This window comes from Nitrosomonas eutropha (assembly GCF_003201195.1).
Classification (GTDB): domain Bacteria; phylum Pseudomonadota; class Gammaproteobacteria; order Burkholderiales; family Nitrosomonadaceae; genus Nitrosomonas; species Nitrosomonas eutropha.
The window spans coordinates 55,717-171,059 of sequence record NZ_QICQ01000001.1 but is presented as its reverse complement, the minus strand read 5'-3'; the positions used below and the strand labels follow the sequence as shown (position 1 = coordinate 171,059).

General features: G+C 52.9%; 111 protein-coding genes, 2 tRNA genes and 3 pseudogenes (2 of these 116 only partly in view). 74 read left to right on the top strand and 42 right to left on the bottom strand.

Going from position 1 to position 115,343, the window contains the following annotated elements; translation table 11 throughout:
* On the bottom strand, positions 1-459 hold the 5' portion of the coding sequence (motA, locus tag C8R14_RS00890; protein WP_011633319.1) for a flagellar motor stator protein MotA. Its footprint begins 402 nt before the window's first position; the window shows 459 of its 861 coding nt (coding positions 1-459); the start codon lies at positions 457-459; the stop codon falls past the left edge of the window.
* Between the two features lie 203 nt (positions 460-662).
* Here motA and C8R14_RS00885 point away from each other — a divergent pair, with 203 nt between their 5' ends.
* Positions 663-1,250, top strand: a complete 588-nt coding sequence (locus tag C8R14_RS00885) for a guanine deaminase (RefSeq protein WP_011633318.1) — start codon at positions 663-665, stop codon at positions 1,248-1,250.
* An 18-nt stretch (positions 1,251-1,268) separates the two neighbouring features.
* Here the strand turns inward: C8R14_RS00885 and C8R14_RS00880 are convergent, their stop codons facing one another.
* Genes C8R14_RS00880 through C8R14_RS00865 form a run of 4 tightly spaced genes read right to left on the bottom strand, consistent with a single transcriptional unit; the run spans position 1,269 to position 5,218 of the window.
* Complete coding sequence (locus tag C8R14_RS00880; protein ID WP_011633317.1) at positions 1,269-3,251, bottom strand: polysaccharide biosynthesis protein; 1,983 nt, start codon at positions 3,249-3,251, stop codon at positions 1,269-1,271.
* 9 nt (positions 3,252-3,260) lie between these two features.
* Positions 3,261-3,821, bottom strand: coding sequence for a sugar transferase (locus C8R14_RS00875; protein ID WP_011633316.1), 561 nt, complete (start codon positions 3,819-3,821; stop codon positions 3,261-3,263).
* A gap of 52 nt (positions 3,822-3,873) precedes the next feature.
* The gene (locus C8R14_RS00870) at positions 3,874-4,446 is read right to left on the bottom strand and encodes a DUF2220 domain-containing protein (protein ID WP_074709777.1); all 573 of its coding nucleotides are present in this window, start codon (positions 4,444-4,446) and stop codon (positions 3,874-3,876) included.
* Positions 4,447-4,480: 34 nt separating this feature from the next.
* The gene (locus C8R14_RS00865; protein WP_011633314.1) at positions 4,481-5,218 is read right to left on the bottom strand and encodes a hypothetical protein; all 738 of its coding nucleotides are present in this window, start codon (positions 5,216-5,218) and stop codon (positions 4,481-4,483) included.
* A gap of 233 nt (positions 5,219-5,451) precedes the next feature.
* Between C8R14_RS00865 and C8R14_RS00860 the strand changes: the two genes are divergently transcribed.
* A complete protein-coding gene (locus C8R14_RS00860) occupies positions 5,452-7,536 on the top strand; it encodes an AarF/UbiB family protein (RefSeq protein WP_011633313.1) in 2,085 nt (694 codons plus the stop codon).
* A gap of 13 nt (positions 7,537-7,549) precedes the next feature.
* Here the strand turns inward: C8R14_RS00860 and C8R14_RS13425 are convergent, their stop codons facing one another.
* A complete protein-coding gene (locus C8R14_RS13425) occupies positions 7,550-7,723 on the bottom strand; it encodes a hypothetical protein (RefSeq protein ID WP_166484983.1) in 174 nt (57 codons plus the stop codon).
* A 111-nt stretch (positions 7,724-7,834) separates the two neighbouring features.
* Between C8R14_RS13425 and C8R14_RS00855 the strand changes: the two genes are divergently transcribed.
* Together C8R14_RS00855 and C8R14_RS00850 are read left to right on the top strand one after the other, a co-directional pair.
* Complete coding sequence (locus C8R14_RS00855) at positions 7,835-11,230, top strand: ATP-binding protein (RefSeq protein WP_011633312.1); 3,396 nt, start codon at positions 7,835-7,837, stop codon at positions 11,228-11,230.
* A gap of 330 nt (positions 11,231-11,560) precedes the next feature.
* Entirely contained in the window at positions 11,561-12,517 is a 957-nt protein-coding gene (locus C8R14_RS00850) for a UDP-glucose 4-epimerase family protein (protein ID WP_041353401.1), read from the top strand.
* Between the two features lie 49 nt (positions 12,518-12,566).
* On the opposite strand, the gene C8R14_RS00845 is transcribed toward C8R14_RS00850, so the two are convergent.
* On the bottom strand, positions 12,567-13,289 hold the full coding sequence (locus C8R14_RS00845; RefSeq protein WP_011633310.1) for a glycosyltransferase: 723 nt from the start codon (positions 13,287-13,289) through the stop codon (positions 12,567-12,569).
* A gap of 98 nt (positions 13,290-13,387) precedes the next feature.
* Between C8R14_RS00845 and C8R14_RS00840 the strand changes: the two genes are divergently transcribed.
* The 3 genes and pseudogenes from C8R14_RS00840 to C8R14_RS00830 all read left to right on the top strand — a co-directional run.
* On the top strand, positions 13,388-13,861 hold the full coding sequence (locus C8R14_RS00840; RefSeq protein ID WP_242500185.1) for a type II toxin-antitoxin system RelE/ParE family toxin: 474 nt from the start codon (positions 13,388-13,390) through the stop codon (positions 13,859-13,861).
* Positions 13,839-14,870 carry an Rpn family recombination-promoting nuclease/putative transposase gene (locus tag C8R14_RS00835; RefSeq protein WP_011633308.1) on the top strand — a complete coding sequence of 344 codons (1,032 nt, stop codon included), beginning with the start codon at positions 13,839-13,841 and terminating at the stop codon, positions 14,868-14,870. The genes C8R14_RS00840 and C8R14_RS00835 overlap by 23 nt, the downstream gene beginning before the upstream one ends.
* 76 nt (positions 14,871-14,946) lie before the next feature.
* Positions 14,947-15,512 (top strand): annotated as a pseudogene (locus C8R14_RS00830) (transposase); the annotation flags it as partial.
* Here C8R14_RS00830 and C8R14_RS00825 read toward each other — a convergent pair.
* The 3 genes and pseudogenes from C8R14_RS00825 to C8R14_RS00815 form a co-directional block, all read right to left on the bottom strand.
* A pseudogene (locus tag C8R14_RS00825) lies at positions 15,503-15,836 on the bottom strand (transposase); the annotation flags it as partial. The pseudogenes C8R14_RS00830 and C8R14_RS00825 sit on opposite strands and share 10 nt — an antisense overlap.
* A 48-nt stretch (positions 15,837-15,884) precedes the next feature.
* Complete coding sequence (locus tag C8R14_RS00820; protein ID WP_011633305.1) at positions 15,885-16,250, bottom strand: nucleotidyltransferase domain-containing protein; 366 nt, start codon at positions 16,248-16,250, stop codon at positions 15,885-15,887.
* A gap of 1 nt (position 16,251) precedes the next feature.
* On the bottom strand, positions 16,252-16,665 hold the full coding sequence (locus C8R14_RS00815) for a nucleotidyltransferase substrate binding protein (protein WP_011633304.1): 414 nt from the start codon (positions 16,663-16,665) through the stop codon (positions 16,252-16,254).
* Between the two features lie 616 nt (positions 16,666-17,281).
* On the opposite strand from C8R14_RS00815, the pseudogene C8R14_RS00810 reads away from it, so the two are divergent.
* Positions 17,282-18,026, top strand: a pseudogene (locus C8R14_RS00810) (IS256 family transposase); the annotation flags it as partial.
* A gap of 41 nt (positions 18,027-18,067) precedes the next feature.
* Here C8R14_RS00810 and C8R14_RS00805 read toward each other — a convergent pair.
* Complete coding sequence (locus C8R14_RS00805; protein WP_011633302.1) at positions 18,068-18,484, bottom strand: hypothetical protein; 417 nt, start codon at positions 18,482-18,484, stop codon at positions 18,068-18,070.
* Between the two features lie 138 nt (positions 18,485-18,622).
* On the opposite strand from C8R14_RS00805, the gene C8R14_RS00800 reads away from it, so the two are divergent.
* A complete protein-coding gene (locus tag C8R14_RS00800; RefSeq protein ID WP_011633301.1) occupies positions 18,623-18,946 on the top strand; it encodes a type II toxin-antitoxin system RelE/ParE family toxin in 324 nt (107 codons plus the stop codon).
* Between the two features lie 12 nt (positions 18,947-18,958).
* The gene (locus tag C8R14_RS00795) at positions 18,959-19,276 is read left to right on the top strand and encodes a HigA family addiction module antitoxin (protein ID WP_011633300.1); all 318 of its coding nucleotides are present in this window, start codon (positions 18,959-18,961) and stop codon (positions 19,274-19,276) included.
* A 365-nt stretch (positions 19,277-19,641) separates the two neighbouring features.
* On the opposite strand, the gene C8R14_RS00790 is transcribed toward C8R14_RS00795, so the two are convergent.
* Positions 19,642-20,586, bottom strand: a complete 945-nt coding sequence (locus C8R14_RS00790; RefSeq protein ID WP_011633299.1) for a glycosyltransferase family 2 protein — start codon at positions 20,584-20,586, stop codon at positions 19,642-19,644.
* Between the two features lie 21 nt (positions 20,587-20,607).
* Entirely contained in the window at positions 20,608-21,426 is an 819-nt protein-coding gene (gene cysQ / locus C8R14_RS00785) for a 3'(2'),5'-bisphosphate nucleotidase CysQ (protein WP_011633298.1), read from the bottom strand.
* Between the two features lie 17 nt (positions 21,427-21,443).
* On the opposite strand from cysQ, the gene cysC reads away from it, so the two are divergent.
* Positions 21,444-23,261, top strand: a complete 1,818-nt coding sequence (cysC, locus tag C8R14_RS00780; protein ID WP_082211236.1) for an adenylyl-sulfate kinase — start codon at positions 21,444-21,446, stop codon at positions 23,259-23,261.
* Positions 23,262-23,286: 25 nt separating this feature from the next.
* On the opposite strand, the gene C8R14_RS00775 is transcribed toward cysC, so the two are convergent.
* From C8R14_RS00775 to C8R14_RS00725, 11 genes are read right to left on the bottom strand one after another with little or no spacing between them, the layout of a single operon-like run.
* Complete coding sequence (locus tag C8R14_RS00775) at positions 23,287-23,838, bottom strand: type II toxin-antitoxin system VapC family toxin (RefSeq protein WP_041353399.1); 552 nt, start codon at positions 23,836-23,838, stop codon at positions 23,287-23,289.
* Positions 23,828-24,187 carry an STAS-like domain-containing protein gene (locus C8R14_RS00770; protein WP_011633295.1) on the bottom strand — a complete coding sequence of 120 codons (360 nt, stop codon included), beginning with the start codon at positions 24,185-24,187 and terminating at the stop codon, positions 23,828-23,830. Before C8R14_RS00770 ends, C8R14_RS00775 begins: the two co-directional genes overlap by 11 nt.
* 17 nt (positions 24,188-24,204) lie before the next feature.
* The gene (locus C8R14_RS00765) at positions 24,205-25,077 is read right to left on the bottom strand and encodes an ATP-binding protein (protein ID WP_011633294.1); all 873 of its coding nucleotides are present in this window, start codon (positions 25,075-25,077) and stop codon (positions 24,205-24,207) included.
* A gap of 48 nt (positions 25,078-25,125) precedes the next feature.
* Positions 25,126-25,683: a D-glycero-alpha-D-manno-heptose-1,7-bisphosphate 7-phosphatase gene (locus C8R14_RS00760; RefSeq protein WP_011633293.1), complete on the bottom strand. Its 558-nt coding sequence runs from the start codon at positions 25,681-25,683 to the stop codon at positions 25,126-25,128.
* Between the two features lie 3 nt (positions 25,684-25,686).
* Positions 25,687-26,373, bottom strand: coding sequence for a nucleotidyltransferase family protein (locus C8R14_RS00755; protein ID WP_011633292.1), 687 nt, complete (start codon positions 26,371-26,373; stop codon positions 25,687-25,689).
* The gene (locus C8R14_RS00750; protein WP_011633291.1) at positions 26,373-26,957 is read right to left on the bottom strand and encodes a D-sedoheptulose 7-phosphate isomerase; all 585 of its coding nucleotides are present in this window, start codon (positions 26,955-26,957) and stop codon (positions 26,373-26,375) included. Before C8R14_RS00750 ends, C8R14_RS00755 begins: the two co-directional genes overlap by 1 nt.
* The gene (locus tag C8R14_RS00745) at positions 26,954-27,985 is read right to left on the bottom strand and encodes a GHMP family kinase ATP-binding protein (protein ID WP_011633290.1); all 1,032 of its coding nucleotides are present in this window, start codon (positions 27,983-27,985) and stop codon (positions 26,954-26,956) included. Before C8R14_RS00745 ends, C8R14_RS00750 begins: the two co-directional genes overlap by 4 nt.
* Positions 27,986-28,033: 48 nt before the next feature.
* Positions 28,034-29,065, bottom strand: coding sequence for a GDP-mannose 4,6-dehydratase (locus tag C8R14_RS00740; protein ID WP_011633289.1), 1,032 nt, complete (start codon positions 29,063-29,065; stop codon positions 28,034-28,036).
* Positions 29,066-29,081: 16 nt separating this feature from the next.
* Positions 29,082-29,948 (bottom strand): NAD-dependent epimerase/dehydratase family protein, encoded by an 867-nt coding sequence (locus tag C8R14_RS00735; RefSeq protein ID WP_011633288.1) that lies wholly within the window; start codon positions 29,946-29,948, stop codon positions 29,082-29,084.
* Positions 29,949-29,971: 23 nt separating this feature from the next.
* Complete coding sequence (locus C8R14_RS00730) at positions 29,972-34,507, bottom strand: glycosyltransferase (RefSeq protein ID WP_110332532.1); 4,536 nt, start codon at positions 34,505-34,507, stop codon at positions 29,972-29,974.
* A 10-nt stretch (positions 34,508-34,517) separates the two neighbouring features.
* Positions 34,518-35,831 (bottom strand): ABC transporter ATP-binding protein, encoded by a 1,314-nt coding sequence (locus C8R14_RS00725; RefSeq protein WP_011633285.1) that lies wholly within the window; start codon positions 35,829-35,831, stop codon positions 34,518-34,520.
* Between the two features lie 80 nt (positions 35,832-35,911).
* Between C8R14_RS00725 and C8R14_RS00720 the strand changes: the two genes are divergently transcribed.
* Both C8R14_RS00720 and C8R14_RS00715 read left to right on the top strand, forming a co-directional pair.
* The gene (locus C8R14_RS00720; protein ID WP_011633284.1) at positions 35,912-36,199 is read left to right on the top strand and encodes a type II toxin-antitoxin system RelE/ParE family toxin; all 288 of its coding nucleotides are present in this window, start codon (positions 35,912-35,914) and stop codon (positions 36,197-36,199) included.
* A 9-nt stretch (positions 36,200-36,208) separates the two neighbouring features.
* On the top strand, positions 36,209-36,514 hold the full coding sequence (locus tag C8R14_RS00715; protein WP_011633283.1) for a HigA family addiction module antitoxin: 306 nt from the start codon (positions 36,209-36,211) through the stop codon (positions 36,512-36,514).
* 475 nt (positions 36,515-36,989) lie between these two features.
* Here the strand turns inward: C8R14_RS00715 and C8R14_RS00710 are convergent, their stop codons facing one another.
* From C8R14_RS00710 to C8R14_RS00680, 6 genes are all read right to left on the bottom strand, one after another.
* Complete coding sequence (locus C8R14_RS00710; RefSeq protein ID WP_011633282.1) at positions 36,990-38,039, bottom strand: Rpn family recombination-promoting nuclease/putative transposase; 1,050 nt, start codon at positions 38,037-38,039, stop codon at positions 36,990-36,992.
* A 441-nt stretch (positions 38,040-38,480) separates the two neighbouring features.
* Complete coding sequence (locus C8R14_RS00700) at positions 38,481-39,035, bottom strand: ORF6N domain-containing protein (RefSeq protein ID WP_011633281.1); 555 nt, start codon at positions 39,033-39,035, stop codon at positions 38,481-38,483.
* 174 nt (positions 39,036-39,209) lie between these two features.
* Positions 39,210-39,413, bottom strand: a complete 204-nt coding sequence (locus C8R14_RS00695; RefSeq protein ID WP_049753073.1) for a hypothetical protein — start codon at positions 39,411-39,413, stop codon at positions 39,210-39,212.
* A 148-nt stretch (positions 39,414-39,561) separates the two neighbouring features.
* Positions 39,562-40,380, bottom strand: a complete 819-nt coding sequence (locus tag C8R14_RS00690; RefSeq protein ID WP_110332530.1) for an ABC transporter permease — start codon at positions 40,378-40,380, stop codon at positions 39,562-39,564.
* Between the two features lie 423 nt (positions 40,381-40,803).
* Positions 40,804-42,363, bottom strand: coding sequence for a bifunctional ADP-dependent NAD(P)H-hydrate dehydratase/NAD(P)H-hydrate epimerase (locus tag C8R14_RS00685; RefSeq protein WP_011633278.1), 1,560 nt, complete (start codon positions 42,361-42,363; stop codon positions 40,804-40,806).
* 30 nt (positions 42,364-42,393) lie between these two features.
* On the bottom strand, positions 42,394-42,828 hold the full coding sequence (locus tag C8R14_RS00680; protein ID WP_011633277.1) for a GFA family protein: 435 nt from the start codon (positions 42,826-42,828) through the stop codon (positions 42,394-42,396).
* A gap of 283 nt (positions 42,829-43,111) precedes the next feature.
* On the opposite strand from C8R14_RS00680, the gene C8R14_RS14525 reads away from it, so the two are divergent.
* Entirely contained in the window at positions 43,112-43,231 is a 120-nt protein-coding gene (locus C8R14_RS14525) for a DUF8778 family protein (protein ID WP_011633276.1), read from the top strand.
* A 484-nt stretch (positions 43,232-43,715) separates the two neighbouring features.
* On the opposite strand, the gene C8R14_RS14295 is transcribed toward C8R14_RS14525, so the two are convergent.
* Both C8R14_RS14295 and C8R14_RS00660 read right to left on the bottom strand, forming a co-directional pair.
* Entirely contained in the window at positions 43,716-43,919 is a 204-nt protein-coding gene (locus C8R14_RS14295; RefSeq protein ID WP_277985857.1) for a GDCCVxC domain-containing (seleno)protein, read from the bottom strand.
* A 35-nt stretch (positions 43,920-43,954) separates the two neighbouring features.
* Positions 43,955-45,523, bottom strand: a complete 1,569-nt coding sequence (locus C8R14_RS00660; protein WP_011633274.1) for a c-type cytochrome — start codon at positions 45,521-45,523, stop codon at positions 43,955-43,957.
* Between the two features lie 244 nt (positions 45,524-45,767).
* On the opposite strand from C8R14_RS00660, the gene purL reads away from it, so the two are divergent.
* Together purL and C8R14_RS00650 are read left to right on the top strand one after the other, a co-directional pair.
* Positions 45,768-49,670, top strand: coding sequence for a phosphoribosylformylglycinamidine synthase (purL, locus tag C8R14_RS00655; protein WP_011633273.1), 3,903 nt, complete (start codon positions 45,768-45,770; stop codon positions 49,668-49,670).
* Positions 49,671-49,725: 55 nt separating this feature from the next.
* Entirely contained in the window at positions 49,726-50,994 is a 1,269-nt protein-coding gene (locus tag C8R14_RS00650) for a ChaN family lipoprotein (protein ID WP_240142227.1), read from the top strand.
* 8 nt (positions 50,995-51,002) lie between these two features.
* Here C8R14_RS00650 and C8R14_RS00645 read toward each other — a convergent pair whose 3' ends face one another.
* From C8R14_RS00645 to C8R14_RS00635, 3 genes are read right to left on the bottom strand one after another with little or no spacing between them, the layout of a single operon-like run.
* Positions 51,003-52,370 (bottom strand): sigma 54-interacting transcriptional regulator, encoded by a 1,368-nt coding sequence (locus C8R14_RS00645; RefSeq protein WP_011633271.1) that lies wholly within the window; start codon positions 52,368-52,370, stop codon positions 51,003-51,005.
* Between the two features lie 16 nt (positions 52,371-52,386).
* Positions 52,387-52,866, bottom strand: coding sequence for a hypothetical protein (locus C8R14_RS00640; protein ID WP_242500184.1), 480 nt, complete (start codon positions 52,864-52,866; stop codon positions 52,387-52,389).
* Between the two features lie 56 nt (positions 52,867-52,922).
* On the bottom strand, positions 52,923-54,422 hold the full coding sequence (locus C8R14_RS00635; protein WP_011633269.1) for a sensor histidine kinase: 1,500 nt from the start codon (positions 54,420-54,422) through the stop codon (positions 52,923-52,925).
* Between the two features lie 126 nt (positions 54,423-54,548).
* Here C8R14_RS00635 and C8R14_RS00630 point away from each other — a divergent pair, with 126 nt between their 5' ends.
* From C8R14_RS00630 to mfd, 7 genes are all read left to right on the top strand, one after another.
* Complete coding sequence (locus tag C8R14_RS00630; protein WP_011633268.1) at positions 54,549-55,151, top strand: anthranilate synthase component II; 603 nt, start codon at positions 54,549-54,551, stop codon at positions 55,149-55,151.
* A complete protein-coding gene (gene trpD / locus C8R14_RS00625) occupies positions 55,148-56,173 on the top strand; it encodes an anthranilate phosphoribosyltransferase (RefSeq protein WP_011633267.1) in 1,026 nt (341 codons plus the stop codon). The genes C8R14_RS00630 and trpD overlap by 4 nt, the downstream gene beginning before the upstream one ends.
* 10 nt (positions 56,174-56,183) lie before the next feature.
* Positions 56,184-57,104, top strand: a complete 921-nt coding sequence (locus tag C8R14_RS00620; RefSeq protein ID WP_011633266.1) for an indole-3-glycerol phosphate synthase TrpC — start codon at positions 56,184-56,186, stop codon at positions 57,102-57,104.
* Positions 57,105-57,191: 87 nt separating this feature from the next.
* Positions 57,192-57,788, top strand: coding sequence for a cytochrome P460 family protein (locus C8R14_RS00615; RefSeq protein WP_011633265.1), 597 nt, complete (start codon positions 57,192-57,194; stop codon positions 57,786-57,788).
* Between the two features lie 191 nt (positions 57,789-57,979).
* Positions 57,980-59,743, top strand: a complete 1,764-nt coding sequence (recJ, locus tag C8R14_RS00610; protein ID WP_041353396.1) for a single-stranded-DNA-specific exonuclease RecJ — start codon at positions 57,980-57,982, stop codon at positions 59,741-59,743.
* Positions 59,736-61,016 (top strand): MgtC/SapB family protein, encoded by a 1,281-nt coding sequence (locus tag C8R14_RS00605; RefSeq protein WP_011633263.1) that lies wholly within the window; start codon positions 59,736-59,738, stop codon positions 61,014-61,016. Before recJ ends, C8R14_RS00605 begins: the two co-directional genes overlap by 8 nt.
* A gap of 26 nt (positions 61,017-61,042) precedes the next feature.
* Positions 61,043-64,507 (top strand): transcription-repair coupling factor, encoded by a 3,465-nt coding sequence (gene mfd, locus C8R14_RS00600; RefSeq protein WP_011633262.1) that lies wholly within the window; start codon positions 61,043-61,045, stop codon positions 64,505-64,507.
* 19 nt (positions 64,508-64,526) lie between these two features.
* On the opposite strand, the gene C8R14_RS00595 is transcribed toward mfd, so the two are convergent.
* The 4 genes from C8R14_RS00595 to C8R14_RS00580 form a co-directional block, all read right to left on the bottom strand.
* Positions 64,527-64,889 carry an exosortase system-associated protein, TIGR04073 family gene (locus C8R14_RS00595; protein WP_011633261.1) on the bottom strand — a complete coding sequence of 121 codons (363 nt, stop codon included), beginning with the start codon at positions 64,887-64,889 and terminating at the stop codon, positions 64,527-64,529.
* A gap of 71 nt (positions 64,890-64,960) precedes the next feature.
* Complete coding sequence (gene fdxA, locus C8R14_RS00590; protein WP_011633260.1) at positions 64,961-65,284, bottom strand: ferredoxin FdxA; 324 nt, start codon at positions 65,282-65,284, stop codon at positions 64,961-64,963.
* 212 nt (positions 65,285-65,496) lie between these two features.
* Positions 65,497-65,585 (bottom strand) — tRNA-Leu (locus tag C8R14_RS00585).
* Between the two features lie 25 nt (positions 65,586-65,610).
* Positions 65,611-65,684, bottom strand: a tRNA-Cys gene (locus tag C8R14_RS00580).
* A 755-nt stretch (positions 65,685-66,439) separates the two neighbouring features.
* Between C8R14_RS00580 and C8R14_RS00575 the strand changes: the two genes are divergently transcribed.
* From C8R14_RS00575 to C8R14_RS00530, 10 genes are all read left to right on the top strand, one after another.
* A complete protein-coding gene (locus tag C8R14_RS00575; RefSeq protein ID WP_011633259.1) occupies positions 66,440-67,189 on the top strand; it encodes a hypothetical protein in 750 nt (249 codons plus the stop codon).
* A gap of 117 nt (positions 67,190-67,306) precedes the next feature.
* On the top strand, positions 67,307-67,519 hold the full coding sequence (locus C8R14_RS00570) for an AlpA family transcriptional regulator (RefSeq protein ID WP_011633258.1): 213 nt from the start codon (positions 67,307-67,309) through the stop codon (positions 67,517-67,519).
* A gap of 40 nt (positions 67,520-67,559) precedes the next feature.
* The gene (locus C8R14_RS00565) at positions 67,560-68,420 is read left to right on the top strand and encodes a ParA family protein (RefSeq protein ID WP_011633257.1); all 861 of its coding nucleotides are present in this window, start codon (positions 67,560-67,562) and stop codon (positions 68,418-68,420) included.
* Positions 68,413-68,673 carry a hypothetical protein gene (locus tag C8R14_RS00560; protein WP_011633256.1) on the top strand — a complete coding sequence of 87 codons (261 nt, stop codon included), beginning with the start codon at positions 68,413-68,415 and terminating at the stop codon, positions 68,671-68,673. Before C8R14_RS00565 ends, C8R14_RS00560 begins: the two co-directional genes overlap by 8 nt.
* Positions 68,666-70,318 carry a ParB family protein gene (locus C8R14_RS00555; RefSeq protein ID WP_041353395.1) on the top strand — a complete coding sequence of 551 codons (1,653 nt, stop codon included), beginning with the start codon at positions 68,666-68,668 and terminating at the stop codon, positions 70,316-70,318. Before C8R14_RS00560 ends, C8R14_RS00555 begins: the two co-directional genes overlap by 8 nt.
* Positions 70,319-70,333: 15 nt before the next feature.
* Positions 70,334-70,894: a DUF2857 domain-containing protein gene (locus C8R14_RS00550; RefSeq protein WP_011633254.1), complete on the top strand. Its 561-nt coding sequence runs from the start codon at positions 70,334-70,336 to the stop codon at positions 70,892-70,894.
* Positions 70,895-70,936: 42 nt separating this feature from the next.
* Complete coding sequence (locus C8R14_RS00545) at positions 70,937-72,073, top strand: STY4528 family pathogenicity island replication protein (RefSeq protein WP_441338203.1); 1,137 nt, start codon at positions 70,937-70,939, stop codon at positions 72,071-72,073.
* Between the two features lie 229 nt (positions 72,074-72,302).
* Positions 72,303-73,103, top strand: coding sequence for a PFL_4669 family integrating conjugative element protein (locus C8R14_RS00540; RefSeq protein ID WP_011633252.1), 801 nt, complete (start codon positions 72,303-72,305; stop codon positions 73,101-73,103).
* The gene (locus C8R14_RS00535) at positions 73,100-73,627 is read left to right on the top strand and encodes a DUF3158 family protein (protein ID WP_011633251.1); all 528 of its coding nucleotides are present in this window, start codon (positions 73,100-73,102) and stop codon (positions 73,625-73,627) included. Before C8R14_RS00540 ends, C8R14_RS00535 begins: the two co-directional genes overlap by 4 nt.
* A gap of 57 nt (positions 73,628-73,684) precedes the next feature.
* Entirely contained in the window at positions 73,685-74,086 is a 402-nt protein-coding gene (locus tag C8R14_RS00530; RefSeq protein ID WP_011633250.1) for a single-stranded DNA-binding protein, read from the top strand.
* 65 nt (positions 74,087-74,151) lie between these two features.
* On the opposite strand, the gene C8R14_RS13420 is transcribed toward C8R14_RS00530, so the two are convergent.
* Positions 74,152-74,319, bottom strand: a complete 168-nt coding sequence (locus C8R14_RS13420) for a hypothetical protein (protein WP_166484979.1) — start codon at positions 74,317-74,319, stop codon at positions 74,152-74,154.
* A gap of 52 nt (positions 74,320-74,371) precedes the next feature.
* On the opposite strand from C8R14_RS13420, the gene C8R14_RS00525 reads away from it, so the two are divergent.
* The 20 genes from C8R14_RS00525 (at position 74,372) to C8R14_RS00430 (ending at position 95,595) form a co-directional block, all read left to right on the top strand.
* A complete protein-coding gene (locus tag C8R14_RS00525; protein WP_011633249.1) occupies positions 74,372-76,387 on the top strand; it encodes a DNA topoisomerase III in 2,016 nt (671 codons plus the stop codon).
* Between the two features lie 549 nt (positions 76,388-76,936).
* The gene (locus tag C8R14_RS00520; protein WP_011633248.1) at positions 76,937-78,430 is read left to right on the top strand and encodes a DNA cytosine methyltransferase; all 1,494 of its coding nucleotides are present in this window, start codon (positions 76,937-76,939) and stop codon (positions 78,428-78,430) included.
* A 244-nt stretch (positions 78,431-78,674) separates the two neighbouring features.
* Positions 78,675-79,238, top strand: a complete 564-nt coding sequence (locus C8R14_RS00515; RefSeq protein ID WP_011633247.1) for a hypothetical protein — start codon at positions 78,675-78,677, stop codon at positions 79,236-79,238.
* A 200-nt stretch (positions 79,239-79,438) separates the two neighbouring features.
* Complete coding sequence (locus C8R14_RS00510; RefSeq protein WP_011633246.1) at positions 79,439-80,155, top strand: DUF5983 family protein; 717 nt, start codon at positions 79,439-79,441, stop codon at positions 80,153-80,155.
* A gap of 288 nt (positions 80,156-80,443) precedes the next feature.
* Positions 80,444-81,259 (top strand): hypothetical protein, encoded by an 816-nt coding sequence (locus tag C8R14_RS00505; RefSeq protein WP_011633245.1) that lies wholly within the window; start codon positions 80,444-80,446, stop codon positions 81,257-81,259.
* Between the two features lie 139 nt (positions 81,260-81,398).
* Positions 81,399-82,538 carry a DUF3577 domain-containing protein gene (locus C8R14_RS00500; protein WP_441338202.1) on the top strand — a complete coding sequence of 380 codons (1,140 nt, stop codon included), beginning with the start codon at positions 81,399-81,401 and terminating at the stop codon, positions 82,536-82,538.
* Positions 82,539-82,645: 107 nt separating this feature from the next.
* Positions 82,646-83,317 carry a DUF3275 family protein gene (locus C8R14_RS00495; protein ID WP_011633243.1) on the top strand — a complete coding sequence of 224 codons (672 nt, stop codon included), beginning with the start codon at positions 82,646-82,648 and terminating at the stop codon, positions 83,315-83,317.
* Between the two features lie 96 nt (positions 83,318-83,413).
* Positions 83,414-83,761, top strand: coding sequence for a Rieske (2Fe-2S) protein (locus tag C8R14_RS00490; protein ID WP_011633242.1), 348 nt, complete (start codon positions 83,414-83,416; stop codon positions 83,759-83,761).
* Between the two features lie 104 nt (positions 83,762-83,865).
* On the top strand, positions 83,866-84,207 hold the full coding sequence (locus tag C8R14_RS00485) for a hypothetical protein (RefSeq protein WP_011633241.1): 342 nt from the start codon (positions 83,866-83,868) through the stop codon (positions 84,205-84,207).
* Between the two features lie 191 nt (positions 84,208-84,398).
* Complete coding sequence (locus C8R14_RS00480) at positions 84,399-85,031, top strand: hypothetical protein (protein ID WP_441338201.1); 633 nt, start codon at positions 84,399-84,401, stop codon at positions 85,029-85,031.
* Positions 85,032-85,105: 74 nt separating this feature from the next.
* A complete protein-coding gene (locus tag C8R14_RS00475; RefSeq protein ID WP_011633239.1) occupies positions 85,106-86,215 on the top strand; it encodes a DUF6094 domain-containing protein in 1,110 nt (369 codons plus the stop codon).
* Positions 86,216-86,311: 96 nt separating this feature from the next.
* Positions 86,312-86,623 carry a hypothetical protein gene (locus C8R14_RS00470; RefSeq protein ID WP_011633238.1) on the top strand — a complete coding sequence of 104 codons (312 nt, stop codon included), beginning with the start codon at positions 86,312-86,314 and terminating at the stop codon, positions 86,621-86,623.
* A 103-nt stretch (positions 86,624-86,726) separates the two neighbouring features.
* A complete protein-coding gene (locus C8R14_RS00465; protein ID WP_011633237.1) occupies positions 86,727-89,003 on the top strand; it encodes a DEAD/DEAH box helicase family protein in 2,277 nt (758 codons plus the stop codon).
* Positions 89,004-89,698: 695 nt separating this feature from the next.
* Positions 89,699-90,169, top strand: coding sequence for a PFGI-1 class ICE element type IV pilus protein PilL2 (gene pilL2, locus C8R14_RS00460; RefSeq protein WP_441338200.1), 471 nt, complete (start codon positions 89,699-89,701; stop codon positions 90,167-90,169).
* Positions 90,166-90,816, top strand: a complete 651-nt coding sequence (locus tag C8R14_RS00455; RefSeq protein ID WP_011633235.1) for a hypothetical protein — start codon at positions 90,166-90,168, stop codon at positions 90,814-90,816. The genes pilL2 and C8R14_RS00455 overlap by 4 nt, the downstream gene beginning before the upstream one ends.
* Positions 90,817-90,830: 14 nt before the next feature.
* The gene (locus tag C8R14_RS00450) at positions 90,831-91,559 is read left to right on the top strand and encodes a TIGR03759 family integrating conjugative element protein (RefSeq protein ID WP_011633234.1); all 729 of its coding nucleotides are present in this window, start codon (positions 90,831-90,833) and stop codon (positions 91,557-91,559) included.
* Positions 91,541-92,131, top strand: a complete 591-nt coding sequence (locus C8R14_RS00445; RefSeq protein ID WP_011633233.1) for a transglycosylase SLT domain-containing protein — start codon at positions 91,541-91,543, stop codon at positions 92,129-92,131. Before C8R14_RS00450 ends, C8R14_RS00445 begins: the two co-directional genes overlap by 19 nt.
* Positions 92,128-92,670 (top strand): integrating conjugative element protein, encoded by a 543-nt coding sequence (locus tag C8R14_RS00440; RefSeq protein ID WP_011633232.1) that lies wholly within the window; start codon positions 92,128-92,130, stop codon positions 92,668-92,670. Before C8R14_RS00445 ends, C8R14_RS00440 begins: the two co-directional genes overlap by 4 nt.
* A gap of 4 nt (positions 92,671-92,674) precedes the next feature.
* Positions 92,675-94,849, top strand: coding sequence for a type IV conjugative transfer system coupling protein TraD (gene traD, locus C8R14_RS00435; RefSeq protein WP_011633231.1), 2,175 nt, complete (start codon positions 92,675-92,677; stop codon positions 94,847-94,849).
* The gene (locus C8R14_RS00430; protein WP_011633230.1) at positions 94,846-95,595 is read left to right on the top strand and encodes a TIGR03747 family integrating conjugative element membrane protein; all 750 of its coding nucleotides are present in this window, start codon (positions 94,846-94,848) and stop codon (positions 95,593-95,595) included. Before traD ends, C8R14_RS00430 begins: the two co-directional genes overlap by 4 nt.
* A 52-nt stretch (positions 95,596-95,647) precedes the next feature.
* On the opposite strand, the gene C8R14_RS00425 is transcribed toward C8R14_RS00430, so the two are convergent.
* The gene (locus tag C8R14_RS00425) at positions 95,648-96,466 is read right to left on the bottom strand and encodes a TIR domain-containing protein (protein ID WP_207204479.1); all 819 of its coding nucleotides are present in this window, start codon (positions 96,464-96,466) and stop codon (positions 95,648-95,650) included.
* A gap of 504 nt (positions 96,467-96,970) precedes the next feature.
* On the opposite strand from C8R14_RS00425, the gene C8R14_RS00420 reads away from it, so the two are divergent.
* Genes C8R14_RS00420 through C8R14_RS00380 form a run of 9 tightly spaced genes read left to right on the top strand, consistent with a single transcriptional unit; the run spans position 96,971 to position 104,586 of the window.
* Positions 96,971-97,303: an integrative conjugative element protein, RAQPRD family gene (locus tag C8R14_RS00420; RefSeq protein WP_441338199.1), complete on the top strand. Its 333-nt coding sequence runs from the start codon at positions 96,971-96,973 to the stop codon at positions 97,301-97,303.
* Complete coding sequence (locus C8R14_RS00415; protein WP_011633226.1) at positions 97,300-97,533, top strand: TIGR03758 family integrating conjugative element protein; 234 nt, start codon at positions 97,300-97,302, stop codon at positions 97,531-97,533. The genes C8R14_RS00420 and C8R14_RS00415 overlap by 4 nt, the downstream gene beginning before the upstream one ends.
* A 14-nt stretch (positions 97,534-97,547) precedes the next feature.
* Complete coding sequence (locus C8R14_RS00410) at positions 97,548-97,907, top strand: TIGR03745 family integrating conjugative element membrane protein (protein ID WP_011633225.1); 360 nt, start codon at positions 97,548-97,550, stop codon at positions 97,905-97,907.
* 11 nt (positions 97,908-97,918) lie between these two features.
* A complete protein-coding gene (locus C8R14_RS00405) occupies positions 97,919-98,317 on the top strand; it encodes a TIGR03750 family conjugal transfer protein (protein WP_011633224.1) in 399 nt (132 codons plus the stop codon).
* On the top strand, positions 98,314-98,994 hold the full coding sequence (locus tag C8R14_RS00400; protein ID WP_011633223.1) for a PFL_4703 family integrating conjugative element protein: 681 nt from the start codon (positions 98,314-98,316) through the stop codon (positions 98,992-98,994). The genes C8R14_RS00405 and C8R14_RS00400 overlap by 4 nt, the downstream gene beginning before the upstream one ends.
* The gene (locus C8R14_RS00395; RefSeq protein WP_011633222.1) at positions 98,991-99,893 is read left to right on the top strand and encodes a TIGR03749 family integrating conjugative element protein; all 903 of its coding nucleotides are present in this window, start codon (positions 98,991-98,993) and stop codon (positions 99,891-99,893) included. Before C8R14_RS00400 ends, C8R14_RS00395 begins: the two co-directional genes overlap by 4 nt.
* Positions 99,883-101,280 (top strand): TIGR03752 family integrating conjugative element protein, encoded by a 1,398-nt coding sequence (locus C8R14_RS00390; protein ID WP_011633221.1) that lies wholly within the window; start codon positions 99,883-99,885, stop codon positions 101,278-101,280. The genes C8R14_RS00395 and C8R14_RS00390 overlap by 11 nt, the downstream gene beginning before the upstream one ends.
* Positions 101,261-101,695, top strand: a complete 435-nt coding sequence (locus tag C8R14_RS00385; protein WP_011633220.1) for a TIGR03751 family conjugal transfer lipoprotein — start codon at positions 101,261-101,263, stop codon at positions 101,693-101,695. Before C8R14_RS00390 ends, C8R14_RS00385 begins: the two co-directional genes overlap by 20 nt.
* A complete protein-coding gene (locus C8R14_RS00380; RefSeq protein WP_011633219.1) occupies positions 101,695-104,586 on the top strand; it encodes a conjugative transfer ATPase in 2,892 nt (963 codons plus the stop codon). The genes C8R14_RS00385 and C8R14_RS00380 overlap by 1 nt, the downstream gene beginning before the upstream one ends.
* A 311-nt stretch (positions 104,587-104,897) precedes the next feature.
* Here the strand turns inward: C8R14_RS00380 and C8R14_RS00375 are convergent, their stop codons facing one another.
* Positions 104,898-105,317 (bottom strand): MerR family transcriptional regulator, encoded by a 420-nt coding sequence (locus tag C8R14_RS00375; RefSeq protein WP_011633218.1) that lies wholly within the window; start codon positions 105,315-105,317, stop codon positions 104,898-104,900.
* 66 nt (positions 105,318-105,383) lie between these two features.
* Here C8R14_RS00375 and C8R14_RS00370 point away from each other — a divergent pair, with 66 nt between their 5' ends.
* The 12 genes from C8R14_RS00370 to C8R14_RS00315 all read left to right on the top strand — a co-directional run.
* Positions 105,384-107,510 (top strand): heavy metal translocating P-type ATPase, encoded by a 2,127-nt coding sequence (locus C8R14_RS00370; RefSeq protein ID WP_011633217.1) that lies wholly within the window; start codon positions 105,384-105,386, stop codon positions 107,508-107,510.
* A 62-nt stretch (positions 107,511-107,572) separates the two neighbouring features.
* Complete coding sequence (locus C8R14_RS00365) at positions 107,573-108,067, top strand: copper chaperone PCu(A)C (protein WP_011633216.1); 495 nt, start codon at positions 107,573-107,575, stop codon at positions 108,065-108,067.
* A gap of 45 nt (positions 108,068-108,112) precedes the next feature.
* Positions 108,113-108,562: a disulfide bond formation protein B gene (locus tag C8R14_RS00360; protein ID WP_011633215.1), complete on the top strand. Its 450-nt coding sequence runs from the start codon at positions 108,113-108,115 to the stop codon at positions 108,560-108,562.
* Positions 108,559-109,218 carry a DsbA family protein gene (locus C8R14_RS00355; RefSeq protein WP_011633214.1) on the top strand — a complete coding sequence of 220 codons (660 nt, stop codon included), beginning with the start codon at positions 108,559-108,561 and terminating at the stop codon, positions 109,216-109,218. The genes C8R14_RS00360 and C8R14_RS00355 overlap by 4 nt, the downstream gene beginning before the upstream one ends.
* 555 nt (positions 109,219-109,773) lie before the next feature.
* Complete coding sequence (locus C8R14_RS00350) at positions 109,774-110,445, top strand: DsbA family protein (RefSeq protein ID WP_242500235.1); 672 nt, start codon at positions 109,774-109,776, stop codon at positions 110,443-110,445.
* 197 nt (positions 110,446-110,642) lie between these two features.
* A complete protein-coding gene (locus C8R14_RS00345; RefSeq protein ID WP_011633212.1) occupies positions 110,643-111,146 on the top strand; it encodes a JAB domain-containing protein in 504 nt (167 codons plus the stop codon).
* Positions 111,147-111,273: 127 nt separating this feature from the next.
* Positions 111,274-111,843, top strand: a complete 570-nt coding sequence (locus C8R14_RS00340) for a hypothetical protein (RefSeq protein ID WP_011633211.1) — start codon at positions 111,274-111,276, stop codon at positions 111,841-111,843.
* A 159-nt stretch (positions 111,844-112,002) separates the two neighbouring features.
* Complete coding sequence (locus C8R14_RS00335) at positions 112,003-112,434, top strand: TIGR03757 family integrating conjugative element protein (RefSeq protein WP_011633210.1); 432 nt, start codon at positions 112,003-112,005, stop codon at positions 112,432-112,434.
* Positions 112,431-113,363, top strand: coding sequence for a TIGR03756 family integrating conjugative element protein (locus tag C8R14_RS00330; RefSeq protein ID WP_011633209.1), 933 nt, complete (start codon positions 112,431-112,433; stop codon positions 113,361-113,363). The genes C8R14_RS00335 and C8R14_RS00330 overlap by 4 nt, the downstream gene beginning before the upstream one ends.
* Before the next feature lie 33 nt (positions 113,364-113,396).
* The gene (locus tag C8R14_RS00325) at positions 113,397-114,779 is read left to right on the top strand and encodes an integrating conjugative element protein (RefSeq protein ID WP_441338198.1); all 1,383 of its coding nucleotides are present in this window, start codon (positions 113,397-113,399) and stop codon (positions 114,777-114,779) included.
* Complete coding sequence (locus C8R14_RS00320; protein ID WP_011633207.1) at positions 114,776-115,120, top strand: hypothetical protein; 345 nt, start codon at positions 114,776-114,778, stop codon at positions 115,118-115,120. The genes C8R14_RS00325 and C8R14_RS00320 overlap by 4 nt, the downstream gene beginning before the upstream one ends.
* A gap of 15 nt (positions 115,121-115,135) precedes the next feature.
* Positions 115,136-115,343, top strand: partial view of a conjugal transfer protein TraG N-terminal domain-containing protein gene (locus C8R14_RS00315; protein ID WP_011633206.1) — the 5' end (the start) only. Its footprint extends 1,298 nt past the window's final position; the window shows 208 of its 1,506 coding nt (coding positions 1-208); the start codon lies at positions 115,136-115,138; its stop codon lies beyond the right edge, outside the window.

The window sequence follows — 115,343 nt, the reverse complement described above, 5'->3', positions numbered from 1 at the left end:
CGTTTCGATTTCACCATCCATCAGATTTTCAATTTCCAGGGGGTTAAGATTACCGCCAACCATCAGCCGCAGATAATCGGTAATGAATTCTATGGCATGATGATCCGACAGGATTTTGGGATATTTTGTGAACAACGGACTTTTAGCAGGATCATCCACATCCGCCTCAATCGACATCAGCCCTTCCTTGCGGATTTTGCCGAGCACTTCATAGAGCAGTGTCATCAGCTCCATGTAGACCACCTTGGTATATCGGGCACCCTGAAAAACACCAGGAAGCGCTTTGAAAGTAGCCTTGATTGCTTTGCCGGAATTACCGACGAAGAATGCACCCAGCGCGGCACCTGCAATCATGAGCAGCTCGACCGGCTGAAATAATGATCCCAGATGGCCGCCCGCCAGAGCAAATCCACCAAACACGGAGACAATGACAATAAGATATCCGATAGTTACCAACATGACTGAAAAACCTTTTATGAATTTCAGACTTTATCGGCTGCTTGCGGGCTGACTTTAATCGGGTAACCACACCAGCTGGATATCAGGCCAGTACCAATGGCTTTCAGACAAAAAAATCAATTTTTATAACAATGAAGATTCGATTGTGCCGAAGTAACACCAAGCGCTACCCGCATTGATCGACATTAGTGTAAAGTTGCCCTATGAGCATAAGCACTACATTGCACATCAAACTGCCAGCTTTCCTCGTACAGGCAAATATGGAGCCGCGCGTGCTGATTAAACCTGAAGCACGCATGAGTTATGTGCTTGAACTAATGCGTATCAATATGGCTACAGATGGTGGCCCTTTTGCCGCAGCGGTATTCGAGCGCGACAGCGGCTTGCTGATTGCAGCCGGTACCAACCGGGTGGTATCAAGCCACTGTTCCACTGCTCACGCCGAAATACTTGCGTTATCGCTGGCGCAGGCAAAACTGGGCAGCCACGATTTGAGCGCTGACGGTCTGCCTGCCTGTGAACTGGTAACCAGTGCCGAACCTTGTGTAATGTGCTTTGGTGCAGTGATCTGGTCCGGCGTACGCAGTTTGGTCTGTGCTGCACGCGGTGAGGATGTGGAGGCAATCGGTTTCGACGAAGGCCCTCGACCAGAGAACTGGATTGATGAATTGGAAATTCGCGGTATCATCGTGACAACTGATCTGTTGCGTGATACCACCTGCACACTCCTGCGCGACTACGTTGCCTGCAACGGCGTGATTTATAACGCACGCTGCGGAATACACAAATGAACAGCGAGTTACTTACTTTTATCCGGAAGTCCCCTTGCTGCCCAACTCCATTGCCCGTGCTTCGTCTTCCTGCGCAAGATACACCCAATCTACGATCTCCTGATTGGGGATATAACCAGGAACCAGTTGTGCCATCATCAACCGGATGACACCGACATCATTCACATTTAAAGCCATCTCCAAAGCACTCAGCTTACCTTCCAGCTCTGCCCAAGGAACAGAATCTTCATGCGCTCTCATAATCCTCGGATGGGAGGTCAGTTCCGGGTTGTTTCCAATCAACAGCTCCTCATAAAGCTTTTCACCGGGGCGCAAACCGGTAATCTCAATTTCAATGTCACCTTCCAGATTCTGCTCATCTCTGACAGTCAAACCAGAAAGCTCAATCATGTGGCGTGCCAGATCCATAATCTTCACGGATTCTCCCATATCCAGCACAAATACCCCCCCGCCCCTGGCCATTGCCCCTGCCTGGATGACCAATTGAGCCGCTTCCGGAATTGTCATGAAATAGCGGGTAATCTCCGGATGAGTCAGCGTAATCGGACCTCCCTCCCGGATTTGCTGACGGAATTTCGGCACCACTGAGCCCGATGAACCCAGCACATTACCGAAACGCACCATGGAAAATCGGGTAGTGGAATTGTTATCGGCCAGAGCCTGTAATACCAGTTCTGCCAGGCGCTTGCTCGCACCCATGATATTGGTAGGTCGCACTGCCTTGTCTGTGCTGATCAGCACAAAATCCATCACACCATTTTCCTCGGCGGCCCGTGCCAGATGGAGCGTACCAAACACATTGTTCTTAATGCCTTCCGCCGGATTATGCTCCACCAGCGGCACATGCTTATAGGCAGCGGTATGATAGACAGTATCCGGGTGCCAAGTAGATATGATCTCCCGCATACGGCCCTCATCCTGTACTGATGCCAATAAAGGCACCAACACAATATCACGGCTGGCAAGCTTCCCCTCCAGTTCCTGGTGAATCATATAAAGCGCAAATTCATTCTGTTCAACCAACAGCAACCTGATCGGCCCCACAACAAGAATCTGGCGGCAAAGTTCACTACCAATCGATCCACCCGCTCCCGTCACCAACACCACTTTACCCAGAATATTCTTCGCTAACAGAATATGATTCGGTGTTACCGGTTCACGCCCGAGCAGATCATCAATATCCAGTTCACGCAAATCTGTAATACCCACCTTACCCTGGATCAGATCAGTCACACTGGGCAATGTCCGTACCGAAACACGCGCATCACGAATCTGACATAAAATTTCATTACGACGACGGCGTGAAATACCCGGCATTGCCAACAAGACATCGCTGATATTCAAGGTGGAAACCAAGGCCGTCAGATCACCCGGGTTATAGATAGGCAAACCATTGAGTACATGTCCATGCAAGCGATCATCATCATCCAGAAACCCCGCTATCTGTATTTCCGGACTATTGGCCATGGCTACTGCCAACTGACGGCCTGTTCGGCCAACACCATAAATAAATGCCCGGGGCCGGGAAATATGTCTCAAAATATTCTGGTACTGATCTCCCAGCCACACACGTGCCAGCGCACGCGATGCACCGACAAACAGGAGTAGCAGAATTGGCTGAATGATACCGATTGTGCGTGGAACACCTGACAGCCCGATAACCATAAAGATGGTGGCATAGATCAGCCCATAAATACTGATAGCACGTGCTACCGTCAATAACGCCGGCCAACCGCTGTATCTGAAAATGGCACGATAAAGACCAGTAACAATAAAAATAGGCAGCGCCAGTACAACGGAGGTTACCGCTGCCCAAATGGCACCCTCTGCCCATGGACCCTGCCTGGTAAAACTGACAAACTCACCCAAACGCAGGTAATAAGCCAGCCAGACTGTCAAAACACACAAACTGAAATCTACAGAAAGAGCAATTAGCCGCTTCATCGTACGGGACAAGGTCAACACTGAGGGTGCAAACTGTCTGAAGTAATTTTTAACCATAAAACTTAATCAACCGGATTTTTCTCTTATACGATCCCCTGCACCACGACCTGTCGCTGTCAGCACAATGTACTTAAAATAATTCACTACCGACAACGTCCTGATCATCTGCCTATCAACCTCTGCCAGCAGCACAGGGGTAGACATATCAATACCCTGAATCTGCGCCAACCCTGTAATACCCGGACGCACATCAAAGACCCTCCGTTGCACTCGTTCCCCGATCAACTCAAGCTGATTTGGCAAGCAAGGCCGGGGGCCAACCAGACTCATCTCCCCCTTGAGTACATTCCATAGTTGCGGCAGCTCATCCAGCTTAGTTTTTCGCAAAAAATTACCAAAAGAAGTAATAGCCGAGACATCCGCCAGATGCGTGGCAACAGAAGCCGTACCTGGTCGCATAGTACGAAATTTAACCAGGACAAATGGCTTCTGCTGTCTTCCTACCCTTATCTGCCGAAATAATGGTGATCGTGTGTCGAACAACCCAACCACATAAAGAATCGTCAACAGCGGCAGGGTAACCAGAATACCCAAGACTGCCAGCACAATATCCAGTAAACGTAACATGATATCCCGGTTTACAGGTTCACTTGAAAATTCACCCTAATATCATATCGCATCACAGCTGATCAATCCGTTCACGTACCCAGCCAAAGCCCAGATGTTCCTGTTCCAGCCTCAGCCCCTCACGGATACGGTTGTCACGCAGAGCATCGTATAGATCCGATTCTTCCGGAGTTAATCGGTACAAATCATTCCGCTGTGGCTTGTCTTCCCGGCCCCAGAAAGCAGTGTGCGCCTCAAGAGTCGCGCGATCCATCAGCAGAGATGAAACATGCGGAAAATGGCTGCGCAGTTGATCAAGAATGGCGAAGCCGTGAGTGTCGATATCTCCCCAGTAATGGATCACACAGCGATCCAACCAACGGCTCCGAGCAAGCGCTTCCCAGCCGTAGCCGGAGCCGAAAACAGCCATGGCAGCAAGGACATTGGGCAAAGCCAGAAAGTTGATTTCGTTTTCAGTGATAAACACCCGCCGGATACCAATGGTCAATCGGCTAAAGCTACCAGCATCCAGTGTAATATCCGGACAACAGATACCCGCGATGATTTGTATTTCAGGATCCAGGATATGAAAACGAATCCTGGCAGGCTTTTCTACAAAGCCATAGCGGGCAGCAAATCGGGCAATACCAGTCTGACTGGCATCTAGTATCTAAAGGTCTTTAAGCAGCTTTCTTTATAAGACTTGCGAAACGGTTAGCCTGTTTCCCGACAACTTTCAATAAACGGCTTGGTGAATCTTTACAAAAACGCTCAATATTTTTCATGCCATCAACAATACTGTAAGTACCAGAAGGAATAAAATCGGGACTCAAGTAATTTGTCAGCACAAATCTGGTTCTATTTTTGAATTCTGCCAAGACTGGCTCTCGACCGTACATTTTCCCTTCTTCCATAAGCTTGAAGCTATTGATAACGAAGTTCTTGTAAGGCCCAAAGACATGAGAAAGATCAGCAGTGCGCACAGCTTTAGCTGTGTTACCAAGCTCTTCACCTACATTTTCTGGTAGCTGTTCACCCATCCTTGTAAACATTATGCATGTTTGAACATCTCGAATATATGATTCTTCGAACCCGTAATTTTGCAGGAGGACATTCATTATATGAGCTGAATACCCCTCTTTACTGCCATACTTTTCCCAGACAGGTGCTATGAGGTCATGGGGGAAACCAGCGTCATGCCCCATATAAGCAATTTTGGCCATGAAAGAATTGATTAGGTTGCCTTTGGTCTTTTCCTGCTTACAAAGGTCGTCGATGATACCAAGACCGTGCTCAATATGTTCATCCCAGTTGTGATAGGGTAAACGCGGCTCATAAAAGGGCTTTAAATCACACGCGAGCAACTCCAAAAAACCAGCTTCATCTTGAAGTTCATCGTTTAATATAACGAATTCCATACGACTTGATTATACCTGTACGTTTCTGCATAACAAAGATTGCCGGAGGCCAGGAACGTTGACTCATGTAAGGTAACTCTGAGAAAAAAGATGTTACGTAACAACCAGCATCGATTGGCTGTTTCAGATCAATAGCACGCTGATAAGCGTTTGGGCAGGGTGTTTGCACACCCTGCCACCCAGGCTGATCCTGTCATATCGATGCTATCCCTGCTCATCACTCTACAACATTTATGAAAAATCATCTGGAGAGTAAAGTCATAAAACGCGTGATGGTAGGCACCGACCGCTCTGAAGCCGCCGACCGAGCTGTCCAGTGGGCCGCTGGATTTGCCGACCGCTACGATGCGGAGCTGTTCGCGGTTGAGGTAGTGGTGCCGCAGTATCCGTCCGCCACAGAATTCGGCGAAGCCGAACAAACGCGCGCTGCGGCAGCCAACAACGATTTGGCACACTTTGTGCGGCAGGTCGCCGGAGATCGCGGGCATGCTTTGGTCGTCATTGATACGGATCCGGCATTGGCAATCGTCCGCGCCGCTGAACAGAAGGCAGTCGATGTCCTGGTGGTTGGCAATTTTGGCATGGCAGGTCGAAAAAAGTTTTTGCTCGGTAACATACCGAACCGCATCAGTCATAGTGCCCATTGCACCGTGATTATTGTAAATACCGCGCATTCTACTGGTGAGCAGACATCGGGTTTGGCTCGAACTCACCTATCCGAGGGTGAAATCCCGCCTTTTGAGCCTCGACTGGCAGCCCGCGCTACGCATATCGCAGCTGTAATGGCGAAACATGGCCTCAAGCTGTTCAGCCAGTCTAACGAACCAGATATATCTATCCGCCGTCAGCAAGCCAAGCGCTTACGAGCAGCCCTGGAAGAGCTTGGCCCGATATTCTCAAAACTCGGACAAGTGTTGTCAACTCGCCCGGATCTCCTTCCAATTGAATACATTGAGGAGCTTTCTCTGTTGCAGTCCCGGGTGCCGCCGATGACGGAAAGCGAGGTGGTCCAAGTTTCCGAGCAGGAATTGAGAGTCCCCTGGGAGGATGTATTCAAGTCGATTGACCCGAAGCCTCTCGCCGCTGGCACGATCGCTCAGGTCCATCGTGCAACGCTCGAAAGCGGTGAACGGGTCGTAGTCAAGGTTCAGCGACCGACTGCTCGCATGGATATCGAACAGGATCTCGCCCTCCTCCAGGTGTTTGTGGAGAAAGTCGGAAAGCGTCCTGCGCTCAATCAGGTGATTGATATGGAAGCCGTGTTCAAACATCTCTCCACCTCGCTCCATAGTGAACTCGACTTCCGTCAGGAGGCCGACAATATCGAGCGCATGCAAGTGGTGCTCGCAGACTATAATCGCCTTGCCGTACCCAGCGTACACCGGGATCTGTCCACGTCTCGGTTATTAGTAATGGAAGAGATCCAGGGTATACCGATCAGGCAGGCGCCGGCTGGCCCAGCACGCATCCAGGCTGCTCGTCAACTGTTGGAGAGCTACTACAAACAGATCATCGTCGATGGCTTCTTCCATGCCGATCCCCACCCAGGCAATCTGATGTGGTGGAAGGATTGCATCTATTTTCTTGATTTCGGAATGGTCGGTATGGTAGGAACCGATCTCCGTGAGCATCTCTTGTTAATGTTGATGGCTCTATGGCAGGAAGATGCGGCGTTTCTCACCGATGTCACATTCATGATGACGAGCGCCGATAATAGTAGCACCCTCGATGTGGCCCGATTCCAGAGTGAGATTGGGGAAGTGATGGCAAAATATCGCACTGCCTCGCTTGCCGAGATGCAGATCGGGCCGCTTCTGCAAGAAATGAGTGCGGTTTCGTTACGGCACGGAGTACCGCTACCAGCTTCGCTCACGCTCGCCATCAAGGCACTCGCGCAGGTACAGCTGGCGACTGCCGAGCTTGATCCAGCACTCGATCCGTATGACGTAGCGGGAAAGTATCTGATGCGCTTGATGGCTAAACGCATGGGTACCGCGTTCAATCCGAAGACATTGCTGTATCAATCTCAGAAGTTGAAAGTACGAACCCTGCGCATGATCGAAGCAGTTGAAAATTTCGTTGGTGCCCGCCCTGGCGGTCCAAAGCTTGTGGTAAATTTCCGGGCCAATTCACTGGAGGATATAGTACGTCATACGGGACGACGACTAGCGCTCGGCCTGACCGCTGCGGCAAGTATCCTGGCCAGTGGATTCACAGCAGCGTCAACGGTTACTGCCGAGTGGGTGCCAATAACATTCGGGATCGTCGGAGGTCTGCTGACCCTTGGCCTGGTTATCGATCTGCTGCAAAGACATTGAAGACAAAAATAGTTTACGATGGCGGACTGTTCAGTGCCGAAGATTTTGTGCCACTACGCTTGATCGAACGCAACACGGCTTTCTCGATCACGTAGGCGATGACCGCCATTACCATGCCTACCAGTTGACGTTCCATTTTTCGAGTGAAAGATCCTTTAGGAATCATATTTTTGGAAGCGTTGTTCATCACAGATCTATTATCGATTAAAGGATTACGATCCGCAACGAGTAACTTCCCACGCTTAACTCAGTTAATCCTGTCCATGGCAGGCCGGAATATCTACCATCGACTTTGTTCATGACGAATGATCACATATCAGAATGGCTGGATAACCTTGGCCTAGGTATATATCGCGAGTCGTTTCAGCAAAATGCGATCACCTGGGATGTCCTGCCCGAGCTGAATGAGGGCGATCTGGAGGCGCTGGGTGTTTTGCTGGGACATCGGAAAAAAATCTTGCGCGCGATCACTCAATTGTCGCAAAACGCTGAGGTTATGGATTCGAGGCCTATGCCCGCTGACGTCATTCAGGAGGAGCAGCTATTCCGTCCAGAACGGGATCAAGCAGAACGTCGACAGTTGACGGTGATGTTTTGTGATCTTGTGGATTCGACAGCACTGTCCTGCCGATTGGACCCTGAAGACCTCCAGGATGTGATCCGACGGTTCTTGGACGCCTGTAGCCAAGCAATTGACCGGCTCAATGGCTATATCGCAAAATACATGGGCGATGGGATGCTGGTTTATTTCGGGTACCCCCATGCCTATGAAAATGATGCGGAACGAGCGGTCCATGCTGGACTGGCTATTCTGGATACAGTGGGGGAACTTAATCGAGACAACCCCCATTTACAGTTTGATATTGCTGCACGAATCGGGGTCGCTACTGGTCAAGTCGTAGTCGGCGAGCTAATAGGACAGGATCTTGCCAAGGAACGGTCAGTGTTTGGTGAAACCCCAAATCTCGCCGCCCGCCTCCAGACGCTGGCAAAACCCAATCAATTGATCATTGATCCAGCGACGAAACGGCTTGTCGGAAATGAATTCGAATTTCTGGATCTCGGCTCCTTTTCGCTGAAAGGGTTCGACACACCTGTCCAAGCTTGGCAGGTTCTGAGTACCAGGCTGTCGGTCAGCCGGTTTGAGTCCTATCGATCCAGCCACTTAGCCAAATTTGTAGGCAGAGAACAGGAGATCTCACTCCTGTTGGGTCGCTGGCGCGAGGCCATCAGCGGCGAAGGACAAGTCGTGCTCCTATCCGGTGAGGCCGGCATCGGAAAATCGAGAATCGTCTGTAGTTTATGTGAGCGCCTCAAAGATGAACGGTATCAGACGATTCAGTTTCAATGTTCACCCTACCATACCAATACGGCACTCTATCCGGCCATCAATTTTCTGCGGCAAACAGCGGGACTCGCAAGTCATGACAGTGCCCAGGCACAACTGAACAAGCTCGACGCCCTGGCTATCGAAGGCAGAATCGATAGCCAGGAAACGGTTTCATTGCTGGCAGATCTGCTCTCGATCCAGGGAGATCATCGGTATCCGCTTCTCAATGTGCCATCCGAAAAACGCAAAGACATGACGCTGGAAGCACTTGTGCACTATCTACAAAGGCTGGCCGATCGTTGTCCACTGTTGTTCACGGTGGAAGACGCCCATTGGCTTGATCCAACAACGCAGGAACTCATGACGCGAATCATTGGCCGCATTCGGCAGATGCGTGTGTTGTTGTTGATCACAACTCGCCCCAACTTCAAGCCGTTGTGGTCGGAATATAGCTATGTGACGTCCCTGACGCTCAACCGACTTCCACGTCGGCATAGCGCTGAACTCATTGCGGCGATAACAGGAGGAAAAGTGCTTCCGCCCGAGGTGCAGCAGGCTATTCTGGCCAAGGCCGATGGCATACCCCTCTATATTGAAACATTGACGGAAAATGTGCTTGGATCTGGGCTCCTGATCGAGGACAACAATTCATTTACTCTGAAGGGCCCACTAAAGGGATTGCCCATTCCAGACAGTCTGCAGGCGTTGCTCATGGAGCGGGTGGATCGGTTAGGGTCAGCCAGAGAAATTGTGCAAACCGGTGCGGCAATAGGGCGCGAATTTACCTACGAGCTGTTGCGAGCCACTGTCGAAGTGCCGGACAGCGAGTTAAGGAATGCACTCGACCTGTTCGTTGCTTCCGGGCTCGTTCTTCAAGAGGGCAAGATACCTCTTGCGACATACTACTTCAAGCATGCACTCGTCCAGGAAGCGGCCTACAGCATGTTACCCAAGAAACCTCGGCGCATACTTCATGCTCGCATTGCCAAAACCCTGGAGAGCCGGTTCCCAGAGCGGGTAAACATGGAACCGGAACTCTTGGCTTATCACTTGGAACAGGCAGGGCTGACTGGTCCGGCAGTTGATTATTGGCATCGCGCGGCCCGTAGAGATGCGAAACAATCAGCCAATATCGAATCGCTTAATCATTTTAACAGAGCACTGGATTTGCTAAAGGAACTGCCGCAAGACCCGGAGCGAAATACCCTGGAGTTGGAACTCCTGCTTGCACGCGGAGGCCCATTGCTGGCCGTCAAAGGATATGCGTCCGACGAAATGGAACGTAATTATCGAAGAGCGAAGGATTTGTTGTCGGAGCAAAGCAGTTCCGTGGACCAATTTCGAGTTATTCGGGGATTGTGGGTCGTTCTTATGCTCAGAGGGCACCTCGTCCGTGCGCGCGGCCTGGCTGAAGATCTCTTGGCACTGGCTCACCGTGAGCAAATAGCAGAACTGCTGATTGAAGCTCACCATGCCTTGGGTGCAATCAACTTATTTTCTGGCCGGTTTGACGAAGCCAGAACCCATCTGTCCGCCGCAAAATCCCTTGACGTTCCGGATGAACACCGCTCACAGGTCTTTTTCTACGGACAAGATTCAGGAATAAGCGCGAGGATTCTGCTGGCCAGGACGTTATGGATATTAGGTGAGATTGAGCAAGCCGAAACGTTGGCATTGGAGGCGATAGGTATGGCGAGGGCGCTGGAGCACCCATTCACTCGTGTTTTTACGCTCATTTTTCTTGCCTGGATCTATGCCGGCGCCCGCAATGCGAAGAGAACGCTGGAGCTCACCGATGAGGCAATTACGGTTTCAACACAATACTCATTTGAATTGGGGTTGGCGTGGGCGACAGCCTCTCAGGGTTGGGCATTGGCCGAAATTGGACGGGAGGAAGGCCTCGTCAAATTAATTAATGGGATTGCTGCTACCCGGGCCACAGGTGCGATTACCAACAATACGTCTACATTGGCGTTACTGGCAGAAATCTATTTACGCAGAAATAGAATTGACGAAGGATTGGTCGCCATTGAGGAGGCACAGAAACTTGCTGTTACTGGAGGAGAATTGTTTTGGCAAGCGGAGTTGTTTCGATTGAAAGGCGAACTGTTGCTCGGGCAATCCGAGCAAACAGTCCAAGAAGCAGAGGAGTGTTTGTGTGAAGCCTTAAAGATCGCGCAGGATCAGTATGCAAAAATATTTGAACTTCGGGCCGCCACGAGCCTAGCTAAACTTTGGAGAAAACTCAACAAAGCAGACGATGCCAAACGCATCTTAAACGCGGTGTACTCCAGATTCAATGAACGCGTAGACAACCTCGACTTGATTGAAGCGAAAACAGTCCTTGAACAGCTGGGTGCGTGAAATCGCTGCTGTTGTAATCGGGATTTGAAGTTCAACGATACGAGCCTGTATAGCAAGATAGATCATCATTCTACAATTATGCCTTTTTGAAGCGTTTGCGATCATTGCGATTTTGCCAGCAACGCGGCTCATGGAGGATCCGCGCAGAGGCCTCTTAACTGTAGCTTATCGCGAACAACATTTGATCGATTTCAAAGACTTTGCCACCCAGATTTTCTAATATGCCTACCAACAAATATCAGAAAATTGACAGACAAAATCATCCTGGTTATGAATGTAATTGTGCCCGTTCATTGTTGTGCGCACAGATACTACGCCAAGAGACATGAAATGAACATCTTGCTGACTGGATCCAGCGGTTTTGTAGGCGGTACCATCTGGCAGACACTGCGTCAGCGAAAGGTAACGGTACGGCCTGTATTTCGCACGTCAGTCTCAGCGTTGACAGCAGGGTGTCCGGTTGATGAAGCAGTAATCGTACCCACATTGGATGCGGCCACCGACTGGACGCAAGCCCTGGCAGGAGTGGATGTGATAGTCCATTGCGCTGCCCGCGTCCATGTAATGCAAGATAACGCGACTGATCCACTCACGGAATATCGCCGCGTGAACGTAGATGGTACGCTGCGCCTGGCGCAGCAGGCTGCCGCTGCCGGAATGCGGCGTTTTGTGTTTATCAGCTCAATTAAGGTCAACGGCGAAGGCACGCAGCCGGGGCGACCCTATTCAGCAGATGACACGCCTGCGCCAGAAGATGCTTATGGCATTTCCAAGGCCGAGGCCGAAGCGGGTTTGCACAAACTGGCTCAGGAGATGGGCATGGAGCTGGTCATCATTCGTCCCGTGTTGGTTTATGGCCCTGGCGTCAAAGGTAATTTTCTGACCATGCTGCGTTGGGTGCGGCGTGGTTTTCCTCTGCCGTTGGGTGCGGTGGTAAAAAATCGTCGTAGTCTGGTGGCGCTGGACAATCTGGTGGATCTTATCTGCACCTGCGTGAATCACCCAAACGCAGCCAATCAGACTTTTCTGGTAAGCGATGGAGAAGATCTATCCACTGCCGATTTATTGCAGCAGCTGGGCCAAGCGATGGGCAAAAAAGTACACTTACTTGCCATACCGGTGTGGCTGTTACACCTGGCGGCGCGCTTGCTGAGTAAAGGTGCAATAGCGCAGCGTTTGCTAGGTTCGTTGCAGGTGGATATCAGTAAAACCCGCACCTTGCTCGGGTGGCAGCCGCCGTTATCAGTAGACGAAGGCTTGAAAAAGCTGGTGGAGCACCAGGGATGATCTTGCCATGTGCTTACTCTGCAGAATTTGCCAACGTCCTTGGTAAACGTCACCAATGCTTCCAGAGATACCGCAACATGCTGACCATGTGCCACCTCATGTAGCGCAAACTTCTCCGGCTGGCCCGTTGCGCATCGTGAATTACCCGGACCTTTGGACATGCCAGGACTGACCGCCCAGATTTCCACAAGCGCGCACAGATGTCCACATCCTCGTAGTACAGAAAATACTTCTCGTCAAAACCAGCAATCGCACGGAAATCTCCTGCGCGAAACAGCATGAACATTCCACCCACCCAGTCTGCTCTGAACGTCACATCCTCGGCAGCGAAGATATATCGGCCATCACCACATCCAAGAAATTTGATGACTAGAGAAAAAGGAGTGGGAAATCGCCGAACGCTGTCCTCGACCCCACCATTCGGCGTGATCACCATCGGTGCGATCACTGCGGCGGATAACCGAGTAATCTCCTCAAGCAAAACTGGAAACGGATTCTCAACCAGACGGATATCGGGATTCAGAACACAGAACCATTCTCCCTTTGCTTGCCGGAAAGCAGCATTATGATTTGCACCAAATCCCCGGGGCGCAGTATTTCTCAACACACTGACCGGATAGGGAAAATCATCAGGTTCAAATAAAATTTCTTCGGGAATATTGAGGGTAATCAACACCTCGGCGATCATAGGCATATCCAGCCTGGCTAAATCCTTGAGTAATTCCTCAACCAGAGCTGATTGACCGTGACTAACAACAGAAATCGTGATCATGCAACGGCACTGCCAAAGGCGCTTGCATAGTATAACCAGCCACAGGGTAATATTTCCTGTAAAAGCCTGTTGATACAAACCTGCAAATCGGTTCCATAATGAAGCATCCTGAAATCGGGAAGATTCATCATGTCATAGATGTCGCGATTTTCCATGCAGATTTGGCAATACTATCCTTTCGGTTGGCAGATTATTTTTGCTTTGACATGGAGTCGATTGCTATCCAATATCGGTCCATGAGAACCAGTTTCAAGCATCCGTTCGCCCAGTATGTCAATAAAGCTAACAGGCCGCTGCAACTGGCAATTGAAGATAAGGTAGAAATGATATGCGAAACACCAGAAATTGGCGAGCTCAAAGCGGGAGGTCTGGCCGATGTTCGGGCTTACAAGTCCCGGTTCAACCAGCAAGAGTATCCAATAGCTTATCGATCGCCGGCCAGAAACATACCTATTGAATTTATGATCATCGACTTCTATCAAATCGGTACGTACGAGAACTTTTACGACAAACTGAAACAGTATTTGCGACACGATAAAAATCTGAGAGATGGATCACGATCACGGATATAAACTGCTATTTTCCCACGCTGAAATGGTGGCAGACTTGCTGCGCGGCTTTGTTAAAGAAGACTGGGTTAATGAACTCGACTTTTCCACACTGGAGAAAATTAACGGTAGCTATATCAGCGATGATTTGAGAGAACGTCAGGATGACATCATCTGGCGCTTGCGCCGTAAGCAAGGCAAGCAAGACGAATGGCTGTACGTTTATTTATTGCTGGAATTTCAATCTACCGTGGACTGGTTCATGGCGGTGCGAATCATGACTTACATCGGCCTGCTGTATCAGGACCTCATCCGCAGTGAATCCATTAAAACGGGGGAACAGCTACCACCAGTACTACCGGTAGTTTTGTACAATGGAGACAACCGCTGGCAGGCACCGGCAAACATAACTGAGCTGATTTTCCCTGCGCCTGGCGGACTGGATCGTTACCGGCCACAGCTCAACTACCTGCTGCTGGATGAAGGACGTTACCATGAACACGAACTGGCAGCATTGCGTAACCTGACAGCCGCTTTGTTCCGACTGGAGAACAGCCGCACCCCAGAAGATGTCCAACAAGTGTTACAGGCATTAATCACTTGGCTGCACACCCCGGAACAAGACAGCCTGCGACGCGCATTTACTGTCTGGCTGAAACGGGTATTCTTACCAGGCAGAATGCCAAAAATCAGCTTCGATGAAATTCATGATTTACAGGAGGTACACAGCATGCTTTCAGAACGCGTCAAAGATTGGACCAAAGACTGGAAACAGCAGGGAATTGAAGAAGGAAAGCAGATAGGTATTCAGGAAGGGCGGCAGATTGGTATTCAGGAGGGGCGGCAGGAAGGGCGGCAGGAAGGAAGATTGGAAGGTGAAGCAGAATTTTTCCTGAGGTTACTGGAGCGAAAATTTGGTCCAGCAGATGAAATTATCCAGACCCGTATCAAATCTGCAGATTCACAAACCCTGCTGTACTGGGGTGAGCGGATTCTGACAGCACAGACCATTGAAGAAATATTTGAAGAATAATGGAGCCTGTAAAATATCTTGTGTAAGTGCCCGAGCCTTCATCCCCGTGAAGGAATTTTCCATGACTACTGACACAATGAATGAACTCGACCTGAACCAGTGGCAAGCCCATATTGGCTGCTTGGCGAAAAATATCAAATCTGAAGCAGATCTGGGTAGCCTGACCCAGCAGCTAGTTAAAATGACCGTGGAAGCAGCCCTTGGAGCCGAGCTGGACGAGCATCTGTTATGCCAGGCATGATCCTGCCGGGCGTGGTTCAGGCAACCGCCGCAACGGTACATTATCCAAGCACAACTGAAGGGCGCTCATGGCAAGGTTGGTATTGAGGTGCCCCGTGATTGGGCTGGTACTTTTCAGCCACAGATCGTGCGCAAGGGCCAGACGCGTCTAACGCAGATGGAGATGACCAGATTCTGGCGCTTTACGCCAAGGGCATGAGCACGCGCGACATCGTTGATGCGTTCAGGGAAATGTACGACGCTGATGTGTCGCCTACCCTGGATGCAATTTACCCGATCGTTTATCTGGACTGTATTGTGCTGAAAATCCGGCAGAACAACCGGGTTATCAACAAGTCGATGTACCTTGCACTTGGCATCAATAGGGAGGGCCATAAAGAGCTGTTGGGCATGTGGCTGGCATCAATCATCAGCCATTCATATCAGAATCATCAATCAGGATTTCCAGCAGCTTTTTCAAATATCTTTGTCACGCCAGCGGATAAAACGACGATGTGTATTGCTCCAGTTCCCGTAGTCTGGCGGCAAATCCTGCCATGGAGCTCCTGTTCGTATAATCCAGAAAACAGCATTAATAAACTGTTGATTATCTCTGGCTACTCCATCCCATGCTCTTTCGCGTCCTGGTAAATGCTCCTCAAATAACACCCATGCCTTATCCGAGATATCATGTCTGCGATGTGATTGTGTTATATGAAGTCCTTTTAAAGGATAAAAGGATTTCATATTTTCAATCTCACGACTACACTATTTAGGCTACAACACAATTAAGAATCATGCCAGATGTACCTTGATACCGGATGCGCTGCGCTGATCCGGCCTGCGGGGAGTGACTTGGATATAAAAGGGGATACCGATTCTTTGAATATGCTCAATCAGGTCTGGATTATCTATCTTATGAAATAATGATAAATCCACCATCCAGGGCAACAACAGATCGTCTATCTGGTTTTCTATGGCCAGCAGAGTTGTCAGGTCTAGCTGTTCACCCTGGATGCTTAAGTCTATATCAGAACCCGGGCGGTAATTGCCTTTGGCGCGCGATCCATAAAGAATTACGCTGTCGATTTGTGGATATTGACTAAAAATATGGCATAACCTGGTAATAGCAGCTTGAGGCAGACCAAATTTTTTCGGCATTTCACGCGCTCCTGGTTTGCATATCTGCTTCAAATTTTGCAAAAAGCAGGTGGTAGCTACTCAGAATTTTCTCACAGATTTCATTAGCTACCGCTTCATTGTAAGTATGTGATGTTTGGTTGCGACTTTTGATCATCTCCATCCAACCCTCACCGTCGGTGATAAGCCCGGCTTTAAAAGCCTGGCGTATAGCATCGCGTGAACCGGTTATTTCTGGATTACCCTGATAAATAAAGTAATCTTTCATTACATTCCACGCCAGCTCAAAAACAAACTCGAAGGACTGAATCAGCCCCTGTTTTTCCAATTCGGATAATTCCCGGGTAGCTGCCAGTTCCACCGCACTCACCAAGCGTTGGCGCGCTTTTTGATAGTTAGCCAGGCGCTGGAGCCAGCGTACGTCTTGAGTGGGCATAAGAAATTTACTTAATAAGAAAAATGGGGACAGGCCACGGTTCTCACCGTTTAGTCAAACAACCCCTCCTAACTCTGGCGCTATCACCTTCCGAGGTCACCCGGATTTTCCCGGGGTCACCCGTCGCCTCAAAGTGGCCACAATCTCTTCACCAAAGCGCCACTATCCAAGACAAAATTACCACTCTTAGTAGAAAACTTGGTCTGTCCCCTATTTTACTATTTTATGCGCCCTAATTTTCCCAATTATGATTACTGCAACACTGACACTTTGCAACCACAGGCCACTGAACAAAATAAACCCCATACGCTACAGTTGTTTGCACCTGGGCATGGTGAGCAGTTTATTTTTAACGCGTAAAAAACCGAACTCTTTTCCGGGTGCCGATATAAGCCCTGGAGTGCCCGGCCAAGCGCAGGTCAGATCACACTGTTGTGTTCAAAACGCTGTTGCCAAGGGTTTCATACAAGTCCTTTACCAGGGGAGGATACCTGCTGGTTTGATGTCTCCAAGCTGCGAGGTATGATCATTTCTGGTGTATGCCAGTAGAGGGAAAAGCGGTGTAATCTGCTGGTAAAGATCTCAGCAGACCAACCAATAAAAAGAAAAACACCGCATGACAGATAGTAATATTTTAAAGCTGAACAAACCAGAGCAAAATGATCCATTGCAGGAAGTACTTCGAGAAGGCGCACGTAGAATGCTGGCTGCAGTTATTGAAGCGGAAGTATCCACTTTTATCGAGCAGCACGCCACTTTAAAAACTGGCGAAGGTCAGATGATATTAGCCAGAAATGGCTATTTGCCTGCACGTTCGATACAAACGGGACTTGGAGACATTGCAGTCAAAGTTCCGAAAGTTTGAGATCGCTCCAAGTTGGGTAAACAGTCTGATATCACCGTATTTGAAGCGCACCCGGAACATTGAGGAGTTTTTGCCCTGGTTATATCTGAGAGGAATTTCAACGGGAGATTTTTCCGAAGCGCTGAAACATCTATTCGGGCCAGAAGCAACGGGATTATCGGCAGCCATGATCAGCCGCCTGAAACAGGACTAGGAGCAGGATTATCAAAACTGGACGCGTCGTGATCTGAGTGGCAAACGGTAGGTTTATGTCTGGGCTGATGGAATCTACAGCACTGTACGAATGGATGACCGATTATGTCTTTTGGTGATTATCGGTTCTGATGAGATCGGGCGTAAAGAATTGCTGGCATTGTCCGATGGCTATCGCGAGTCAGAAGCCAGTTGGACGGAAGTACTCATGGATTTGAAACAGCGCGGTCGCAAAGATGCACCAAAATTAGCTGTCAGCGATGGTGCCCTGGGATTCTGGAAAGCTGTAGCCAAATGCTGGCCGGCATCTTTGTTTTTGCTAAATACTTAACTAAAGCTGATTGACTATGATTGATAACAGAAATCATGATCATGCAGCGGCACTGCTAAAGGCGCTTGCATAGCGTGGCCAGCCACAGGGTAATAATTTCCTGCAAAAGTCTGGCGATAAAGTCTCGCGCAGTACAAACCTGCAAGCCGGTTCCAGAATGAAGCATTACGAAAGTGAGCAAATTCATCATAAACATAACGATTCTCCAGGGTCAGTTTTTCACGTAAACCTGACAGTGTTTCGATATTCCGTGTATTCCACCGTCGATGCATCCCAGACAGCATCAGGCCAAAACGCCTGAGCCTGGCAATAAAACCACCATTTGCCCCAATCAGGTTGGCAGCATGCTGGCGATAGCGCAAGCTGGGAACGGGATCATAAATCACAACACCTCCACAACCGCTGACAACCATATAACAAAAACCAGTCATGCACCACAGGACAATTCATGACAAACCTGCCCCTCCACTCTTTTCCTCTTTTACACAAAACACGCTTATTCCAGGCAGGCATAAAAGCGTAGGGTGACGGGATAAATCAGCGTTTCTCCAAGTTGGCATTAATCTGTAATGTCGTTTGACGCTAATATCGTAACACAATACTATGTACTCATGACGATCAAGACATTTCGATGCGTGGATACTGAAACCCTATTCAAGTTGGGGCGAGTTGCACGATTTGTCAACATTGAGCGTCCAGCGTTACGCAAGCTCAAGCAACTTGATTTGGCACGGTGCATTGAGGATATACGCGTACCGCCCGCGAATCGGCTGGAGATATTGAAAGGCGACCGTGCCGGGCAGCACAGTATCCGCATCAACGACCAGTGGCGTGTGTGCTTCCGCTGGACAGGCACGGATGCAGAAGATGTTGAGATTGTGGATTACCACTGATGGAGATTAACCATGAATAATAAATTAACGCCGGTTTCCCCCGGCGAGATGCTGGCAGATGAATTCTTGATTCCGCTGGGTATGAGCAATTACCGGCTGGCAAAGGAAATCGGCGTATCAGCGCAGCGCATCGGTGAAATCGTAGCGGGTAAGCGTGCCATTACCGCAGATACAGATTTGCGCCTATGCCGATTTTTTGGTCTGTCAGACGGATGGTGGTTGCGCCTACAAGTGGACTACGATATCGAGATGGCACGCGGTGCGCTGGAAGAAACATTGGCAAAGATCAGGCCGTGGGCAAATACCCAAGAGCATGAGACACCGGCCTGATCATTGTTTCCAGTGGATGGTTTCAGCCACCACAAAAGTAAGAATACCGGGTCCCAAGAGCATCTATGTCGGCGTGATTCGATACAAGATTCCCACTCGGATGATGCGAGAGCATTCAAAGCTTCAGAATCATTTTCTGGATTACTTCCTGCCTTACTTCGCCTGCAGTCGCAAGATGGTTATTTTTGCAATTACAGAGTCTCTTCGCTGTCTTTGCGAACCCTGCAAAGGTGAAGCAATCCAGAAAAATGTCAGCAACCCGGCACAGCGGAGTGATGACTGGCACCTTTGTTTCTGCTATCAATGCTCAACCAAAGTGATTGGCCATAATTGACAACAAAGATTGTAATCATGCAACAGCACTATTAAAGACGTTTGAATAGCGCAGCCAGCCACAAAGTGACATTTCCTGCAAGAGTCTGTCGATAAATCCCGGTACGATACAAGCCCACCAATCGGTTCCATAATGAAGCATTACGGAAACGGGAAAATTCATCATAAATGTAACGATTTTCCGGGGTCAGTTTTTCACGTAAACCTGACAGTGCTTCGATATTCCGTGTATTCCACCGTCGATGCATCCCAGACAGCATCAGGCCAAAGCGCCTAAGCCTGGCAATAAATTCATCATTTGCTCCGATTAGGTTAGCGGCATGCTGGCGATAGCACAAGCTGGGAACAGGATCGTAAATCACAACACCGCCACAACCACTGACGACCATATACAAAAACCAGTCATGTACAACAGGATTAGCATCCGGCCCTGCTTCCAGCATGAGTTTTCTGGCCGCATGGTTGAACACCATGGTATTACCGCCCGCTATATTTTGCACAAGTGCGTTACGAAAACCGGGAGCATGTTTGAATAAGGGTGACAAGCCTGTTTCATTATTCCGCTCATCCACTAATTTTGTCCGGGAGCAATAAAGTGCCGGGGTTTCACAAGGAATATCGGACAACACCTTAACAGCACGCAAAAGCTTGTCTTCATGCCAGATATCATCCTGATCAGACAGCGCATAGTAATCCGCCTTGATCAATCCATTACAAATCAGCGACAGGAAATTCTGACAAAACCCGTTTCTTGGCCCCTGAATAACACGCAGCCAATCCGTTTTTGCCTCGAAGGCGCGCAAAATATCCCGCGTGGAATCTTGCGAACCGTCATCCGATACATATAAATACCAATTCTTGTATTTCTGGTTTTCGATGGAATCAAGTTGATCCTGCAAGTAATGTGCACCATTGTATGTGCACATCAGAACGGCTACTTGTTGATCAAGCAAACCACTCAATTCGTCCCCAGCCATCCCTGAACTGTCCACAGCCAATCAAACAGGAATCAATGCAACATCGCGCACGGCAATGAATGCCGGATTCAGTACGCCTGATTTGCCGTAACGCAATGCTCGCCCATCTAGGTCGATCACCTTGCCACCCGCTCCCTCCAGAATAGCCTGAGCAGCTGCGGTATCCCATTCGCTGGTTGGTGCAAGGCGCGGATAAATATCTGCCATGCCTTCTGCCACGCGACAAAATTTCAAGGAACTGCCAACTTGTAACAACAGCACTTCTCCCAGGCGATCTATAAACGCCTGCGTTCCGGCATCGAGATGGCTTCTGCTCGCTACCACACGGCAAATATCTTCAGGCTCTCCCGAACTCACGCAAATCGTCTGGGTACCTGATTCCGTTCTTCTAAATGCTCCCAAACCTGGACCACCCCAATACATACAATCCATAGCAGGCGCATATACAGCGCCGAGTACACTGCGGCCTTCTTCAATCAAAGCGATGTTCACGGTAAATTCGCCATTGTGGTTAATAAATTCCCGAGTGCCATCAAGCGGATCAATCAACCAAAAACGATTTTTATCATCCCGATATTGATGGGATGTCTTATCTTCCTCCGATACGACCGGGCAGCCCGCTATCAGTAACTTCAAGCGTTGCATCAACCCATCATGCGCTGCCAGATCAGCTCGGGTAACCGGACTTTGATCAGCCTTCTGCTGAAAATCAATCTCCCCGGCCCGGTATACTGCCATGATAGCGTCACCTGCCGCCTGAATAATCGGCAACAATTCTGTCAGCAAGGCGGTAAGATCAATTTTTTGCATAATGAAATTATATTTCGTAACCAACCACATCAGCCTGCTAACAAATAATGCATCAGGAAGAGACTTTAACAACCAAACCGCTAATAACATCCACTCAATCTGACAGACTGCACGTTCTCATTTGCGTAGATAAAAGTAGCGGTAAGCGTGCCCTATTCGACTTCCTGTTGAGTACTCTCTCCAAAGCAGCAGACCACCAACCAGCACAAGACAACAATTTCAACTTCAAACACAAATCTGGCGCAGTCGATAGTGAAACCTGGTCCATTTTTTCAACGACAGGACGTGAATTCTCGATCACCATTGCAACAGCACCCGAGAGAAACAACCGCGAAATACATGCTGCACTCTTCAAGGCAAACGTCGCAATCATTCTGATCGATGCCGCCTGCGGAATACAAACCCAGGCCAAATGGTACGCTTATCTGGCATCATCCTTCAAAATTCGCCATCTCATTCTCGGCGTCAACAAGATGGATCAGGTGGATTTTGATCCCCATATCTTTCACGGTATCGAACAGGACTTTCACGATCTGTGCAGTCACCTGGATTTTGCAAGCACCGCAATCATACCCACGGTGTCGCTTCAGGGGAATAACGTTCTCAATCCCTCCGTCCATACCCCCTGGTATGACGGCCTCTCACTGATTGACTATCTGACAACCATAGAAACAGCAAGAATAACTGACAACCGCTTCATATTTCTGGTGCAAGAAAACAATCCAGCGAACATCCGCTCTGATCGTTGCAACGGAATGATCGCTAATGGTCAAATTACTATAGGTGACGTGGTACGTATTGCTGCCTCCGGAGAAATCGCGCAGGTAAAAAATATTCGCACTTTAAATAGCGATGTATTTGAAGCGCGTACGAATGAAGTTATCACTCTGGCATTGGATAAAGAGGTGAAAATTTCGTGCAATGATGTTATTTCAGCCGCGCATTCACCTCTGGAAACAACGGATCAATTTACTGCCGTAGTAATCTGGACGCATGCTGAACCAGGATTAGTTAGTCGAAACTACCAGCTAATCCTGGCGAATCAGCAAGCCGATGCATCCATTACTACCATCAAATATCGCCTTGATATAAATACTGGCGCCCACGAAGCATGCCAACAGCTAAAACAAAATGATATTACGGTATGCAATCTGGCGCTGAACCATCCGGTAGCATTCGATACCTATACCACATTGCCCGTACTGGGCAATTTTGTGTTGGTGGATCAATACAGCCACGCTACGATAGCCACGGGATTGATTATGCATAATCTGCGCCGGGCACAAAATGTGCACCGGCAGGCCCTCAGCATTTGTCGTGAAGATCGTGAACGTTTAAATGGTCACAAAGGTAAGGTCATCTGGCTCACCGGATTATCCGGCTCCGGCAAATCCACCATTGCCAACGCACTTGAAAAGGAGCTGCACTCACAAGGCAAACGAACCTATATCCTGGATGGCGACAATATGCGCCACGGATTAAACAAAGACCTTGGTTTTACCAATGCCGACCGGGTAGAAAACATCCGCCGTGTTGCAGAAGTAGCAAAACTGATGATGGATGCCGGCCTGATCGTGATCACCGCTTTCATCAGTCCATTCAGAGCGGAACGCGAAATGGCCCGACAACTTATCGGGAAAGAAAACTTTGTCGAGGTTTATATCAGTACACCGCTAGAGGTATGCGAACAGCGCGACCCCAAAGGATTGTACAAAAAAGCACGGAGTGGACAGCTACCTAACATGACAGGGATTAATAGCCCTTACGAGCCACCAGAACACCCCAGCCTGGTCATCAATGGTACAAACCAGAACATTTCCGCAATACTAAGGCCGTTACTTCAACTTGTCAGCAGCCTTCAATAACATGTCAGAGAAATTATGATGATCTTTACAGACCAGCTTTCAGCAACCGGGGATTTGTTGTCAGTACTTCAATACCTGCATGTTGAAAATCAGCGTCATTAGTCATCAACTTCATATTTTGCTTCTTGCAGATATCTATGAGGAGCGCATCGTTGAAATCAACCCGTCTGGATTTAAAATCTGCCAAAGCCTGATTGAAATCCAGTTGATCCGCTGGAATTGAATGGATTTGACAAGCGCCTAGAATTTTTGATGCAAATATATGAGCAGATAAAGCTATTTTCTGAAAATCAGAAGATTGCCTGAATTGCTTAAAAGTCCGGCATTGTGATTTGAAGTTTCCTTCCCACTCTATTCTGCAATAGCGGTTCAAATATTCACTCAACACCATAGGATCAAGAACAGGTTGTGCTCGGGCACTGACAAGCCTCGAAAAAGCAGCTGAATATTGATGAGCAAAAAATTGCTGAGGATTTCCAGGCGCAGGAAACAAATAAAGCCAGATGTTGGTATCCACCAGAATCTGTTCTCCGGATGAAAAGGAATAAGAAGACAGGTCATACACCTTATTGTTCATCTTCACTCGCTTCTTCCTGCCATGCTGCATCATAACCTTTCGGATTCGAATAATATTTTTTGGCATTGTCAACAACGTGCTTCAGAAGCTCCATATCGTCCCCGGAAAGACCTTCAACTCTAACCAGTGCCTTTACTTCATCCTCACTGAACGAGCCATACAGTTGGCCAATTGCAACATTGAGAAAAAGAGAAATTACCATGTCCACATGATCAAATGAAATGTTTACCGGCCTACTCTTTTTTAGAAGGGGTAATACCTTTTCAAATACCTTCTGCCCATCCTCAGCAGATATACCCAGCGGCCCTCCAATAAGATCTGCAACTCTGATACTTACCTGATCGTTCATTATGGAATCCTTTAAAATCAAAAAATATCGTTACTGCTCAGTTCAGATTTCAGGTAATAGCTGTTTGTATCCTGAGTGTTAATCTCGATGTTTACACATGTTCCAGGGAAATCATGATCAAGCTTTTTACAATTGTCACCAGTCGCAGAGAACTCGTAATAGCCAGATCGAGAAATAATTTGAAGCTTTCCTTCATTCATCCGGATAAAATCTTTGAGCAATTTCAAACCCAGGCCACCAGGTTGATTTCCTGTTTTTGTCGTATTTCCTTCAGTAAGCGCCCATTTAATAGCCGCACAGGAACTCATCTTTGTATTTCCAGTATATTGACGAATATTATCTCGTATACCCACCCCAGCATCAGCAATCGTAAAATCAAGTCGATGCTTTTGAGGAAAGAACTGTCCGCAGGTAAAAATTCCAGATATTGATCTGGAATGGATGGCAGCATTCTGGAATATCTCAAAAAGACTTTGTTGAAATCGTTTAGTAAGCACCGCTGACATAGCCGGAATCCCCTTTCCATACATGTAAGATTCAAGATATTCGAAAAACTGCTCCCCCGCTTGAAGCTTGAATACTTTAAATGGAACGGTTGTCTGATTGGTATCTATCAGAGCCGTCTTCTGAAATTTGGTCAGAAAATGATTTTTTCTGAGGATCGTATCTAAATCAGGCTTTAGATTGATGAGTGAAACATCGTTCAATTCATCCCGAAGTCTTGCTACAACGACATATAATGGCGCGGCCATATTGGCTTCAAAGAAATCGCAACTGGAGAAATCCACTTCAACAGAATCTGAAAATGCTCCGTGCGACTGTTCAGCTACACGAGCGATGCTGTTAAATCCAGCATAATCACTTCGCACAGTCCCAATATTCAGCTTCATAGCAGCAGGTTCGCAGTTTTATTTCACAAAATCTCCATAATACTGGAATCATTGCTTATCAGGTTCGAGTAAATTTTTCAAAAGAAATTGTTCCACTTCTACCAATTCCGATATGGAAATGGCTGCATGACAAGAATCTGTAGAACGAAATAAAAAACGCACAGGAATACCAGCAGCGGCGGCCGCTTCAATATCACTGATCTTGTCACCAACAAGCACGCACCGATCCAAATCCAACCCGTGCTCACGTGCTGCTTGAAAGAACATACCCGGATTAGGCTTGCGAAACTCACTCTCTTGCCGGTAATAGCCCACGCCATGCTCGGGGTGGAAGGGGCAAAAATAAACGGCATCGATGCTTGCATTTTGATCTTCAAAGCGCTGTCGCATCCATTGTGTAAGCGTATGAAACTGCGCCTCGGTATAGTAACCCCGACCAATCCCGGCCTGATTAGTGATGACAATTATCTTGTAGTCCAGATTACGTGCTGTACGAACCAGATCAAATATATCCGGCACGAATTCAAAATTCTGAGACTGATAAACATACCCGTGGTCGATATTGATCACTCCATCACGATCCAGGAATAGTGCTGCATTGGTCACGGATCAAAATCCGGCCAGTTCAGTCTGCGCGCGCAGGAAATCCTCTGGCACTCCAATATCGATGAACTTCCCTGCCGTGACGAATACATCAAATTCTCCACGCGCCACAGCCGGAGCAAGAAAATCAGACTCCAGTGAGAAAGGTTGATCGGCAGGAAAATCATCCAGTTGTTGGCGTTTGAATACATAACACCCGGCGTTGATCAGTCCGGGCCCGGCGGTATCTTTCCCGGCAAATCCCTGGACCACACCATCACTTACAAGCAAACGACCATAACGCGATGTATCCGCCACCGCCCGTCCTACAATAATCGGGTGCCGCCTGGATTGCCATTGCTGTTCCACCTGATCGATTTCCAGATCCAGAAATGTATCTCCGTTAAACACAAACACATGGTCAGAAACCACCTGTTCAAGCGACAGACGTACCCCACCGCCTGTACCAAGCGGTTGATCTTCCATCACATAAATCAAATCCATACCTGCATGAAGCGAGCCAAAATAGCTACTGACCTTCTCTGCCATGAATCCTACCGAGAGGATGATCCGCTTGAAACCTTTACGTGCCAGCACATCAAGCAGAATTTCCAGAAATGGACGACCCGCAATAGGCGCCATGGGCTTGGGTACATCGGCCACAACCTTGCGTAAGCGCGTGCCCAGCCCCCCAGCCAGAATAATGGCTTCCATCAAATGGGAGCCTTGAACAGCGTACGCTCCACCAAACCACAGAGGATATGGCCCAGTACGGCGTGACCTTCCTGAATCTTCGGCGTATCCGCCGACGGAACGTCTAAATAATGGTCACATAAATTTTTCATCGGGCCACCCCGGTTACCCGCCATGCCGATACAAATAACTTCTTTCTGCCTGGCTATTTGCAATGCCGCCAAAACGTTGGAAGATTTGCCCGAAGTAGAGTAGGCAATGAATACATCGCCTTTTTGCGCATGCGCCTGCACCTGCCGGGCAAACAGATTTTCATAGCCATAGTCGTTACCAATGGCAGTCAAAATCGATGTATCTGTAGTCAGCGCAATTGCCGGCAGACCCGGCCGATCAAAAGCAAAACGGCTGACAAACTCTCCAGCGATATGCTGCGCATCAGCAGCACTGCCACCATTACCTGCCAGCAGGATTTTATTACCTGCTTGCATACAGCCGATACAAGCTTGGGCTGCTGCTTCAACACGGGACAGTAACCCCTCATCCGCCAGCATAGCTGATACGATCTGCTGGGTTTCCTGAATCTGGGAATAAATGTAGCTTCTCATTTAACCTTCCAGGCTTGTGTACCATTTTTGGTGAAATGGCAGTTGCTTACCTGCCCGCCGAAATTATTCAGAGTGCGAATCACATCCATCCGTTTTTCTGTAGGTACAAAAAACAACATAAAACCGCCACCACCCGCTCCTGAAATCTTACCTGCCAGCGCACCGGCCTGAATCGCTGCGTCATAAATTGCATCAATATGAGGACTGGAAACCGTTCTGGCTGAACGTTTCTTACTTTCCCAACCCATACGCATTGATTCAATGAGACCACCAAAGTCACCACGCAACAGGCATTCTTTCATTAATAAAGCTTCGCGTTTAATGCCATGCATGGCTTCCAGAGCACCGGTGACACCTGAATTAACATTGTTACTTTGGTCTGCAATAATCTTCGCTGATTCCCGCGAAATACCAGTGAAATACAATACCAGCGAAGCTTCCAGTTCGCAGATAATCCAATTTTTGATGCGTAACGGATTCACAATGGCACGATCATCCGCATAAAATTCCATGAAGTTGAAACCACCAAATGTTGCTGAATATTGATCTTGCCTGCCGCCCAGCAGACCGCACTCAATACGCTCTATCTGAAAGGCAATGCGAGCCACATCATAATCACCGAAGGGTAAATTCAGCAGCTCAACAAAGGCCCGTATCATCGCAACGACCAAAGTTGAAGAAGAGCCCAGACCTGACCCAGGTGGTGCATCACAAAATGTACTCAGTTCAAGGGAAATTGGTATCCCATTATTGTAATTCAGGATGAAGTAATTATAGACTGCCTTATGCAGATCCAGTTTTCCGTTCAAAGGCAGTGGAAATATAAAACCTCTGCAAATTTCCATCTGCTGATCCGTTGCAATCAGACGAACAATATTTTCATCCAATCTTTTGATTACAGCATAGGCATAGCGATCGATCGTGGCATTAAGGACATAGCCGCCATGAACATCACAGTACGGCGACACATCACTACCGCCACCCGCCAGCCCGAGGCGCAGTGGTGCCCGACTTCTGATTATTGTCATTACCTGGATTATTCTGTGAGGAGCAAAATAAAAAGCGTACTAAAGTGCTTACCGATTCAAGGGAATTTTTCCTTTTGAAATTTCTTCCCGCCAGTGATTCAGCAAATCTGCAAACATCTGACGAGCCGGGATCTCCGGCTTCCAGTTGATTGTTGATCGAATTTTCGTGTTATCGAACATCTGATAATCAGCATCAATGGGACGAAACCGCTCCTGATCTGTGATAACCCGGATATCGCGCCGCGTACTCATCCCAAGCAAAATTTCAATCACTTCCGGGAGTTTGAAAGCTTCCTCTCCAGCAATATTGAAATATTCCCCACAAGGAATCTTGCCTTGCTCACTTGCCTCCAGCAGCAGAAAGTAGGCTCTTACCGCATCACGCGCATCCTGAAAGGTTCGTGTACTCGATAAATTACCAACATGAATAACCGGCTCCTGGTACTCGGCTTCAATTAGAGCAATCTGCTTGGCAACAGTACTCTCAAAAAAAACATCGCTACGCCTGGGGCCGGAATGCGTACCCATGCGAGTAACAAACGTACGAATCCTATAAGCCTCTCCGTAAAATTGCCCAAGATAATCTGTACCGATTTTACTGATACTGTACGGACTGGCACCATGGAATTGAGTCTCTTCCGATAACGCAATTCCTGGCTTCGCCCGACCATACACTTCACTTGAGGAACAAATATGCACCACAGGATCATAACCATCAACTTCTTTCAGTTGCCGAATATTCTCGAGCAGATTGGCTGTACCAATAATGTTTGTCTGCAATGTTTCAATAGGGATATTGAATGAAGTCTTCGGGTATGATTGCGCAGCCAGATGTGAAATGTATTCAGGCTGGATTTCTCTGATCATCCTGGCAATCGCGGAATAATCATTGAGATCTGCATAAAACAAGCTGATCCGGTCTTTTCGGTTGATCCGATCAGTCAAATGGTAAAGGTTATCCATAGGCTCTTGCCAGCGCATCAGACCAATTACGTCATAGGGTGTGTTCTCCAATATGTAATCGGCAAGCTGCGAGCCAACCTGCCCGGTAATGCCGGTAATCAGTATTTTCTTGGTCATAAAACTCTTTTGTTAGTTACTTTGATGGCAATGCAAACTCTAATTGAGCTGCCTCACAGAGGCTGTGCGGCGGCCGTCCGAGTAGTCTGGCAAAGATTGGTGATGTCATCGCGATAATGCGGGGTCGGTTTTTAAAAAAATCTGCATCGGGCTCAATTATCTTGAACCGCAAATCATGGAAATGAATCTCGCGAAGGCATTCCGCAAAATCCACCCGAGAAAGAATCTGTGGGCCACCAAAGTTGATAATTTGTTCAGGAGAATCATCCCAATGTTCGGCTAGTGTCAATGCCCCAGCCACCACATCATCACGATGAACAATGGCGCGGGAGAAAGGATGAAACAGATCAGCCTGCTCGTTTCGCTGGACGCATCCGGCAAGGTAACGGGTAAACTTATCTTCACGTGAAAACACATAAGATAGGCGAATCGCTTTAAACGAAGCGTTTCCAGCAAAGCGTTGTTCGACTTCGTGCTTCATTACCGCATATTCCCCAACCGGGTTGCATGCAGCGCGCTCATCAAACTCATCCTCGCGCTCACCATAGACGGCGTCGCTTGAAAAGAAGATCACACGGGCGCCGCGATTGATAACGCTCTGGATAACGCTCGACGTGCCAGTGACGTTCACCGCCCACGCCCGGCCGTGCTCGCGAGCGCAGATGTCGGGCGCTGAAATAGCGGCGGTCAGCAGCACGACATCACCGGGATGAATCTGACCGTAATCAAACTCAGCAGGTGCATCCAGGCGGAGCGGCAGAAGGTCGTTTCCGCCCAAGGATGACGTACCGATGGCAGAGCCCACCTTGCTTGCACTCGCAAACAAGGCGCCACCAACGTAGCTTCTGGCGCCCACTATAAACAAGGTTGAATTATTTTTCATCGCGAATGTCGACAGCCTCTCTGCTATCGCTTGGTCGCAACAAAGATATATTGCTCACGCCCCAGATAGCCTTGCTCCTCCGACCAGAAAGCGAGACAGCGAACGTTCCTGAAGCCGACGCTCCGGAGTTTGTCCAGCATTTCCCAGCCGAAGTAGCGGAAACACAATGTGCCGCCTTCCGGATCGACGGAGCTACCATGATACTCGGCGGGCATGTGATGCGTGATGGTGCCATCTTCTTCGAGGGTCGCTCTCACGACGTCCACCACGCTGTCCGACAAGAACGGTACCGTGAAAATAAGCACACCGCCAGGTTTCAGGACACGAAAAAGGGCACTGAATGCGCGATCTGGGTCGGGCACATGCTCAAGCACATCGAAAGACAAAACCCGATCGAAAGAATTTTCGGCGAAACTTAAATTCATCACGTCTTCATGACGGATTCCATCCACAATGCTGCCGGGTTGATGAGAGGGTCCGTAATACTCACTCCCTTGTAGTGTCAGGTAGCGCTCTGCAAGCCATTGATAGGTTTTTGTGAGCCTCTCCGTAATGTAAATCTGGCTCCCTATTTCAGGTGGGGCATAGGTGTGTAATACATTAAGCGCCGCACGCGTGTGATTAACCATCCCGCAATGCTCGCACTGCATATGTTCGCGCCAGTTTGGCATCGCCCTACCGTCTGGCGTATTGCCAGTAGAATACATGAAGCTTGTGAGGAAGTGCGTATGTGTGCCGCAGACGCAGCAGAAGCCGGATGTCCTGAAGCCGTCTGAGCCGTCGTTGGGCAGCAAGTCCTGCACGCGCAGAATCCGCCGTTCATACTCGTGCTCCATCTTGGCGACGTGCTTCTTGAAGGCCCCCCAACCGTCTAACTCCACGACATTGTGAATCAAATACCAGCGGTTGTTGACTGCAAACAGCAGATTGCGAACACGCTCCTGGATTACGTCAACTGAATAATTTTCGACTGCGAATTTGTAGCCTTCGGTGCTCAGAGTCTGCCAGAGCCCGGCATTCTGATAGGCATCGCACACTGCGCTGGCAAACGCTTCGGGTGATTCACCCACGAGCACGTTAAATCCTGCTGTCAGGCCCATGCCTTCGACCGCCATAGGCGTCGCCACGCAGGGAACGCCATAGCAAAGGCTGGTGCCGATCTTGCCCTTGATGCCCGCGCCGTAACGCAGGGGAGCGACCGTGAGCCGGATATCAGCAAACACCGGTTGCAGATCCTTGACAAAGCCAAGGATCTCGATGCCCGGGATGGCAGCGAGCCGCTCGATCTCCTCGGGCGGGTTCGCGCCGATTACCTTGAAGCGTATGTCGGGAATCTGGCGTTTAATGATTGGGAAAATCAATTCTGCAAAGTAGATGACTGCGTCAATATTCGGACTATGCGGAAAGCTACCAATGAAGAGGATATCGCGACGTTGCTCATGCCCCTGGGTGGACGATCCTGGAATATCCTTGAAAACCACGGGCAACACAGTTAATGGTGCTTCAGATCTCATTTCTCGCACTGTGTATAACTCGTCGTTACTCAGTAGAATTGTCAGATCACATTTGTCGATGAGTTCGAGCTCCTGATCCCGTACTACAAGTGCAGCTTGGTGAGCCACTTTGTTATTTGCCAGCTCAGCTTGCCGAAGCTCCCTCAAATAATGCAAATCAACCGTATTAAATATTAATGGAAGATTCGGTGCACACGACTTGATCGTCTCAAGATATGGCCATACAACAGGCCCCCTGGCCATGACGCAAACATCAAAATTTTCTGCATTGCTCTCCAGCCACTCTTTGACGGACTGGATTGCGGGGTACGTCATGACCTTAACATTGGCTGCAATCAAATCCTCATAGTAGCCTTCTTCGTACTTAAGACTACAGGGAATAAAAGTAACTTTATAGCCAATCGAATCAAAAATCTGCAACAACATTACAGCGGTAACCGAAGCTGCATCCCGATCGGGCTTGGGAATCGCCCAGTCTAAGTATAAAAGCCGTTTTAAATGATCTCGTTGATCTCTTAATTGGTCAGCTTTATCAACTATTTGGATTGGCGGAGATGTGCGATAGCTGCTGAGCTCCACGGCTTTTGACTTGACGTAATCCCAGCCATGCCGCCGGTAAGCTCTCCACGCACGATGCAAAAAGAGCATCCACCCACCAGACAGATGTTTTGCAATTGGCGCAGCCTGGCGTAACACAGAATAGCGACGATGCGCTCTGGCAAAAACACCAAGATGCAGTGTGGCAACAGCAGCCGCACCTTCAACCGAAGTAACTGGTTGAATCTCATTGGATGCGAGATCTAATTCCTTTGGTGTATGGAGATTGATCCCTGCCACTCCATTCCAACTGTAAGCATAAGGAAGAGATCGATAAAATGCATGCCCTTGCTTGTAAACCTCTTCACGATAGGCATCAAGCAGCTCGCGTAGAGCTCCAATATTATCAATCGTTACTTGCTGGCTGTGTCTCGAAAAGGTTGTCACGTCATCAAGCTTGTTCCCACTAAAATGCACGAATCGAAGAGGCTGACCATTGGCAAACCAACGATCAGCCTCCCGTGAGATCTTGCGTTGAGGAAGATTCCAATAGGCAACGTTGTACCCAGGATGATGGAGGATTCGTGCGCTCGGAACGAAAGCAGGCAGCAAATCTGCCCATTTTTGATCAACAAACAGGCCCTCCTCCAAACGAATCACACAATCTCTTTCCAGGCGCCTTCCCCACCATTCTAGAAACGCAATAACAACCGGCGTGTTTCGTAACGTGAGAAATCCCAGGTTATAAATACCGTACAACAACATCTTTCCATCATGAATTTCATCATTCTCTGCTGGCTGCAGGATGTGCGGAGTAAGTACCGCCTCTGCACCATCAGCCAGGAGCTGATCCAATTCGTGCATTCTATCGACAAAAAACAGGTCAGGATCAAGATAGACAACCGAATCAAAATGAAAACCCTTCATTAGGTATATAAACGCGAAAGGTTTTACAGCAGTGTTAAATTCTGTAATGTTGTAGCGGTTCGCCATTTCAGCGAGGTTAGACAGATTTAAATCCTCAAGGAAAATGAATTCAAATGGCTCCTGCGAAGGATCAAAGAAGCCATCAACTCGATCGCACAGAACAACGAAAAATCTGGAATCCGGATAATGTGGCCGAACTGAGTAATACAGAGCCTTCGCATGAGCCAAGAAATTCTTTGAGCAAATAGTAAAGAATGCGCTTGGCTCAGGCACAATCACCAGATTTTCACTCACTTGGTTCGTACACAAAATTTCTTTCCATTTAAATATGTTGCTTACTTTCCTTAGTGGCGCCGTAATCTTCCAGGAATTACTTGTCTTAATTACTTGAATAGCCATCTCATGTTCAGTTACGGCCTGGCTCAGGCTGGCAATTTGCCCATCGCGCTCAGTCACAGTCTGGCTCAGGCTGGTAATTTTCCCATCGCGCTCAGTCACAGTCTGGCTCAGGCTGGCAATTTGCCCATCGCGAACTACCAACAGCTCTCGCATCCGATATGCATCTTCCAGAATTCCTGAAGTAGGCGCATCTGATTTTTCGATCGAAACAAAAGATTTTTGTCGTGATCTTTCCAAATATTCACGTGCTGCACCAATAAAAATTCCGTGTTGCCGATAAATTTCAAGAATTTGATTTTCTGTTATAAAGAACCTATCCCGCTCCCGGACATCAAAAACCGTTCGATGTAATTTAGCATCCGAAAAATCAATTGACTGAATACCAATCTCTTCTAATTTAGCAAGGCATTTCGACCGGTACACTTCGGCCGAACTTAGCTCATCCATGTCGATGAATACATCGCACTCTCGCTCACCGCAAATAAAAGAATGCAACCATAGCCCGAAGAAAAGAAAATAATCTTGGTTTGAGGCAAGAGGATGACTAATACCATAAGCAACCTTTTCTTGAGTGTTGCTCCCTTTCAAAGATACAGCCTCACTTGCCTCAAAAACAGCCCGTAAAACCCCAGGAAGATTACTTTGTAAATAAATAATGCGCGGAGTAGTAGCGATATAAGGGTCAACTTTGTAGGAATACCATTGATCCCATGGATTTCGAAGCAAGAAGATATGACTGGATTTGTAGTTTTCTTTTAACCAATCAATTCGTCCACATGTTCTAGTGCACTGAAGGATAGGAGGTTTAGAAGCGCCATCAGTCAACAAATCAATATAAATCTTAAGATCAGGCGCTTTGCTACCAGCCTCCATGAAGTAATAGTCGAAACTGAACTTTGGTTCGAAGACTTTTTTAATGCTTGGTAGCAAATGGGAAAATTCATCAAAATAACTGCCAATCAGGAAATCATGGCGCAACGTTGACTTCAGCTGATCCTTGCGGCCAGTTAGTTCATTCCATGTACCAGGAAGCGATGCTATAACTTCATGCATCGGCTCGTGATAAATATGGAATGCCTCGGTTCTCTTTAATGCGTTGTAAAAGTATGTACTACCCGAACGAAAAAGCGAATGTATAAAAACCACTCCCATTATTTTTTTTTCTTGAATTTCGCTCAGCATTACAAAAATCTTACTCAGTGACTACAATTTTAGAATTGAGGTTCGCAACTCCCCCGATACATGAATCATTATCCGCGATGACCTTTATTATAAGGACATCCATGCGACGCTGAAGGTATATCAGACTATCACTATTTTCTGTCGTATAAATCCCACAAGTAAGATAAAAAATCCCTGGGCCAAGATGATTTGTTAGATGAAATTCAACTACAACCTCATCACCTTCTGCAAAATGTCGTTTGGAAACTAAATGATTTTCTGTGTTCGTACCGAAGATACAAACGCCTTCTCGGTTTGTAATCATCATCCCGAAAATAGGGAAAGACACCTCGGCTAGGAATTTTGCCCTATAAGATACAATAAACTCAGTATTTGCATTCAGAACATTTGTTATATGCCGATTTTTATTTGTAACCATAACACCCGTAATCTGGGAACGGCCATCCCCATAGATCTTTTCATTGGTTCCAAGCAAATCTGGATCCAAGATCGCCTGATCTGAGTTCGATAAATCCGCCTGAGCTTCTATCTGAGATGTTTCTGACTTCTTAGATGCTCCAAATAAATCACATTCATATGAGATACAAACTTGCTTAGCTACGCCAAACTCGATCATCTCCCCTCGGATCAGATAAAGTGCCTCACTACAAATTTTCTTCACCGTCTCTAAATCATGGCTAACAAATAGCAAGGTCACTCCGCTATCACTTAACTCACCGATTTTACGCATACATTTACGTTGGAATGCAGCATCACCTACTGCAAGCGCCTCGTCGACAATCAAAATATCAGGGGCCACATTGATGGCTACACTAAAAGCCAATCTCACCATCATCCCGCTGGAGTAAGTTTTGACCGGTTGTTCAATGAACTCACCAATATCGGCAAATGCGACAATATCATCAAAGCGCGCATCCGTTTCTTCCTGACTCAAACCCAGAACCGATGCGTTCATGTAGACGTTTTCACGCCCGGTAAATTCCGGGTTAAATCCGGAGCCAAGCTCCAGTAGCGCTGCAATGCGACCATGGGTTGTAATGCTGCCAGAAGTCGGGCTGAGTGTGCCGCAGATCATTTGCAACAAGGTGGATTTACCGCTGCCGTTACGCCCGATAATACCGATAGTCTCACCTTTCTTCACCTCAAACGATATGTCCTTAAGCGCCCAAAACTCACGAAAATACTGCTTCGGCTGTCTACCAATAACGCGCTGCACGCGAGGCAGGATGAATTGCTTGAGCCGGTCACGCGGGGTGTCGTAGATTTGATAACACTTGCTGAGGTTTTCCACGCGAATGGCGATGTCGTTCTGTTCTTTGTTCACGCTGCCTCCGCTGACTGCCCATAGCAGGGTAGATAGCCTGAAATTTTTCTCGCTTTACGTGTTACGTTTGACGTAACATCATGGGCTGCATGATCCAGTCTTTTCGATGTAAGAGTACGCAAGCAGTGTTTGAGGGTGAATATCCTCAGCGTTTTAGTGCTATCCAAGCTGCAGCTGAACGTAAGCTGGCACAATTGGAGGCAGCACAAACACTTGATTTTTTGCGTTCTCCACCAGGAAATCGGCTGGAAAAACTGGCTGGCGACCGGGAAGGTCAATGGAGCATTCGTATCAACGCACAATGGCGTATATGCTTTACTTGGTCTGATCTTGGTCCTGCCGATGTAGAGATTGTTGATTATCATTGAGAAATAACCATGACTAGACCTGTAAACTGCATGCGTGCCGTCCATCCCGGTGAGGTACTGCGTGAAGATTTTTTGATTCCAGCTGGAATAAGTGTCAACGCTCTGGCGATTGCCTTGAGTGTGCCAGCCACCCGCATTCATGAAATCGTCAAGGAGCGGCGCGCCGTTACCGCTGATACTGCTGAACGGCTGGCGCATTATTTCGGGGGTGATGCTGCTTCCTGGCTTGCTTTGCAGGCCAGCTACGATCTGAAAACACTGCCCACGCGCGATGAAATTGAACGCCGCGTGCAAAGACGTGAGGAACACCGGTGATTTGAACTGGTACTGGCAACGGCCAATTACCCTTGTACTGCTCGGGATAGATTTCATGTTATCCCCTGTGTTTCTATTGCTTGCTGCAAACAGATTCTCTCTTGATTTTTCTTTTGAAGATTGCTTGTCAATCCGGATTGGCATTACGTTTTGATGGGAGTAAAAGCTGTATTTTACTGGATTGTTTCAACCTGTTGGGTTTTGCAAAGACGACAAAAGAGGGAGTGGCTGGATTACTTCTTTTACCACGCTACTCTCGCAGCTAAAGGTCTGTTAGGATCCATAAAGACAGTATTTTCTCGTATGCTGCCTGAATAATCCCGTCTTCGCGAGGCGGTGCAACCAGTGCGGAGATCCAGCATGGTTGTGGTCGGGGTTAAGGGTACGTCACGTATTCTGCTGATGTCGCTGCTGGATTGCTTCGGCGTACCGCCTCGCAAAAACAGGGTGGAAGGATACGCAAACATAGAAACCATTACGCTTCAAAAACTTCTTCGATGGTTTGTGCTGTCAGTATCTGTTTTCCCCAGCGCTGCAAAGTACGTGTATCTGCCGCCTCAATTCGCTTGCGTACTGCTTCACTGATTGCACCAGAACCAAAGCGCTGCTCCAGCAAATACTGTAGAAACTCAGCCTCACCCTCCAGTCGTCCTTTTTTCAGGCCTTCTTGTAGACCTTCTTGCAAACCTTTTTGCAAACCTTCTTGCAAACCTTCTTGAAGTCCCTCTGCAATTCCCTGTTGTTTCCAGTCTTTGGTCCATTCCTTGACACGTTCTGAAAGCATGCTGTGTACCTCCTGTAAATCCTGAACTTCGTCAAATTTGATTCCCGGCATTCTGTTGCGCAGATATACCCGTTGTATCCATATAGAAAATGCACGTCGCAAGTTACTTTGCTCGGGCGATTGTAGCCAGGTAATCAACGCCTGCAATACTTCTTGGACATCTTCCGGAGTGTGGCTGTTCTCCAGCCGGAACAAAGCTGCCGCGAGGTTGTGCAGGCTGGTCAGTTCATGTTCGCTGTAGTTACCTTCGTCTAACAGTAAATAATGCAACTGCGGCCGATAGCGTTCCAGCCCGCCCGGTACTGGCATAATCAGATTGGCAATATTCACCGGCGCTTGCCAACGTGGTTCTCCATTGTACAGCACCACTGGCAGTATCGGCGGTAGCCGCTTATCTGTGCCAATCGATTCGCTGCGGATCAGATCCTGATATAACAGACCAACATAAGTCATAATCCGCACTGCCATGAACCAATCCACGGTAGACTGAAATTCAAGCAGCAAGTAGATATACAGCCAGTCGCTTTCCGTTTCTCCTGCCTGATCTTTTCTCCAGCGAATACGCCAAATGACATCATCGTGCCGCTCTCTCAGGTCATCACTGACATAGCTGCCGTTGATCTTCTCCAGCGTGGAGAAATCCAGGTGTTTTATCCAATCTTCCCGAACAAAACCGCGCAGCAAATCCGCCACCATTTCAGGGTGGGAGAACAATAGTTTGTAGCCATGATCGTGATTCATCAGCAAAGTGTCATAGAACAAAAGAAATAAAGCAGTTCTGTATTGCTTCCCGCCATACTACGTTCGAGGTTGCGACTAAAACCTTACAGTTTCGTAAAGACAACTGGCCGGATCATCGCGAGCAGTCTATATTTCACCAACAACAAACCCATGGTTGAGAGCAGCGTCACCATCGCAACGAAACGGGAGCTCCCCGAGTGCGGGCTGCAGACAGTGCGCGGGATGGCTTTGTGCGCGGTACGGCAGTAACTTGCCATCCGCCGGCTGATTCCCGGCGCCTCAGCAGTGATCAGGTTATTCCGGTGCATCCAGCAATGTGTACGTGTGCAAACGCCTCGGGATCCAGGATAGGGCGAGCCATGATGGTACGGTGTAATTGCAGATCTTGCCCAAATTGGTAATGCTAATGTGCCCATTTTAGCTATCAACTGAAGCGGCCCTTCAGCTTTTACCACCTCCACTTTTTTTGACAGTGTGCTTGAATTTCAGGACAGCGAAATTCAGCTCAATAGTGGTTTCTGCGTCTCGCGTTTGCAGATCACCATCCAAGATTTCAGCAATCAGCTCGCCACTCCGCTGCATAAGTGTCTTTTGCTTTGGCTTGTCTTCTAAGTTAGCGAGTTCCTTAACATTGCGAGAAAGCTCACGCAACTTACTAAAGGTTTCGATAATGTTGAGCGTGGCCTGCGTTGCGTCCTGACTTTTTAGAATAGTGGCTAGCATATAGAGGCCTTTTTCGATAAACGCCTTGGGAGGTACGCGAACCTTGGCGAAGGTTGCGGTCGTTTTTTTCGACCGCAAATTAGCATATTCCTCAGCATTCAGTTCAAAGAAATAACCTTGTGGAAATTTATCTGGATTATTTTTGACAGCTTCGTTTATACGTTTAGTTTCAACACCATATATACGTGCAATGTCGTAATCAAGTATGACTCTCTGGTCTCGAATGATCTCAATCATGCATTCGATATTTTCAGTCTTGATAATGCTGCTCATAATTCTTTCACGTGTGAAAATTAAAACAGAGTCTCATCAAACTGGATAGGCCGAAGCGAGAAATTCACAACAAAACGGTATTCTTCTGCATGAACAAGTTATGCCAGCTATAGCAAGATGTTTGCCTTCTTCGCAACTATCTCCAGGGTTTGTGAAAAATGTTGTTGTTACCGATCAGTATTGCAGTCTGGCGATAAGCTGCAGAGCTTTGCGTTCAACCTCCTGCGTGATAGATGGCAGTTCAACCAGCAAATCAATATCATTGCCCCGAGCATTATCATCCAGCCTGGAACCGAATACTTTGACATAGGCATCGGTGCCAAAGATATCCTGATCGCTTTCGCAAATGATCCGCTGTGTGTACGGTGAGAGTCTCATTTGTTGATGTTCGCTGGAAATTATATGGGCTTTCTCCACCCCTTGGGAATACTGATTTACTTGGTGATTACGAGGCTCGCAGGGATGTAGCGAGATAGATTGTGGGCCAGCATGCCTTTAACAGGAATAATTTATGATTGAATTGATATCAAAGAACATCCGCAAATCCTTTTCTGGTTTTCTGAAACCAGGCAAAGCCCAGCCAAGCGATGAAGCCAGTGGCCAGCCAGTAGAGTCCTAACATGGCGAACTCAGGTATTTTTCCCCAGTACAGTACATCCCGAACCATTTCGACGACCGGAGTAAGCGGGTTCAAGTACAGCCAGTGCCGATAGTTTTCTGGCAAGGCAGTTGCCGGGTAAAAAATAGGGCTCAGGAACATCAATACCGTGGTGAGGACGCCGATGAATTGAGATACATCCCGCAAAAATACTCCCAGTGAAGCCAGGGCCCAGCTTAGGCCCATGATGAATAAACAAAATGGCAAAATGACTAGCGGAAGAAATAATAAGGTAGCGTGCGGCACGCCAAACAGGACCAGGTAGGCCACAAGCCAGACAATCAGGCTGATCACTGCGTGGTAAAGGGCGGAAAGTAGCGCAACGAAGGGCAGAATTTCCAACGGGAAGACCACTTTTTTGACATAGTTAACGTTGGAGAGTATCAGCCCGGGGGCGCGATTGATGCACTCGGCAAACAGGTTAAATACAATCAAACCGGCAAACAGTACCAAGGCAAATTCGGTTTTGGAATCACTGCCGGTATTCCAGCGCGCCTTGAACACCACTCTGAATACAAAAGTGTACACAGCCAGCATAAAAATTGGATTGAAAAAGGACCACAGCAATCCTAAAGCAGAGCCACGGTAGCGCCCCAGCACTTCCCGTTTGGCAGAGGCATGAACCAGGCTGCGATTTCGCCAGAGACTGACGAACATTTCTATTGGTGTTGCTGAAAATTCGCGCATCGGTTAAGTATTTTTGTTTACTGACACAAGCCGGCTCCGCGATCATTAAAACTACTTCCGATTGTCGTTCGCCAAATCTGGTTGATATCCGACACAAACTGTAAAGTGTCTTTCACGAAATTTTCAAGCGCTACCATGCGTTGTTGTCTACGGGATACTGATCTTAAAGTGTTTCAGGCACGTTACCGCCATGCTGTTTCACTATCTATCAATAAGCGCGATCGGCAGAGTCTAACCGGGGAATCCAATGGGTAAAATGCGACAAAGGCTGCCGCCAGTTTGACGGCACTTTACCACAGCGGCATGTAGCGGTTCAATAATTCCAGCCGGATAGATTACTGCTCTGGTTCGGCAGTTGTCAGATCCGCACGATGCTGGTGGATACCTGGCTTTTCAGTACTGCTGGGCTTGATTGTCCGTATTTTATTGGTTGTTTGGTTTGAACTGCCCGCCAAACCGGGCATATCGGTACCCGGAGGTTTTCTGATCGATCCAGCAATTCAGCAGGTGGCGGGCAGCGGGAATAATTTCCGATGCCGTCATGCCGACAGGGCCATGTTGCTGTTCCAGCAGTGTATCCGCTGCTGCGCCGTGCAAGTGAACGGCCAATAACAGAGTATTTTCCGGAGGTAATGCTTGCACCAGCAATGCACCCAGAAAACCTGAAAGGACATCACCAGTGCCAGCAGTGCTTAAACCAGGATTGCCACTGGTATTGAAATGGCAATGTCCGTCCGGAAAAGCGCAAATGCTACCCGCCCCTTTCAGGACGATGATGCAATTAAACTGTCGGGCAAGGGTTTGGGCGGCCTCCAGCCGATTGTGCTGTATTTCAACAGTGGTTGTATTCAGCAAACGGGCTGCTTCTGCCGGATGGGGTGTGAGTATGGCGGGTGCTTCACGTACCTTGATGGCATTGCTGAGCTCTGTATGGCAGGCAATCAAGTTGAGTGCATCAGCATCCAGCACTAATGGCAGGCTGGTTTGCAGCGCTTGTTCCAGATAAATGCACGCAGCGATTTCTCCCCCCAAGCCGGGACCAATTACCAGAGCATCCAGAAAATCTGGCTCAAAAAAGCCGGAAGGGGGACGCAACATCAACTCAGGTTGGGTCAGATCAACTACCGGTGCATCCTCCTGCGTCAGCAGCCCCAGATAAACTCGTCCCGCTCCCAGATTGAGTGCAGCACGCCCGGCCAGCAGAACCGCACCAATCATGCCGCCGGCTCCGCCCAGAATTCCGAGTCTACCGTAAGTACCTTTATGGCTGTTTGCCTGTCGGAGAGGCGGCAATCTCGAGGCAATACTCGCTCGATCCAACAGCCAGTTCCGTGGAGAAAGCAGTGTGGTGGTGTCCAGCTCCAGATTGCACACAATGATTTCGCCGCAATGATCGCAGCCGTCATGCGTCAGCAAGCCTGGCTTGAGGGCGATGAAAGTAACCGTAATCGCTGCCCTAACCGCAACCTCCGACACACGACCGGAATCGCTCAGCAAACCACTGGGAATATCGAGCGCCAGTATCGGGAGATTCAGATGATTGATTTGCCCGATGAGTTGCTGGTACCTTTCCTCCAGCGGGCGTGCTTCGTTCAGGCCGATACCAAACAAGCCGTCTATCACGGCATCCCATTGGCCATTAGCCGGAATCTCCCGATGGATCATTTCACCGATGGATTGCCATTGTTCCAGCGCTTGTCTGGCATCCCGCGACAGCCGTGCGGATTCTCCGGTAAACACCAGCGTTACCTGTTTTCCCCAGCCATGCAAATGGCGCGCAGCCACCAACGCATCCCCGCCATTGTTACCCGGTCCGGCCAGAATCAATATCCGATGATTGTTCCCTGTCAGCAATCGGGCTTGGGCAATTTCTGCTGCCGCCAACCCTGCCTTCTCCATCAATAGCGGCGGATTGGGTACGGATAGCACTAGCGATTCAATCTCGCGAATTTCAGCAGTGGTATAGATGGGCGTGGTATTCATTTGATCGCAAGATTATTCGTGAAAATTATGTTATTCCTCTACATTTTCACCTGATCCACCCATCTCCTTTGGCAGGTCTTTCATTTTTGGCAAGCCGTCCCTGACGTGCAATACCGTTTCCTGGTAGTGCACATGAACTTCGGGTGTATAAGGCAATTCCGGTAGTAATGCTGCATAAACGTCGATGAGTCCCATGCCTGGATGGTCTGTAAAAAGATGGCCACCACAGGTTTGGCACCATTTACGATAACTTGCTGGTGTTTTGTGATAGGTTCCGATGTTGTCAGCACCTTGTGTAATTTTAACTGCCTCGGGCTTCCACAAAGTAAACGCATTGACTGGCCCTGCAGACCAGTGCCGGCACGATTCACAATGACAATAACCCATAGCAGCGGGCTCTCCAGTAACTGTGAATTGAACTGCTCCACAAAAGCAGTTGCCCGTATAAGATTTTTCGTTACTCATGATATACCTCCGAGGTTATTAATACCCATAGGGGCTGATTGTTTCCCTTATTCGTATCTTTATGTTTGAGAATGGCGGCAGGTTATGTATCTTGTCAAGCGCGCGTTGCTACCCTTGGCTTTGTCATTGATGATCTAGCCTTATCGTTATGGCCCAAACTTCTTTGGGCACCACCTGCATCTATTGCTCGATTACTGTTTTACTGTTGATGATGTAATTAATTACCTGAATCATAGAATAACCATCACGATTGATGATGAAACATTTACTTTTTTGAACAATATTGCGAATAACAATCGGTAGCGCCTATATCAATCAGCTCTTGAAACAGGAACGCACAAATTTCCTTCAGGCAGCTTTACGTAAAGCAAACCAGGAAGAGGCAGAAGATACGAACTACTAGGCGGAATTACAAGAATGAGGTAGTAGGCTGTCAGATGGATTAGCCAATGACTAATTTCAAACAGCTGGACATTTACTGGATTAATCTTGAACCGACCAAGGAGGCAGAAACAAAAAACTGAGGCCATGTGTCATGCTTCAAAGTAGCCTAGCCAATGTTCATTCCAGAACATTGATTGTTGCTCCTTTACTTCCTCAACATAAACCCTGACCTTTTGCAGTAAATCTGGATGTGCCCACAGAAAAAATAGGCTGGATAAAAATCATCATATCAATCTCAAGCAATTATGTGCAGTCGATATTTCGCGTGCCGGGAAGAAACAGGGCGTGCTTGGAAGCCAATATGCTGATCCTATCGAAGATAGCGTTAATAATTATCTTTGATTTGTGAGTTGATCGAACGAGCTAGAACAAATATTTCATAACGGCTCTTGGTAATGCGTATGTTGATGATTTTCGTACCGCCAGGCGAGAGCCGACAGCGTTCAAGTGCAACATGAGTGGTCTTGCTGCTTTAGCGGGCATGGAAACGTACCATACGAACAAAACACACAGCAATCGCCTGCCAGTGGATGTAACAATGTATGGCACAACTTGCATTCGTAGTACCACTGACAGGCATCAATTGGCATTTCCTCTGTTTCTTTATGTCCGCAATGTGGGCAACTAATGGTGGATTGAGTGATCATATTTTTCATATATGAAACTCATAAAATAACCGACATCAGCGGGTCTTCAGAAATTCGATCAGCGCATACTTATCTTCATCCGAAAGTTCTGTTCCAAAGTAGTGCCCCTGATTTTCAGAGAGATCCGGGCAGAGATTTTTGCCAGTACTGGGATCAAGGCTTGCAAATTGAGCAACAGGAGTCCCGGCAGGGAGCATAACGACACCAGATGGGGTTGGCAGTTGTACCTGGTCAGTCGTACGCAGGATCGAACCAGGCTCATCTCGCTTATCAGGATTCAGCAACAGATCCATTGCATCCTCGTATGCCGTGATACGACCAGCCACTGACGGATCGCCGATGCTTTGGCCCAGCCTGTTATTGTGGAAAAAAGGAGCGGTTGCCCAAATGCCTGCAAGAGGCATGTCACGGTAAAAACCTGGTCCGCCGTTCGGTCGTTCCTTATATTGATCTGAAGAAAACACGGCCCAGATATGGCCACCCATCCAGTTAGTCGTGCGGGCACGACAGCTATTCGTACCAATCTCGGCGAAAGGATGAATCAGATCATCAGAGAGAACATTTCGCCTTAACGAACGATTCCCATCGGAATGGCATGATTCGCATGCCTGAGAAAAGACTTTCTGACCCTTCCTTACAACCTTCCAATCAATATAATGTGCGCCTTTCGGGGCACGCACCAGGCGTGGAGCATGTGGCGTTTGCAGAAACGCACAGAGCTTGCCTACCGACTCTTCTGCTTGCAGGAGCTCTGGGCAGACCTGTCTGCATTCTGCAAGGTTAATGGGCGTTTGGCTCCCGCCAGGTCCGTTGGCAAGATGCCCAACCATGCATTCTGCAGCGCACATACCAATGTTGAAATAAACTCGGAGCGCTGCCTGCTCACAGCCGATATCATCTTCTCCTCCCTGTCCGTTACGATGAACGCGAGCAGGCTCACCATCAGCGGTCACATTAAAGAATGGACGATTGGGTAGTGACCAGATCGGCGTAATCGTTCCCGGATTATTAATATGATCATTTTCCAGTAAAGTAGTATCTACAGTGCCGGGAGCCCAGCTGGAAAAGATTTGATAGCGAGGATCATGCGGCGAAAGATGGCTCTTAAAAAGCTTGTCGATCCGCAGATACTGGTTTCCGACAGTAGGATGAATGTTTCTTTCTTGTGGATTATTTGGATTTGAAGGAGGATGAACGGGATCAAATCCGGCATGACAAGCGGCACAGGTGATCCCTATAAGCGGTGAGCCGCCTGAGGGGTTTGGAAATTTTCGCACTCCTATGACACCGGCGGACTCAGGATCTGCACATCGATCGAAATAGCCCGTTGACGCATCACCCGGGGTGCAATCCGGATCATTAATAACTCCGTATTCATCAAACCGACTATCCCGTGGCCAGGTTAACATATGATCAAAGCCAATCTGGAAATTGAAGGGAGCATTAGGCAAGATAAGACTAAAAAAGCGCTCTCCTCCAAAAGTACTGTTGAACCAGATATTGCGCCCTTCTGCAGCATCCCTTTTATTTCCTGCAAAACATACTGCGGTTGTGAGTAACACCATAACAACATACAACATACCGGCGGGTAGTATTTTTCTCATGCTGTCCTCCTTCCTAAAAGCAAGTATTACATCTGGGGAATATGTAAAAAATGACAGATGGAAATAACTAAGTCAAGCCCGAAGAAGATGTTCCGAATTTTTTTGTATAAACGGAGAAACTGCAACTATTATTGATCCATGCGATCACTTTCTGGTTTTTCCCAACCTAATCATCCAGACAATAATCTGGCTGTAGGTTACTCGTGTAAAATCATGTCTTTTCATTTAACTGGCTACATTCCTGATGTTGCAATTTCACGGGCGCAATGCGCTTTCTCCTTTTCGTCTGGAACGCTTGCTTCATTCAATTCAGTCAATCGTACCGGAAATTTCCGGTATTACTGCCGACTACCACTATTTCTGTGAGGTTCAGCGTGATTTGACGCCGGAAGAAATCGATCGGCTACGACAGTTGCTCAATGTTGAGGGGGCAGCAGCGCCGCTCTCCCTGGGCAGCAAACTGTTGCTGGTTGTACCTCGTCCTGGCACGATTTCACCCTGGTCATCCAAGGCTACTGATATCGCGCATTGTTGCAGTCTGGATAAAATCGAGCGACTGGAACGCGGCATTGTTTTCGCGTTTCGTTGCCAGACAACACTACCGCCGGAGCAGATGTTGCAAATCGAGGCGTATATTCATGACCGCATGACTGAAGTGGTACTGCATTCGCTGCCTGAAGCTGCGATCCTGTTTCAGCATTCCACACCAGGCACATTGGCTGAAGTTGATCTGATTGGCCAGGGAAGTGATGCGCTGCTGCAGGCAAACCGGGAAATGGGACTGGCGCTGTCACCCGATGAAATTGATTATCTGCTGGATTATTTTATCCGCATTCGGCGCAACCCTACCGATGTCGAATTGATGATGTTTGCACAGGCCAATTCGGAACATTGTCGCCACAAGATTTTCAATGCGAGCTGGGTAATCGATGGCATGCAGCAACCCCATTCGCTGTTTGACATGATCCGGCATACGCATCAGCGCCACCCTGAACATACCATTGTTGCCTATGCAGATAATGCTGCCATTCTGGAAGGAAAAACTGTTGAGCGGTTTTACCCCAGTCAAGGCAATTCGTACAGGCACGAACCGGAACTGACCCATTGGTTAATTAAGGTGGAGACGCACAATCATCCGACGGCCATCTCACCTTTTCCAGGTGCGGCAACCGGCGTGGGGGGCGAGATTCGCGATGAAGGTGCAACCGGATCCGGCGCGAAACCCAAGGCCGGCCTGACCGGATTCAGCGTATCCAACCTGCGCATTCCTGAGGCCATCCAACCCTGGGAGACTGATAATTATGGCAAACCGGGGCATATTGCCTCTGCGCTTGACATTATGTTGACTGCTCCGATTGGTGGTGCGGCATTCAGTAACGAATTTGGCCGTCCCAATCTGGCAGGTTATTTCCGTACCTATGAAGTAGAAGTCAACGGTCAGGTACGCGGCTATCACAAACCTATTATGCTGGCGGGCGGCATCGGCCAGATTTCCGCATTGCACACTGCCAAAGCACCTTTTCCACCAAGCACCTTGCTGATCCACCTGGGAGGGCCGGGCATGGCTATCGGGTTGGGTGGTGGTGCGGCATCCAGTATGGATGCCGGCACCAATGAGGAAGCGCTTGATTTCAACTCGGTGCAGCGGGGTAATGCCGAAATGCAGCGGCGTGCGCAGGAGGTGATTGATCGCTGCTGGCAACTGGCACGCAGCGGGCAACCCAATCCGATTCTGGCCATTCACGATGTGGGTGCTGGCGGGCTTTCCAATGCCCTGCCCGAGCTAGTGTATGGTGCAGCACGTGGCGGCTGGTTTGATCTGCGTGCGGTTCCCTCTGACGAACCGGGCATGTCGCCCCTGCAGATCTGGTGTAATGAAGCGCAGGAACGTTATGTGCTTGCCATTCATCCGCAATCCCTGCCTTTGTTCCAGGCAATTTGCGAACGCGAGCGCTGCCCGTTCGCTGTTGTCGGTGAAGCACTGACAGAGCCGCAACTGATTGTGGCCGATGAACATTCGGCCACTCATCCGGCGGATATTCCTTTATCCGTACTGCTGGGCAAACCACCCAAAATGGTGCGCAATGTAAAACGTATCCACCCTGCCCCTACTCCTCTGGACAAAACCGGTATACGCCTGCAGGAAGCGGTCAGTCGCGTTCTGCGCCTGCCAGCCGTGGCGAACAAATCCTTTCTGATTACGATTGGCGATCGCACAGTTGGCGGCCAGACGGCGCGCGATCAGATGGTTGGCCCATGGCAAGTGCCGGTAGCCGATGTCGCGGTTACTACCTCGGGCTTTCAGACGTATCTGGGCGAAGCATTCGCGCTAGGTGAACGCACGCCGCTGGCTGTGATCGATGCAGCCAGTTCAGCACGTATGGCGGTAGGGGAAGCAATTACCAATCTGGCTGCTGCCGCGATTGCCAGCCTTGGAACCGTCCGATTATCTGCAAACTGGATGGCCGCGGCGGGACACCCGGGTGAGGATGCCGCATTGTATGACGCCGTACATGCCGTAGCAATGGAATTGTGTCCCACACTGGGAATCAGTATCCCGGTAGGCAAGGATTCATTGTCGATGAAAACCAGTTGGCATGATTCACAACAAAAAGAAGTAATTGCACCGCTTTCATTGATTATTTCGGCATTTGCCAAAGTCTCCGATGCACGCAAGACACTCACGCCGCAACTGCGGCTAGATAAAGGTGAAACTGAGCTGATTTTGCTTGATCTGGGTAATGGCAAAAATCGGCTTGGTGGATCGGCTCTGGCGCAGGTTTACGGACAATCAGGGGATCGTGCACCTGATCTGGAGAGTCCGGAAACACTCAAAGCTTTTTTTGATGCCGTGCAAACGCTCAATGAACAAGGTTTGCTGCTGGCCTACCATGATCGCTCTGATGGCGGGCTGTTTGTCGCACTCTGTGAAATGGCATTTGCCGGACATTGCGGCGTCAGCATCGCGCTGGATGCACTGATCTCCAGATCAGTTGATGTTGTAGACACACAAGTGCTGTCAACTTTGTTTAGCGAGGAACTGGGCGCCATTATCCAGATCGAAACCCGGCATCATGCTACAGTGATGACTATTCTGGCAGGGGCAGGATTGGGACAAGCCAGCTACCTGATCGGCCACCCGAACCGACAGGATGACATCCATCTGATGTATGACGGCAAGGTGATCTTTCAGGAAAAACGTGTGGCGTTACAACGTATCTGGTCGGAAACCAGCTTTCAGATGCAAAAACTGCGTGATCATCCCGGATGTGCGCAACAGGAATTTGATCGACTGCTGGATACAGATGATCCGGGACTGCATGTTCACCTGACGTTTTCACTGGATAAAGCTGCTTCTGTACCAGGCATCCTTGCCAGCCGTCCCGCAGTTGCTATTCTGCGCGAACAGGGAGTTAACGGCCAGGTAGAAATGGCGGCTGCTTTTGACCGTGCTGGATTCGATACCGTAGATGTCCACATGAGCGACATTTTGTCCGGGCGGGTGAAACTGGCCGAATTCAAGGGCTTGGTTGCCGGAGGCGGATTCTCTTACGGTGACGTGCTGGGTGCAGGCCGGGGATGGGCACAATCCATTTTGTTCAACGCGCGGGCGCGGGATGAATTTGCCGCTTTCTTTGTTCGCACTGATACCTTTGCGCTGGGCGTATGCAACGGTTGTCAGATGATGAGCCACCTGCAGGCTATCATTCCCGGAACCGCTCATTGGCCTCGTTTCGAGCGCAACCGTTCCGAGCAGTTCGAAGCACGTTTTGTCATGGCTAAAATCGGGAACAGCCCTTCTCTGTTTTTTGACGGCATGGCAGGTAGCCGCTTGCCCATCACCGTTGCGCATGGTGAAGGGTTGGCGGTATTCCGCGATAATGGGCAATTGCTCACGGCGCAACCCTACATTGCACTACAGTTTGTCAACAACCGCGGCGAGCTTACAGAAACCTACCCGCTTAATCCCAATGGCTCTCCTGCAGGCATTACCGGCATGACTTCAACTGATGGCCGGGTAACTATTTTGATGCCGCATCCGGAAAGAATATTCCGCACTGTGCAGCATTCGTGGCACCCTGACGATTGGCCGGAAGATGCCCCCTGGATGAAAATGTTCAGGAATGCCCGCAAATGGGTGGATTGAGAATACTTCTAATATATTGATGTTACACAAACACTTAAAAATACATAACAAAACAATGATTGATTTAAAGTCTGCTCGGCAATTTGTCATACCCGGTTTATTGTTGCTAGGAGGAATGGTGAATGTTTCTGATCTTGCCGCCCAAACTGCTTCGGAGAAAAAAATAGTTTCTACCAGTAAGCAGATCACACCGGACAAATGTGTTCCGGTTGCAAGCTGGATAATCCCCGGTAAAGGGGAAACAACACTGTCCAGCGTGCTGACGTCAGTAAAGGACAAATCCGTGGTATTACTGGGCGAGATGCACGCTAATCCTGAACATCATCGCTGGCAACTGCAAATGTTGGCTACCTTGTACGCTGCACGTCCGGACATGGTAATCGGCTTTGAGATGTTTCCACGCCGGGTGCAGAAAATTCTGGATCAATGGGTGGCGGGAGAGCTGACAGAGTCCGAATTTCTGGCTCGATCTGAATGGCAATCGGTTTGGAATACGGATGCCAATCTGTACCTGCCGCTGTTCCACTTTGCGCGGATGAACCGCATTCCAATGCGCGCCCTTAACATTGATATTGCACTGAGACGGGCTGTCACCTCCAAGGGATTCGATGGTGTACCAGAAAAAGATCGGGAAGGCGTCACGCGACCAGCACCTCCCACACCGGAATATCTGGAATTTCTGCTGCCCATTTATGTACAGCATGATCGCCCCGCTCATAAATCTACTGGAAAAGCTCAAAAACCAAACGTTTATGATCCCGATTTTTTGCGCTTTGTTGTCAGTCAGCAGTTATGGGATCGCGCGATGGCACAGGAAATCCATATGACGCTCAGCAGTTATGACAAGAACAAAAATCCGCTGGTGGTGGGCATTATGGGCTCCGGTCATATCCTGAAAGGCTTTGGTGTACCTCACCAGCTAGAAGATCTCGGTGTGAAAAAAATTGCTGCATTGTTGCCATGGGATACCAACCGATCCTGCAAGCCACTGGTTGAAGGTTATGCTGATGCAGTATTTGGCCTGATGCCGTTTACATCGGTATCCGCCGCTCCATTACAGCAGCGTTTGGGCATCGGCTTTGAGTTCAGCAAGAAAACCGGGGGGGCTCTCGTGCTACAAGTCGAAAAACGGAGTATCGCCGAATCTGCCGGATTACAGGCCGGAGACGTAATTCTTGAAATGGCTGGCAATACCCCTCAGGAAAGCAGTGATGTGATTGCTGCGGTTAAACGTCAGGCACCGGGTACCTGGTTGCCCCTGAAAGTGTTGCGGGAAGGTGTCATCATTGAAATCATTGCGAAATTCCCGCCTTTAGTGAAATAAACGGGAAATCAGACCTTTTCCTGCAAGGACTTATAGAGTGTGAAATCCAACTGGTGTCGTTGCAGCAGTTTGTAAAACTCGGTGCGGTTGCGCTTGGCCAGCCTGGCCGCCTGGGTTACATTTCCGGCAGTTATTTTCAGCACCTTGACGAGATAATCTCTTTCAAACTGTTTGCGGGCTTCCTCAAACGAGATCATCTGCTCTTCATCCTTGTGCATGGCATCGCGGATCAGTTCGCTGGAGATGAGAGGAACCGCACTCATGACGATACTTTGTTCGATAACATTCATCAGCTGGCGGATATTGCCTGGCCAGGAAGATGCCAGCAGAAAACTGATTGCTTCCGGAGAAAAGCCATTGATATCCTTTTGGTGCTTCTCGGCAAATACACGCAGAAAATGATTGGCCAGCAGAGGAATGTCTTCACCACGCTGGGCAAGTGAAGGAATTGTCAAACCCACCACAAAAAGCCGGTAATACAGGTCTTCACGGAAATTTCCTGCCTGGATCTCCGATTTCAGATCTTTATGCGTAGCAGAAATGATACGTACATCAATCGGGATGCTCTGAGCTGTTCCAACCGGCCGGATAACCCTCTCCTGCAGTGCGTGTAGCAATTTTGCCTGCAACAGCAAAGGCATATCACCAATCTCGTCCAGAAACAAACTACCTCCTTCTGCCAGCTGGAACAGCCCTTTATGCTCCCGGACTGCCCCGGTAAATGCACCTTTGGCATGACCGAACAGCTCAGACTCCAGGAGTTGTTCAGGAATGGCCGCACAATTAATGGTGATGAACGGCTGCTCACAGCGTTTGGATGCTTGATGAATGGCACGAGCAAATAATTCCTTGCCGACACCGCTTTCACCAGACAGCAGCACACTGGCATTGCCTTGCGCGACGCGATCCACTTTGGCAAGCAGATCTTCCATGAGCGCACTGCGAGTAATGATCGCTTTCCGCCATGTCGGGGCAGGCACTTTGCTGGAGATTGTATCTACAGCAGGCGCCAGATCAATTGCACGCTCGACCTGGCTCAGCAGAATTTTAGGATTATATGGCTTTGTGAGATAACCAAAAATCCCGCGCTGCGTTGCCGCGACAGCATCCGGAATGGTACCGAACGCGGTCAGGATAATGACCGGAAGCGTTGGAATATGACGATGGATATGCTCGAACAATGCCATACCATCCATGCCGCTCATCTGTATGTCACTAATGACGAGATGCGGTCGTGATATGTCGAGATAATTGATGGCCGCTTCGGCACTTTCGGCGGGAACCGTTTCATATCCGGCTGCTGTCAGGCGAATGGAAAGCAGCTCAAGTAAATCCGGATCATCATCCACCAGAAGAATTTTTTTACTTTGCATCATTTAGCCAGCTAATTAATCAGAATGCACTTTTGCGCATGAAGTGTTTTTCAATATTTTTAATTGCGTTGATCTTATCTTGCAGTGTTTTTACTTCTGCCTCTGTTGTCCGTAACTTTACAGATAAACTTCGTATTTTGAAATTCGCTGCTCGCTGCTGCTTAAGTAATAATATCAGCAAGTTTTGAAAGGCGGTCGTAGCGGGAGTCGACTCGATCTGCTCCGGAGGATTTTCCATTAGATCCAGTGCAGCTCGCGTACTTTGAAAACCGGTATCGGGCAACAACAACAGTATCAATAATTTAAGTCGCTGGTGTGCATCGATGCTGTCGCGATAATGACTGTTGGCGTACTGATACTCTTCGATGAGCTCTGATTTGGATTTATCTTGTAGTGCGCTGTAGTAACGCATTAGCTCACCCAGATCATCCGGTTCCTGGATAATCCGGGTTTCCATATGTTCGGATGGCTGATGTACCGGCTGAACTAGTGTACGCATACACCCGGGAAGGGTCGTGATTAAAATCAGCCCTGCCAATAATTTACAAATTGTTTTCATGATGTGGATTCAGAACTGTTGGTGGGCAGTGTTAATCGAAAATGTGCGCCACATTTTCCGGTATCCCGAACAAGTTCGATATTTCCTCCATGTGCGACGGCATATTCCTTCGCAATCGCCAGGCCGAGGCCCGTGCCCTTGGCATGATTTTCAGGCGTATTGCGCCCCTGGTAGAACGGCTCAAATATCCGATCTCCATCAGCATTATCAACACCTGGGCCGAAATCCATAATGTCGATCTGCACCTTGTTTTCATCACACAAAGCAGTAATTTCAATGTGACCATATGCCGAAGAAAATTTGACGGCATTGGAAAGTAGGTTATCAAGCATGATGTCCAGCTTCTGTTTGTCACACTCCAGAAATAACTCCGGGCAATTCAGGTTAATTGTAAGGCTTTTGCTCAAGATGGAAAGATTTTGCGCTTGAATAACTGAATTTATCATTTTTTCCAAATTAACATTCTGTTTGGCAAGCGTAATGATCTCCGCCTGGAGCGCGCTGAAATTGAGCAAATCTTCTATACGTTTTTGCAATTGTATGCTGCTGGTATGAAGAATCCCGGCAATGAGCTGTTGTTTCCGGTTGAGATTGCCCGTCACCCCCTCAGCCAAAAGATCAGCGCCTTCCCGAATTGCTGTCAGGGGTGTTTTCAGCTCATGGGAAATATGGCGAAAGAACTGTATTTTCTGGTTCTCCAGCTTGAGCAGGCGCTGTCGCAGCCAGTCCAAACGTTCCCCAATGTAGGTGAGGTTTTGCGGCCCGTTGACACGGATTGGTCGGGAAAGATTACCACGCCCCATTTGAGCAATTGCTTCATCAATCTGGCGGACGGGACGAGCAATAAATACGGAAAAAACCAGTGCCAGAAAAATAACCAGTGGAACCAGAATCAGTAACTCCCATTCAACCAGTGAGCGGGTTTGTGTGGCAATCTCACTTACATTACCGACACTTTGCCCGATCATACGAAAACTGTTGGTTGAAAATTCCTGGGCAAGGTCGAGCAAAGAAGCGAAACGTTCAAGCAGATACTGTAAATCCTGCGGGTGTTCTTTCAGATCCAGTATTTCCCGAAAAATTCCAGTTTCCAGTAGCCGCAGCTTTTCCAGTGGAAGCTGTTGTTCCGGATACGTGGAAATAATGGAGAGGTGATTGGTAATGTTTTCAAACTTGGTGTGCGCAATAAAATAGCCTTCTAGCAGAGTTGCATCATCCAGCACCAGCGCATGTTGCACACTACGCTCCATCGCCATGATTTCACCAATAATAACCCCGGTACCATTGGTAATCTGGGTGGCTTGATAAACATTGTATCGGCTTTGTTCGGATAGCTGATCAATACGTATGGCACTGTATATCAGCGCACTGATCAGAGGCAAGCCGACAATTGAAAATCCAAGCAGGATTAGAGCCAGAAATGATTTCGGTTTATATCTGGATCTGTTTTCCCGGTGTATTCGCTCAGAAGATGAAACATCTGTAGAAATTTTCATATATCAGGTTTACCTTTCGTGCGACCTGGGCGAAAATACCTGAGTAGAAAGATTATGGCCATTTTCACGCATTGATTCTCTGCACAGCAATTTTTCCCCGGATATTAAATAACCATTGTACTCGCCATGTTGCTGATGATTGATAATTACGATTCCTTTACCTACAACCTAGTGCAATATCTGGGTGAACTCGGTGAGGAAATTACGGTTGTTCGAAACGATGAAATTTCGCTAGATGCAGTTCAGCAGTTGAATCCAGCCGGCATCGTTATTTCACCAGGCCCATGCACACCGGATGAAGCGGGTGTTTCTATGGAATTGATCACCCGGTTTAGTGGAAAAATTCCCATATTGGGAGTGTGTCTTGGTCATCAAAGTATCGGCCAGGCTTTCGGTGGGCGGATTGTACGTGCCGAAAAAGTCATGCATGGTAAAACATCGCCGGTTTTTCATGATGGTCGGGGCGTTTTCCAGGGAATTGCCAGTCCGTTCATGGCAACCCGCTATCATTCACTAATTATCGAACCATCAAGTATACCTGACTGTCTTGCTATCTCCGCTTGGACTGAAGAAGGCGAAATTATGGGCGTGCGACACCGTACGTTGCCAGTCGAAGGTGTGCAATTTCATCCAGAATCGGTTTTAAGTGAACATGGTCATCAGCTGCTCAAAAATTTTCTGCGCGAACATCATATTCAAGACCATTCATCAAAACTGTGCGAAGCGTGAAACCACAAGCTATTCTCGCTCGAATCCTGGAGCAGCGCGAAACTCCTTATGAGGAAATGGTTGAGCTGATGCGCGCAATCATGTCAGGAAACGTTTCACCGGCAATGACTGCTGCCCTGATGACGGGTTTACGCATGAAACGTGAGAGCATCGGTGAAATTACTGCAGCGGCTCAAGTCATGCGTGAACTGGCTTTGCACATTGAAGTGGCCGATTCAGTCAATCTGGTCGATACCTGCGGTACCGGTGGGGATGGATGCAATACCTTCAATATTTCAACAGCTTCCGCCTTTGTGGCTGCTGCTGCAGATGCACAGGTAGCCAAACACGGCGGACGTTCTGTTTCGAGCAAAGCGGGCAGTGCAGATGTACTAGAAGCAATCGGCATCCATCTTAATCAAACGCCTGACCAAATTGCCCAATCCATTACCGAAGTTGGCATTGGTTTTATGTTTGCTCCTAATTTTCATCATGCCATGAAACATGCGGCTCCCGTTCGTCGAGAGCTGGGTGTGCGCACGTTATTCAACATCCTGGGGCCGTTAACCAATCCTGCAGGTGCTAAAAACCAGTTGTTGGGTGTATTCAATGAAGATCTGACCGGGATATTGGCACAGGCCTTGCTCCGGCTGGGAAGCCAGCACGCAATGATCGTCCATGGCAGCGATGGGCTGGATGAAATTACCATTTCCGGCCCAACCAAAATTGCTGAACTCAAGGAGGGAGAAATCCGGGAATATACGGTGCAGCCGGAAGATTTCGGATTGGAACGTACCGCAATAGAATCTCTGCAGGTAAATAGTACGGATGATGCACGAGTAATGCTTCTGTCTGTGCTGGATAATCATCCCGGACCTGCCAGAGATATTGTTCTACTCAATGCAGGCGCAGCAATTTATGTCGCTGGAAAAGCTGATTCCTGGGCCGAAGGGGTGGAAATTGCCCGTGACAAGCTGGCCAGTGGTGCTGCCAAAGAAAAAATGCTGGCATTAATCAAATTCTCCAATCAGTTAACCCATTAATTAGTTTTGCATGTCAGATATTCTTGATCGCATCCTCGCCGTAAAAAAGCAGGAGATTTCAGCTACCCAAACACAAAAATCACTGGATAAAATTCATGACGAAGCACGGGCAGTACCCGCTCCACGTGATTTTCTCCAGGCCATACGCAGCCGGATTAATCAAAACCACGCTGCTGTCATTGCAGAGATCAAACGGGCCAGCCCAAGCAAGGGCTTATTGCGCGGACAAACAGAGTCACAAAATGTTTCTGGATCAGGACATGTGGGAAATTTATCCGGGCGGAATCCGATCCTGGAAGATTTTATCCCGACAGACATTGCAGCCAGTTACGCCAGAAACGGGGCGGCCTGTCTATCCGTGCTGACGGATGAGCAGTTCTTCATGGGCAATGCTGATTTTTTACGGCAGGCACGCGCTGCTTGTGATTTACCGGTGCTGCGCAAGGATTTTATGTTAGACGAATATCAGGTCTACGAAGCGCGTGCCATGGGTGCCGATTGTATTCTGCTGATCGTTGCAGCCTTTTTTTCACCCATTTTTCAACATGATTCCGCTATCAATCAAGGTGACAGTGCACTCGAACGGATGCACAAACTGGAAACCATTGCACAGGAACTGGGCATGGCCGTACTGGTGGAAGTGCATAACGCAGATGAGCTTGATCTCGCATTACAATTGTCCACACCATTGATCGGAATCAACAACCGTAATCTGAAAACGTTTGAAACCACACTGGATACGACCTTGCAGCTGGTCAAACATATCCCGTCCGGACGAATTATCGTTACCGAAAGTGGCATTCGTACACCAGCTGATGTAGAAATGATGCTATCTCATTGCATCCACACTTTTCTGATCGGGGAAACCTTCATGCGCGCACCGGACCCTGGTGTTGCGCTGGCAAACCTGTTCACAACAAATCTGGCGTAAACTGCGCCGCACCTGCCGACCGGATAAGCATCTTCCCGATCGGGATGAAATAATTATGTTATCAACATCAACTAAAAGGAGATCTTCATGAACTTTAAAAAACAACTGGTGAGTAGCTTGAGTGGTCTGGTTTTTTCTGCCGTGATGGTCAGCGGTACGTTGGCAGCAAGTATGGCCGAATTTAATGATAAGGGAGAGCTGCTGTTACCAAAAAATTATCGTGAATGGGTAATGGTCGGTACTCAGGTGACACCCGACGAACTGAATGACGGAAAAGCACCCTTTACCGAAATCAGAACCGTTTACATTGATCCTGAAAGCTATGCCCACTGGAAAAAAACAGGGGAATTCCGGGATGGCGCCATGACCGTAAAAGAGCTGATCAGCGTTGGCGGCCGCAAAGGCCCGGGCAGCGGTAATGGCTATTTCATGGGCGACTATATCGGCCTGGAAGCATCCGTCAAGGATTCAAAACGCTTCCCAGATGAACCAGGAAACTGGGCTTTCTACATTTTCTATGTGCCTGGTACACCGCTGGTTACCGCAGCGAAAAACTTGCCTACGGCTGAGTGTGCTGCATGTCACAAGGAAAATGCCAAGACAGATATGGTTTACACACAGTTTTATCCGGTACTGCGTGCAGCCAAAGCAACCGGCGAATCAGGTGTGGTTGCACCGAAGTAAGTTCTGATACCCACCCATCTGACAGGAGTATTTTCGGCGGTAATTCATCCGCAATCGAAATACTCCTGTCCCTTTTACTTCCTTTTCCCGGGATTGATACTGATTTCTTGATATAGCAAAACCCACCTCCTCCAGCTTGCAAACTGTTTCTTCAAACCGGCTTATTGCAACCCGGTGATAACATATTGGTCATGACTAATATTATTATCCGCAAGTTTCCCTCTCACGCATACGAAACCCTCACTGCACACGGCCTGCCATCGGTACTTGCACGTATTTTTGCTGCACGTGGCATAGAAAAACCGAATCAGCTCGATACAACATTTTCCCACATGGCATCATTTCAGCAACTAAAAAATATCAGGCAAATTGCAGTTTTACTAGCCGATGCGATTGCAGCAAAAAAGCGTTTACTTGTCATTGCCGACTACGATACAGACGGCGCAACTGCTTGTGCAGTCGCCTTGCGCGCATTAAGCCAGTTTGGTGCTGTGGTGGATTATCTTGTACCCAATCGTTTTGAATACGGCTATGGGCTGACACCGGAAATCGTGCAGCTGGCAGCAAATTGCAATCCTCCTCCCGCAATCCTGATTACTGTGGATAACGGCATTGCCAGCGTGGAGGGCGTTGCGGAAGCAAACCGGCTGGGCATGCAGGTATTTATCACTGATCATCATCTGCCTGGAGATCAACTGCCAGAGGCAGCGGTTATCGTTAATCCCAACCAGCCAGGATGTGATTTTCCTGATAAACATATTGCCGGAGTTGGCGTAATTTTTTACGTAATGCTGGCGTTACGAGCAGAACTGCGTGAACGAGGATCCTTCATTGCGACAGGTAAAGAACCCAATCTGGCCAACCTGCTTGATCTGGTGGCATTGGGCACCGTTGCCGATGTGGTCAGGCTGGAAGGAACCAACCGCATCCTGGTACAGCAAGGATTGCAGCGAATCCGCAGCGGCCATTGCTGTGCTGGTATTCATGCGTTGTTCAAGGTAGCTGGGCGTGATTTCAGTCGCGTCACCACTTATGAGCTGGGATTTATTCTTGCCCCCAGATTAAATGCTGCCGGACGGCTGGATGATATGTCACTAGGAATCGAATGTTTACTGGCCGAAGATGAATCCCGTGCCCTGCATCTGGCCAGCGAGCTGGATGAACTGAACCGCCAGCGTCGTGAAATCGAGGCAGGCATGCAGGATGAAGCGATGAGCAAGCTGGAAGGGGTGATAAATATGCTTGATCAGTTCGATGCGCCAGCCAATAACAGGGTGCACCCTGTTTACAGCCTGTGTTTGTACGATTCAGATTGGCATCAGGGTGTTATCGGCCTGATTGCATCGCGCATCAAAGACAGATTGCATCGACCGGTTATCGTGTTTGCACAGGGAAATAATGGGGAAATCAAAGGTTCCGGCAGATCAATTCCGGGCTTGCATTTGCGCGATGCACTGGATCTGGTTACAAAACGTCACCCAGGATTAATCGTCAAATTTGGTGGCCATGCTATGGCTGCCGGTCTGACAGTACATGCACAGCATTTTGAACAATTTCGCGCAGTATTCGAGCAAGTTGCGCAGTCACTGCTGACGCCTGTCGATTTGATACAAGTAATTGAAACCGATGGTGAACTGGAAGAAAGAGATCTGACTCTGGAACTGGCACAATATCTGACCAATCAAGTCTGGGGACAAGGTTTTCCTGAACCCAGTTTCAACGGCCGCTTCCGGGTTGAAAATCAACGAATTGTAGGAGAAAAACATTTGAAACTGAAGCTGCGCAAAGCTGGCGCCAGCCGGATATATGATGGCATTCTGTTTTTTCATACTGAACGTTTGCCAGCCGAGATTGACGCTGTCTACCGGGTGCAGCTGAACGAATATAACGGAAGCACTCGTATGCAGTTACTACTTGAACACTGGTTTGGATCTGGTTGCGCACAATATGGATGAACTATTTTTTCCTGAACATGAGCGGGTTTATCTGGTTGAATTTGCCACCAGTATGGCGATTGGCTTGCTCATCGGTCTGGAGCGTGAACGGCATCCAGCAGCCAAAGCGGGGTTACGCACTTTTGCCCTGGTGGCCATGTTCGGCACGCTGGCCTCCGTGCTATCGGATAAGGTGCAAACACCCTGGCTGCTAATCAGCGGATTGTTGCTAACCGGAATCATGATGATTTCATCCTACCGGGATAAACGGGAAAAACAGAAGGATCCAGGTACCACCACAATTGCTGCGATACTGATCTGCTACGGATTGGGAGCTTTGGTATGGTATGAAGAATCAATATTGGCAGTTATGCTTGCCATTATCACAACTATACTGCTTTATTTTAAAACCGAGCTTCAGGGAATTTCACAAAACCTGAGCCGAAAGGATCTGATTTCGATACTGCAATTCGCGGTACTCAGCTTCATTATCCTGCCCATTTTGCCTGATAAGGATTATGGTCCCTTCAACGCATTCAATCCTTATCAGATATGGCTGATGATCGTACTGATCTCTGGCATTAGCCTGGCTGGCTATATTGCATTACGTTTCGTCGGTCAGCGTCATGGTGCTGTTCTGCTGGGTGTGCTGGGAGGACTGGTTTCCAGTACGGCTACCACGATGGTGTTTACGCGCCATAACGGAGATAAGCCTGATCTGATCAATACGGCAGTTATTGTAATTTTACTGGCCAATTTGGTTGTACTGGTCAGGCTTGCATTGATTACCGAGATCATTTCTCCAACTATTTTTCCCTACCTTACGCCCATTCTGGGTGGCGGTCTTTTTTTGGGATTAATCGCTTCAGTATTCAGGTGGCGTGAATTTAGCCAGCAGCAAGCTGTTCCAATGCCGGATACCAAAAATCCGACAGAAATCTCGATCGCCGTAAGATTTGGCCTGCTTTACGCGGCAGTATTGTTTCTTTCCGGCTGGTTATCAGAGATCGCCGGCAATAGCGGATTATACGCTGTGGCCATTATTTCTGGGCTAACCAATGTGGATGCGATCACACTGAGCAGCTTACGTTTGTACGAGATGGGTCAACTGGAAATCATCGAAGTTGTGATCGCAATTACGCTCGGAGTAATTGCCAATCTCATTTTCAAGCTGGGACTAATATTTTTTACCGGAAACATTGTACTGGCCAAACGATGTTTCCTGGGAACAATAGCTACCATTATCGGTCTGGTTGGTGCATTTTTCCTGGCTTCACATCTGGCATATTTCTGAACAATCCAAACTCCGTTTGTAAAACCATGTCATCCAAACCAATCAAAATTCGTCCAGGACATCTACAACGTTACACTGGTTTTGTAGGGTCCAGTGATGCCTGTGCCCTGGCACAACTGGCAAACCAGCAGAATCAGGACAACCAGCTGTTGGCTGTTATCACCGCCAATGCACAGGATGCACGAAGATTACTTGAGGAAATCCCTTTTTTTGCACCCGATTTGCGTGTGAGTTTATTGCCGGACTGGGAAACTTTACCTTACGATGTTTTTTCCCCACACCATGATCTGATTTCAGAACGCCTGGCTACTTTTCACCAGATTGTAAACAATGCCTGCGACGTATTGATCGTACCGGTTACAACTGCGTTATACAGAATGCCGCCACGAGAGTTTCTGGCAGCGTATTCGTTCTTCATCAAACAAAAAAGTACATTGGATTTGCAGTCATTTCGCAGCCAGATGTCGTTGGCTGGCTATTCCCATGTTTCACAAGTAATTTCGCCGGGAGAATACAGTATTCGCGGAGGGTTGATCGACCTGTTTCCCATGGGGAGCCCGCTTCCTTATCGTATTGATCTGTTCGATGATGAAATTGAATCCATACGTACATTCGATGCGGATACCCAGCGCAGTATTTATCCAGTCAATGAAATCCGGCTGTTACCGGCACGAGAATTTCCCCTCGACGATACCGGGCGCAGTCGTTTCCGTACCGGCTTCCGGGAAAAATTTGAGGGAGATCCAACACGCAGCTGGCTGTATCAGGAAATCAGCAAGGGAAATATTCCTGCCGGAATTGAATATTACCTGCCACTTTTTTTTGAACAGACTGCTACATTATTTGATTATTTACCACAGCATTCCACGCTATGCCTGCACGGTGAAATTGCATCCACCATTGAAAATTTCTGGCAGGATACCCGATCACGCTTTCAGCTGATGCGCAGTGATATTGATCGCCCCTTACTTCCCCCCGCTGATCTGTTTTTGCTGGAAGATCAGTTTTACGGCTACCTCAAAGCATATAGTCGGATAGAAATACAGGGCGGTGATCAGCAAACAATTAGTGAGCCGTTTTCTCTTCCTCTTCCATCTGTGCGGGTAGATCGTCGTGCTGCCGACCCAATCGAGCAGTTAACCACTTTTATCAGCACATTTACGCAGGACGGGGGCCGGATTTTACTGCTGGCAGAAAGCCTGGGGCGGCGCGAGCTGATGGCCGAATACTTGCGTGAATATGGCCTGCAATTAAAACTCTGCGAAGACTATGCTGCTTTTCAATCGGATCACACGCTCTGCATGCTCGGTGTGGCGGCCTTGCACAATGGTTTTATTCTGGCTGCAGAAAAACTGGCACTGATCACTGAAACCGAGCTGTATGCTACCCATGTACGCGGACAGCGCGCGCGCGATGCACGCAAAACCACTTCTGCTGATTCCATTTTGCGTGATCTGTCTGAAATCAAACCCGGCAATCCAGTGGTGCACGAACAACATGGTATCGGCCGTTATCTCGGCTTGGTAAGTATGGATGCTGGCGAGAATAATTCAGACCAATCTGACGAATTCCTCGCGCTGGAATATCAGGGAGGAGACAAGCTGTATGTACCGGTCACACAGCTTCATCTTATCAGCCGCTACAGCGGTGCTGCGCCGGAGGAGGCTCCTTTGCACAAGCTGGGAAGTGGCCAATGGGAAAAAGCCAAGCGCAAGGCGATGCAACAGGTACGCGATACCGCTGCTGAGCTGCTGAATCTGTATGCACAGCGTGCCGCCCGCAAAGGCCATACATTTCGCCTTAATCAACATGATTACAATGTCTTCGCAGACGGCTTTGGTTTTGAGGAAACACCAGATCAGGCTGCCGCCATTCATGCGGTCATTCAGGATATGGTTTCCGGAAAGCCAATGGATCGACTGATTTGTGGAGATGTTGGCTTCGGCAAGACTGAAGTCGCCTTGCGCGCTGCTTTCATTGCGATCGCGGATGGCAGGCAGGTTGCGATTTTGGTGCCAACCACGCTGCTGGCAGAGCAGCATTATCAGAGTTTCTCTGATCGCTTCGGGCTGATTGCCGACCAATGGCCGGTAAAAATTGCTGAGCTTTCACGTTTCCGTTCGACCAAAGAACAATCCGAAGCGCTGCAAAGCTTGGCGCAAGGAACAACCGATATTATTATCGGAACACATAAGCTGATTCAGGACAAGGTCAAATTCAAAAACCTGGGGCTGGTTATCATCGATGAAGAACATCGTTTCGGTGTGCGCCAGAAGGAACAACTCAAGAAATTACGTGCTGAAGTAGATGTACTAACACTGACTGCAACGCCAATTCCACGCACACTGGCAATGTCGCTTGAAGGTCTCAGGGATTTTTCAGTTATCGCTACTGCTCCCCAGAGAAGATTGGCAATCCGGACATTCGTACACCCTTACACAGAGGGAATCATTCGCGAAGCCTGCCTGCGCGAACTGAAACGTGGTGGACAAATCTATTTTCTCTACAATGAGGTCAGCACCATTCAGAACATGTATACCAAGCTGATCAAACTGCTGCCAGAAGCAAAAATAAACATTGCACATGGGCAAATGCGGGAAAGCGAGTTGGAACATGTTATGCGTGATTTTTATCAGCAGCGTTTCAATATGCTGCTGTGTACGACCATCATTGAAACAGGAATTGATGTTCCCACCGCCAATACGATTATTATCCATCGCGCTGATAAGTTCGGCCTGGCACAGTTACATCAGTTGCGCGGCAGGGTGGGCCGTTCGCACCATCAAGCGTATGCCTATTTGCTGACACCGGAAAAAGCAGCACTGACAATACAGGCAATCAGACGACTGGAAGCCATTCAGGCAATGGAAGAGCTTGGATCCGGTTTTTATCTGGCCATGCATGACCTGGAGATTCGTGGTGCAGGTGCAGTGTTGGGGGATTCACAAAGTGGCGAGATGCAAGAGGTCGGATTTAGCCTTTACAATTCGTTACTGGATGCGGCGATTAAATCATTGAAAGCAGGTCATGAGCCGGATATGCAGCAACCTCTCGGTATTTCAACGGAGGTTAGGCTGCATGTTCCTGCACTACTGCCAGAAAATTACTGTAACAATATTCATGAACGGCTCGTTCTGTACAAGCGCATGGCGGGTTGCAGCGATGAGGCGGAGCTGGATGAGATTCACCAGGAGTTGATTGATCGCTTTGGCCTGTTACCTGATCCAGCCCGTGCATTACTGGACAGTCACCGACTACGCATTGAAGCCAAAAAAATGGGTATTACGCGTATTGACGCAAGCCAAGATAGTATTCAGTTACAGTTTGTAACTGATCCACCGATCGAAGCTATAAAAATCATTCAGCTTATCCAAAGTGGTAAGGAATACAGTATGTCCGGGCCTGATCGCTTGATCATCCGGGCGCAAATCCCGGATATCGGAGAGCGGATAAAGAAAATCAGGAAATTGATGACGGAATTGAAAAACTGAAGCAGGCAGGCAATAAAAATTACCCGTAGGTAGTTTCTTTATCAAAATCTTGCCAGATATAAGGCGGGCGAACAGTCGGTCGAGTGGGAATAAGAAAGGTTGCTGCATCCAGTGCGCCAAATACAGTGCGTCCAATGGTATGCAGGATACCGGTCAAAAAACCGATAGTCACCCCGTATGCAGCACCGTCCCGCTGAGTGGCAAGAATCACGTTTTTGGGAAGTTCAACAAAACCGGTTGCTGCGTTAGCAATACCGTTAACCAGTTTTTCACTTGCTGCGGCCGGATAGCTTTGTGCTGAACCATGCTCTGCCATGACAGTCTGCGGAAGTACACAAAGCAGCATCAGAAAAAAAATCCATATAATCGAAGTTTTCATCATTCACGTCTCCTTGACCGTTTTGTTATATGTGATTGTGATGATGATTAACGGCTTTGCGATTGCAACCTTTATCAGCGTTCCAGATGATCCAGTTTGTCTGTGACAGACGCCCATTCATCTGCATCCGGCAGTGCATCTTTCTTCTCGATAATCGGTTCCCAGATTTTGGATAACTCCGCATTGAGTGCGATGAACCGTCGCTGATCTTCAGCAACGTCATCTTCTGCATAAATTGCTTCCACCGGGCATTCCGCCACACACAGCGTACAATCGATACATTCATCCGGATCGATTACCAGAAAATTGGGGCCCTCACGAAAGCAATCCACAGGGCACACGTCAACACAATCGGTATATTTACATTTGATACAACTTTCAGTCACTACATAAGTCATGATGGTATTTTGTCCTCGAACGGCACTTCCTATAACGAATCTGTAATTTTATCAGAATCCGGGTGAATTCCACTACCACACAGCAAAATTGCGGGTTATTCCATTATTTCGACAATTGTGACGGGCATGCTGTTTTTACAGAACGTTTTACTACCGATCGTGCTGATAATCCAGCGCATACCAGAATACTCAGTAAGTACGCTGTGACTTCCTGGTGCCCGGGGCCGGAATCGAACCGGCATGGACGTTTATGTCCGAGGGATTTTAAGTCCCTTGTGTCTACCAATTTCACCACCCGGGCAATTACGAAGCACTTCTGATATGTATGGAGGCGGGGGTCGGAATCGAACCGGCGTAGACGGCTTTGCAGGCCGCTGCATAACCACTCTGCCACCCCGCCATGAACCGTTTGATAAGCGTCGCTTACTTTACGACGCCAAGCATGGAAATTTGACGTGGACCAAGAAACGCCGGAATATGCAGAACACAGCATAAAACAATAAAATGGAGCGGGAAACGGGACTAGAATCCAGTCGCTATCTCTTTGATTCAAAAAGAAATTCCTCATCACCTTTCTATGTGATGGACTAGATTATGGACTAATTCTTGGCCAATGGCAAATGCCCCTTTCCCACGAAGCGTCCAACGCCGTCCATCAATATCTATACACATCCACTACGCGGCTTGATCGCCATGTTCTTGCATCGGCCTTGACTACCTAGCATTGCATCCCCGTGCACGCAGCGGTGATGCGCTACGAATCATTTTCCAGATTCGATAGAGAACAGTAGTTGCAATATTGGTCTATCAGGATTCCGGATGGGTCTTAGGCGACCGACGCTTCCCTTAGTGTTCGCTAGCACGGCGGCAAACTTGCGTCACTGATGTCGTCTGGTGAGACCGTCGGTAGAACAAGTCAGACCTAATGGGACTTGCCGGGACAGCCACAAACCAAGACGCTGACAAGTATGTACGAGTAACGGGTTAACGCTGGAGTTTGTGACGTGGCCGATCAGAACTATCGAATTTTCGCACATCAAGCACGTGATAGCTACCCGCAAGCGGCGGATCTGATGTCGGTTCTCAAGGTTTTTACAAAGGCACTCGTACAACAGAGGAGTCGGTGATGTAGCACTCCCACAAGGAGACGGAGACATGCATGAAAGGCCCCCCACATCCATGGTTTTCTATCGCCCCATCGAAGCTGCCATTCGTTGGACTGGACTATTGCGACACGAGCAGGAGATTCTGTCTGCTATCTCCCCGCCGAGAAACTTACCGCGAACGCTTAACTATCCCCGGTGGAACGAACTTTTATTATGTATGGATCGCATCTACGACGCCGTCATCAACCGGGAACTGGCGTATGGGCAAAACGGTGTCACGTCAAATGACGAATCGCTGCTTGACTCGACAGAGCTGACTATTCGCCATATCGACTTGAAGCGTTGGATGCGCACCCATTATCCAGCGCATCGCCCTGGGTTTCTTTTCAGTCGCAGCGAGCGCATTACACATCCCATCATCACGCTGGAGGCAGGCCAGGCCATGTTGATCGAGCGACAGGCCATGAAAGCCGAGCTTGAGCAATGCCGCCGCCAGTTGCAAGCGCTTCGGGTGCAGCAGGAACGCCTTCTGCAGCAATCGGTGGTGGCCCTTGCTTGTAATAATCAATGCTCCCTCTCTGACAGGGCCGAAGCGACTTACTTAAATATCATCGGCGGAATGCTGGCGTTGATACTGGGGACCTCACCATCGGGCAAGGCCTACTCCAGTTTCAGGACCCAGGAAGCCATCGTTAGTGCGCTGGTTGCGCATCACCATAGCGTCATGGGAATCACTGAACGAACCTTGAACGGCAAGTTTGCCAGCGCAAGGCGCAGGCTGCGTAGCGCAAATACCTGAGCGCTTCCAGCTTGTATCTGCAGTCTCGCAAATTGCATTTGCAATGTACTTCTCCACCCGTTTCGATTGAATAGAGGTTACGCCAACAAGCGCTACCGAGCGTTAAGGAGTGACCCTATGTCGCAGATACCAGCCTTGCCACCGGGCGAACGCCGCATTTTGCGGCGCGAAGAGGTTGAAGCCAAAACTGGCTTTAAACGCGCCCATATCTACAACCTGATGAAGAAAGGCCAGTTTCCGAAAGCATTGCGCCTCGGGGTGCGCGCGGTCGGCTGGGACTCTACTGAGATTGATCAGTGGATCACCGAGCGCCTCAATAACCGGGCCTGACCGCTCTCGCCCACATTTCTACACCCATACGGAGAGCGCCATGCAGGTTGTATCCATCATTTCTACCAAAGGCGGGGTGGGCAAGACGACCACCGCCGCCAACCTGGGCGGATTGCTCGCCGATGTCGGCCTGCGCGTGCTGCTGCTTGATTTTGACATCCAGCCCACACTGTCGTCCTACTATGAGCTGGCACATCGTGCCGCCGGCGGCACCTACGAGTTGCTCGCCTTCAATGAGCAGCGTATCGAGCAGTTGGTGTCCCGCACCGTCATTGCTGGCCTGGACGTGGTGGTGTCCAACGATGATCGGGGCGAACTGAACACACTGCTGCTGCACGCGGCCGATGGACGCCTGCGGCTGCGCCACCTCTTGCCGGTACTGGCACCACGCTACGATCTGGTGCTGATCGATACGCAGGGCGCGCGCAGTGTGATGCTGGAGATGGCCGTGCTGGCGTCCGACTTGGCGCTGTCGCCTGTTACCCCCGAAATCCTGGCCGCACGTGAATTACGGCGCGGAACCCTGCAACTGATTGAGGATATCGCGCCGTATCGGCACCTGGGCATCCAGCCGCCGCCTTTGCACCTGCTCATCAACCGGGTGCATCCTGTGTCCTCGAACGCCCGGCTGATTCAGCAGGCGCTGCGTGATCTATTTCAGGGGCAGGATGGCCTTCGTGTCCTGGACACCGATGTGCCAGCCATCGAAGCCTACCCCCGCGCTGCGACACGTGGCCTGCCAGTACATCGCGTCGAATACCGACAGCCGACGGGCCGGGTGGCGCCCGCCGCACTCGAAACCATGCGATCGCTTGCCATTGAACTTTTTCCCTTGTGGAAGGAGCCGTTGGCCCGAGTGTCTGGTCGCCCGGATCAACCAAGGAGTACCCGCCATGGCTAACGCGCATGAGTTGGCACGTGGCCATAAGCGGCTGCGCGCCTTGATTGAATTTGCCATCGGTGAAGGCTGGCACGTCAAGCGAACGTCAGGCGGTCATCTCAAGTTCACCAAAGCGGGCTACGCGCCGATCTACACCAGCACGACGGCAAGCGACCATCGAGCCAGCCTCAATGCGCAGGCCCAGATTCGGCGCGCTGACCGGCAATGCCGCCCGATACATGAAAACCCTCTTCGAGGAACAGGCCATGGCTGACATGACGTCTCAGGATATGGCAACCAAGTTGCTGGCTGCTGGCTTCGAGCGCGGCAGTCCCTCTGCCTCTGCACTGAGCGACCCGATCGCCGATACCCCCATGGTCGTCACTTTGGACCAGTTGCGCCCCTACGATCACGATCCTCGCATGAAGCGCAACTCCGCGTACGAGGAGATCAAGGCCTCTATCCGAGAACGTGGCCTGGACGCATCACCGGCCATTACCCGGCGACCGGGCGCGCAGCACTACATCATCCGCAATGGTGGCAACACGCGGCTAGCCATTCTGCGTGAACTGTGGTCAGAAACCAAGGATGAGCGCTTTTTCCGTATTTCCTGCCTGTTCCGGCCTTGGCCAGAGCGGGGCGAGATCATCGCCCTCACGGGGCATCTGGCCGAAAACGAGTTGCGCGGCGGCCTGACGTTTATCGAGCGTGCGCTCGGTGTAGAAAAAGCTCGAGGGTTCTACGAACAGGAAAACGGTGCAGCGCTGAGCCAATCCGAACTCGCGCGCCGCCTTGCCGCCGACGGTTACCCCGTGCAGCAATCTCACATCAGCCGCATGTCCGATGCCGTGCGCTATCTGCTGCCGGCCATCCCGACCGTGCTTTATGCCGGCCTTGGTCGCCATCAGATCGAGCGACTTGCCGTTATGCGCAAGTCATGTGAACGTATCTGGGAGCACCGTGCGAAAGGCAAGAGGGTACCGCTGGATTTTGAGAGCTTCTTTCTGGACGTGCTGACCCCATTCGATACCCAGGTGGAGGAGTTTTCCTGGCAACGCGTGCAGGACGAACTGATTGGACAAATGTCTGACCTGCTGGATGTGAACTATGACGTCCTGAGCCTGGACCTGAATGACTCCGACCGCAGGCAACGCGCCCTGGTCAGCGAGCCAACGCTCATGGGTTCGCTTGCGCCGTTACCCGCACCCGCGGCAGTGCCGTCCTCTTTGGTTGAAACACCGCCCACAGTCTTTGTGCCACTCAGTGCGCCGCCTGTCAGCCCGCCTGTGGCGAGCTCGCCGACACGCGAAGCCATCGTGGGTGCTAACGACGCCAACACCGATGATATCGATAACTCTGAGCGTCTACAGGAACATATCATCTCTGCAGCCCCCACGACCGACCGGCTGCAATCTATTCAGCGCATGGTGGCCGCGCAGTTGGGCGATGCGATACCGCCCGAATTTTCGGCCAACGTGCTGCAATCCATTCCTGTGCAGGCCGGTGGGTTGTATCCGATCTCGGATATCTGGTACATCGACCCGGGGTTGGATGCACCCGATCGGCTCCGAACCCACATCGAGCAGTTCGCGCGGGAGATCGCCGACGAGGCTGGCGTGGCTGACTGTGTGCAGCCCTCCTCAGATGGTATCGGCTTCCGTTGCGCCGAATGGCAGGAAAGGCTGCCGGTCGCCGCACGTGCTGTCATGCACTTGTTGAGGACCCTAAGCGGCCAGCCTATTGCGGTGCCAGAGCCTGACGATGAGCGCCTGGCTGCCGACTTGCCGGTACTGTTGCGCGGCAATGGTCAACAGGCGCCTGGTTTGAGCGACACCGCCTTGGTCAAGTTGTTTCGCTTGTTGCGCCTGGCAAGACGCCTGGCGGAGCTTGACCTCGATAAACCCTATCGCGGTGCGTGAGAGAGGAGGATCGTCATGTCCACACCACATCCTTTGAATCAGGCCGTTATTGCCCAGGCGCTGTACGATCTGCGTAACGGCCAGTTGCGCCGCTGTAAGGCGATGGGGTTCGGTGAGGAAGAGCTTAACGCGCTCAAGCGTCCCGAACTGATCAGCGTGCTCCTGAATGCTTCCGTGTCGTGGTGCTCCGTGTCGATCAATCGAGACGTGGTCAAGCGGTTGCTGCAACAGGCCCAGGATGCGGAAAAAGAGATCGCTTTTGTTGATCGTATGCTTAGCCTTGGTGCCAGCACGGAGATGGTCGGTCGTTTCTACGGTTTGACGCATCAGGAGGTCGCGCTGCGACGCGACATCCTGGGGCTGCCCAAACGCAAGGGGCGCCACCCCGTGCTGGATGAAGCGCAAGACACGGCGCTGTGGAAGCAGTGGAGGGCGCTCGCAGAAGTCAGAAGTATTGCGTACGAGGATGAGGCCGCCATTCTGGAGGCCGCCATGGACTTGGCCGAAGACATGTCGCTACCGCTATCCGTGGTCTGGTCAGCAATCAAGGGCTGGGTTGACCAAGGGTTGGGCTAGATCGTGTCGACCCATGACGCGAGTCGGCACGATGGTCCCGTCTTGCTGTCCAACCTGTTGGACGGTGCGCTGACGGATCTTTCATCCGAGCAGGAACAGAACCCGGCGAGCGACGGGTTTCTTTATAGCGGAAACCGGCACGAAAGCGTTCCGCGCCGACTTTTCCTCGACAGACGATTGACACCGCTGGAGCGCAACGCGTGGCAAGTCTTCCGGCTGCTGCTCAATGATGACGGCGTCACGGCGTTTTCCACCTATGACCAATTGCGACCCTGGTTGGCTTCGATGCCGTGCGGAGCTCAAGCCTCGCATGAGACGGTGGCGCGCGCACTGACCTTGTTGCGTCTGACGCGTTGGCTCAGTCTGGTGCGCCGCCGACGCGACCCCAAAACGGGTCGTATTCTGGGCAACCTCTATGTGCTGCACGACGAACCGTTGACGCCGTTTGAAGCCATGCAGCTTGACCCGGATTATCTGGAACTGGTCAGTCAGTCTCTGAGCCACTCGGCCAAGGCCGTTCAGATCGTCGGCCTGAATACCTTGCAGGAAATTGCCGATGACCCCTTGTTGCAGGGACGCACGTTGCCCTCACGTTTGTACGTGCTCGCGCAACGCCTGCAGCAGGGCGCCCCAGACACGAGTTATCCACAGGAGGGGGATCGCCACGAATCCGAAGAAGGCCGTTCGGGCTTACTTCGGAATGTCGAAGCGCCGTCTTCGGAATCCGAAGCAGGGGTGAAACCGGCGTTAAACGGCACTCTTCGGAATCCGAAGCAGGACCGTACAGTACGTGAGGTAAGTATTAAAGAAGTACGTACGGCTGAGTCCGTTCGCGGGGCACAGAATTTACGCTTGCCACAACGTTTTGGTCAATTAAAGCAAGAGCAGCAGGCGGGCACCTTGGTCGCGCTACGGCAAGTGGATGAGTCCCTGCGCCAGGCGGTGCTCGACGAGTGGGCGGCGCGTTGCAATAACCAGGTGGTGCGTAATCCTGCTGGCTATCTGTTTGGCATCATCCAACGCGCCATCAGTGGGGACTTCAAACCCTGGGCAGGAAAATCGAAAGGCCCGGCACCAACCAACGTATCTACACCCGAACCAACGCCGCGCGAAGTGGTGCCGCCCGAAGTCGCTCTGGAACATCTGAATCGACTACGCGAATTGGTGAACAAGGACTGATTCCGGCCAGTAGGGTGGGGGAGCAGCCATGGTCTGCGTCCCATGCGAAAAGCCATCGCGTGTTGAGGATCAGAACACCATGGATTTCCTTGGAGCTATCCCCTGGGGATAATTCGCGGGCCAACGCGGTCACGGCGAAACTGGGGTAAGCGCGTATCCCTTTCTTGACTGACTGCCTTCTGGTCCACGCCGATGATGGTGCCTCACCCATTCATGACGAGTTGTCACTATGTCCAACGAACGTAATTCCTCCGAGTCCTTACAGTTGAATCTCGGATCTCTACGCAGCGCTATGTCGCTCACGCTGCACACACATCACGCCTCACGCATCTGGCACGGGCGCGCACCCGCCGAAGGTAAGCCGGCTATCGTCGGTTTAAACGGCTTTGTGTCGATCATGAATAAGCTCAAACGGGGCGCGGAGCAAGACGATCCGTACTCCGACTGGTGGATGCTTCGCATTGAAGACAAGCTCGAGCAAACCAAGAACACGCTTCAAACTCTGGGCGAACAGGTCGATCAGGCCCTGACCAACGTGCCATCGGCGCTGAGCCTGGGAGAGAATCTGAACGTACAGCCGGTTAAGTTACCGCTGTTCGTCAATGCCCAATTGGGGTTCGCCGCTGTCTATCTGCTGGCCGATTACGATGAGATCGCCCGCAAACTTATCCTCGCGCACCACACGGCATTGATCGACCGCAGCACACTGGAGCGCTGGCTGCATGAGGGCGCGCACGCACTGCGCAGCCTGTTCAGTCTGGCGCAGCAATACCGCTATTCAGGTACGCAGCGAGATGACTTCGCTTCGCAAAATGCCGCCGCGCGGGCCGCCATCGAGAAGTTCGGCGAACTGCCGCAGGACGTGCTGGAAGGTGCGCGGCGCTCTCGCTTCGCGCCGCCGATCGTGCGCCGGGGCCAGCCGCTGAGTAGCCATGTCGAGTCCGATGCGGGCGATCCGCCATCTGTCGCGTCCGATGCTTCGCCCGATACGTTCGATCCTGTTGCCACCGACGAGGACGAACCGGCATGAGCGATCACCACGACAGCGCACGTCGTCACTTCCAGGCGTTGCAACAGACGGACTTCCTGCGGTTGGAACACGCGGCCTATCTAAAAGGCCTTTTAAAACCTTTTAAAGGTAAGGGGGCTTTGGATGATTGGGCCAACCAGTGCTTCGCACTGCGCGACGACATGATAGGCCTGGCGCAGCGACGGGTGCTGCCACAGACGAGCGGCTACCCCTTCCATCTGCTGGATGTAGAACTGGCCCAACAGAACACTGGCGCAGGCACGACCTTTTTGCGCTGGCGCAAGCATGACCGTTCGGCCATGGGCGTGGCCTTGTGGCAGGCGTTGATGGCCAGCGCTGCCACGCCGGTGACTATGTTCGATGACCTGCACGCCATTGAACAGCAACGCATTGTGCTGAACATGCAGATTAGCTTGCTGCACACCCTTGGGCGCCAGGCCCGGGAATGCGCCAGCAAGTTGGCTCAGGCTGAAGACGTTTATCTGCGCCGGCTGCGATCTATGTCTGAGACAGACCGCGGTTAGCGGTAATTCCAACCGCCTGCGCCAGAGCAGGCACCACACGCATCAGGAGATTGACCTATGAGTACCCATTTTTTTGGTGAAGGTAATATCGGCTCGGCCCCGGAGTACCGTGAGTTTCCCAATGGCAACGACGAACCCAGCCGGCTGCTGCGCCTGAACGTCTATTTCGACAACCCTGTGCCAAAGAAGGATGGCACCTTCGAGGACCGTGGGGGCTTCTGGGCTCCGGTGGAGCTGTGGCATCGCGATGCCGAGAGTTGGGCCAACCTGTACCAGAAAGGCATGCGTGTCCTCGTGGATGGGCGCACCGTGCGCGACGAATGGGAGGACGCCGAGGAAAACGAGCGCGTCACCTTCAAGATCGAGGCTCGGCGCGTGGGCGTCTTGCCGTTTCGGTTGGAGTCGATCAGGGTCAGTGCCAAGTCAGCCAGTACCGAACCGGCCTCTGAGAACGAATAACTTCCTTTGTGTGGAGCAGTGGCATGCTGATGTCGCTGCTCTTTTTTTAACGTCGTGCGATACACCTATCCCCAGGGGATAGCTCCACTGAAGTCCACTGCGTTCCACGCGCCCTCCGATCTGGAGGCACCTGTTCCAGAAGCCTCAGATTCCGTCCGGCCCTTACGCACGCTACCGAGCGCGGTAAAGGCGTTTGCCCCGAGTACGATTTGTTTGCTGTCCGAATCTGACACTGCCGCCATCCTGATCCCATTCGCATTAACAACGAGATTCGGATGGAACAGTATGAGGTTATTTCTGTGCGAGAAGCCTTCCCAGGGCAAAGACATCGGCAAAGTGCTTGGCGCCACGCAGCGCGACAACGGTTGCCTGAAAGGCCCGGGCGTCATCGTGACCTGGTGCATTGGCCATCTGGTCGAGGCGGCGCCGCCAGAAGCTTATGACGCAAATCTCAAACACTGGTCCATCGAACAGTTGCCCATTATTCCCGAGCGCTGGCGTATCGAAGTCAAACCCAAGACCGCCGCGCAATTCAAAGTCGTCAAGCAGTTGCTGGCACAAGCTACCGAGTTGGTGATCGCCACCGACGCGGATCGTGAAGGCGAAATGATCGCCCGTGAAATTGTTGAGCTGTGTGGCTACCGAGGGCCTATTCAACGCCTGTGGCTATCGGCCCTGAATGATGCATCGATCCGCAAGGCATTGGCTGCCCTGAAACCGTCATCTGAGACGCTGCCCATGTACCATTCGGCCTTGGCGCGCTCCCGCGCCGACTGGCTGGTGGGCATGAACCTGAGTCGGCTTTTCACTCTATTGGGTCGGCAGGCTGGCTACGATGGCGTGTTGTCGGTAGGTCGGGTGCAAACGCCCACGTTAAAGCTCGTGGTGGATCGCGACCGTGAAATCAATCAGTTTGTCTCCATCCCATTCTGGGCTATCGACGTAGCGCTCTCAGCAACAGGACAATCTTTCATCGCGCAGTGGCTGGCCCCCGAAGCCTGCACCGACGAGGCGGGAAGGTGCCTGCAGGAGTCCGTGGCACAACAGGCGGCGCAACAATTGCGTGCAAACGGCACCGCTCAGGTCGCGTCCGTCGAAACCGAACGGGTGCGCGAGGGCCCGCCATTGCCCTTCGATCTTGGGACGTTGCAGGAAGTCTGTTCCAAGCAGCTTGGCCTGGATGTGCAGGAAACGCTGGACATTGCCCAGGCGTTGTACGAAACGCATAAGGCCACCACCTATCCACGCTCGGATTCGGGCTACCTGCCCGAGAGTATGCAGGCCGATGTGCCAGCCGTGCTCGACAGCCTGCTCAGAACCGATCCCGCCTTGCGGCCCGTGATGGAGCAGCTTGATCGCAGACAGCGTTCACGGGCCTGGAACGACAGCAAGGTCACCGCTCACCATGGCATCATCCCCACGCTGGAACCCGCGAACCTCTCGGCCATGAGCGAGAAGGAGCTGGCCGTTTATCGACTGATCCGTGCCCATTACCTAGCACAGTTTCTACCGCATCATGAATTTGACCGCACCATTGCGCGGCTTTCGTGCGCGGGTCAACATCTTCAGGCCGTAGGCAAACAGATTGTCATCCCAGGATGGCGGCTGGTGCTGGTCGAGCAGCAAGCGGAGGATGCCGACGATGAGGCCGCCCCGCGCAGTCAAGTGTTGCCCGCACTGAACCAAGGCCTGTCCTGCCAGATGAACACCGTTGATCTTAAGGCGCTCAAGACGCTGCCTCCCCGGCCCTACACCCAAGGAGAGCTGGTCAAGGCCATGAAAAGTGTCGCCAAGCTGGTGTCCGACCCACGCCTGAAGCAGAAGCTCAAGGACACGGTTGGCATCGGCACCGAGGCCACTCGCGCCAATATCATCAACGGGCTGCTGACACGTGGCTATCTGATCAAGAAGGGCCGGGCGATCCGTGCGTCGGAAGCGGCTGGCACGCTCATTGATACGGTTCCCGCGGCCATTGCTGACCCCGGCACGACAGCAGTCTGGGAGCAGGCCCTGGACATGATCGAGGCGGGCGAGCTTACCCATGACGTCTTCACCGGCAAGCAGTCGGCCTGGATTTCACAGATCATCGCCCAGTACCAGGGCACAGCCATGACGATCAAGGTGCCCCAAGGTCCAGCTTGCCCGCAGTGCGGCTCGGCCACACGCCAACGCACTGGCAAAAATGGTCCGTTCTGGTCATGCTCGCGTTATCCCGAGTGCAAAGGCACCGTGCCGGTTGACTCCGCAACGCCCAAGCGCAGCGCGCCGCGCAAGCGCCGCAGCGCATCCAAGACATCCTGAAATGCTCCAAACCCCTCAGTGCCGTGCAGACCGACTCGGTTGCATGGCATTCGTCCCGTAGCCCTCTCGGGACTCCCAGCGCGCAAATTCTTCTGCAACCGTGTGCGCGTCTCGTCACGCCGGAAACGGCGGCCGAGGCAGGAAGGATGCTTTTACGTGAATCGCTCCATGCGCTTTCCCTTGATCGTTGCTATTTCCGTCGTCTGCGATGGGTCCCCTGGTATTTTGCCGCCGCGTCGTCGTGCGAGGCACCAGGAGACCTTTCGGGGTTGACGGTAATCGGTGCCGGTGCCCGCCGGTGAAATAACGGGCTCCCTTTGTGCGCGGATGTGCGCCAGACAATGCCGGCCCCAGCCACGACATGGGCCGGGTGTGATTGCTGTGACAACGGACGGTTCTAGCGACGACCGTAAACGTGGATCAGCCCACGGGTGGTGACTTCCTCCCGCGCCGAAGGCCTAAGGGTCTTCGGCTTCTTTCTCCTGCCTTACCACTACCTCCCGGGCAAGCCGATGTCAGTGTTGGCCCTTACGAATAGGAGAAACCCAAATGCACCCTCAGCCTACCCACACTACGCTGCAATACGGCAGCGTCTGCAGTGGCATTGAAGCCGTGAGTCTCGCGTGGCAACCACAAGGCCCGCAAGCCGCGTGGTTTTCCGAGATTGAACCGTTCCCGTGCGCCGTGCTCGCCCATCGCTACCCCGACGTGCCCAACCTGGGCGATATGACACAGATCGCCGAGCAGGTGCGAGCGGGCCTAGTTGTCGCCCCGGACATTCTCGTGGGCGGTACCCCTTGCCAGACGTTTAGCATCGCCGGTGCACGTCAGGGACTCTCTGACCCGCGTGGCGCCTTAACCCTTAAGTATGTGGAGCTTGCCAATGCCATCGACCAAACTCGCCAAAAAAATCAACGTCCGCCCGCCACGATCATCTGGGAAAACGTCCCAGGTGTCCTTAGCGACCGCTCCAACGCCTTTGGCTGCCTGCTGGGCGCACTGGCCGGAGAAAGCCGCGCGCTCGAGCCGCCAGGGGCAAAATGGACGCACGCAGGTTACGTGTCTGGCCCCCAGCGCCGCCTCGCCTGGCGCGTGCTCGACGCTCAACATTTCGGTGTCGCCCAGCGTCGCAAACGCGTGTTTCTTGTGGCAAGTGGTCGAAATGACGTCGATCCCGCCGAAGTACTTTTTGAGCGCGACGGCTTGCACGGGGATTCTTCGCAGGGCTTTGCGCCGTGGCAAGACGCTGCCTGTGCTGCTGGAGCAAGCACTGCATCACCAGGCGACTATGTCGGACTGAATCAGCATTATGACAAGGTCAGGGTGACGTTCGGCTTTGGTGGTGGCAACACCTCGGGGCCGATTGATGTCGCCGCTTGCCTAACAGCTGCCGCAGGCCCTAAGAATGACTTTGAGGTTGAAACTTTTGTGGTGCAGTCTGTGGCGGGTGACATCAGCCACACGCTGGGCACGTCCACAGGCAGCAGCGAAGACGGCACGGGCAGGGGCGTACCCATCATCACCACCTATGCGCGGCAAGCCATGGCGTTTGCACAGAACTCTCGCGGCGAGTTGCGCTTGGAGTCCGGCCACGGGCAGATCGCTGGTGCGCTCTCGACGGGCGGTGGCAAGCCCGGGCAGGGCCTGCCCATGGTGCTTAGCGTGGCATTGCGTGGTCGCGACCACGGCATCGCCGCCGAGCTGGGAGGCACCGTCGCACCGGCTCTGCGTGCCAGCAGTGGCGGCGGTGACAAAAACCACGTGCTGATACCCGACTATGACACCTACTTCCAGTACACCGGAAATAGGCCAAGTGCCAGCGACTGGTCGCAGTGGCGGGTGCGTCGGCTGATGCCAGTGGAATGCGAGCGCTTGCAGGGCATGCCGGACGACTACACCCAAGTGCCATATCGCGGCAAGCCCGCAACTGATACCCAGCGTTACAAGGCGATCGGAAACTCCATGGCCGTGCCGTGTGTGGCTTGGCTGGGGCACCGTCTGATACAACATCTCGCAAAAGAGGAAGCACCTGGCGCGTATTGATGCGCGATTTATTGGACTCGCAAGGCCACCCTATAGCCCTGACTTGCTGAAACTTCAGCAACCGCCAGCAGCCAGGGTTTGCAGGCTGCCGTGGGACTTCCCCATGCAACCCGCCAGTTCGCACACGCATCACACCGGCGAACGTTGCCCATGCGGGTATTGATGCCTCTTTCTCCAACCTACTGAGTAAGTGTCTCGTCCCGCCAGGGGCGTGCCCTCACTCGACCCCATCATAGGAATCTCCATGGAAACCATCATTAAGCAAGACCGTATTGCCTTGAAGAGCCTCAAAGTGGCGCAGTTCGCCAGTGAAGAGACGCTGTGCTTCACCGCCATCGTGCTGTTCGACGGTGTCGCCATTGCCCAAGCACGCAACGACGGGCGTGGAGGCTCGACCTTTCTGCATGCTCTGGAAGGCAAGGCTGCGCAATTGTCCGAAGCCGGACAGTTTGCCAAAGGTCTGTCACCGGCCCGGTTCGAAGGGGGTATCACCGGTCAGGACGACGCTCCCCTAATCATCAACATGACGCTGGATTTTCTCGTCGATCATTTGGCCGAGACCCAGCACACTGATCGTAAGCTGCGCACCGCGTTCACTCGCGACATCGGCAATAAGGTGTTGTTCATCAAGAATGGCAAGCTGCTCTTTTTGAAGGGCGTCAAGCTGAAGACGATCACAGACCGACCCGCGTATTTCACAGCCCTGCGCGCACGACATACCTTGCCCATCGTCATCCTGGCTGAACTGCCGCCAGATGAGGCATTCGCTTTATGGAAGCGCTATGTCTTGAGTGATCACCCGTCTTAACCCTTGCCGCATGCGTTGCGTAATCACCGTATGCGCAACCATATTTACGGTGGTGCAGGAAGGGGAGGGGCGACACCATCGACTTTCACGATTGATCAAGTAACGACGCGACCTGAGCGGTCGCTATGCATTTTCCACCCACCGGGGTTCAATCCCCGGCAGGGGATTGGCCTTGGCTATCCCTCTGCTGGAGAAATCCCATGACCAAGATCGAGAATCCTTTCACTCGCGGCTATCAGAACCCGCACATTGTGCGAACGTTGCTCATCACCTACGAGGATGATTGCCCGCCAATCTGGCGGCCATTACATGCCAGCCAGACGCATCTTTCCGATGGCGAGGTTGCCTTGTTTCCTTGCCTATTCGGCCAGGACTTCGCGCTCATCACCGAAGGCCAGGACGTGCCCGACGAACTGGAAGCTCAGTGCCAGGGTGAAGGCATCGTGCGCACAGTGATCTACGCCATCGCCGCCGACGATTTCGACGGCCAGCCGCTGCATGTGGGCGACACCTATTCCGAAGAAGCTGCCCGCGAGGTGGTACATCGTCTGAAATTCGAGACCGGCGTCTACAGCCGCGCCTGGGAAATCAGCACAGCTCACATCACCGAGGAATCAGGGCGATATTTGCGCGATTTGGCCGATATTGCTACGCCAACCGGGTTCATGTTTATCGCTTTTCGGATGCCATACAGCCCGGCCATTGGCGTCAAGTTGATTGCCACCCCTTGGACGGATGAGCATCTGCTGGGCATTGACGGTATCACCGCCGAGCAACTGCGCGAGAAACATCTGTCCAAAGGCATGCCAGAGGATTTGATGCGAGTGCTGCACCTAGCGGCCAACGCCGACGTGCGCATCCTAATTATCGACGCTGACGCACCGGAACTGGACGGTCTTCCAGTCTATGAAATGTAGATTTTCTCATTCGCCCCTTACCCAGGGGCTTTTTTTTGTCTGCATGGCTGGAAGGCGGATGAACACTGCATCTGTTTCATAACAGACGATATTGTGTCGCTGCCCCATCCTTAAAACATGTTCGCTGGCGTAGCTGGCAGCATCCCAGGCAGTCAAGGCCATCAAGACTGCGGCGAACCTACAGTTCGCTGGCTGATCTCATCTCCGGACGCTCATCGTCCATTCCAACCCCAAGGGACCATTCATCCCTATGGGGGTGAGGGGTTCCGTATTATCGGAGACTCCATCATGGATCATCAAACCATTCGTCAACAAATGCCTTCTCTGGTTGCCGGCCATGTGCCAAGCAACGCACGATCCTTTCAGTTCAACATCTTCGACGGGAAGCCGAAGGAGAACATGCTGGGCTTTCACGTTGATCCGTCGCCCTTTGAGGGTAAGGTTGTCGCTACCACTGAGGACGCCATCGTTGTCAAAATCAGTCGAACGAAGTTCGCGGTTCTGGATCGTACGCTCGTAACCGAGGTTCCCGAAGAGGGAGCCAAGATCGAAGTCATACCCTATGCACGTCGTCGTTTCGACGGTCAGCGTGCCGATACACCGGAAGAGGTCATCAAACAAACGGCAGACGGTACACCCTACACCGTGCAACGCATGATCCTGGGTGCGGCACCGGCCAAATTGCCCGTTGCGCAGCCCCAGAGTCTGGAGTTGCAACAGCTTATCGAGCAACTGGAGCAAATGCCTGCCCCCGATGGGCATCGGCGGATCGCTCACATGCTGGTCGACGCCCAGGCGCGTGACTTCGAACTCGTTGACCCAAGACCTGCAGACATCATCCGGACACCGCCCACGGTGAGCTTCACAGTTCAAACCGCGAAGTTCTCGGGACGCGTCAGCATAATCTATATGCGTGCGGACGACGCCTATGCGGTGGCACTGCATCGCGACGATGAGCGGGTAGAGCGCCGCGACGACATCTATTTCGACATGCTGGGGGAGACCTTGGCCGATCTGATTGATGACGGTACCTGGCGTCGCATTCGTGTTCAGACCTTGCAAAAGCCGGCCCGCAGCAAGAAAGCGCTTTCTTCTACTGCCTAACCAACCTGTGCCTATCTCAGCCCCCGACCAACCATCGGGGGCTTGTTTCTTGGTGATTCCATTTGTTGCGGCCTATACGGTCCGGTGTGATCACACATTGACGGTGGCGTCTCAGTGGGCATGGTGCAACCCTTACCCCATGATTGCTGACGTTGTCAGCGACATGCCGGGCAACCATTGGTCTTTAAGGTTGCGGCGCGACACCTGCCGCGTGACCACACCAGTTCGCACCGCATCCACGCGCGAACGACTGCCAGTTTTTTCTGGTGGTGATGCAGCTGCCTTTCTCAACCCATCGCGGGGTTACGCACCTGCCGCTTTGGGCATGGTGTGTCTTCCGCTTCTTATCCAATGGAGATTCACCATGAACCAAGCTTCTTCCAATACGAAGTCCTACTTTGATCTGCATACCTCTGGTATTGGCTATCTGCAGCGCGTCCGGATAGTACCCGTGCGAGGCGGGCGTCGTGCCGAGTCTTTCCTCGCATGCACCGTCGCCGCGCTGGTTGGTCCCGCCAAGGACTCGATGCTGCGCTATTTTGACCTCAAAGTCTCTGGCGCTGATGCCAAGACACTAGTGCAGCGTTACGTCGGTGTTGATGACCCGAAACAGCGGCCCCTAATCCGCTTTCGGATCGGCGACCTCTGGGGCGATCCCTATATTCGTCCCAGCGGCGAGAATAAGGGCAAGCCAGCCGGAAGCCTTAAAGGCCGACTACTCAAAGTCGAGCTGATTGATCGTGCCGAACTGGCACAAATCGAACAGCATGAACTGATCACCCGAGGCATTGGGTATCTGAACCGTCCCCAGGAGGTGGCGCCAAAAAATGGCGACCCGTTCCTGTCATGCTCCATTGGCGCCTTGGCCGGGCCTGTCGAGGAACCGGACTATCGGTACATCGATACCATCGTCGCGACCATCGACGCCCAGCACCTGGTGCGTCGCTGCGTAGAGGCTGTAGTGGCCGAACGCAAAGTGCTGATCGCCTTCCGTCTTAACGACATGAAGACCGATCCGTACCTTCGTATCAAGGGTGATCGCGCAGGCGAAGCAGCCTTGTCCTTGAAGTCCAACCTGGTCCACATCAGCCTGATCAAGGTTGATGGTCAGCAGGTTTATCCGGCTGTTGACCTGGCACCCGTATCCGAAGACGCTTCGGCGGCAGAGGGCACAGGCCATGTAAGTGATAGCGACGACTCAACGCTTTCCGAGCTCACTCAATCCGATATGGAGCAGCAGCCGCAGACCGACGAGCCTGCAATGGCAACTTCGTTCTGATCTGACTCACTAGGCCCACCCCAGGGACTTGTTCTTTCTTCCCCTATGGCCCGCAACCACCCCGTGTGGTTGTGGGCATTTGCACATTCATCACAAGGAGCTACCTCATGTCTACTACGGTTGCACGTTCAAGCACTTCTCCTATCGTCGTTTCGGGCCAGCTCACGCTGCGCACCATCCGAGGCCGCAATGGACCGTTCACGGTCGGTCGCCTGACCACGCATCTTGGGGTGTTCGAGGTCAAAGACGCTGAACTGGAGCAATATCCCGAAGGTAAGTACGACGGGGAATTCCTCATAAAGTACATCTACCCGAGGGCTTACCCAACGGGTGGCGGGATGCGTTTCGAGATCCGCGCCTCCTTGGACGGGATGACCCTCTCAGGTCTGGACGAACTAAGCCGCGACGATGCCAAGAGCTTCGCCGCACAGGAAGTTGATCCACTCGATGAGGAACAGGGGACGCAGCCGATAGCAACATCGGTCACCGCGTCCACGTTGCAAGCAACGCCGGTTCACGCATCGTCAGACCCATTGATCGATACCACACCTTTTGGTATGGATGCACCGTCGGTTGTCGTCGCCGCCTCTGGCGGCCCGGACAGCGACGATGCGGCCTTGTTCGGATTGCTGTGGCCGCTGGAGGATTCCATCAAACTGGATTCGACCATCGACCGCCGCACCCTACGCGCGCAGATCGCCCGCCTGGGCGAGCTGGGTTATGCACTGGACTTCAAGGCGCAAGAGTGGAGCCGCGAGGCCGAACCACAACCTGCGTAATCACAGGCACCGCAACCACGGTGTTCTTCAACCACCCGCCGGGGTCACTTCTCCCGCCGGGGGGAGGGCTCTGGTTTCTTTCTGGAGGTCTGCATCATGTCAATCATTGCTTGCAATACATCGTCACACCCCATTGGGGATACCCGCTCTGCGCTGGATGAGCCAGCCTGGCGGATTGTCTGCGACGCCGCAGCCGACGAAGCCATCAAGGGTTGCGGTCTCTCTTACGACTACTACGTTGAACGCTTCAGTTCGGAGATTGATGCACAAGTTGATCAATTGCCCGAATACCAGCGCGCACAAGCTCTGCAAATAGCACAGGAATGGGACTACGCAACACCTGCCCAGAGGCAGGAAACCCAGGACTGGAATGCTGCAAACGGCATTTGCACACACGGGATCACACTGGGTTGTTGCCCGGCCGGTTGCGATTCGGACTACTAAAGGCTGGCACGTCACTTCATCGCCGCAGACGCGGCTACTTCACACACCCGCCGGGGCGACCCCGATGGGGAGGTTCCTGGCGATTTCAATCTAGGAGCTTCAGCATGAGTCGGCACTACTTCGATACATTTCACAAGGGATTTCCCATCACCGTCCTACTCGGCTGGGACCGGCCGATGGATTACTACTTCTTGGTCGTCGAGAAGCCGGCCGAATTGATCGACGACACCATGAAGGTTGAGAGCGATGACTTCTTGTATAGCAATCTGCACGAGAGCGATCCGTTCAATCATGGCCTGGACTACTACAGAGAAGTCTTGCGCCATTTTCAGATTGGCGTACCCGAGAGCATGTTCATCCAGGTCCAGCGTGACCGAGAAAGCTATACCGGTAACCGCGTAGCCAAGCATCAGACTGACGGTTCGTTTACCGAACGAGAGCTCTGAATCTCTATGTGAAGCGATTGTTTTTACCGGTTCGCCTTTCCGGCGATGCGCTGTAATTTGACTCGCGGCTGAGAACTCAATCCGAGTAATCCGCGTTCTTTCATCCCATACGGGGCAGTCACTGCCCTTGGGGCGGTGCTGTCTCTTTTCTTGAGGACACCACTATGCTCCCATCATCTAATCAAACTCCCGTGCTGTACCGTATCGACGAATGCAGCGACCTGATGGCCGATGCGTGCGTGTGCAACGAGCAAGGCGAGTTCATTTTTCTCTCCGTCTGGGCACGCCATACCGCGATCCAGCAATTCATCGCTCGCCTGACCCTGGGCCGCGCCGAAGATGGGCTGGATCAATTCCATCTCATCACCGACCAAGGGGGCTCTGTCCCGGTCTCGGTCGGCGCGGTCGATCGTCTGGAAAAGCGCCTCACCCGTGCTTATCGCCGCACGCTGTTCGGTTCAATGACCAACCTTTGGTTGTTCGACCGACGCTGCACCCAACCTGAAAAGAGTACGGCCAGCGCCCTCGCGTTGCTGCCACGCTCAACTAACGATCCCACCGCCCGACTGTGGCGCCTGGTCAAGGACACGTGCCCGCTGCCGCTTCTGGAGCACTGGCAAGCGCCTGTACTGGCGCTGCTACGCGATCGGGAAATGCTCAAGGCACTGCCACTGGCTCTCGGGCCGTTGCAGGGTTTTCATCTGGGGTTGGACGTACCACTTCTCACCGACGCACTGGGCGATCTCATCCGCCAGGACGTGCTCACCGCCTATCCAGCGCCGCTATCGGCAGCGACCAACCGGCCACTGGAAGCGGTGGCCTGACGCTTTTACCCGCAGATGCGTGCTGCTCGCCCGTATTCGCATTGACTCATCCACGCCAAACAGGAGATTTTCCCATGGCTCTCATGTTCCCCCGGCTCGCTCGGAATTTTGCCAAAAACGGCTATTACCCAACCGACGAAGCCACGCTTGAACGAACTCTCAACGCTCTCGCGCCCAGTGATGGACCGATATGCATTCTTGATCCTTGCGCTGGCGAAGGTGTCGCCATTGCGGAGGCTGCGCACGCCCTCGGGCGTGAGCACGTCACCGCCTACGCGGTCGAATACGACCAGGAACGGGCAGACCATGCCCGCCGACTGGTTGATCGATGCATCCATGGCGATCTAATGGACACGCTAATCACACGCCAGTGCTTCGGCCTGCTGTGGCTCAACCCGCCGTACGGTGATCTCGCCCGAGACGCCAACGGCAACATGGGCTACGAAGGCAGGGGCCGCGCCCGGCTTGAGAAGTTGTTCTACCAGAAGACGCTGCCGCAGTTGCAGTATGGCGGTGTGTTGGTTTTTATCATCCCGTCCTACGTCCTTGATCAGGAAATGGTTGGATGGCTGACACGGCACTTTACCGATCTGAGCGTCTACCGTGCGGTGGATACCCAGTTCAAACAGGTTGTCGTGTTCGGGCGTCGAGTTCGCCAGCGTGAGCTGGCGGGGGATGACGTCAAGTCCATCCGTGCCCGGCTGCTACAGGTCGGACAAGCTGAAATCGAAGCGCAGGAGCTCCCTCCTGCATGGACCGCGTTGCCCTACAGCATCCCAGCCGCACAGGCCGAGCCGGCGCATTTTTACCGGATCAGTATGGAGCCGGCGCAGTTTGCCGAGGAAGTGCAGCGCCTGCAGGGGCTATGGCCATCGAGCGAGACCCATCTGGGCGCCGCTCAACAATCCATGCGGCCTCCAGCACGCGGTTTATCTCACTGGCACTTGGCGCTGGCCTTGGCGGCGGGCGCCATCTCAGGTGTCGTGCAGTCTAAAAGCGGTCGTATCCTGGCCGTCAAGGGCGACACCTACAAGCAGAAAGCCACCGCCACCGAGTATCGCGAACGCGATGACGGCTCTGTGGCCGAGACGCGCATCCTCACCGACAAGTTCGTGCCCGTTATCAGGGCTTGGGACTTGACGCCCGACTCAGCCACGCTGGGTCAGATCCTCACTATTCATTGATCTTAGGGCACGCCTCCACCACTTTCATCCACCCACCGGGGCCATGCCGCCCGATGGGTGCCATCGCTTCGGCTTTCTCATTTAGGAGCTATCACCATGGCAACCGAAGCACTATTCATTAGCGTGGTACCGAATATGCGCTTTTCGCCAGGCCAATTGATTTTGACGGTTGGCGTTCACGAGTTGATCCAGCAAGGCCGACTCAACCCCAGCATGTACCTACGCCGCCACCTTGGCGGCGACTGGGGAGATCTCGTCGAAGGCGATCGTCAGTTGAACGATGCCGCGCTGGCATCGGGCCAGGATCGCCTGTTCTCTTCCTATCAGGTCGAATCAGCCCTGCAACTCTGGATCATTACTGAATGGGATCGCAGCGTGACCACGCTGCTCCTGCCCAGCGAGTACTGATTCCACCCACGGCGGGCTTTGGCCGCCATCTAACTTTTATCCCCCTGGGGCATGTCACCGCCCCTTGGGGGAGGTGCATGCCCCATTTTTATGGAGCATCACCATGAATACGCAACTCGAAGCGACAACTGTCGCAGAAACCATCCACACCGACGAGCAGGCAGATGTCGCAGAGTCGGAACTGTCGTTCAGCTTGCAGGACTTCGTCGAGGAGTTCGGCGACGAACTGCTGGACAGCCTGAACCGGGCCAACCCGCCTGTCTATAACGGTACGCCTCGGCCCGAGCGTCAATTGGTGCTCGCAGCCCTCAAACGTCAGCTTTTCCCGGCTCAGGCCGAAGTCGTGCATGCGGCAGCGGAGTTATTGGTGAATCAAGGCGAACGCGCCGCGATCATCAATGGCGAGATGGGCACCGGCAAGACCATTGTCGGCATTGCGCTGGCAGCCGTTCTCAATGCGGAAGGCTATCGCCGCACCCTGGTTCTGAGCCCGCCCCATCTGGTTTACAAGTGGCGCCGGGAAATTCTGGAAACCGTCGCAGGCGCCAAGGTATGGGTGCTCAATGGCCCCGATACCTTGCTCAAGCTCATCAAGCTGCGCGAGCAAATGGGCGAGGAGCCGACGGGTCAGGAGTTTTTCATTATTGGTCGGGTCCGTATGCGCATGGGTTTTCACTGGAAACCCGCATTTATGCGTAAACGGACACGCGATGGCGTCATCGGGGCCTGCCCACACTGTGGGACGGAAATCACCGACCTCGATGGCGAGCCAATCAATGCCTTGGAGCTGGAGGCCGAAGAAACTCGTCGTAAGTGCAATGTCTGCACCGAAGCACTCTGGACGTTGATGCGTCCTAGAACATTATCCGGCAACGATCAATCCTCAGCAGTGCTTCGCGCTTTAAAGCGTATTCCAACCATCGGTGAGGCTACCGCACAAAAACTGATGAAGATGTTCGGTGACAGCTTCCTGGCCTCGATGCTCGGGGACAATCTCCACAACTTCATCAATTTGATGGATGACCGAGGAGAGCTGGTGTTCTCTGATCGGCAAGCGCAACGGATGGAACGCGCGATGTCCAGTATGGAGTTCGGCTTTGGTGAAGGTGGCTATCAGGCCTCCGAGTATGTCAAACGCTACTTGCCACAAGGCACGTTCGACTTGCTTATCGCTGATGAAGCGCATGAGTACAAGACAGGCGGTTCAGCGCAAGGTCAGGCAATGGGGGTGATTGCGGCCAAGGTCCGTAAGACGGTGCTGTTAACCGGCACGCTCATGGGCGGCTACGCGGACGATCTTTTTCACCTTCTATTCCGGGCATTGCCTGGGCGAATGATTGAAGATGGCTACCGTCCAAGCAGCAGCGGCAGCATGAGTTCGGCCGCGATGGCCTTCATGCGGGATCATGGCGTTCTGAAAGACATTTTCTCCGAGACCGACGGGCCGGCCCACAAGACCGCCAAGGGCAGCAAGGTTTCAGTACGAACGGTCAAAGCCCCAGGTTTTGGTCCGAAGGGCGTATTGCGTTGCATCCTGCCGTACACGATATTCCTAAAACTTCGCGATATGGGGGGCATACTGCCGCCGTATGTCGAGGAATTTCGGGAAGTCGAGATGGATGCCGAACAAGGCGATACCTACAGCAGTCTGGCTGCAAACCTGACTTCGGCACTCAAAGAAGCCCTGCGCAAGCGGGATACCACCTTGCTGGGCGTTGTACTTAATGTATTGCTGGCCTGGTCCGACTGTTGCTTCAGAGCGGAAACAGTTCGTCATCCGCGTACCCGTCAGGTGCTAGCGTTCACACCAGTTCAGTTTAACGAACTGGAAATCATGCCCAAGGAGCGCGAGCTGATCGACATCTGCAGGGAGGAAAAATCTGCAGGACGTAAAACCTTGGTCTATTCCGTTTATACCGGCACACGCGACACCACCTCGCGTCTGAAGATATTGCTGGAGCAGGAAGGTTTCAAGGTGGCGGTATTGCGCGCAAGCGTAGATGCTTCACGCCGGGAGGACTGGATTGCCGAGCAGCTTGATCGGGGTATCGATGTCCTCATCACTAATCCCGAGTTAGTCAAGACGGGGCTGGATCTTCTGGAGTTCCCCACGATTGTATTCATGCAGTCGGGCTACAACGTGTACACCCTGCAGCAGGCTGCACGCCGTTCATGGCGTATCGGCCAAAAGCTAGCCGTGCGGGTGATCTATCTGGGCTATGCAGCCACATCGCAGATGACGTGCCTAACCCTCATGGCCAAGAAGATCCTGGTCTCACAAAGTACGTCGGGAGACGTGCCAGAGTCTGGGCTTGATGTACTGAATCCGGACGGTGATTCCGTCGAAGTAGCATTGGCCAGGCAGCTTGTCGCGGCCTGATTGTTTTTTCACACCGGCGCCCTGATGGGCGCCGGGTTTCTTTGTGAGAATGAAACAATTGTTTCGTCAGTTGTGCTGACTCAGAGCCGATGTGGCACGTACAGTCACAACAGTTAGAATTGAATTCGTACCTACCGCTTTCGACCGAGGCTGTGTGAAAACGCGATTCACTGACGATTTCAAGGGTCCTTGACCCCTTGCCGAGGCCAAGAAAATCGATCTTACGGCAATCTGAGAGGTCGATATTGCAGACGTCCTTGACGAGCGAGCGTTTTCACACAGCCTCGGTCGCAGGGCGACATTGAGATAGACTTCTACGTGCCCTGCATCATCGGACAGTCAGCATGCTACAGCGTAGCTCACCATGAGAAGTGAAAATTGTGAGCTTTTTCAATTACGTTCCACTTCTGCTCTAACGCATCCATCCAATATCCCCTCTGGGAGTAATTAGTAGGTATTAATTAACAATAACAGGTGCCGCTGACAAAAATGCGGCACGCAGCCAGTTCGCATTGATTGCTGACCCTACCCGACCTACCGGCGAAGGTATCAGTTCCTCCGTATAAGAGAGCTGAACCCCTGCCATGCAATCATTCATCCCCTCTCGAAGCTTTTTTGGTTGCAGCCTGCTCACTGCAGTAGCTTTGGCAAGTGGCTGCACCACCATGTCGGAGCCCGTTGAACCGCAGCCCCTGATGGCAGTGCCCTCTGAGGCTTCTGAACCAGCACCGCCAGAGCTGATTCCGGTTATGCGATATGGTCGCTACACCTTGGTCGAGCTTGCGCCAACGGCGGCGCAGCGCGACCTATTTTTGCAGACCGTCGATGTATCCATGCCTGAGAATGCTCGTGCATCGGTGGCCGACGGCCTGCGCCATGTCTTGAAACGCAGCGGCTATCAGCTTTGTCAGTTTGACTCAGCGACCACCGAACTCTACGCGCTACCTCTACCGTTGGCCCATTTGCATTTAGGGCCAATGACTTTGCGCGATGCGCTGCTGACGTTGGCGGGTTCCGCCTGGGAGCTGCAAGTCGACGAGGTGGCACGGCAAATCTGCTTTGTTCGATCCAACCCCAGTGATATCGAGCAGGAGCCTACTAGTGGCATGCCTGCCAGCGAGCCGGTACTGACCTTTCCCGTCTCGGTGACAGGAGTTCGGGCATGAAGGGCGCAAAGAATACCTTGCGTGGCACGGTCGCGGTAGGCTTGCAGGGCCTGCTCTGGGTCTGGTTGGTCGCACTCAGCATACTGGTCGGAATTGGGTATCGTGCCATGACAGGCCTCGCTGAGCAGGCGCATGTCGATTCAGGCCTGCGACAGGTTCAGGTGCTGGAGGCGCGGATCGTCGAATTGGCTGAAAGGGTGCAAATGCTCGACGCCCAGCCCGAATCCGCGACAGTCGCCTCACTGTACGAGACGCGCCAACACCTCGATGCACGTCTTACTCGAATGGAGCAGGCGCTGGCCGACCGTTCGGACGCAGAGGCGTTACGGGCACTGCATACCGAAGTCGAGCAGCTCAAAATCCGCTCACAACCCGCTCCGGCAGTGCCGCCGCCACCAACTAAACCCGTCACGTCTGTGGCTGCGACTGCGCGGCAATCCCCGTTTCCGTTTCGTGTCGTCGGTTCAGAAATGCGGGCCGGCCAGCGCAGCGTTTCTGTCGCGCCTGTAAAGGGTGAGCTGACAGCGGACAAGATTCAAGTGGTTTTGCCCGGCGAAGCAGTGGGGCAGTGGCGATTGCAAGCCATTGAGGCGAACACCGCCGTGTTCCAAAACGGTAAACAGACCCGCCGTCTGGTCATCCCTTGATCCGGAGCCAAGCCATGAAACCACAGATCACCTTGGCGCTTGCCCTATTCGCAGGATTGCCCCAGTGGGTGTCGGCCCAACCAGCCTCCCAGCAAGACTCCATCATGCAGCCATCGCGCACCGGTCAAAGTCAGATCGAACAAAGCCGCGACGAACGCCTGGCACGGGACTGGGGATTGGGTGCAGAGGAGTGGGCACGTTTTGAAGAGCTGATGGATGGCCCTTTGGGGATCTATTCGCCTAACCTTGATCCGCTTTCGGCCCTGGGCGTTGAAGCGCGTTCGGAGGAGGAGCGGCGGCGTTATGCCGTACTACAGGTACAGGCGGAAGCACGTCGCGTCGAGAAGTTGCTGGCCTACCAACGCGCCTACGACGACGCGTGGCAGAGGCTACACCCCGGCTTGCCGCGGGTTAATCTTCCCGATGCAACGCCTGGCGGCATGTCGATTGCAGGCAGCGGGCGCATGGCGATTTTCGTGAAGGACGAGTGCGCAAGCTGCGGTTCGCTCGTGCAGCGTTTGCAGGCGGCAGGCAGTGATTTTGACCTTTATATGGTCGGTAGTCGTCAGGATGATGCCCGCATCCGTGATTTGGCCAAACGTATGCAAATCGACCCAGCCAGGGTACGCAGCGGCACTATCACTCTAAATCACGACGGGGGGCGTTGGCTGTCGCTCGGTCTGTCTGGCGACCTGCCTGCCGTTGTGCTTCAGGTGAATGGGCAATGGCAGCGACAACCCTAAGCCCGGTGCAGCCCCTGTGGGTGCTGCTGTTGGCGGCTGGTCTGCTCACCAGTCACGGGTATGCTCAGGAAGTCCCCCCTCCCGCCTATCAGTTGGCAGCTCAGCGAGTAGGCATCCCATCGACGGTGCTCTTTGCCGTGGCCCTGCAAGAAAGCGGCATCCGCCGCGACAACCGCATCATCCCTTGGCCTTGGTCGCTGAATGTAGCGGGTCAGTCGTACCGTTATGCCACGCGCGCCGAGGCTTGCACCGCTCTGCTCCAGACGCTGAGGGAGGCTGCGCCCACCCGCGTTGATGTGGGCCTCGCGCAAATCAACCTGGGCTATCAGAAACACCGCTACAACCGCCCGTGTGACCTGCTCGACCCCTACGCCAACTTGGCAATTGCCGCCGCCATTCTGCTTGAGCAGTACAAGCCGGGTGAGGATTGGCTGTTGGCAATGGGTCGTTACCACCGTCCAGCAGGCGGAGAGCCGGCGGCGCGTTATCGGCGCAGCGTTTCCCGGCACCTGAACCGTGTGCAGGGTTCGCCCGGCGCGTCACGCGCCAGCTATCTGGAGAGTTCACAATGAAATCCATTGCTCTGGCCGTGCTCGGCCTGTGCGTCCTGATCACCGCCACACCTTTGTCAGCCCTACAAGCAGCCGAACCGTTGATTGTGGTGGAAGATCGCGGTGGCGTATCGGCGTTACCGTACTACGAAGCGCTTAACCTGCAGCCGCGCACCAGCGGCATACAGCGTCCACCTGTTCCCATTCCCCAGCTGCCTTCAACCATCGACGGTGAAGCCCAGATGCTGCCCGTGCGTAGCGCGAAGCTCACGCCGGGCGCGGTTGTGCGTCGGGTGATTGAGGCACCGGGCCTACAGCCGTTTTTCTTAATTGGCGACGATGAGACGTCGCATGCCTGGCTGCGTCGCCATGCGGCAAGTCTGCACGAACGCAATGCGGCGGGTCTCGTGGTCAATGTCGAGACGATGCAAGGACTAGAGCGCTTGCGGACGCTGGCTCCCGGCCTGCAGCTCTGGCCTGTATCGGCTGACGATCTGGCCGAGCGGCTGGGTCTGCACCACTATCCCGCATTGATTACGGCCACTGGCATCGAGCAATGACAATATGGCGCAGACCCAGCCGGTTGAGGTATTGCTGCGTCCCGCCGTGGAGCTATACACCGTGGCGGTCTGTACCGGCGCCGCGATTTTGTGCGTGGTGGCCCCGTGGGCGCTCGCGCTGAACCTAGATATTGGTATCGGTAGCGCTCTGGCGTTCGCTGTCTTCGGTGCCATTCGGTTTCGACAGGCACAGGCGATATTGCGCTACCGCCGCAACATTCGACGTCTGCCACGTTATGTGATGACCAGCCGCGATGTGCCGGTCAGCCAGCAGCGGCTGTTCATCGGCAAGGGCTTTTTGTGGGAACAGAAGCATACGCATAGGCTGACGCAGACATACCGGCCTGATTTTCGCCGCTACGTCGAGCCGACTTCGGCTTATCGACTGGCGCGGCGCTTGGAAGAACGTTTGGAGTTCGCGCCATTTCCCTTATCTCGTTTGGCGCAGCTTACGGCATGGGATGTGCCATTGAATCCAGTGCGCCCACTGCCGCCGGTCGGCGGTTTGCCGCGGTTGCATGGCATCGAGCCGCATGAAGTGGACGTCAGCCTGCCCTTAGGGGAACGCGTCGGTCATTCGTTGGTGCTGGGCACCACACGGGTGGGCAAAACGCGGTTAGCTGAGCTTTTTATCACCCAGGACATTCGACGCAAGAACCACGTGGGTGAACATGAGGTCGTCATTGTCTTCGATCCGAAGGGCGATGCCGATTTGCTCAAACGCATGTACGTGGAGGCCAAACGCGCCGGGCGAGAAGGCGAGTTTTATGTGTTTCACCTAGGTTGGCCGGACATATCCGCGCGTTACAACGCGGTTGGCCGATTCGGACGGATTTCCGAAGTGGCCACCCGCATTGCGGGCCAGCTCTCGGGCGAGGGCAACTCGGCGGCGTTCCGAGAATTTGCTTGGCGCTTCGTCAATATCGTCGCGCGTGCGCTGATCGAACTGGGACAGCGCCCGGATTATCTGTTGATCCAACGGCACGTGGTCAACATCGATGCGCTGTTCATCGAGTATGCCCAGCATTATTTCGCCAAGACCGAACCCAAAGCCTGGGAGGTCATAGTTCAACTTGAAGCACGACTAAACGACAGGAACATCCCCAGGAACATGATCGGACGCGAGAAGCGTGTGGTCGCGCTGGAGCAGTACCTGAGCCAAGCGCGAAACTACGACCCGGTACTGGACGGTCTGCGTAGCGCCGTTCGCTACGACAAGACGTATTTCGACAAGATCGTGGCAAGCCTCTTACCCCTGCTGGAAAAGCTCACCAGCGGCAAGATCGCTCAACTACTCGCGCCAAACTACTCGGACCTGAACGACCCCAGGCCAATCTTCGACTGGATGCAAATCATCCGCAAACGGGCGGTGGTCTATGTGGGTCTGGATGCGCTGTCCGATGCCGAGGTCGCCGCGGCGGTGGGTAACTCCATGTTTTCTGACTTGGTATCGGTGGCGGGCCACATTTACAAGTTCGGCATTGACGATGGCCTGCCTGGGGCCAATGCGGGTCAGAAGGTGCCGATCAACCTGCATGCGGACGAATTCAACGAACTCATGGGCGATGAATTCATCCCGATGATCAATAAAGGAGGCGGGGCTGGCATTCAGGTCACCGCCTACACGCAGACTCTGTCTGACATTGAAGCGCGTCTTGGCAATCGCGCCAAGGCGGGTCAAGTGATCGGCAACTTCAACAATCTATTCATGTTGCGCGTGCGCGAGACGGCGACGGCCGAGCTACTGACCAAGCAATTACCCAAGGTTGAGGTCTACACCACCACGGTCGTTAGCGGCGCCACCGACAGCTCTGATATTCACGGTAAAACCGACTTTACCAGCAACACTCAGGATCGCATAAGCATGACCAGTGTGCCGATGATCGAACCCGCGCATATCGTCCAGCTCCCCAAAGGCCAGTGTTTCGCGTTGATGCAGGGCGGGGCACTTTGGAAGGTTCGTATGCCGTTGCCAGCGCCTGATCCCGACGAGAACATGCCGCAGGATTTGCAGCAGCTCGCCGAGTACATGCGCCAGAGCTATACAGAAACCGGTCAGTGGTGGGAAAATACCGGCATCCCTGGGTTGCAGGAGCAATCGCTGCCCGATACGCTGCTGGACGACGAGCCCGTGGATGCGGCAAGCGGCAGCGCCGAGGACAATGAGGCAGCGCCATGAGCGATGCAGCATCCACGGCACAACAACAGCAAAAGCGCCGTCAGGGGGTGTTAGCCAGCATCATAGGCTTACCGCTTCAGCTCTTCGGCGTGTTAATCGGGTCACTGCTAATTTCCATCCTGGTCGAGTGTGTGGGTATGCACCTGTTCTGGAAGGAGCAGGGTTGGCGCCACTCGCAGTCGATGCTGCAGTATGAGTTGAGCCACTTATCAAGCCACTTCAGACGTAGCGTCATCGTGCGCGAGCCTGGGCGTACCGCACACCAGTTGGTGGACACCGGCCATGAATGGATTTTTGTGAAAACCGGCGTGGGTGACCGGATGAGCCACACTGCCGATCGTGCCCGCGTTCCGAGTCAAAGCGGTACCAAGAACTTTCGCTATTACCTGAGCCAGGCTTACGTCTGGTCGGAGCGTTACCTGATTGCCGCGGCCTTCACCACGCTCACTTTCTTGGTGCGATTACTGATCTTGGTGCTAACCTTGCCGTTGATCCTGCTGGCGGCGTTCGTTGGTCTGGTCGATGGATTGGTACGCCGTGACGTGCGAAAGTTCGGCGCGGGTCGTGAATCGGGGTTCTTTTACCACCGCGCTAAAGCGTCGCTGATGCCGCTGGCCGTACTGCCCTGGGTGGTCTATCTGGCGTTGCCTATATCTCTACACCCTCTATTAATCCTACTGCCCAGCGCCGCGCTACTGGGGCTGGCGGTGAACCTGACAGCGGGGAGCTTTAAGAAGTATTTATAGTCGGTGGCTTCTCGCCAGCATTGCAAGGGCCAGTGGGTCGTTGGTCAGGGTGCTAAATCTGAATTAGCCCTTCGCGTTCTAAAACCAATCGAATGTCCTCGAATTTTGAAGCGATATCTCCTTTTGGAAACCTAATTTGTCCAAGTCCTTGAATATTGCTGAATTCTTCGCACCCTTCCTCAAGAAGGACAATCGCCTTGGTAAAACCTAAGCGTCCTTGGAAAAGGCCGACTTCGTGGATGACGTTCGTTCTTGCCTCTATCTTCCCGTCGGCTTGTTCGTCCTCGGCAGTCATAACAACAAACGCGATGGCTGCAGCATCGAGCATCTCGTTCAGCCGATGGGTGTTTGTGATTCCCGCTACCGGGACTCGGTTAAATTCATCATAAGGCAATCTCATGCGCTCAACGATGAAGTCCTTCAAGTCACGCCAGACTTTCGATCTACCGTGGCCAATAAAAACATTTGTTCCAACCAGAGATTGTTTTTCCATCCGTGTTTTGACTCGTAAGAGGTAGGAGTGTGCTTTTTTTGCAAGAGGTAATAGCAGAGCGCAAGCCGCCTTAGGGCCAAGCATTTCAAAAACCTGGCTTTCCACCGAACAATGAGGCGGGGTCCAAATGCCTTGATTAACCGCAAGCATATCCCGAGTAGTGAAATTCCTTTTTGGTGCCCGCATGGCGATAAAAACATCTCCACGCAAAATTTTTATCCCAAGAAGTTCGTCCAATAGGGATTCGTAATATTTATCACTTGTGTTGGAAATTAGCGCTCGGAGCATTGACTCAATCTCCAACTTTGCTGAGTCAAAAGTACTGGCTGTTTCCCCAGCGAGCTGCTGTACATGGCCCAAGTCTGGGTGATCAGCCAATTCGTTTATATGCAGTACGACCGTCTCATGCGTGTATTCAGCCCAGTCTCATGGATAAAGAGGTGTCCTTCCCCCATTCAGAACTGAAGTGGTGCCCCGGTGGTGGGGGCTGGAACCCTGAATAGTAAACAAGTGCTTGCCATCCTAACCACGACCCACCGTGGGAGCGCGCCACTGTTGCGATCGCCGATGTTAGTTTGTCTAAGGGACGGTTGATTTCCTCTTGGCTCCATGAGCGATCTACGCTTTCGAGATTGGATATTATTTCCTGCAAAACCACGGAATCGTTCATATTTCCTCGCATTTCACGTGTGCCGATACATTTTGTATTATACCGACGCAGTTCTTGCCGTAGATGGCCTGATTCGCCAAAACCGGACGCCCGCCAGTTCCTATTGTTTGCAGCCTGATTGCGCTTGCAACGTCACGATCATTCCATTGTTGATCTAACGAAGGGATGGGGCGATGGTGCTCTCGATTCGGTGTCGCGCCGTGCACGGCGGCGTGTCTCTCCTGCTCACAGCGGTCTTGGCCGTGCCGCTTGCGGCTCACGCCGATGTGCCAGCTCAGCGGCAAGACCTGGCTGCGGTCTTGCGCCAACTTGATGCGTTGGAACGATTCGTGGCACACAGTGCAGCGGCCACGCCCATCGTGCCGGGTGATCGTTACCACTTCGACTATCCGCGCTTGCTGGCCGACCTGGCCCGTGTGCGTACCGGCATTCAGTCTCATCTCACCCCATCGCGCGCTCAACCGCGGGATCTTACCGAGTTGGCGGGGGATTACCGTAGTGAGCGTGCGCCCCAGCACAACCCGTTGCCGCAGGCCCAGCCATGACCTCCGCTCAGATCAGCGCCTTTCAGGTCAATAGCAGTATTACGCCAGCCATCATGGCGACCGTCTTGGTCGGCTTTGTGTTCGCAGTGCTTTTGCTGTGGGGGGCCTGGGCCATTCGCACGGCCTACGTCGGCTGGGCAGAGAGCCGAATCAACCAGCGTCAGTTCCTGGGCGTCGTGGTGCGCTTTCTCGCCATATACGTCGTGCTGACATTTTTCCTCCTGTCCTGACTCAAGGATCTATCATGAAGACTCGCTTGTCATACCCCCGCCTTGTTCTCCGTTTAACGCTTGCTCTGAGCGCGCTCGCGCTACCTGGGCTGTCGTTCGCCCAGGGCTTGCCCACGTTGGAAAACCCGTCGCGCGGCACCGGCGGCGGCATTATGGAGACCATCCGCAACTACGGCTACGACATCGTGCTGTTGGTGGCGCTACTGGTCGTCGCATCCATGTTTATTGGTGTCTGCTACCACGCCTACGGTACGTACGCCGAAATCCACACGGGCAGGAAGACTTGGGGCCAGTTTGGCCTGAGTGTTGCAGTCGGTGCCGTGCTGCTCGTGGTCGGTATCTGGCTGCTCACCGAAGCGACGACAGTTCTGTAAGGAAACGGCCCATGTCCGAGCACCAGCACATCCGGTCCGATGGCACCGTGTCGTTTCTGCCGCATCGTCTTAATCGCCATCCGGTCGTGGTACGCGGTTTGACGGCGGACGAGCTGTGGATGTGCTGCGGGCTGTCGGGCGCGGTGGGATTATTGACGGGTGCGCCGTTGTCCTGGCTTTTCTCGACCATTGCCCTGGCACCGACCTTCATTGTCGTCGGCATTGCCTTGGGCGTGTTCGTCGGTGGTGGAATTCTGCGCCGCAAGAAGCGCGGCAGGCCCGACACGTGGCTGTATCGGCAATTGCAATGGCGCATCGCGATCTCATACCCGTTGCTGGCAGGCTGGGTGCGCGGCCATGCGTTGGTCACGCGCACCGGCTATTGGACAGTCCGAAGGGGCGTGCAATGAGCCGCTTCAAAAACGAAGTCGCGCACCTGCAGGCGCATATCAAAACCCTGCGCATCGGCGCAGTCGCGCTGCTGGTGGTGGCGCTGGTCATGGGTGGCGGGTGGTGGAGCGCCCCGCGCGATCTGACCATTCACGTGCCGCCTGATCTGCGATCGGGCAGCACCCGCAAATGGTGGGAAGTACCACCCGAGTCGGTCTATGCCTTCACTTTTTATGTGTTCCAGCAGCTTAACCGTTGGCCGACCAATGGCGAAGAGGACTACGCCCGCAACCTGCATGTCTTGTCGCCGTATCTGACGCCATCCTGCCGGGCATTTTTGCGGACCGACTTCGAGTACCGCCGCAGCACCGGCGAGCTGCGCCAGCGCGTGCGTGGCCTCTATGAAATCCCCGGTCGCGGCTATGGCGAGAACCCGAGCGCTCGCGTGCGGGTGATTTCTGACGACGACTGGATCGTAACGCTGGACCTGAGCGCGGACGAGTATCACGGTTCCGAGCAGGTCAAGCGGGCGCTGGTGCGTTACCCCATCAAGGTGGCGCGGGCGGACGTTGATCCGGCCCGCAACCCGTTCGGGCTGGTGCTGGACTGCTATGACAGCGCGCCGCAGCGAATTACCGTGCCAGCGTCAGAAACCCCAGCGCGTAGCGGCCTGGGACTGCAAGGAGATTCCCAATGAGCTTCAAACATCGAGTTCTTGCTGGGTTGGGCGTTTTGGCCTGGATGATGGCTATTCCTGCCCAGGCGGTGGAAATCCTGCGTTGGGAACGCCTGCCGTTGGCCGTGCCGCTGGTCGTCGGCCAGGAGCGCATTGTGTTTATCGACCGCAACGTGCGCGTTGGCGTGCCCGCCAGCATGGGGGAGCGCCTGCGGGTGCAAAGTGCCGGTGGCGCGGTCTACCTGCGGGCCAATGAGTCCATTGAGCCCACTCGTTTGCAGTTGCAAGACGCGGACACCGGGGAACTGATTCTGCTGGACATTGCCGCGCAACCGGCCAAGGACGGCGAGCCTGCACTGGAGCCGGTGCAGATCGTCGAGGGGAGTATCACACCCGAGCGCTACGGTCAGCAGGCGGTGGGCAACGCTATTGGCGCACAGACAGCCTCGGCTAAGTCCTCGCGGCGCGAAACCCCGGTGCCTGTAGTGCTCACGCGCCATGCCGCACAAAGCCTGTATGCACCGCTGCGTACCGTGGAGGCCGTACCCGGCATCATGCGCGTGAACCTACGCGGTGACCTGAACCTGGACACGCTGCTGCCGACTTTGCCGATACGCGCGGTCGCGTTGGCGTCCTGGCGGTTGGAAGATCAGTGGGTCACGGCGGTGCGCGTGAGCCATATCAACAGCGGCTGGCTGGAACTGGACCCGCGTGCGTTGCAAGGCGACTTTCTCACCGCCACCTTCCAGCACTCGGCCTTGGGGCCACACGGTACGCCCGAGGATACGACGGTCGTGTACGTGGTAACCCGTGGCCATGGGCTGGCGAAGTCGCTGCTGCCCGCCATTCAGCGTTTTGACCCAGCGGTGCATCTGCCCCATCTAATGCAAGAAGCGCAAGGAGACGGCCATGCGCAGTAACGGACTTCTCAAGTGGCTGATGATTCCGGTGGCCCTACTGGTGCTTTTTGCGGGTATCCGCCTGCTATCCGGTGGCGACACGACCCGTTCAGGCGCTGCGGGTTCCGGCAGTCAGCTCACGCCCGAAGAGATGCAGGCGCTGGGCATCGAGGGCGATACTCCGCACGATACTGTGGCGACGCTCGTGGCGCAGGTCAAGCAGATGCGCACCGAACTGCAGACGGCGCAGGCCGACAACAAGACACAACGCAGCGAGAACGCGCGTCTGCGCCAGCGCGAGACCGCCATTGACCAGCGCATCAATTCCGCACTGGAGTCGGAACGCAGCACCCTGCAACGCGACCAGGCCAAGCTTGCCAACGAACGCCAGCAGACCGAAGGTTTGTTGCAGGACTTGCAGCGCCGTCTGGAAAGTCTCGGTAATACCGATCTGCCCGTCGGTCTGGGTCTGCGCGAGGGGGATGCGGATGGCTTTGGGGCAGGTGCCGGTATCCGCTGGATTGAACCGGATGATGCCCAGCAGGTCGATGGCCGCAATCGCAGCAGTAGTCTGAGTTTTCCAACGAGTTTCGGCCCCGCGCAAAAGACACTGGAAACCACCGTCGGCCGCGTGGCCGACGCCGGTGCCAAGGCTGCCGGGGTGAGCTCCGCCAAGGCGGTCTATACGGTGCCGACCAACTCAACTTTGATGGGCTCAGTCGCCATGACGGCGTTGATTGGCCGCGTGCCCATCGACGGTACGGTCAACGATCCGTATCCCTTCAAGGTCATTGTCGGGCCGGACAATCTGACCGCCAACGGCATCGACATTCCCGATGTGGCGGGGGCTGTGTTCAGCGGCACCGCCTCGGGCGACTGGACGTTGTCATGTGTGCGCGGACAGGTGCGCAGCATCACGTTTGTCTTTCATGACGGTACGATTCGCACCATCCCTAAAGACAGCGAGCGAAATAATCAGCGCAACAACCAGGAGGATGGCCTGGGCTGGATTAGCGACCCGTTCGGTATTCCTTGCGTGTCGGGCGATCGACGCAGCAATGCTCAGCAGTACTTGGGTACGCAGGCTTTGATTACCGCCGCCGGTGCGGGCGCGGCATCGCTCATCGATTCAGACAGCGGACGGATGTCCTACGTGGGGGCCGACGGATCGATTGGCACCACAGGCATTACCGGCAACGAGGCCATGGGTCAGATTCTGGCCGGTGGCGTGCGGGACATGTCGCAGTGGGTCAACAAGCTCTACGGTCAAGCCTTCGCCGCTGTGTATGTACAGCCCGGCGCCAAGGTGGCCGTCCATCTGGAAAAACCTCTGGCCATCGATTATGAGCCGCAAGGGCGCCGGGTCGATCACCGTATAGGAGAAGCCCATGCGCTTGAACTCGATTAAGCCCTTGCTGCTGGTCATTACAGTAGTCACGCTCGCCGGGTGCGCCACCCACAAGGACGAGTTGCTGCCGCATGGTGGCCGGACCATGCAGGATATCTGGCACCAGGAGGCGGGTGAGGGCGGCAGCGGCCAGGTGGCACACCGTCAATTGCTCGATGTGCGCCAAAGCCTGCGCAGGCCACTGACCGAAGTCGATGTGCGCGCTGCCCCGACAGTACAGGCAAGCTACACCCGCACCGCCGCCAACGAAATCCAGCGCCAGTTCCACCGCCTGCCCAACCCGGATCTGGTGATGTACGTGTTCCCGCACCTGGCGGGCACCGACCCCGTGCCGGTTCCCGGCTACAGCACGGTCTTCCCGCTCTATCAGCGGGTGCAGTACGCCATGCCGGGCGAACGCGTGGAGGCTTATTAATGGCAGGTCGGTTTCCGTGGCATAAGCGCGCCAGCCCTGATGACGAGGTTGCCAACGCCGATCAGCCCGATCGCTGGCAGCGCCATATTCAGGCTCTGAACGAGGCGGGTATCCCCGAGCCGGGTGGGGCGGTCCACCGCAACCGACCTGCGACACAGGGGAACGAAGAGGCGTTGTACGGCGTGGCGCCGTCCTTTGTCGAACTGCTGCCGTGGGTGGAGTATCTGCCCGACAGCAGATGCATGTTGTTGGAGGATGGCCAATCGGTGGCCGCCTTCTTTGAGTTGATCCCGCTGGGCACCGAAGGCCGGGAGGCCGCATGGCTGGCTCAGGCGCGCGATGCGCTGGAGAACGCCCTGCAAGACAGCTTTGACGAACTGGACGAAAATCCGTGGGTCCTGCAACTCTACGCCCAAGACGAAACCAGCTTCGATGAGTATCTGAAGACCTTGCAAGGTTATGTGCAACCGCGTGCGCAGGGCACGCCCTTTACCGATTTTTACCTGCGATTTTTCGCGCATCACCTGCGAGCGGTATCCAAGCCTGGTGGGCTGTTCGAGGATACGGTGGTCACACGCCTGCCCTGGCGCGGCCAAAGCCGCCGCGTGCGAATGGTGGTTTATCGCCGCGTCACGGGGCAAACCGCACGGCGGGGCCAGACACCCGCACAGGCGCTGAACATCGTGTGCGACCGTCTGGCCGGTGGCTTGAGCAATGCCGGTATCCAGGCCCATCGCCTGGATGCGCCGCAGATCCACGACTGGCTGCTGCGCTGGTTTAACCCTCAGCCTCTGCTACTGGGACCAACGGCCGAGGACCGCGCGCGCTTTTACCAACTGACCGCCTATCCGCCAACTCAAGAACCCGACGACATCGAGTTGGCCAGCGGTCGGGATTTCAGCCAACGATTGTTCTTCGGCCAGCCGCGCTCGGATGTGTCCCAAGGCTTGTGGTACTTCGACGGCTTGCCGCACCGAGTCATGGTCACCGATCGTTTGCGCACGCCGCCGACAACGGGACACCTGACGGGCGAAACCCGCAAGGGCGATGCGATTAACACCTTGTTTGACCAGATGCCCGAAGACACGGTGATGTGCTTAACCGTGATCGCCACCCCCCAAGATGTGTTGGAGACCCATCTGAATCACCTGGCCAAGAAGGCAGTGGGCGAGACCCTGGCCTCGGAGCAGACACTGCGGGATGTGCACGAGGCCCGGTCTCTGATTGGTAGCGCCCACAAACTCTACCGAGGCAGTCTGGCCTTTTACCTGCGTGGCCGTGATGAGGCAGAACTTGATCATCGTGGCCTGCAATTGGCGAACGTGATGCTTAACGCGGGATTGCAGCCTGTACGTGAAGAAGATGAGGTGGCACCGCTGAACACCTATTTGCGCTGGTTGCCGTGCCTCTACAACCCGACGCTCGACCGCAAACAATGGTATACGCAACTGCTGTTCGCTCAGCATGCGGCCAATCTTGCGCCGGTGTGGGGTCGAAGCCAGGGCACCGGACACCCCGGCATTACCTTCTTTAACCGCGGCGGCGGGCCGATCACCTTCGATCCCTTGAACCGGCTTGATCGACAGATGAATGCTCACCTGTTCCTGTTCGGCCCGACCGGATCGGGTAAGTCAGCCACATTGAACAACCTGCTCAATCAGGTCACGGCCATCTACCGGCCAAGGCTATTCATCGTGGAGGCCGGCAACTCCTTCGGCTTGTTCAGCGAATTCGCCAAAAGGCTGGGTCTCACGGTCCACCGCGTCAAACTCTCGCCCGGCGTTGGTATTAGCTTGGCACCGTTCGCGGATGCTCGGCGCCTGATCGAGACGCCCAGCGACGTACAGACGCTGGATGCGGACGCCCTTGATGGCGAACCGACTGCTGATGGCATCGCGGAGACGAGCGCGGATGAGCAACGCGACGTGCTGGGTGAGCTGGAAATCACCGCACGGCTGATGATTACGGGCGGTGAGGACAAGGAAGAAGCCCGTATGACGAGGGCGGATCGCTCGTTGATACGTCAGTGCATCCTGGATGCCGCTCGACTTTGCCACAGGGAAGGTGGCGAGCAGCGCACGGTACTGACACGAGACGTGCGCGATGCGCTACGTGAACGCGGCCAGGACAGCACATTACCCGAAATGCGCCGCGCCAGACTGCTGGAGATGGCTGACGCCATGGACATGTTCTGCCAGGGCGCCGACGGCGAGATGTTCGACCGGCCCGGCACGCCCTGGCCCGAAGCAGACATTACCCTGGTCGATCTGGCGACCTACGCCCGCGAGGGGTACAACGCGCAGCTTTCCATAGCCTATATTTCGCTGATCAGCACCGTCAACAACATCGCCGAGCGCGATCAATTTCTCGGACGGCCCATTATCAACGTCACCGACGAGGGCCACATTATTACCAAAAACCCACTGCTGGCGCCCTACGTGGTTAAGATCACGAAGATGTGGCGCAAGTTGGGCGCCTGGTTCTGGCTGGCCACGCAAAACGTCGATGACCTGCCCAAAGCCGCCGAGCCCATGCTTAATATGATCGAGTGGTGGATTTGCCTGTCGATGCCGCCCGATGAGGTGGAGAAGATCGCGCGGTTCCGTGAGCTCTCACCCGCACAGAAGGCGCTGATGCTGTCGGCACGCAAGGAGGCCGGGAAATTCACCGAAGGCGTGATCTTGTCCAAGAGTATGGAGGTATTGTTCCGTGCTGTACCGCCGAGTCTGTATCTGGCTCTGGCCCAGACGGAACCGGAGGAGAAGGCGGAACGATTCCAACTCATGCAGCAGCACGGCATCAGCGAACTGGACGCCGCGATCAAGGTATCCGAAAAGATTGATCGGGCTCGGGGAATTGATTCATTGTCATGGGAGCCCATGCAGGACTGATTGTCATCCGCTTGATCAGCTTAGGGCAAAATGGGAGTGGCTAAGCTAGGATGCGGGGTTTGGCGGGGGCTCCCTGGTACAACTGAACTGATATAAGTTAAGCGCAGCAGCCTAATAACGAAAAAGCATGAACCTCTGGCAATAATACGGCGCGATAACCCGCCATCTACTGGCTCCGATTTGATCTGGCGGGCATTGCTCGGAGTGCCAAGCAGAAGACAACCCTTTGCAGTCATTTCGTATTGGTGATGAGCAGCCGACGTCTTTCCCTCCCGCTCTGCTCAATGCAGATAGGGGCTGGACTGTTGGGTTTATCGCGCCAGGCCGGCTGACGGCGAAAGTGACTCGATGATGCGGCATTCCGCCACCGTGCCACAACTACACTGATCGATCAAATTGTCGAGTTCAGCCTTCAAGGCGCGAAGGTCTAGGATCTTCTGCTCGACAGCCTTCCGATGCTCCATGGCGATCTCGTCAATCGCCGAGCAAGATCGCGACTTGTCGTCGGAGAGCGACAACAAGGTACGCACCTGAGCCAAGGAGAATCCCAGGTCTCGGGCCTTCCTGATAAATCCCAGTCGTTGCTGGTGGCTGGCTTCATAAGCGCGATAGTTACCCTTGGTTCGCTCGGGCTTAGGAAGTAATCCTTCCCGCTCGTAGTAGCGGATGGTTTCGATATTGGTTCCGGTTGCCCGAGCCAGAACACCGATGGTCAGTGTGCGTTGGTTCATAGGTTGACCCTGTAGTTACTACGGGGTTTATCATACTGCCATTATCAATTTTTTGTCGAGTCCACCATGTCCAGCGCCAAAGCCCTAAAGCTACGCATCGAGGGGATGGATTGCGGCGCCTGTGCAGTCAAGATAGAAAACGCCATGAAGCGGTTGCCTGGCGTTACCGATATCAATGTCAGCTATGGCCGGGAAAGTTTGGCCTTGTCATTTGATGAAGACCGCAGTAGCCAGCACAATATCGAAGCACAAATCCGTGCGCTTGGGTTTACACCGGTTCGCGAGGGGGCTGTTGGCACTCGAGCGTCAGCCGCTGAACGGGAGTCGCTGCCTTTCTGGGCCGGGAAAAAAGCCAAGTTAGTGTGGATGACGGGGCTGGCGTTCGCCGTAGCCGTTGGCATAGCGCAATTTTTCCCGCAGTGGGAGCGTTGGGCGTACTCCGCAGCCGCATTTGTTGGCATCATTCCGGTCGTTCGACGGGCCTACGCCAGTGCCATCACGGGAACCCCGTTCAGTATCGAAACGCTCATGTCCGTGGCGGCCCTCGGGGCACTCGCGATCGACGCCGCCGAAGAGGCGGCCGTAGTGATATTTCTATTTGCGGTGGGCGAACTGCTCGAAACGGTGGCAGCCGGGCGGGCACGTTCCGCGATCAAGGCACTCATGGATCTGGCGCCAAGACAGGCCATCCGCGAGCAAGACGGAAAACTTGAAACTGTGCCCGTAGAGCAGTTGGCGATTGGAGATATCGCGATCGTCAGGCCAGGCGATCGTGTGCCATCCGACGGCAGCGTGCTTGAAGGCATATCCGAGGTGAACGAGGCGCCTATTACCGGTGAGTCGGTGCCTGTGGCAAAGGAGCCCGGGGCGAATCTCTACGCCGGTAGCATCAACGGCAATGCGGAGCTGCGCATGTCGATCTCGCGCGCGGCAAGCGACAACACTATTGCGCGAATCATTCATATGGTCGAAGAGGCCCAGGAGTCCAAGGCCCCACTGGCGCGCTTCATTGACCGGTTCAGCAGCATTTACACGCCAGTAGCGATGGTGGTGTCCTTGCTTATTGTCATCGTGCCGCCGTTGTTGTTTGGTGGCGACTGGATGACATGGATCTATCGCGGCCTGGCTACTTTGCTGATTGCCTGTCCGTGCGCGTTGGTCATTTCCACTCCTGCGGCAATCGCCTCCGGCTTGGCTGTTGGGGCGCGGCGTGGGTTGTTGGTCAAGGGTGGAGCAGCCCTTGAAACACTGGGCAAGCTCAAAACGGTCGCGTTCGACAAGACTGGAACACTCACCGAAGGACGTCCACGCATCACCGACATCGTGACCCTTAACGGTACCGAGGACGAGGTGCTGGCTCGAGCCGCAGCGGTCGAGCGCAAGACCAGCCATCCCTTGGGAGCCGCTATCGTGGAGGCGGCTGAGGCACGAAATCTGGAACTGCCTCAGAGTTTTGGCGCGGCGTTGGCCATTCCTGGCAAGGCGGTTACGGCTCGTCTAAAGTCTGGGTTCGCCTCCGTTGGATCGCCGCGCTATGCCGAGGAGCTTGCTCCCATCGAGGAGTCAGTTCGGCAAACCATTTCCGCGCTCGAGCAAGCGGGTAAGACAGTGGTCGTGGTATTGGCCGGAAAACGGATTGATGGCTTAATCGCGCTTCGCGATGAGCCGCGCCAGGATGCTGCGCAGGCACTAAAGCGCTTGGCGGATATGGGTATCAAAACCGTCATGCTGACGGGTGACAATCGCCGCACCGGTGATGCCATTGGGCGGGCGCTTGGGGTCGGCGTGCAGGCCGAACTACTGCCCGAAGCGAAGCTGGCTGCTATTGACGGGCTCAAGCAGGATGGGCATGTGGCGATGGTGGGAGACGGGATCAACGACGCCCCCGCACTGGCTACGGCTTCAGTTGGCGTAGCCATGGGAGGCGGAACGGACGTTGCGCTCGAAACGGCCGATGCCGCACTGCTTCAGAACCGGGTCATGGGCATCGCGGATCTGATCGACTTGTCGCGCGCCACATTGGGCAATATCTGGCAGAACATCGGACTAGCATTGGGCCTGAAGGCAATTTTTCTGGTGACCACGATACTGGGCGTTACCACGCTTTGGATGGCTATCCTGGCGGATACGGGCGCTACCGTTCTCGTCACGGCGAACGCACTACGTTTGCTGCGCTACAGAAGCCAGGACTGAGCACTACGGCTTGATGACTAAGCTATATTTCGATCCATATTTGTTCTCTTAAAGGTGATCCATTGATCAGAGCACACTTCAGGCATTGCGTGATTATCGCGCTGCTGGCCGCAACCATTCCGACGGCTCAGGCGGCGGAACCCACCACCGTTACAGTTCACGACGCATGGGCACGTGCGACACCCCCCGGAATCCGGGTTGGAGGTGGGTACGTAACGGTGGCGAATACCGGCAAACAGGCCGACCGCCTTGTCGGTGCGAGCTCCCCGCTGGCCGAGAAGGCTGAGATTCATATTTCTGAAACCGTTGACGGTATGGCGCGGATGCGCCATCTGAAAGATGGGGTGAAAATCCCTGCCGGCAAGGAAGTGATTCTGGCACCAGGTGGCATACATCTCATGTTCTTGGGGCTGAAGCAAGCCATTGTCAAGGACGAGGTAGTTCCGGTCACACTACAGTTTGAGCGGGCCGGGGAGATTGATGTGCAACTGCGTGCGGCGCAGATCGGTTCGCTTAAGGCACCAGCCTCAACCGAGGATGCTACCCATGCGCATTAAAGTGGGATACCGAATAGTCCGTTGGTCTTCCGTTGAAAGCGCGTCATGATTGATGCCTCGATACAAGCCGCGCGCCAGGCCCGACGCGCGTGGGCCTGGCTGACGCTGTCATGGGTAATAGCGCTGGTTTCAACCTTGTCTGCGGTCTTCATCGGTGAAGTGTTGGGGCAGACGCCGTGCGTGCTGTGCTGGTACCAGCGGATATTCATGTTTCCGCTGGTCTGGGTACTTGGCCTTGCCAGCTACCGAACAGACTACGGTAGCTGGCGCTATGCTTTGCCGCTGGCATTGGTTGGCGGCGGGTTTGCTGGCTATCACACCTTGTTGTACTGGCGGGTGATTGAACCTGAAATCGTTGCCTGCTCGGCAGAAGCATCCTGCTCTGGTGCCGGCATGACAATCTTTGGCTCTGTGCCCCTGCCGTTCCTGTCATTGCTTGCATTCACGCTAATCGTAATTTCCCTTCTCTTTGTCCGCCATCACTCTAAAAAATGAATCGACGTCTTCTTGTTATCTCAATCTGCGTTTTATCCCTTATCGTGTTTACCGTGGCCGCATTTCTTTTGCGGCCAGCAAACTCACCGGTTCCCGCGTCTGTCCAAACGCCCATCGCGGCACAGGACCTGGCAACGCTGGTGCGCTTTCATTCACCCGTGATCGGGCGGCTTGACGCTCCCATCACGATCGTTGAATTTTTCGACCCCTCTTGCGAAGGGTGCCGCGCCTTCTATCCCCACGTCAAACAGATCCTTAGCAAGTACCCAAACGACGTACGGTTGGTGTTGCGCTATGTGCTGTTTCATGAAGGATCTGAGCAAACAGTGAGAATGTTGGAGGCTGCGCGTAAGCAAGGCCTCTTCCAACCCGTACTGGAGGCGATACTGGAGGCGCAGCCCGAATGGCACGACGACCCCAAGGTGACGGCAGCTTGGCGTGCCGCGGTGCGCGTCGGGCTAAATGAGGGGAGGGCACGTACTGACATACAAGAGGCGGCGATTAGCGCGCTAATCAAAATGGACGAGGCCGATGTCAACGCCGTGGGGATCAAAGGCACACCCACCTTTTTTGTCGATGGAAAGCGCCTGGCTAAGCTTAATCCGCAGGATTTGTTGAATGCTGTCGAGGGCGCGCTAGTGCTACAGCGAAAATAGCGGCCACGGTACGGGTTGGCCGCGAAGGCACAGCAGCGCGCCCGCGTCCGTTCTCGTCAGCCATTGATACGGTGATTCAGCCTCAACAGATTGTCCTTCTGGACATAAGCTTGCTACGCGGAAATTTGCGGCGTTGTTCCTCATAAATACCAACGGTCGCTTTTGGCCGAGGCTGTGTGGAAACGCAGAAATAAATCGCGTCTAGAAAAATTAACGAACCAGGACGCTCGATATTTAATATTCTCGTGCTCGGGAGTGATAAGAGCCCCCATGGAAATAGGCTATGGCCGCGCTTCCATGCAACCTCGGTCGAGAGTGGTAGGTGGGAGGTCAACTCTAACGCATCTGGCAGTATACGAGCTCGCTTATACGGGAACGGGGTAGGTGGCGGGCCGCATTGTTAGGCCACGTAGATAGACCAATATGTTTGACTAACGCATCTACACCCGATTTACATCTTGTCTGGGAGTTACGATGCAACCACCGACGCCTTCCTTTCGCGATACGTTGCGCAGCCTGATCTGGCCTGCCGTCATTATGGCGCTGACGTTTTTGGTGTTTTGGCGTCCTTCCGTTCCCAGTGCCTCGATCGAGCAGGGTACTCAACCATCCGCAGCCAATAGTGCGGCAATGTCTCAAGTATCGGGACCGCCTTGGCACCATGGTTCGCACACCGCCCGCTTTACGTTAATTCTGTATGCCGATCTGGAATGCCCTTACTGCAGGACTTACGTCCCGCCGTTGATGGCCTGGATCGAGCGGCATCCTGATATCCGCCTGCAGTGGCAACATCTGCCGCTATCCATGCACGAGCCTGCGGCTTCTGAACTGGCTGCGCTGGCTGAGTGCGCTGGCGAGGCCGGCGGCCCCGAGGCCTATTGGCGGACGATATCCTGGATTTATCAGTACACGCGGGGCGAAGGACTAGGGTTGCCAGATGGCATGTACCCGCCTGATCACGAAGCCCTATACGCTTGCCTGGCGAGCGAGCGCCCGTTAGCGATTGTACGGACGCAAGCCCAAGGTGCTGCCAGCAACGGTATAGCGGCCACCCCGACGCTGCACTTGCGCGACGAGCGTACCGGCCAATCTCTGTGGTTACAGGGGCCGATTCCAGGTGACGCGCTGCTGTCCGCGATGGATCTGCTTGTGACCGATGAACCGGCCTCCGAACTCGCAGAAACGACTGAATTGTCCGCCGTCCCAGACGGTAACAAGCCCAGGTAGCCCGCGATCTTAAAGGCTACGGCGTGGCGTATGCCGCGTTGATTGCGCACCCCCGTTCCGCACCGCATCCCCTGCGCGGATACCCACCTGACACGAAGGTGGTGGATGCTGATTGTTCACTCATTATTCTTTATCGTCCCCGGAGGGTTTGCCCTCTCGGGTACACGTCCTCCGATCTTATCTATTGGAGGTTTGTTATGTTCCCCACCCCTAACGTCGCCGATTCCGGCGCGCAATTAAGCATTGATCTTACCGACCAGCAGGATGATCGGATTATCCAGCAAGCCATTGCACTCTTGGAACATCGCGTGTTCAAGGCGGGTCCGACGCTTGATGGCCCAAAGGCGGTTCGCGATTATCTGCGTTTGAAGTTGATGGCCGAGCCCAACGAGGTCTTTGTCGCGGTATTTCTCAACAGTCAGCACCAGGTGCTGGCATGTGAATGTCTGTTCAAAGGCACGGTCAGCGAGGCGTCGGTCTACCCGCGCGTGGTGGTGCAGCGTGCGTTGGAACTTAATGCGTCCGCTCTAATTTTTTCCCACCAGCACCCATCGGGCGTAGCCGAGCCCAGTATGGCAGATCGCGCGATCACTAACCGACTGAAATTCATCTTGTCGATGATCGATATCCGGGTCGTGGATCATTTCATCATTGGTAAAGGTGAACCGTACTCCTTTGCCGAGTCCGGCTTGCTGTCGTAGTTCCCCCAGCCGCGCCTATGCCAGCGTGGCACTTTTCTCGTTTCAGTGTTCAACCCCCGTGCGGGCTTTCCCGGCCCGCACGGGTCGGCATAGAGCTCGCGCACCTTCTCAAATATGGGAGTACATCATGCAGCCCAAGACTCATCACATCGAAGGTGTTGCCTTCATCGCCACCCCTTATCGAGCTGGCACATACCTCCGCAAGGATGTGTTCTGGCGTCAGTTCACCATCACTTGCCAGGGCAATGTGGAATATCTCGAAGACGATCCCGTCTATGGCAGCTGGTGGACGCCTCACACGCTCATTCTGGGCAACTGCGGCTTGATCCAGGACGCCATGTCGTTGGCCAATACTCGAGTATCGCAACATGACTTTGATCTCACCGATGCTATCGACGCATTGAACTTTGCGCCCGAGTTGATCGTCATCCGTGACAGGGATGGACGCTTGGTGCTCGCCGGACAGGTTCGGGGAGACAACGTGAGATGGTGCATCCCGGTCGCTTCTGATGAAGAAACCGAGCAGATCGTCAAAGAGGTCGCCGAACTGCGCAGCGAAGCATCGTACGAAGCGGGGTGGGACAATTTCTCCACCGCGCAAGGCTTGCGCTTTCGCGCCCGTGTCCTGGAGGGTCGGCTGGTGGATCGCTTCTGGCGCTTCCATACGCGTAAGGTCGTGCTGGAGGCAACTTTATAATCCTAGTGGGAGCCTAGTGCTCCCGCTTACTCTGCGTAGTCGGCGGCTTAACGCCACGAGGAACGGTTCAAACCGGGCACCCCTCATTTCCGATTGTTTGTCGCCCTTTTGAACGCGATGCGTTGCACTACCAAGGTCATGAACTACGGGTGCAGCTCCATGCTTCGTTCTCTACCTCGTGCCCCGGCGATGTGCCTGCCGCTGGCAATAGCCTTGACTGCAGCGCTGTTCGCCTGCACTGCTACCGCAGCGGAAGTCTGGGTCATTACCGACCGTCAACACCCCGTCCAGGGTACGCCAGACCGGCTGATCGAGTTGGATGCGCCTACGCGCATTGAAGCCGAACTGTCGGCCGATCTTCCGAGTGATAGCCGCCAAGCGGCTGAACTGGTCCAGCACCGCTTGAAGGAAGGAGGGGCCCTGTTGCAGCAACGGCTGGCCGGGGCCTATCAAGGTGTGGCCGACGCTTGGAGTTTGGGTATCACGAGCATTCCGGCCATCGTGGTCGACCAGCGCTATGTGATCTACGGCGATACCAATCTCGATCAGGCGCTGACCCGAGTCGAGCAATACAGCAAGGAACGGTCATGAATTTGCCCCACCTGCGATTCGGTGTCGCCATGGCGCTCTTGCTTGCGGCGACATCCAGCTTCGCGCTCAACACCGCCACCATTGTGGCTTCCACTTTGTCTCCATCCTGTCTGGAATACCGTGTGGTCGGCATCTGCTACTGGCTGTCCTGCGGAGTGGGCGGTTGCCGGATACGCACCTCCATCAAGGTGCGCCACTACGTCCCGGACGCGGTGGTGTCGAGCTATTCAAACACTGGCGCGAACCCCTGGGTGGAAGTACGGCCCATGAGCCTGCCCAATCCCACAGCGCAGGCCGGTGGCGACGGCACGACCAACGACGATCACGAGAACAATCTCGCCAAATTCAAGAATAGCGACGTGATCGGTCATCCCGGTGGGGAAGTGTTCAACGAATTCGTCGCGGGTTCTGGGTATTTCTGCCAGGGAGCAGGCACAGCCTTTGTGCCGTACTTGCTCAGCACCTTGGACACGCTGGCCTGGCGCTACAACGTGCCGGAGGCCGTATACCCCGAGTCGCTCATTCCCGGCCAGCGTGAAGTGGGTTCGCGCAGCGACATGAATCTGTGGGGCAACGTTTACCCACGCGGCGGCTTCTTGCACCAGACCGATGACTACAAGGCGGGAGCCATAGTGGCCCAGCGTGCGGGCGACGTCGTGACCCGCCGGGGGCAACTGCATGTGTATCAGCCGTTGCTTGCCAGTTCTCGGGCGGGCTACTGGCCTGCGGGTGCATTAATCGAGGGCGATGCCTCGACCGGTAAGTGGCAGGAGCTCACTCCGCGTCTGTCCAACACATGCACGGTGTTCCCCCATAACGAGACGCTAACGCAGGCCAAGCAAGGCGACTACGCCTGGGTGTTGTGGCGTCCGTATAGCTGCTGCCAGCGCCGTGGGCAGACCTTCCTGGGCAGTGTGGATTTTAATTGAGCAATCGAGGGCACAACCATGATCCGTCCTGATATGACAAAACCCGTAAGCCTGATTCCGCGCTCGTGCCGCCCAGCGGTGCTGGCCTGTGCACTGGCTTTGGCCTGCGGTTTGGCCTCGGCGCAAAGCGGGGGATTCCAGAATAGCGGCAGCGTCATCGGTGACGAGGTCATGTATTCCATTGGTGGCGGGAACGCCGTCTCGATGAGCGGTGCGGCAGGGATGCGCTCAATCGGTGTGGGCGCCGGTTGGAACAGCAATCTGATCTGTGGCGACATGAGCATCAGCACCACGATCCAGAATCAGCTCAACGGCCTGACCAACGGTTTTCAGAACATCATGAGCAGCGTTATCCAGAATGCGACCAGCGCGGTGGCATCGCTTCCGGCGCTGATCATCCAGCGTGCCGATCCGGGACTGTACAACCTGCTGACCAATGGTGTGCTGCAGGCCCGGCTGGACTTTGACCGATCCAAGCTTCAGTGTCGCGCCATGGCCGAAAAAATGGCCGACATGGCGGGGGGGCAGATGGGCTGGAACCAGCTTGCCGAAGGCATGGCGCTGCGCGATGCGGTTGCCAGCAGCGATGCGGTCTCGGCGATCGAACAGGCCGAAACCAGCCGGGGTAACGACGGCGTGCCGTGGGTGGGAGGGGGCAACGCCGGGGGCACGGGCCAATCCCCGATCAAGGTGGTGGGGGATGTGACACGCGCCGGGTACAACTTGGTCAATGGCCGTAGCGTGTCTGACACGTCCACTATCGCCCAGGCCAGTTGCGGCAGTCTTTCCTGCCAGACCTGGTCGTCACCGGACGCGGCAGTTCAGTGGGCGACCCGTGTGCTGGGTGAACAAGAGCAGCGCACGTGCGAATCCTGCACCAAGACCCAGACCATCCCGGGCGTGGGTCTGACGCCGCTGATCCAGGAGGAGTACGACGCCAAGCTCCAAGCACTGCAAGAGCTGATTACGGGCGCTCGCAACACCACGTTTGAGAACCTGCATGAAGCAGGCAGTGCCTCGCTGCCGATCACCCGAGGGGTGATCGAGGCCCTGCGCGACGAGCCCGACCAGGACATTCTGGCCCGCCGTCTGGCGTCCGAAGTCGCGCTGGCTTCCGTGCTGGAAAAAGCGCTGCTGCTGCAACGCACCTTGTTGACCGGCAGGAAGGAACCCAACGTCGCGGCCAACCAAATAGCGGTGGATGCGGTGAACCAGGAAAGCGACACGCTGGATCGGGAAATTCAGAATCTCAAGACTGAACTGGAGCTGCGTCGTGAGCTCGCCAACAATTCGCCCATGGCAATCATCCAGCGCCACAGCACACGGGCGGCTGGGTCGCGTGGTATCTACCAGGGCGACCCAGTGCCCGACCGCCTGCAACAATTGCAGCGGCCCACACCGGATGGCACACCATGAACGCCGTGTGGTTATGTAGGTTATTTAACCGGCGTACCGCCAGGACGCTGCTGTGGACGGCGCTGTTGCTGGCCGGGGCGGTGGCGGCCAACATTGTGGGCATCTACTTCATCGGAAGCATTTCTGGCTGGGAGCAGTGGCTGGCAGAGGTATCTGGTTTTTTCCTGCTTTGGCGCTTGTGCCTCTACGGGGCGACCGCCTACGGCTGGGTGTGGATGCGCCGACGGCTAGTTGCCAGGCAATCCGATGCCCACACCCGACGCCGCTTGCTTCGCACGGAAATCGCAGCCGTACTGGCCCTGGTCGCACTGGAGTGCAGTCTGCTGGTGCAGAGCACATAGCGGGAGAGCTCAAACATGACGCTATTCACGACCGATTACCTGGAGTATTACCTGACGCTGGTGGGCTGGATTGTGCACAATGGCATCTGGTCGGTGTTGGTGGCCAGCGGCGTGTTTGCCATTCCCTTCATTGCCATCATCCTGCCGGAATGGCTCAAAGCCCGAGGCGAGGGCGCCGACGAGGGTAATAAGGGTCTGCTGTCGGCGGCTCGTATTGAAACCC

Excerpts from the sequence above, each read along its gene's own strand:
- C8R14_RS00885 (WP_011633318.1), top strand. The coding sequence starts at position 663 with ATGAGCATAAGCACTACATTGCACATCAAACTGCCAGCTTTCCTCGTA.
- C8R14_RS00880 (WP_011633317.1), bottom strand. The coding sequence starts at position 3,251 with ATGGTTAAAAATTACTTCAGACAGTTTGCACCCTCAGTGTTGACCTTG.
- C8R14_RS00875 (WP_011633316.1), bottom strand. The coding sequence starts at position 3,821 with ATGTTACGTTTACTGGATATTGTGCTGGCAGTCTTGGGTATTCTGGTT.
- C8R14_RS00865 (WP_011633314.1), bottom strand. The coding sequence starts at position 5,218 with ATGGAATTCGTTATATTAAACGATGAACTTCAAGATGAAGCTGGTTTT.
- C8R14_RS00860 (WP_011633313.1), top strand. The coding sequence starts at position 5,452 with ATGAAAAATCATCTGGAGAGTAAAGTCATAAAACGCGTGATGGTAGGC.
- C8R14_RS13425 (WP_166484983.1), bottom strand. The coding sequence starts at position 7,723 with ATGAACAACGCTTCCAAAAATATGATTCCTAAAGGATCTTTCACTCGA.
- C8R14_RS00855 (WP_011633312.1), top strand. The coding sequence starts at position 7,835 with ATGACGAATGATCACATATCAGAATGGCTGGATAACCTTGGCCTAGGT.
- C8R14_RS00850 (WP_041353401.1), top strand. The coding sequence starts at position 11,561 with ATGAACATCTTGCTGACTGGATCCAGCGGTTTTGTAGGCGGTACCATC.
- C8R14_RS00845 (WP_011633310.1), bottom strand. The coding sequence starts at position 13,289 with ATGATCACGATTTCTGTTGTTAGTCACGGTCAATCAGCTCTGGTTGAG.
- C8R14_RS00840 (WP_242500185.1), top strand. The coding sequence starts at position 13,388 with ATGAAGCATCCTGAAATCGGGAAGATTCATCATGTCATAGATGTCGCG.
- C8R14_RS00835 (WP_011633308.1), top strand. The coding sequence starts at position 13,839 with ATGGATCACGATCACGGATATAAACTGCTATTTTCCCACGCTGAAATG.
- C8R14_RS00820 (WP_011633305.1), bottom strand. The coding sequence starts at position 16,250 with ATGCCGAAAAAATTTGGTCTGCCTCAAGCTGCTATTACCAGGTTATGC.
- C8R14_RS00815 (WP_011633304.1), bottom strand. The coding sequence starts at position 16,665 with ATGCCCACTCAAGACGTACGCTGGCTCCAGCGCCTGGCTAACTATCAA.
- C8R14_RS00805 (WP_011633302.1), bottom strand. The coding sequence starts at position 18,484 with ATGACTGGTTTTTGTTATATGGTTGTCAGCGGTTGTGGAGGTGTTGTG.
- C8R14_RS00800 (WP_011633301.1), top strand. The coding sequence starts at position 18,623 with ATGTCGTTTGACGCTAATATCGTAACACAATACTATGTACTCATGACG.
- C8R14_RS00795 (WP_011633300.1), top strand. The coding sequence starts at position 18,959 with ATGAATAATAAATTAACGCCGGTTTCCCCCGGCGAGATGCTGGCAGAT.
- C8R14_RS00790 (WP_011633299.1), bottom strand. The coding sequence starts at position 20,586 with ATGGCTGGGGACGAATTGAGTGGTTTGCTTGATCAACAAGTAGCCGTT.
- cysQ (WP_011633298.1), bottom strand. The coding sequence starts at position 21,426 with ATGTGGTTGGTTACGAAATATAATTTCATTATGCAAAAAATTGATCTT.
- cysC (WP_082211236.1), top strand. The coding sequence starts at position 21,444 with ATGCATCAGGAAGAGACTTTAACAACCAAACCGCTAATAACATCCACT.
- C8R14_RS00775 (WP_041353399.1), bottom strand. The coding sequence starts at position 23,838 with ATGAACAATAAGGTGTATGACCTGTCTTCTTATTCCTTTTCATCCGGA.
- C8R14_RS00770 (WP_011633295.1), bottom strand. The coding sequence starts at position 24,187 with ATGAACGATCAGGTAAGTATCAGAGTTGCAGATCTTATTGGAGGGCCG.
- C8R14_RS00765 (WP_011633294.1), bottom strand. The coding sequence starts at position 25,077 with ATGAAGCTGAATATTGGGACTGTGCGAAGTGATTATGCTGGATTTAAC.
- C8R14_RS00755 (WP_011633292.1), bottom strand. The coding sequence starts at position 26,373 with ATGGAAGCCATTATTCTGGCTGGGGGGCTGGGCACGCGCTTACGCAAG.
- C8R14_RS00750 (WP_011633291.1), bottom strand. The coding sequence starts at position 26,957 with ATGAGAAGCTACATTTATTCCCAGATTCAGGAAACCCAGCAGATCGTA.
- C8R14_RS00745 (WP_011633290.1), bottom strand. The coding sequence starts at position 27,985 with ATGACAATAATCAGAAGTCGGGCACCACTGCGCCTCGGGCTGGCGGGT.
- C8R14_RS00740 (WP_011633289.1), bottom strand. The coding sequence starts at position 29,065 with ATGACCAAGAAAATACTGATTACCGGCATTACCGGGCAGGTTGGCTCG.
- C8R14_RS00735 (WP_011633288.1), bottom strand. The coding sequence starts at position 29,948 with ATGAAAAATAATTCAACCTTGTTTATAGTGGGCGCCAGAAGCTACGTT.
- C8R14_RS00730 (WP_110332532.1), bottom strand. The coding sequence starts at position 34,507 with ATGCTGAGCGAAATTCAAGAAAAAAAAATAATGGGAGTGGTTTTTATA.
- C8R14_RS00720 (WP_011633284.1), top strand. The coding sequence starts at position 35,912 with ATGGGCTGCATGATCCAGTCTTTTCGATGTAAGAGTACGCAAGCAGTG.
- C8R14_RS00715 (WP_011633283.1), top strand. The coding sequence starts at position 36,209 with ATGACTAGACCTGTAAACTGCATGCGTGCCGTCCATCCCGGTGAGGTA.
- C8R14_RS00710 (WP_011633282.1), bottom strand. The coding sequence starts at position 38,039 with ATGAATCACGATCATGGCTACAAACTATTGTTCTCCCACCCTGAAATG.
- C8R14_RS00700 (WP_011633281.1), bottom strand. The coding sequence starts at position 39,035 with ATGAGCAGCATTATCAAGACTGAAAATATCGAATGCATGATTGAGATC.
- C8R14_RS00695 (WP_049753073.1), bottom strand. The coding sequence starts at position 39,413 with ATGAGACTCTCACCGTACACACAGCGGATCATTTGCGAAAGCGATCAG.
- C8R14_RS00690 (WP_110332530.1), bottom strand. The coding sequence starts at position 40,380 with ATGCGCGAATTTTCAGCAACACCAATAGAAATGTTCGTCAGTCTCTGG.
- C8R14_RS00685 (WP_011633278.1), bottom strand. The coding sequence starts at position 42,363 with ATGAATACCACGCCCATCTATACCACTGCTGAAATTCGCGAGATTGAA.
- C8R14_RS00680 (WP_011633277.1), bottom strand. The coding sequence starts at position 42,828 with ATGAGTAACGAAAAATCTTATACGGGCAACTGCTTTTGTGGAGCAGTT.
- C8R14_RS14295 (WP_277985857.1), bottom strand. The coding sequence starts at position 43,919 with ATGATCACTCAATCCACCATTAGTTGCCCACATTGCGGACATAAAGAA.
- C8R14_RS00660 (WP_011633274.1), bottom strand. The coding sequence starts at position 45,523 with ATGAGAAAAATACTACCCGCCGGTATGTTGTATGTTGTTATGGTGTTA.
- purL (WP_011633273.1), top strand. The coding sequence starts at position 45,768 with ATGTTGCAATTTCACGGGCGCAATGCGCTTTCTCCTTTTCGTCTGGAA.
- C8R14_RS00650 (WP_240142227.1), top strand. The coding sequence starts at position 49,726 with ATGATTGATTTAAAGTCTGCTCGGCAATTTGTCATACCCGGTTTATTG.
- C8R14_RS00645 (WP_011633271.1), bottom strand. The coding sequence starts at position 52,370 with ATGATGCAAAGTAAAAAAATTCTTCTGGTGGATGATGATCCGGATTTA.
- C8R14_RS00640 (WP_242500184.1), bottom strand. The coding sequence starts at position 52,866 with ATGCGTACACTAGTTCAGCCGGTACATCAGCCATCCGAACATATGGAA.
- C8R14_RS00635 (WP_011633269.1), bottom strand. The coding sequence starts at position 54,422 with ATGAAAATTTCTACAGATGTTTCATCTTCTGAGCGAATACACCGGGAA.
- C8R14_RS00630 (WP_011633268.1), top strand. The coding sequence starts at position 54,549 with ATGTTGCTGATGATTGATAATTACGATTCCTTTACCTACAACCTAGTG.
- C8R14_RS00620 (WP_011633266.1), top strand. The coding sequence starts at position 56,184 with ATGTCAGATATTCTTGATCGCATCCTCGCCGTAAAAAAGCAGGAGATT.
- C8R14_RS00615 (WP_011633265.1), top strand. The coding sequence starts at position 57,192 with ATGAACTTTAAAAAACAACTGGTGAGTAGCTTGAGTGGTCTGGTTTTT.
- recJ (WP_041353396.1), top strand. The coding sequence starts at position 57,980 with ATGACTAATATTATTATCCGCAAGTTTCCCTCTCACGCATACGAAACC.
- C8R14_RS00605 (WP_011633263.1), top strand. The coding sequence starts at position 59,736 with ATGGATGAACTATTTTTTCCTGAACATGAGCGGGTTTATCTGGTTGAA.
- mfd (WP_011633262.1), top strand. The coding sequence starts at position 61,043 with ATGTCATCCAAACCAATCAAAATTCGTCCAGGACATCTACAACGTTAC.
- C8R14_RS00595 (WP_011633261.1), bottom strand. The coding sequence starts at position 64,889 with ATGATGAAAACTTCGATTATATGGATTTTTTTTCTGATGCTGCTTTGT.
- fdxA (WP_011633260.1), bottom strand. The coding sequence starts at position 65,284 with ATGACTTATGTAGTGACTGAAAGTTGTATCAAATGTAAATATACCGAT.
- C8R14_RS00575 (WP_011633259.1), top strand. The coding sequence starts at position 66,440 with ATGCATGAAAGGCCCCCCACATCCATGGTTTTCTATCGCCCCATCGAA.
- C8R14_RS00570 (WP_011633258.1), top strand. The coding sequence starts at position 67,307 with ATGTCGCAGATACCAGCCTTGCCACCGGGCGAACGCCGCATTTTGCGG.
- C8R14_RS00565 (WP_011633257.1), top strand. The coding sequence starts at position 67,560 with ATGCAGGTTGTATCCATCATTTCTACCAAAGGCGGGGTGGGCAAGACG.
- C8R14_RS00560 (WP_011633256.1), top strand. The coding sequence starts at position 68,413 with ATGGCTAACGCGCATGAGTTGGCACGTGGCCATAAGCGGCTGCGCGCC.
- C8R14_RS00555 (WP_041353395.1), top strand. The coding sequence starts at position 68,666 with ATGGCTGACATGACGTCTCAGGATATGGCAACCAAGTTGCTGGCTGCT.
- C8R14_RS00550 (WP_011633254.1), top strand. The coding sequence starts at position 70,334 with ATGTCCACACCACATCCTTTGAATCAGGCCGTTATTGCCCAGGCGCTG.
- C8R14_RS00540 (WP_011633252.1), top strand. The coding sequence starts at position 72,303 with ATGTCCAACGAACGTAATTCCTCCGAGTCCTTACAGTTGAATCTCGGA.
- C8R14_RS00535 (WP_011633251.1), top strand. The coding sequence starts at position 73,100 with ATGAGCGATCACCACGACAGCGCACGTCGTCACTTCCAGGCGTTGCAA.
- C8R14_RS00530 (WP_011633250.1), top strand. The coding sequence starts at position 73,685 with ATGAGTACCCATTTTTTTGGTGAAGGTAATATCGGCTCGGCCCCGGAG.
- C8R14_RS00525 (WP_011633249.1), top strand. The coding sequence starts at position 74,372 with ATGAGGTTATTTCTGTGCGAGAAGCCTTCCCAGGGCAAAGACATCGGC.
- C8R14_RS00520 (WP_011633248.1), top strand. The coding sequence starts at position 76,937 with ATGCACCCTCAGCCTACCCACACTACGCTGCAATACGGCAGCGTCTGC.
- C8R14_RS00515 (WP_011633247.1), top strand. The coding sequence starts at position 78,675 with ATGGAAACCATCATTAAGCAAGACCGTATTGCCTTGAAGAGCCTCAAA.
- C8R14_RS00510 (WP_011633246.1), top strand. The coding sequence starts at position 79,439 with ATGACCAAGATCGAGAATCCTTTCACTCGCGGCTATCAGAACCCGCAC.
- C8R14_RS00505 (WP_011633245.1), top strand. The coding sequence starts at position 80,444 with ATGGATCATCAAACCATTCGTCAACAAATGCCTTCTCTGGTTGCCGGC.
- C8R14_RS00500 (WP_441338202.1), top strand. The coding sequence starts at position 81,399 with ATGATTGCTGACGTTGTCAGCGACATGCCGGGCAACCATTGGTCTTTA.
- C8R14_RS00495 (WP_011633243.1), top strand. The coding sequence starts at position 82,646 with ATGTCTACTACGGTTGCACGTTCAAGCACTTCTCCTATCGTCGTTTCG.
- C8R14_RS00490 (WP_011633242.1), top strand. The coding sequence starts at position 83,414 with ATGTCAATCATTGCTTGCAATACATCGTCACACCCCATTGGGGATACC.
- C8R14_RS00485 (WP_011633241.1), top strand. The coding sequence starts at position 83,866 with ATGAGTCGGCACTACTTCGATACATTTCACAAGGGATTTCCCATCACC.
- C8R14_RS00475 (WP_011633239.1), top strand. The coding sequence starts at position 85,106 with ATGGCTCTCATGTTCCCCCGGCTCGCTCGGAATTTTGCCAAAAACGGC.
- C8R14_RS00470 (WP_011633238.1), top strand. The coding sequence starts at position 86,312 with ATGGCAACCGAAGCACTATTCATTAGCGTGGTACCGAATATGCGCTTT.
- C8R14_RS00465 (WP_011633237.1), top strand. The coding sequence starts at position 86,727 with ATGAATACGCAACTCGAAGCGACAACTGTCGCAGAAACCATCCACACC.
- pilL2 (WP_441338200.1), top strand. The coding sequence starts at position 89,699 with ATGGCAGTGCCCTCTGAGGCTTCTGAACCAGCACCGCCAGAGCTGATT.
- C8R14_RS00455 (WP_011633235.1), top strand. The coding sequence starts at position 90,166 with ATGAAGGGCGCAAAGAATACCTTGCGTGGCACGGTCGCGGTAGGCTTG.
- C8R14_RS00450 (WP_011633234.1), top strand. The coding sequence starts at position 90,831 with ATGAAACCACAGATCACCTTGGCGCTTGCCCTATTCGCAGGATTGCCC.
- C8R14_RS00445 (WP_011633233.1), top strand. The coding sequence starts at position 91,541 with ATGGCAGCGACAACCCTAAGCCCGGTGCAGCCCCTGTGGGTGCTGCTG.
- C8R14_RS00440 (WP_011633232.1), top strand. The coding sequence starts at position 92,128 with ATGAAATCCATTGCTCTGGCCGTGCTCGGCCTGTGCGTCCTGATCACC.
- traD (WP_011633231.1), top strand. The coding sequence starts at position 92,675 with ATGGCGCAGACCCAGCCGGTTGAGGTATTGCTGCGTCCCGCCGTGGAG.
- C8R14_RS00430 (WP_011633230.1), top strand. The coding sequence starts at position 94,846 with ATGAGCGATGCAGCATCCACGGCACAACAACAGCAAAAGCGCCGTCAG.
- C8R14_RS00415 (WP_011633226.1), top strand. The coding sequence starts at position 97,300 with ATGACCTCCGCTCAGATCAGCGCCTTTCAGGTCAATAGCAGTATTACG.
- C8R14_RS00410 (WP_011633225.1), top strand. The coding sequence starts at position 97,548 with ATGAAGACTCGCTTGTCATACCCCCGCCTTGTTCTCCGTTTAACGCTT.
- C8R14_RS00405 (WP_011633224.1), top strand. The coding sequence starts at position 97,919 with ATGTCCGAGCACCAGCACATCCGGTCCGATGGCACCGTGTCGTTTCTG.
- C8R14_RS00400 (WP_011633223.1), top strand. The coding sequence starts at position 98,314 with ATGAGCCGCTTCAAAAACGAAGTCGCGCACCTGCAGGCGCATATCAAA.
- C8R14_RS00395 (WP_011633222.1), top strand. The coding sequence starts at position 98,991 with ATGAGCTTCAAACATCGAGTTCTTGCTGGGTTGGGCGTTTTGGCCTGG.
- C8R14_RS00390 (WP_011633221.1), top strand. The coding sequence starts at position 99,883 with ATGCGCAGTAACGGACTTCTCAAGTGGCTGATGATTCCGGTGGCCCTA.
- C8R14_RS00385 (WP_011633220.1), top strand. The coding sequence starts at position 101,261 with ATGCGCTTGAACTCGATTAAGCCCTTGCTGCTGGTCATTACAGTAGTC.
- C8R14_RS00380 (WP_011633219.1), top strand. The coding sequence starts at position 101,695 with ATGGCAGGTCGGTTTCCGTGGCATAAGCGCGCCAGCCCTGATGACGAG.
- C8R14_RS00375 (WP_011633218.1), bottom strand. The coding sequence starts at position 105,317 with ATGAACCAACGCACACTGACCATCGGTGTTCTGGCTCGGGCAACCGGA.
- C8R14_RS00370 (WP_011633217.1), top strand. The coding sequence starts at position 105,384 with ATGTCCAGCGCCAAAGCCCTAAAGCTACGCATCGAGGGGATGGATTGC.
- C8R14_RS00360 (WP_011633215.1), top strand. The coding sequence starts at position 108,113 with ATGATTGATGCCTCGATACAAGCCGCGCGCCAGGCCCGACGCGCGTGG.
- C8R14_RS00355 (WP_011633214.1), top strand. The coding sequence starts at position 108,559 with ATGAATCGACGTCTTCTTGTTATCTCAATCTGCGTTTTATCCCTTATC.
- C8R14_RS00345 (WP_011633212.1), top strand. The coding sequence starts at position 110,643 with ATGTTCCCCACCCCTAACGTCGCCGATTCCGGCGCGCAATTAAGCATT.
- C8R14_RS00340 (WP_011633211.1), top strand. The coding sequence starts at position 111,274 with ATGCAGCCCAAGACTCATCACATCGAAGGTGTTGCCTTCATCGCCACC.
- C8R14_RS00335 (WP_011633210.1), top strand. The coding sequence starts at position 112,003 with ATGCTTCGTTCTCTACCTCGTGCCCCGGCGATGTGCCTGCCGCTGGCA.
- C8R14_RS00330 (WP_011633209.1), top strand. The coding sequence starts at position 112,431 with ATGAATTTGCCCCACCTGCGATTCGGTGTCGCCATGGCGCTCTTGCTT.
- C8R14_RS00325 (WP_441338198.1), top strand. The coding sequence starts at position 113,397 with ATGACAAAACCCGTAAGCCTGATTCCGCGCTCGTGCCGCCCAGCGGTG.
- C8R14_RS00320 (WP_011633207.1), top strand. The coding sequence starts at position 114,776 with ATGAACGCCGTGTGGTTATGTAGGTTATTTAACCGGCGTACCGCCAGG.